Here is a 114,480-nt window from a genome sequence, read left to right on the forward strand (position 1 = left end):
GCCCCATGCCGAAGCCGAAGATGATCATCGGGCCGAGGATGTCGCCCGCGTACGTGGCGTTGACGCCGACCCCGGTCAGCCAGGACAGTCCGGCCGTGGCGAGCAGCGCTCCGGTCACCATGAAGGGCTTGGGCCCGAACCGGGGCAGGAGGCGCGAGGCCACGCCGGCGCCGGTCGCGATCACCGCGCTGACGGGAAGGAAGGACAGACCGGCCCGCAGCGGGCTGAAACCGAGCACGTTCTGTACGAATAGCGTAAGGAAGAAGAACATCCCGAACATCGCCGCGGCGAGGCTGAGCATCATCCCGTAGGTGCCCGCACGGTTGCGGTCGGCGAACATGTGCAGCGGGGTGATCGGCTGCCTGGAGCGGGTCTCCACCACGACGAAGACCGTGAGGACCACGGCCGCGGACGCGAAGGACGCCAGCGTGACCCCGTCCCGCCAGCCGTCCTGGGCGGCGCGGATGAAGGCGTAGACGATCAGCACCATGCCGAGCGTGGAGGTCAGGGCTCCCGCGATGTCGAAGTGCCCCGGGTGGCGTGCGGACTCGCGGATGCGGCGCGGGGCGGCGAGGACGATGAGCAGTCCGATGGGAACGTTGACGAAGAACACCCAGCGCCAGTCGAGCCATTCGACGATGACGCCACCCGCGAGGAGCCCGATGGCTCCGCCGGCCGCGGACACGGCTGCGAAGACGCCGAACGCCCGGTTCCGCTCTGGTCCCTCCCGGAACGTCGTACTGATCAGGGCGAGCGCGGTCGGGGAGGCGACGGCACCGCCCGCGCCCTGCAGGGCGCGGGCGGCGAGCAGTTGCGGGGCGTTCTGCGCGAGGCCGCCGAGCAGTGACGCGACGACGAAGACCAGTACGCCGGTGATGAACACCCGCCGCCGGCCGAGGATGTCGCCCGTGCGTCCGCCGAGGAGCAGCAGACCGCCGAAGGCGAGCGTGTAGGCGCTCACCACCCAGGCCAGGCCCGTGGTGGAGAACTGCAGCGATCGCTGGATGTGCGGGAGGGCGATGTTCACGATGGTGGCGTCGAGGACGACCATCAACTGGCAGGAGGCGATGACCAGCAGAGCGATCCCGTTTCCGTCGCCCCGGGCGGGGGCGGCGGTGCGCGGTGCGGGGGTGGGCCGGGGCGTGGTCATGGCGTGGCTGCCTGGTCGGACGTCGGGCATCCGTCCTTCGACCGTAAGCCCGGCCGGAATGGTCGACCAGTTGATCAGATGCGGGGCTGCCCGGTGGTCCGGTTGATCAACTGAGGCAGCCGGTCTTCGAGTTCGGGGGCGAGGGGCGGAGGCCAGGGGCGTCCAGGGCACCCGGGGCGGACGGGGCCGTGGGCGTCCGGGACGGGCGGGGGCCGATTCGGGGGGACGGGCGGAGGCCGGGAGCGTCCGAGACGGGCGGGCATCGGCAGCACCGGTTGCGGGGCGCGTCGGCGACACCGGATGCCGTGGACCGACGACAGCGGGTGACGGTCCCGGACCGTGCCGGGGGTGCCTGTGTGCCGGGATACGAGTGGTGGCCCCTCCGTCAGCGGGCGCCGAGGGTGCGCTTGGTGCGCGGCTCCACCGGTTCCTCCCCGGCCTGCGCCCAGAGCGAGCGGACGTGGCCGAGATGGCGGGACATGCACTCCTCGGCGGCGAGCTCGTCACCGGCGAGCATGAGGTCGAGCAGTTCGTGGTGCTCCTCTGCGGAGGCGACCAGCAGGCCGAGCTCGTCGAGCCGCGTCAGCCCGTAGAGCCGTGAGCGCTTGCGCAGGTCACCGACGGTCTCGACGAGACGGTCGTTGCCGGCCAGGGAGAGCAGGCCGAGGTGGAAGCGGCGGTCGGCGTCGAGGTAGCCGATCAGATTGTGATTGCCCGCGTGCTCCACGATCTCCTCGGCCACCGGGCGCAGTGCCTCGAGCTGGGCCTCGGTGGCGATCTGCGTGACCCGGCCGATGGTCGGCACCTCGATCAGGGCGCGGAGTTCGGTGTACTGGTCGAGGTCGCGCTCGCTGACCTCGGTGACGCGGAAGCCCTTGTTACGCACGGGTTCGACCAGTCCCTCGCGGGTGAGGTCCAGCATGGCCTCGCGGACCGGTGTGGCGGAGATCCCGAAGTCCGCGGCGAGTCCGGGTGCGGAGTACACATGGCCGGGGCGGAGTTCACCGGCGACCAGCGCGGCCCGCAGGGCGTGGGCGACCTGGTCGCGCAGCCGCTCCTGAGCGGTGATCAGGCCGATCTGCTTCAGGTCCCCCATGGGCTTCCTCCGAGAATCCAGTGGAGGGCAAGCGTACAATGTCACGTTTCCCTGCCCTCCTCGGTCGTGCCCGCGCTGAGGACCGCGGCAGCCACGGCAAGATCGTCCCAGGCCGTGTCCACGCTCGTGAAGAGCTGTGGACAACCGGCGGCGGGACGGGCGTGGCCGGGGACCAGTCCGCCGTCGAACAGCGGCTCGCGCGTGGTGGTGCAGCACAGCACGAGGTCGCCGCCGGCGACGTCGTCGGGTGTGGGTGCCGAGGGCGCAAGAACTCCGGGAGTGCCGCTCCCGAAGGCAGCCTGAGCCAGGAATCCCCTCCCCGCAGCACAGGGAGGGGCGGATTCGAAGAGGGAGGGGCGGATTCAAAGGAGGAAGCCTGCGGGGAACGGGTCCGACGGATCGAGGAAGTACTGGGCGGTTCCGGTGATCCAGGCCCGGCCCGTGACGGCGGGGATCACTGCGGGCAGCCCGCCGACTGAGGTCTCCCCGACGAGACGGCCGGTGAACTCGGTCCCGATGAAGGACTCGTTGACGAAGTCCCGGCCGAGGGGCAGCTCGCCGCGGGCGTGCAGTTGTGCCATGCGGGCGCTGGTGCCGGTGCCGCACGGGGAGCGGTCGAACCAGCCCGGGTGGATGGCCATGGCGTGCCGGGAGCGTACGGCGTCCGAGCCTGGTGCGGTGAGGTAGACGTGCTTGACGCCGACGATGCCGGGGTCCTCGGGGTGGACGGGCCGGTGGGTGGTGTTGATGGCGTCCATGACGGCGAGTCCGGCGGCGAGCAGGTCGTCCTTGCGGTCGCGCGCGAAGGGCAGCCCGAGGGCGTCGAGGGAGACGAAGGCGTAGAAGTTGCCGCCGTATGCCATGTCATAGGCGACGGTGCCGTATCCGGGGACGTCGGCCTTGAGGCCGAGTCCGAGGCAGAACGAGGGCACGTTGGTGAGTGTGACCGAGCGCGCCTCGCCGTTCTCGACACGGACGTCGACGGAGACGAGCCCGGCGGGGGTGTCGAGACGGACGGTGGTGACCGGTTCGGTGACGGGCACCATGCCGGTCTCGACGAGGACGGTGGCGACGCCGATGGTTCCGTGGCCGCACATGGGCAGCAGTCCGGACACCTCGACGAACAGCACGCCGTGGTCGGCGTCGGGCCGGGTGGGCGGCTGCAGGATCGCGCCGCTCATGGCGGAGTGGCCGCGCGGCTCGTACATCAGCAGGGTGCGGATGTGGTCGAGGTGCTCGGCGAAGTGCAGTCGGCGCTCGGCCATGGTGGCGCCGGGGACGACGCCGACCCCTCCGGTGATGACGCGGGTCGGCATCCCTTCGGTGTGCGAGTCGACGGCGTGGTAGACGTGGCGGGTGCGCATGGGTGGTGTCCCCTTCTCGTGCTGCCCGTTCGCGTGTCGCGCGTTCTCGTGTCGCGCGTTCTCGTGTTCGCGGTCTCATGCCGTACGGTCTCGTGCCGTACGGCCGGTTCCTGCTAGTGGTGGCCTTCCGCGAGGGCCTTCTCGGTCGCGGCGCGGACGGCGGTCTCCTGATCGCCGGTCAGGGGTGAGCGGGGCGGGCGGGTCGGACCGCCGGGACGCCCGGCAAGGTCCATGGAGAGCTTGATGGCCTGGACGAACTCTGTCCGGGAGTCCCAGCGCAGCAGAGGGTGCAGGGACCTGTAGAGCGGCAGCGCGGTGTCGAGGTCGCCGGCGACGGCGGCGCGGTAGAGCGTGGCGCAGGCGACGGGAAGGGCGTTGGGGAATCCGGCGATCCAGCCGACCGCGCCGGACAGGGCGAGTTCGAGCAGGACGTCGTCGGCGCCGATCAGCAGGTCGAGGCCCGGGGCGAGTTCGGTGATCTCGTAGGCGCGGCGGACGTCGCCGCTGAACTCCTTGACGGCGACGATGCTCTGTTCGCCGTGCAGCCGGGCGAGCAGATCGGGGGTGAGGTCGGTGCGGGTGTCGTAGGGGTTGTTGTAGGCGACGACGGGCAGACCTGACCGGGCGGCCTCGGCGTAGTGGGCGGCGACGGTGTCCGGGTCGGCGCGGTAGGCGTTGGGGGGCAGCAGGAGGACGGACCCGGCGCCGGCGCCGGCGGCCTGGTCGGCCCAGCGGCGGGCTTCGGCGCAGCCGTAGGCCGAGACTCCGGGCATCACACGGCTCCCGTCGCCCGCCGCCTCGACGGCGGTGCGGACCACACGGGCGCGTTCGTCGTCGGTGAGCGTCTGGTACTCGCCGAGGGATCCGTTGGGGACGACGCCGTCACAGCCGTTCTCGATCAGCCAGGCGACGTGGGCGGCGTAGGCGTCGTAGTCGACGGAGAGGTCGTCGCGGAGGGGCAGGGCGGTGGCGACCATGATGCCGTGCCAGGGACGTGTGCGGAGGGGTGCGGATGCCATGGCGACTCCTATTGTGAGGTGTGACATTTTACTGATCGGCGCCCTGCCGCCACAAGGGCGAACTGCGTTTCCACGATGAGCTTCTGACGTGTCGTCGGGTCACGGACTCCTGCCTGATCCTCGCCGGCAGGGGGCCGGCTCAGGGCCCTCGGGACCCTCGGCTTCCCGTGCGTCGGCTTCCCGTGCGGCGGCTTCCGGCCCTTCATTGGGGGGCCGTCCGTCGGGGGCCGTCCATTGTCGGCCGCCCGATGCCGGCCGTCGACTGCGGGCGGTCGGTTCCGCGGGCCTATGGCCGGGCCCCTCGGCCGGCCCCGTCGCCGACCGGGGCGGCCCCGGCGGACGGCGCCCGTCCCGCCCGACCGCGTCGCGGGTGCCGTTCCCGGGTCAGCGGCCCGCCGGGGCGGCCGGGCCGGGTCGGTCCGGCGGCGGAGTCGGGGTGGGCGGACCGTCCCCGGGCAGGCCGGCGAGGTGGCCGAGCGGTACGGGGCAGGACAGGGGCCGCCGGTCGGCAGCGGGGGCCCCGCCGGCCAGGCGGGCGACCGCGGATCCGCACATACGGCCCTGGCACCATCCCATTCCGGCGCGCGTGAGCAGTTTGACCGTGCGGGTGTCGTGCGCGCCGAGTTCGCCGGCCGCCTGCCTGATCGCCCCGGCCGTGACCTCTTCGCAGCGGCACACATGGGTGTCGTCGTGGAGCCATGCTGTCCAGCTCTCGCGCGGCCGGTGGACGGTGGCCATCGTGTCGGCGAAGGCCCGCAGCCGGTCGCGGCGTCCGCGCAGTACCGCCGCTCGCGGCGGCAGCGGGATGCCACGCAGGGCGCGGGCCACGGAGCGGGCGGCCAGTTCGCCTTCGGCCAAGGCGAGTTCGGCGCCACCGATCCCGCCGGTCTCCCCCGCCGACCAGACGCCCGCCACGGAGGTGCGCTGTTCGTCGTCGAGCGCGAGGGCGGGGGTGCCGTCAGCCGTGCGACGGGTGGCACAGCCCAGTCCGGTGGCGAGTTCGAGCTGGGGAACGAGTCCGTGGCCGGTGGCGAGGGCGTCGCAGGGAATGCGGCGGGCGCTGCCCGGCACGGGCCGCCAGTCGCGGTCGAGCCGTTCGACCGTCACTGCCTCGACCCGGGCGGTGCCGTGGGCGGCGGTGACCGCGTGGCGGGTGAGGACCCGTACGCCGTGCCGGAGCAGCGTGGCGCCGTGCGCCGCCCCTTCGGCGAGTTTGACGGGGTTGCGCAGCAGGGCGGCCGGCCGGCGTGCGTAGGCGGGGTAGGCGGCGGCCTCGACGAGCGCGGGCACGGTGGCACCGGCGGAAGAGAGTGCGGCGGCGACGGCGAGCAGCAGTGGGCCGCTGCCGGCGACAACGGTCCTGCGGCCGGGGAGGACGAGTCCCGACTTGAGCATGGCCTGGGCCCCGCCGGCGCCGACGACGCCGGGAAGGGTCCAGCCGGGGAAAGGCAGTTGGCGTTCGTGGGCTCCGGTGGCGAGGAGGACGGTGCGGGCCCGGACGGTGACGGGTCTGTCGTCGCCGTCGCCGTGGGCGTCCTGGTCGCCTCCCTCCGGGACCGGGCCGTCGCCGGCGCTCTCGCCGGCGACGGCGTGCAGTCCCCAGACCGGGGCCGGGGCTGCGAACGGGGTCGATGAGGACTCCCCTGTTTCCGTCGGCCGTTCGGGCAGGACGCTCCACACGTGATGGCCGGGCAGGTGCCGGAGGCGGCCGGCGGAGGTGTGGGCGCGCAGCCGGCGTTCGAGGCGGGTGAAGGTCTGCCAGCGGTGGTGCAGGGCCTGCGGCCGGGCGGCGCGGAGGCCGGGTGCGGGGTGCCGGTAGTACTGGCCGCCGGGGTGTTCGGCCGCGTCGAGGAGCGTCACGCGCAGCCCGAGGCCCGCGGCGGTGACGGCGGCGGCGAGCCCGGCTGGGCCGGCGCCGACGACGGCGAGGTCGCAGGGCGTGTCACGGTGGGTGCCGCCGGGGGGTGTGCCGGGTTCAGACGGCGAGGTCGTCATGGCCGGTCCCCTTCTGTGTGGTGATCACGTCGCCCGGGCGGGCGGGGACGAGACAGGCGCGGCGGTTGGGGCGGCCGTTGACGGTGGCGAGGCAGTCGAAGCAGGTGCCGATCCCGCAGAAGGCGCCTCGGGGGGAACCGCCGTCGCGGGTGGTGCGCCAGGCGAGGATTCCGGCTGCCCACAGGGCTGCGGCGACGCTCTGTCCGGGCAGGGCGGGGACGGGGAGCCCGTCGAAGCTGATCTCGTACGGAGGGCCGGGTTCGGCGCGGACGAGCCGGGCCGGGGTGGTGGTCACTGCGCTGCTCCTGCCTGGTCGAATCGTTCGGGTCGGAACGGGGTCAGGTCCAGGGCCGGCCTGTCCCCGGCCAGTGCGGCGGCGACGAGGAGCCCGGTGGCGGGGGCGAGGCCGATGCCCGCGCCCTCGTGGCCGCACGCGTGGAACAGGCCTGGGACTCGCGGGTCGGGGCCGATGGCGGGGAGGTGGTCGGGGAGGTAGGGGCGGAAGCCGTGGTAGGTGCGGATGACGCTGACACCGGCGAGAACGGGGAACAGGGCGGCGGCCTGGCGGGCGAGCCGGCGGACGGCTTCGGCGGACAGGGCGCGGTCGAAGCCGACGCGTTCGCGGGTGGCGCCGATCAGGACCGGTCCGGCCGGGGTGCCCTCGACGACGGCGGAGGCCTGGAGGGCCGCTGAGTCGCTGGCGACGTCGGAGATGTAGTCGGCGGCGTAGACCTTGTGGCGGACGACGCGAGGCAGGGGTTCGGTGACGAGGACGAAGCCTCGGCGCGGCTGGACGGGTAGGTGGGTGCCGGCGAGGCGGGCGAGGTCGCCGCCCCGGGTGCCGGTGGCGTTGACGACGGCGGGGGCGTGGAGTTCGCGATGGGGTGTGCGGACGCCGCGCAGGGTTCCGTCAGGGTGGCTGAGGACCGCGGTGACCTGTTCGCCGAGGTGGACGGTGGCGCCCGACCGCCGGGCCGAGGCGAGGAGTTGGGCGGCGGCGCGGGCGGGCTGGACCTGGGCGTCCTGGGGGTAGTGGAAACCGCCGACGAGGCCGGGGGCCAGATGGGGTTCCAGGTCGCGGAGGGCGTGGGCGGGGACTTCGTGTGTCTCGGCACCGGCTGTGCGCTGGGCTTCGGCGAATCGGCGGAGTGCGGTGAGGGCGGTCTCGTCGGGCGCGACGACGAGACCGCCTTTGGGCTCGTACTCCGTCTCCGGTGGGAGGACGTCGGCGAGTTCGCGCCACAGCCGGGTGGACAGCAGCGCGAGGTCGAGTTCGGGGCCCGCCTCCTTGTCGGAGACGAGGAGATTGCCCTCCCCGGCGCCAGTGGTGCCGCCCGCGACGGAGCCGCGGTCGACGACGGCGACGACGAGGCCGGCGCGGCTCGCGTAGTGGGCACAGGCCGCTCCGACGACGCCGGCGCCGACGATGACGGCGTCCAGGGGACCACGAGGGTTTCCGGTGGGCACGGCAGTAATATGTCACATTGCCATGTGCCGGGGAAGGAAATCGCGTGAACGGGTTCGTCCCCGCCCGGCTCAGCTGCGCAAGGGTCCCTCGCAGCGGTAAGTGGACGTACCCGCACGTCCGTTGGTCCAGATGTCGACCGGACCGAAGGAGCAGTTCATGTCGGCGAGATTGGTCGAGGCCGCCCCGGCGCGGTCGAGGATGAAGTAGTCCACCGTCTCGGACATGTCCTTGAAGACGAGGTCCGGGGAGGTGGAGTCGGTGAGGTTGGCGGTGATCCGGCCGGTGCAGGTGAAGCGCCGCTTTCCGGGGTCGTCGTTCTCCGTGCAGACGGGATGGGACTGGGTGGCGGCGACGAAGGACTCCCGGACCGCTTCGGCCGAGGCGTCCCTGAGGCGGTCGTTGGGTATGTAGGTGGTGTTGGGCACGAACAGCTCGTCCACCTTGGCGATCTGGGCGTCGAGGAAGGCGTCGTAGGCGCGCTGGAGTGCCGGGTCGCCGCCGAGCCGGCCGCGCCAGGCGTCGAAGCCCGCGGGATCGTCCGCCCGGAGCAGACCGTACATCTCCCGCAGCAGTGACGGTCGTTCGGTCCAGAGGAACTCGAAGAAGGTGCCCGCGTAGTCGTAGAAGCGGAAGCCGTCTCCGTCGTAGGTGGCGTGGAGGAGCTGGTTCACGGTCATCCGGGGGCCGCCGCCGGCGGTGTCGTCGATGACGCCCTGGACGAGGGACCTGCGGACGGCCATGCCGTCGTCGCGGGTGGCGCCGTCGAAGAACTCGGCCGTGCCCTCGTCCATGGCGGTGGTGCGGTCACCGCTGTACCAGGGGCCTTCGCCGAAGTACCCGGGTACGGCCCAGCGGCCGTTGAGATAGTGGACGTACTCGTGCCGGAAGAGCTCCTCGAGGGTGAGGGAGGAGTCCTGCGGGACCCTGCGCTGGTACGTGTAGAACGTGGCGCCGCGTTCGATGTAGATTCCGCCGTTCGCGGTACCCATGCCCGTGAGGATCGGGTGGTAGACCTCGTAGTCGGCGCGGGAGGCGTAGAGCACGATGTTCAACGAGGTGTTGGTGTCGCCGGCGAGCGGGGCCTCGGCGCCGAGCACACGGTGGAACTGTGCCTTGACCTGCTTGCTCGCGTAGTAGAGCTGGTCGACGGTGGCGTGGTCGAGGCCGGTGCGGACCTTGATGGCGCCGTTGTCGTAGGTGAAGGTGCGGGGGAATATCAGGCGCTCGATGTCGTCCTTGCAGACCGCGTAGGGCTTGCACGCCCCGTAGAAGGTGAGCCAGGAGACGAGCGAGGCCCAGGGGCGGCTGCCGTCGCCGAAGTTGGCGCGGGCGACGGGCAGCAGGGCGCCGAGGTCGGGGACGATCCCGCTGTTGAGGGCTTCGATCTGGCCGAATCGGCCGTACTCGCTCAGCGCGTCTCGCACGACCCACTCATTGACGGTGCCCTTGAGGTGGGTGTGGCCGGCGAAGGCCCGGAAGGCGGCGCGGTAGGAGACGTTACCCGTGACGACGTTGTGGAAGGCGGTGTCCTTGTTGCCGGGATGGACGCCGAGGTAGTTGACGGAGAGGGCGGCGAGCGCCGCGCCGCCCCAGGAGGCGTCGTCGTACTGGCCCTTGTGGTACTTGTCCATCGTGGCGAGGACCTTCTTGACCAGCCCGAGCTGGCTGTGCCGCAGGCCGGGGGCGCTGGCGGTGTAGAGCGCCTCCCGGAGGGTCTCGGCGTTGGTCCGGGTGACGTCGAAGGTGCGGGTGGCGGTACCGAAGTCGTTGACCGCGCGTCGCAGGACCTCTGTGGTCGGGATGTCGGTGATGTCGATCTCGGGGCGTGAGAAGTCGTGGTAGGCGACGGCGTGGAGGAAGGTGAACATCTCCAGCAGGTGGGTGCCGTTGGTGCCGTTGTGTGGGGCGGCGAGTGAGGATATGCGCCGGCCCACGGCCTGGACGTGGGCGTCGGACATGACCGGGGCGAGGCGGGCGTCCCAGTTCCAGACGAGTCCGGAGAGGCAGCCGTCGGCGGTGACGGCGGGGTCGGCGAGGAAGTCGGCGAGCTGCTGGGGGCCCAGGCGGGTGAGGCCGTCGAGGGTGCAGGGGACGCCGGCGGCGGTGCGGGTGTCACTGCTCCGGGCGGTGTCGGTGCGGGTGGACGCCGGGCCCTGGCGGCCCGGGGTGCGGCCCTGGACGAGGTCTCCCGGAGCGGGGGCGGGGGCTGCGGCGGGTTTGGGGGCGTGCGCGAGACGGTCGACCTCGTCGTGGGGGTTCGCGCCGTGGGCGGCGGGGGCGGCGGGAACGGACCGGCCGGTGAAGGCGGCGGGCGCGGGACGGGCCGCGGGATCGCCGGGTGCGGCGGCGTGCGCGGTCTGGCCGAGCGGAGCGAGCAGGGCGGCGGCGACCGCTGCGGCGAGCAGAGGTCTGCGCGGGGATCCGGGCAGCGTGGGTCGAGGCTGGGACACCGGTGTCTCCTGTGTGGGAGGTGGCTGGGGGGTGAGTCAGCGGTGCGGTGGTCGCGAACTCCGTTGCGACACCAGGAGGATTGGCCGCATCCGAAGCAGCGCGATGTGACCCGTAACATAGTAATGTGAAATTGCACTGACAACCCCTCAGTACCGCTCCGTAGGCGCGGATTCGGGGATTCACGGATTCCAGGACTCGAGGAGTCGAGATGGCCGGCAGTGACCCTCTCCCCCAGCGCCTCCGCACCGGCAGCCACGACCTGCCGGTTTCCGCGGAGTTGGCGGCGTTCATGACCGGGTGCTGGGCGGAGCGCACGTTGCCCACCGATGCCCGCGTCGCGGCCCGTGACATGACGCCGGTGCGGCGGGCCCGGCTCTCGGCCCGCTTCCCCGGTGAGCGGCTGCTGGTTCCGGCCGGGGAGGTGAAGGTCCGCTCCAACGACTGCGACCACCGCTTCCGCCCGCACAGCGCGTACGCCTGGCTGACGGGACTGACCGGCGAGGACCAGCACGGCCATGTGCTGGTCCTGGAGCCGTCGGGTCCGGGCGGCGGGCACGAGGCCGTGCTGTACGTCCGCCCCCGGCCGGTGCGGGCCGCCGGTGACGACACCTTCTACCGGGACCGTCGGTACGGGGAGTTCTGGGTGGGCCGGCGGCCCGACCTGGCCGAGGCCGAGCGGTTGACGGGCGTCCGGTGCGTCCACCTCGACGATCTCGGGCTGCTGCCTCCCGGCCGCGACGCCGCGTCCGATCCCGTGCTCGCCGCGGCCCTCGCCGAGCTCCGGCTGGTCAAGGACCGCTGGGAGATCGGTGAGTTGCAGCGTGCCGTCGACCACACGGCGGCCGGTTTCGAGGACGTCGTCCGTGCGCTGCCGCGTGCGCTCGCCCATCCGCGCGGTGAGCGGCTGGTCGAGGGGGTGTTCGGGCTGCGGGCCCGGCTGGAGGGCAACGGCACGGGCTACGAGACCATCGCCGCTTCAGGCGCGCACGCGTGTGTGCTCCACTGGACCCGCAATGACGGCCGTCTCGACCCGTCGGAGTTGCTGCTGCTCGACGCGGGTGTCGAGACGGACACCCTCTACACGGCGGACGTCACCCGCACCCTGCCGTTGTCCGGCCGCTTCTCGCCCGTGCAGCGGCGGGTGTACGAACTCGTCCTCGCCGCGCAGGAGGCGGGCATGGCCGCGCTGCGGCCGGGAAGCCCGTTCCGCGACTTCCACCGCGCCTGCGTGCGGGTGATCGCGGAGGGTCTGGCGGACTGGGGGGTGCTGAAGGACCGGGAGGGCGACCTCCACCGCCGGTACACGCTGTGCAGCAGCGGCCACATGCTGGGGCTCGACGTGCACGACTGCGCCCGGGCGCGTGCCGAGGCGTACCTCGACGGGGTCCTGGAGGAGGGTCAGGTGCTGACGGTGGAGCCGGGTCTGTACTTCCAGCCCGACGACGGGACACTGCCGCCCGAGTTGCGTGGGATCGGGGTGCGCATCGAGGACGATCTGGTGGTGACGGCGGACGGGGCGCGGCTGATGTCGGGGGCGCTGCCGCGTGTGCCGGAGGCCGTCGAGGCGTGGATGGGTTCGCTGCTGGAGGGCTGACGCCGGGCGGCCCGCTCCGGCGGTCGACGGGGGTCAGGGCAGTACGGCGACTCCGTCGAGTTCGACGAGGGCTTGTTCGTCCCAGAGGCGTACGGCGCCGATGACCGCCATGGCGGGGTAGTCGCGGCCGGCGAGCCGGTGCCAGACGCGGCCGAGTGCGCCGGCGTGGCGGCGGTAGTCGGCGACGTCGGTGGCGTACACGGTGACGCGGGCGAGGTCGTGGGGGGTGCCGCCGGCCGCGGCGAGGGCGGCGAGGAGGTTGGTGAGGGCCGTTTCGAACTGCTCGACGAGCCCGTCGCCGGTCACCTTGCCGTCGGCGTCGAGTGCGGTCTGGCCGGCGAGGAAGACCAGGCGGGAGCCGGTGGCGGCGACGGCGTGGGAGAACCCGCCGGCGGGTGACAGCCCGGGCGGGTTGATCCGTTCGAGGCTCATCGGGTGGTCTCCTCCGTGCCGGCGGTGGCGTACAGCTCCTTGGCGATGATGCCGCGCTGGACCTCGCTGGCGCCTTCGTAGATGCGTGGGGCGCGCACTTCCCGGTAGAGGTGTTCGAGCAGATGGCCGCGCTGGAGTGCGCGTGCGCCGTGGAGTTGTACCGCTGTGTCGACGACGTACTGGGCGGTCTCGGTCGCGAACAGTTTGGCCATGGCGGAGCGGCGTGGCACGTCGGGGGCGCCGGCGTCGTAGGCGCAGGCGGCGGCGTGGACGAGGAGCCGGGCGGCTTCGGTCCGGGTGGCCATGTCGGCTGCCTGGTGGGAGACGGCCTGGAGGTTCTTGAGGGGGCCGCCGAAGGCGTTGCGGTGTGCGGTGTGGTGGAGGGTGGCGTCGAGTGCGGCCTGGGCCATGCCGACGGCGAAGGCGCCGACGCTCGGGCGGTAGAGGTTGAGGGTGTCCATGGCGACGCGGAAGCCGGCGCCGGGCCGGCCGAGGACGTCGTCGGGGGTGACGGGGACGCCGTCGAAGGTGAGGGCGCCGATCGGGTGGGGGGAGAGCATGTCGAGGGGGCGGCCGGTGAGGCCGGGGCGGTCGGCGGGGACGAGGAAGGCGGTGATGCCGCGGGCGCCGGGGGCTTCACCCGTGCGGGCGAAGACGGTGCAGAAATCGGCCTCGGGGGCGTTGGAGATCCACAGTTTCTCGCCGGTGAGGCGCCAGCCCGGGCCGTGCGGTTCGGCTGCGGCGTGGAGGGCGAGCGCGGCGGCGTCGGAGCCGGCGCCGGGCTCGCTGAGGGCGAAGGCGGCGACGGCGCGGCCCGCGGCGACGGCGGGCAGCCAGCGGTCGCGCTGGGCGGGGGTACCCGATCGGTGGAGCGGGTGGGCGCCGAGTCCCTGGAGGGCGAGGGCGGTCTCGGCCTCGGTGCAGCCGTGGGCGAGGGATTCGCGCATCAGGCAGAGATCCAGTGCGCCGGCGGTGAAGAGTCGTGCCAGCAGGCCGACTTCACCGAGTGCGGTGAGGAGCGGCCGGTTGACACGGCCGGGTTCGCCCTTGTCGGCGAGGGGGCGCAGTCGTTCGGTGGCCAGGGTGCGCAGTTCGGCGCACCAGGCGGTCTGTGCCGGTTCGAGCGAGAATGCGGGCATCCGATTCCCCACTTCCTGCGGCCGGATGACGGGGTGGGTGGCGCGGTTGAGCGGTGGCCTCGTGAAGCACGTTATCGCGGACTGTTGACTGTCGTCACCATCACGCTACGCTCATTGCGCGACCCCACCACGACAAGGGGGCGAAGTGGTGCTGACACCCTCGGCCGGCTCGGAGCTGACTCCTTCGGCTCATCACGACACGTTCGCGCGGGACCATCTGCCGCCGCGGGAGCAGTGGCCGCGGTTGCTGTTCGGGTTGCCGGAGCTGCGGTATCCGGAGCGGCTCAACTGCGGCGGGGAGTTGCTGGACGCCACGATCGAGCGCCACGGGGCCGGCCGTCCCGCGTTCCGGGACGGCGAGGGCGCCGTCTGGACGTACGGGGAACTGCGGGAGCGGGTCGACCGGATCGCGCATGTGCTGATCGGTGAGCTGGGCGTGGTGCCCGGCAACCGGGTGCTGCTGCGGGGCCCGACGACGCCGTGGCTGGCCGCGTGCTGGCTCGCGGTGATGAAGGCGGGTGGGGTGGCGGTGACGGTGCTCGCCCAGCAGCGGGCCCGGGAGCTGGCCGTCATGTGTGACATCGCACAGGTGACGCACGCGTTGTGCGACGTCCGCTCCATGGACGATCTGGTGAAGGCGGAGGTGCCCGGGCTGCGGGTCACCGCGTTCGGCGGGGACGGGCCCGACGATCTGCTGCGGCTGGCGGAAGGCGGTCCGGCCGTGTTCCGGGCGGTGGAGACGGCGGCGGACGATGTGGCGCTGATCGCGTTCACGAGCGGGACGACGGGCCGGCCGAAGGGGTGCATGCACTTCCACCGGGATGTGCTGGCCGTTGCCGACACGTTCTCGGCGCGGGTGCTGCGGCCGTCGCCTGACGATGTGTTCGCGGGGAGCCCTCCGCTCGGTTTCACGTTCGGTCTGGGCGGTCTGGTGGTGTTCCCGCTGCGGGCGGGAGCGTCGGCGCTGTTGCTGGAGCAGGCGGGACCGGGTCAGTTGCTGCCGGCGATCGCCGAGCACCGGGTGTCGGTGCTGTTCACCGCGCCGACGGCGTACCGGGTGATGCTGGACGGTGTCGGCGGCCACGACGTCTCCTCGCTGCGGCGCTGCGTGTCCGCCGGGGAGAACCTGCCGGCCACGACCTGGCAGGCGTGGCGGGAGCGGACGGGGCTGCGGATCATCAACGGCATCGGGGCGACGGAGCTGCTGCACATCTTCATCTCGGCGGCGGACGGGGACATCCGGCCGGGGACGACGGGCGTTCCGGTCCCGGGTTGGGAGGCGCGGGTGGTGGACGGGGACTCCGGGGAGCCGGTGCCGGACGGTGAGCCGGGGCTGCTGGCGGTGCGGGGTCCGGTGGGCTGCCGCTACCTCTCGGATCGGCGGCAGGGCGTGTACGTGCGGAACGGCTGGAACCTGACGGGTGACACGTACGTACGGGAGCCGGACGGGTGGTTCCGCTATGTGGCCCGCGCCGACGACATGATCATCTCGGCGGGGTACAACATCGCGGGCCCGGAGGTGGAGGACGCTCTGCTCGCGCATCCGGACGTGGTGGAGGCGGCGGTGGTCGGCCGTGCCGACGAGCTGCGGGGCCAGATCGTGGCGGCGTACGTGGTGCTGCGGGAGGGTGCGGCGCGCGACGAGGCGGGGGCCGAGGCGCTGCGGGAGTTCGTGAAGACGCGTCTGGTGCCGTACAAGTGTCCGCGGGCGATCGTCTTCATGGACGCGTTGCCGCGCACGCCGACGGGGAAGCTGCAACGGTTCAGGTTGCGGGGCCTAGAGTGATCACGTGGCCGAGCAGCACACTCCTCGTTCCCTGATCGTCACCCTGTACGGCGCGTACGGACGCGAGTCGGCGGGGCCGTTCGCGGTGGCGGAGCTGATCCGGCTGCTGGGGGCGGTGGGGGTGGACGCCCCTTCGGTGCGATCGTCGGTGTCGCGGCTGAAGCGGCGGGGGCTGCTCGTCCCGGAGCGGACGGGGGCCGGGGCGGCGGGCTATGCCCTGTCGGCCGACGCCCGGCAGCTGCTGGACGACGGCGACGAACGTATTTTCGGCCGCCGTGCGGCGTTGCTGTCGGACGGCTGGGTGCTGGCGGTGTTCTCGGTGCCGGAGGCGGAGCGGCACAAGCGGCATCTGCTGCGGTCGCGTCTCGGCCGGCTGGGGTTCGGCACGGCTGCGCCGGGGGTGTGGATCGCGCCGGCACGCTTCTACGAGGAGACGCGCCACACGCTGCGGCGGCTGCAGCTGGATCCGTACGTGGACCTGTTCCGGGGCGAGCATCTGGGGTTCGCGGCGACGGCCGAGGCGGTGGGGCGCTGGTGGGACCTGGCGGGGGTGGCCAAGCAGCACGAGGAGTTCTTGGACGCCCACGGCCCGGTGCTGCGGGCGTGGGAGTCGCGTGGGGAGACGCCGGCGGAGGAGGCGTACCGGGACTACCTGCTGGCGCTTGATTCGTGGCGCCGGCTCCCGTACGCGGACCCGGGGCTGCCGGCGGAGCTGTTGCCGGAGGACTGGCCGGGTGGGCGTTCGGCTGAGGTGTTCTCGGGGTTGCACGAGCGGCTGCGGGACGCGGGCGCGGGGTACGTCCGGCCTGACGGCGGGTGAGCGGTCCGCGGTTGCGGAGGTTCGCCGCCGTCGCCGGCCGGGCCCTGCGCGGGCGGGTCGTCCCGACGGCCCGCGTCCGGCCGCGTCGCGGCGGTAGGCGGTAGGCGGTAGGCGGTAGGCGGTAGGCGGTAGGCGGTAGGCGGTAGGCGGTCACGGTACGGCTGCCGGTTCTCGTTCGGGATGCGGCTGCCGGTTCTCGTTTTCGGGATGCGGCTGCCGGTCCCGTTGCCGCCCGGTCCGGTGGGTCAGGGCTTCGGTGTCCCGGTGAGGGTCAGGCGCGGCTTGGGGGCGTCGGTGCGGCCGGTCGGGGGTGTGCGGCTGCCGGCCCGGTAGGGCGCGGGCCAGGGTGCGGCGGGGCCGGCGTAGCCCTGCTCGGCGGCGGCGTGGAGCGTCCAGTGGGGGTCGTACAGGTGGGGCCTGGCCAGGGCGCAGAGGTCGGTGCGGCCTGCGAGGAGGAGGGAGTTGACGTCGTCCCAGGAGGAGATCGCGCCGACGGCGATGACGGGGACGCGGAGGGTGTTGCGGATGCGGTCGGCGTAGGGGGTCTGGTAGGAGCGGCCGTACTCGGGGCGTTCGTCGGGGACGACCTGGCCGGTGGAGACGTCGATGGCGTCGGCGCCGTGGGCGGCGAAGGCGCGGGCGATCTCCACGGCGTCGTCGGCCGTGGTGCCGCCGGCGGCCCAGTCGGTGGCGGAGATCCGGACGGTCATGGGCCGGTCGTCGGGCCAGATGTCGCGGACGGTGTCGAAGACGTGGAGGGGGTAGCGGAGGCGGTTGGCGAGGCTGCCTCCGTAGGCGTCGGTGCGGTGGTTGGTGAGGGGGGAGAGGAAGCCGGAGAGGAGGTAGCCGTGGGCGCAGTGGAGTTCGAGGAGGTCGAATCCGCTGTCGGCGGCGCGGCGGGCGGCGGCGGCGAACTGGTCGCGGACGAGGGTCAGTCCGGCGCGGTCGAGCTCGTGGGGTGTCTGGTTGACGCCGGGCCGGTACGGGAGGGGTGAGGCGGCGACGAGGGGCCAGTTGCCGTCGGGCAGGGGCTGGTCGATGCCTTCCCACATGAGCCGGGTGGACCCTTTGCGTCCGGAGTGGCCGAGTTGGACGCCGATGGCGGTGCCGGGTGCCTGTTCGTGGACGAAGTCGGTGACGCGGCGCCAGGCGGTGGTGTGCGCGTCGGTGTAGAGGCCGGCGCAGCCGGGGGTGATGCGGCCTTCGGCGCTGACGCAGACCATCTCGGTCATGACGAGTCCGGCTCCGCCGAGGGCCCGGGCACCGAGGTGGACGAGGTGGAAGTCCCCGGGGTTGCCGTCGTCGGCGGAGTACGTGTCCATGGGTGAGACGACCACGCGGTTGCGCAGGGTCAGCCGGCGAAGCCGCAGGGGTGTGAACATGGGCGGGGTGCCGGGCGGGCATCCGAAGTCGTCCTCGACGGTGCGGGTGAAGGCGGGGTCGCGCAGCCGGAGGTTGTCGTGGGTGACGCGGCGGCTGCGGGTGAGGAGGTTGAAGGCGAACTGGCGGGGTGGCTGGTCGAGGTAGGTGTGGAGGTCCTCGAACCAGCGGAGGCTGGCGGCGGCGGCGCGCTGGGTCGATTCGACGACGGGGCGGCGTTCGGCCTCGTAGGCGGTGAGGGCGTCGGGGAGGCCGGGGTGCTCCTCGATGCAGGCGGCGAGGGCGAGGGCGTCCTCGACGGCGAGCTTGGTGCCGGAGCCGATGGAGAAGTGCGCGGTGTGCGCGGCGTCGCCGAGGAGGACGGTGTTGCCGTGGGACCAGCGTTCGTTGACGACGGTGCGGAAGGCGGTCCAGGCGGAGTTGTTGCCGCGGAGGGGGCGGCCGCCGAGGGCTTCGGCGAAGATCTTGGCACAGCGTTCCGCTGACTGCTGCTCGTCGCATTCGTCGAGTCCGGCGGTGCGCCAGACCTCTTCGCGCATTTCGACGATGACGGTGGACGCTCCGGTGGTGCGGGGTTCGCCGGGGTGCTCCGTCTGCGGGTGGGGGTCGGGTTCCGGGCGCTCGAAGGGGTAGCCGTGGAGCTGCACGACGCCGTGTTCGGTCTCGGCGATGTCGAAGCGGAAGGCGTCGAGGGCGAAGTCGGCGGCGAGCCAGATGTATCGGCAGCGGTGGGTGGTGATGCGGGGGCGGAAGACGTCGGCGTGCGCGGTGCGGGTGGTGCTGTGGACGCCGTCGGCGGCGATGACGAGGTCGTGGTGGGCGGCGAGTTCGGCCGCGGGTGGGGCCGGGGTGCGGAAGCGCAGCTTCACGCCGAGTTCCCGGCAGCGGTCGTGGAGGACACGCAGGAGGGTGTGGCGGCCGAGTGCGGCGAATCCGTGTCCGCCGGAGGTGAGGGTGTGGCCGCGGTGGACGATGTCGATGTCGTCCCAGCGGACGAAGGCGCGTTGGAGTGCGCGGTGGACGGTGGGGTCGGCGTGTTCGATGCCGCCGAGTGTCTCGTCGGAGAGGACGACTCCGAAGCCGAAGGTGTCGTCGGGGGCGTTGCGTTCCCAGACGGTGATGTCGCGTGCGGGGTCGAGGCGTTTGAGGAGTGCGGCGGCGTAGAGGCCGCCGGGGCCACCGCCGACGACGGCGACTCGCAGGGGGGCGCTGCGGTGTGCTGCCCGGTCGGAGCCGGGGAGGAGGCGGGGGGCGTCCGGAGCGCCGGGCGTGCCCGGTGGGACCGATGTGCCCGAAGGCGTGGTGCCGGACGGGAGCGGGGCGTCCGGGGCGCAGGGCGGCGGGGTCATCGTCCCTGCCAGTTCGGGGCGCGCTTCTCGGTGAAGGCGGCGTGGAACTCGGCGTAGTCCTCGCCGTTCATCAGCAGGGCCTGGGTGGCGGCGTCCAGCTCGACCGAGGCCGCGAGCGGCATGTCGAGTTCCGCGGTGAGCAGGGCCTTGGTCTGGGCGTGGGCGAGGGCGGGTCCGTCGGCGAGGCGGCGGGCGAGGTCCGCGGCGGCCTTGTCGGCCTGCCCCTCCTCGGTGAGTTCGCTGATGAGTCCGATGCGTTCGGCCTCTGCGGCGCGGACGGGTTCGCCGAGCATCAGCAGCCGGGTGGCGTGGCCGAGGCCGACGACGCGGGGCAGCAGATACGCCGCGCCCATGTCTCCGCCGGAGAGCCCGACCCTGGTGAAGAGGAAGGAGAACCGGGCGGTGGGGTCGGCGACGCGGAAGTCGGCGGCGAGGGCGAGGACGGCCCCGGCGCCGGCGGCGACGCCGTGGACCGCGGCGATCACGGGGAAGGGGCATTCACGCAGGGCGCGCACGACCTGGCCGGTCATCCGGTTGAAGTCGAGGAGCTGGGCGGTGTCCATGGCGAGGGTGGCGCCGATGATGTCGTCGACATCGCCTCCGGAGCAGAAGCCGCGGCCCTCGCCGGCGAGGACGAGGGCGCGCACGGAGCGTTCCCGGGAGAGTTCCGCGAGCAGGTCGCGCAGGTCGGCGTAGGCGCCGAAGGTGAGCGCGTTGAGCTTCTCCGGTCGGTCGAGGGTGACGGTGGCGATGCCGTCCTGCCTGGTCAGGCGGATGTGGCGCCACTGCTCGGTACGGGGTGCGGAGCTGGGAAAGGGGCTCATGGACGTGTGGCCTCCCTCGGTGGGCGCGTCGCGTCCCACGTGTGCCTGCCACCCGAATTTATCACTCTTGCGTGACTCCCGTCACGAGAGCGCGATAACTCTCGGGGCGTCGCGGCTCGGTGAAGGTCCTGTCAGGGGTGTGGCACAGCCGCCGGGGAGCGACCGGGGCATACCGTCGCACCCGATTCCGTCTCGTAAGGTTGAAACCAGTACCAGACGCAGTACCGGCCGCATGCGGCCGTGATCGGAATCAGAGCCTTGCCCCACTCCCCCGGAACCGCCCCCGCCGCCGAGGCCACCGGCCTCTGGCGGATCGCGCTGCCGCACACCACCGCGGCGGTACCGATCGCCCGTGCGCTGGTGCGCACGGCCCTGGCGGACGTCGAGGACGGGGCCGACTGCGACACGGCGGAGCTGCTCACGGCGGAGCTGGTCGCCAATGCAGTCGAGCACACCGACGGCGTCAGCACGATCGAGCTGGCGGTGGAGCTGCTGCCGGAGGGCTGCCGGGTCGAGGTGCACGACCCCGACCCGTCCCCGCCCGGCCGGCTGTCCGACCCTCCCCCGCACCCGGTGCCCGACCCGTGGCAGGAGCACGGCCGCGGGCTGCTGCTCGTGCGCACGCTCAGCGCGGCCTGCGGACACCGTCCGACCGCGCGGGGGAAGGCCGTCTGGTTCAGACTCCCTGGGGCTCCCGCCCGGGCGTGAGGTCTCGTGCCGGCCGAAGGCCCGGACGGGGTCGCTCCGGTGCCGGCGAGGCGACGCGCTCGCCGAGGGTGGCCCGGGGGCCGGGCCTTGTGAGCCGGGACCCCACCCGAACGGGAGAGTCGCCGGCCAGGGCCGCATACGCCCCCATCGCGCGTACGGCTACCCGGCCGCGGCCATGGTCGCCACGAGGACGGCCTTGATCGTGTGCATCCGGTTCTCGGCCTCGTCGAAGACGACCGAGTGAGCGGACTCGAAGACCTCGTCGGTGACCTCGAGCTCGGTGAGGCCGTGCCGTTCGTGGAGCTCGCGGCCGATACGGGTGCCCAGGTCGTGGAAGGCGGGCAGGCAGTGCAGGAACTTGACGTCCGTGTTGCCGGTGGCGCGCAGGACGTCCATGGTCACGGCGTAGGGGGCGAGGGCCGCGATGCGCTCGTCCCACACCTCCTTGGGCTCGCCCATGGAGACCCAGACGTCGGTGGCGACGAAGTCCGCGCCGGCGACGCCCTCGGCGACGTCCTCGGTCAGGGTGATCGTCGCCCCGCTCGCCTCCGCGGCCGCGCGGGCCGCGGCGACGACGTCGTCGGCGGGCCAGTAGGCCTTGGGGGCGACGATCCGCACGTCCATGCCGAGCAGGGCTCCCGTGACCAGGTAGGAGTTGCCCATGTTGAAGCGGGCGTCGCCGAGGTAGGCCAGGGCGATCGAGGTGAGGGGCTTGTCGCTGTGCTCGGTCACGGTGAGCACGTCGGCGAGCATCTGGGTGGGGTGCCAGTCGTCGGTGAGTCCGTTGAACACCGGGACCCCGGCGTACGCGGCGAGCTCCTCGACGGCCTCCTGGCTCTCCCCCCGGTACTCGATACCGTCGAACATCCGGCCGAGCACGCGTGCGGTGTCCCTGACCGACTCCTTGTGCCCCAGCTGGGACGCGGCCGGGTCGAGATACGTCGTCGACGCGCCCTGGTCGGCGGCGGCGACCTCGAAGGCACAGCGGGTGCGGGTGGACGTCTTCTCGAAGATCAGCGCGATGTTCTTCCCGCGCAGACGCGGCACCTCGGCTCCGGCTCGCTTGGCGGCCTTGAGCTCGGCGGCCAGGTCGACGAGGCCGCGGAACTCCTCGGCCGTGAAGTCGAGCTCCTTGAGGAAGTGGCGGCCTTCGAGTTGTGTCGCCATGGTCGGCTGCTCCTGGATCGCGAACGGGACAATGGAATTCTATACATGCTCCCGTATTGCTATACGACAGGGGGCGGGTGGCGGCGTCAGGTGCCCGGCTGGACGGCGTCCCGCTCCACGGGACAGCTCATGCAGCGGGGGCCGCCCCGGCCGCGGCCGAGTTCGCTCCCCGGGATCTCGATCACCTCGATCCCCTGCTTGCGCAGATGGGTGTTGGTCGTCACATTGCGGTCGTAGGCCACGACCACGCCCGGCTCGACGGCGAGGACGTTGCAGCCGTCGTCCCACTGCTCCCGTTCCGCCGAGTGCACGTCCTGCGTCGCCATGAGCACACGGACGTCCTTCAGCCCGAGAGCCGCCGCGATGGCGCTGTGCATGTGCTCCGGCGGATGGTCGGTGACCCGAAGGGACACGGCCCGGTCGCCCGCCGCCGGCTCGATCGTGTACGAGCGCAGCATGCCGAGGCCCGCGTACTGGGTGAACGTGTCGTGGTCCACCATCGTCATCACCGTGTCCAGGTGCATGAACGCGCGGCGCTTGGGCATGTCGAGCGCGACGATCGTCCGGGCCGAGCCGGCGGCGAACAGTCCCCGGGCGAGCATCTCCACGGCCTGCGGTGTGGTGCGCTCGCTCATGCCGATCAGCACGGCTCCGTTGCCGATGACGAGGACGTCGCCGCCCTCGATGGTGGAGGGGTAGTCGTCCTGGCCCTCGGACCAGTGGTGGAACTCGCCCGCCTCGGGGCCGGTGAACAGCGGATGGTTCTTGTAGATCGCCTCGAAGTGCACGGTCTCGCGCTGACGGGCGGGCCAGCGCATGGCGTTGATGGAGACGCCGTCGTAGATCCAGGCGGAGGTGTCGCGGGTGAAGATGTGATTGGGCAGGGGCCCGAGGAGGAAGTCGTCGAGGTCCATCACGTGGAAGCGGACCGACGACGGCTCGGAGTGGCCGGCGAGGAACTCCCGCTTCGTCATGCCCCCGATGAGCGCCTCGGTGAGCCCGCGGGTGTCCATCTCGTCGAAGGCGGCCCGCAGATGGTCCGTGGCGAGCGGACCGTACTCCTTCTCGTCGAAGACCCGGTCCAGCACGAGCTTGCGCGCCGCCGGGATCTCCAGCGACTCGCGCAGCAGGTCACCGAAGAGATGGACGGCGACGCCCCGGTCGCGCAGCACGTCGGCGAAGCCGTCGTGCTCCTGCCGGGCGCGCCGGACCCAGAGCAGGTCGTCGAAGAGCAGCGCGTCCTTGTTGCCGGGCGTGAGCCTCTTCAGCTCCAGATCCGGCCGGTGCAGAACGACCCGGCGCAGCCGCCCGGTCTCGGAGTCGACATGGAATCCCATGACCCCATCCTCGCCGTCCGGAGGGCACTTCACCCGGCGAACGCCGGGACCGTCTCCTGCCGTATCCCGGACCGCCCGGACGCCGAGTGCCTCGGCGGCGGGCTCACGGGCGATGGACGCCCCGCCGGCCCGTTCCGGCACCCGGGCCCGCCGGTGGTGGGGGGCGCGGACGCGACCGCCCAGGGGCCGTGGCTGCGGCGCCCCGTCTCCTCCGGCCGCTCGGCCCGGCGCCCGGACCGGTGGTGGTGCTCCCCCCGCCCCGCGCAGTCGGTGTGCACCCGCGCGGATGTCGTCCCGAAGGGCCCGCCCGGAGCGGGTGGTCCCACCGTGGGGGAGGCACCGGCAGTGCCTCCCCTCGTGCTCCGTCACCGCGGCCGCACGGCTCCGGTCCGAATCCGGGTCCGCCTCCGCCGGTCTACAGCCGGGGGTCCACCGGCTCCGACTCCAGCGCGAGCACCGCGAACACGGCCTCGTGGACACGCCACAGCGGCTCACCGGCGGCGAGGCGGTCGAGGGCCTCCAGGCCGAGCGCGTACTCGCGCAGGGCCAGTGAGCGCTTGTGGCCGAGGAACCGGCCGCGCAGCCGCGTCAGGTTGTCCGGGCGGGTGTACTCGGGGCCGTAGATGATCCGCAGGTACTCCCGTCCGCGGACCTTGATGCCCGGCTGGACGAGCCGGTCCTTGGCGTCACGGACGAGGGCGTGCAGGGGTTTGACGACCATGCCTTCGCCGCCCGCCGCGGTCATCTCCAGCCACCAGTCGGTGCCGGCCTTCACCGACGCCTCGTCCCCGGTGTCCACGACGAGGCGGCGGGTGCGCTGGAGCAGCCCCGGTCCACCGGCCGTGCCGTCGGCTTCCACGAGCGCGTCCAGCAGGTCCAGTTGCTCGTCGTGGGGCACGCCGGCCAGGGAGCGGCCCTCGGCGGCGAGGATCTGGAAGGGCGCGAGACGCACACCGTCCAGGCCGTCCGTGGTCCAGCAGTAGCGGCGGTACGCGTCGGTGAACGCGGCGGCGTCCACGGCGCGTTCGCGCTGGCGGGCCAGCAGGGCCCCGGCGTCGATGCCTCGGGCCACGGCCGCCTCGAGGGCGGCGGTGGCGCCGGGGAGCACCGCGCGGGACGCGGCGCCGACGGCGGCGTACTGCTTGCGGAGCAGCCCGGACGCCTTGAGCGACCACGGCATCAGTTCGGCGTCCAGAAGCAGCCAGTCGGTGCCGAGTTCCTCCCAGAGTCCGGCTTCGGTGACGGCCGTGCGCAGGCGGGCGAGGATCTGCTCGGTGACTGCAGGGTCGTCGAAGAAGGGGCGGCCGGTACGGGTGTGCAGCGCTCCGGTGACGTCGTCGGCGCCGAAGCGCTTCCGCGCGACGTCCGCGTCGCGGCAGACCAGGGCGACGGCCCGGGAGCCCATGTGCTTCTCCTCGCACACGACCCGTTCGACCCCGTCGGCCCTGTACTGGGCGAACGCCTCCTCCGGGTGTTCCAGGTAGCCGTCCTTCTGCGAGGTGGCGGTGGGCGCCATGGTCGGCGGGAGGTAGGCGAGAAGGCGCGGGTCGACCGCGAAACGGCTCATCACCTCCAGCGCGGCGGCGGCGTTCTCCTCGCGGACGGCGACGCGTCCCATGTGGCGGGTCTCCACGATGCGGCGTCCGTGGACGTCGGCGAGGTCGAGCGGGCGGCCCTCGTGCCCGCCGGGTGCCTCGGTGGCGAGCGGCTTGACGGGCTCGTACCAGACCCGCTCGGCGGGGACGTCGACGAGTTCCCGCTCCGGCCAGCGCAGCGCGGTCAGCTTGCCGCCGAAGACGGCGCCGGTGTCGAGGCAGATGGTGTTGTTGACCCAGGAGGCCGTGGGCACGGGGGTGTGTCCGTACACCACCGCGGCGCGGCCGCGGTAGTCCTCGGCCCAGGGGTAGCGCACGGGCAGGCCGAACTCGTCGGTCTCGCCGGTGGTGTCGCCGTAGAGGGCGTGGGAACGGACCCGGCCGGAGGTGCGGCCGTGGTACTTCTCGGGCAGGCCGGCGTGGCAGACGACGAGCCGTCCCTCGTCGAGGACGTAGTGGCTGACGAGCCCGTCGATGAACGCGGCCACCCGCTCGCGGAACTCGGGGTCGGTGGCGTCCTCGCGCTCCAGCTGCTCGATGGTCTCGGCGAGCCCGTGGGTGTGCTGGACGTTGCGGCCCTTGAGCCACCGCCCGAGCTTGTTCTCGTGGTTTCCCGGCACGCACAGGGCGTTGCCGGCGGCGACCATGTCCATCACGCGGCGCAGCACACCGGGGCTGTCCGGCCCCCGGTCGACGAGGTCGCCCACGAAGACCGCGGTACGGCCCTCGGGGTGTGCGCCGTCCACATAGCCGAGCCGGCCGAGCAGGGTGTCCAGTTCGGAGCTGCAGCCGTGGATGTCGCCGATGATGTCGAAGGGTCCGGTGAGGTGGCGCAGGTCGTTGTAGCGCTTCTCCAGGACGATCTCGGCGGCGTCCGCCTCCTCGACGCTCCGCAGGACGTGGACCTTGCGGAAGCCCTCGCGCTCCAGCCCGCGCAGGGAGCGGCGCAGTTCGCGCCGGTGGCGCTGGATGACGTGGCGGGGCATGTCGGCCCGGTCGGGGCGGGCGGCGTTGCGTGCGGCGCACACCTCCTCGGGCATGTCGAGGACGATGGCGATCGGGAGGACGTCGTGCCGGCGGGCGAGCTGGACCAGTTCGCGGCGGCTCTCCCGCTGCACGCTGGTCGCGTCGACGACGGTCAGCCGGCCTGCGGCGAGCCGCTTGCCGACGATGTAGTGGAGGACGTCGAAGGCGTCGCCGCTGGCGCTCTGGTCGTTCTCGTCGTCGGCGACCAGGCCGCGGCAGAAGTCGGAGGAGATCACCTCGGTGGGTTTGAAGTGCTTGCGGGCGAAGGTGGACTTGCCGGAGCCGCTGGCGCCGACGAGGACCACGAGGGAGAGGTCGGTGACGGGCAGTTCGCGGGTGGTGGTCATACCGCCCCCTCCTTCGTGGTGGTGGTGCCGGTCGTGACGCCCGGGGTCGCACCGGTCGTCAAGGCCGTGGTGGTCGCGGGAGCCGGGTGGGTGCCGGCGTCCGGGTTCACGGTCGCCGGGGTTCCGGTGCCCGCGGTTGCGGCCGTCCGGCCGTCGGCCGTCGGCTCCGGGGAGGTCAGGGTGAACACCGCCATCTGTGTCGGCGGGCCGACCTCCGGGTCGTCGTGGCCGACCGGCGCGTACGCGACGCCGTAGCCGTGCCGCTCCGCGACCCGGGCGGCCCAGGCCCGGAACTCCGCACGGTTCCATTCGAAGCGGTGGTCGCTGTGGCGTGCGTGGCCGGCGGGCAGCGTCTCCCAGCGCACGTTGTACTCGACGTTCGGCGTGGTGACGATCACCGTGCGGGGGCGTGCGGAACCGAACACGGCGTACTCGAGGGCGGGCAGCCGCGGCAGGTCGAGGTGCTCGATCACCTCGCTGAGGACCGCGGCGTCATAACCGGTCAGGCGCTTGTCGGTGTAGGTGAGCGAGCCCTGGAGGAGGGTGACGCGGCCGGACTGCCGCTCGCCCATGCGTTCCAGACGCAGTCGGCGGGCGGCGATCGCGAGGGCCCGCACGGACACGTCCACGCCGACGACGTCGGTGAACCGGACGTCCTTCAGGAGCGCCTGGACGAGCTGGCCCTGACCGCAGCCGAGGTCGAGCACGCTCGACGCGCCCGCCGTGCGGAGGGCCTCCAGGATCGCGGCGCGTCGCTGCTCGGCGAGCGGCACGGGACGCTCGTCGGTGTCCTTGGTCTCGTCCACCGCGTTGTCGACGTCCTCCACCTCGAGGTCGTCGCTCTCGGCGAGTCGTACCAGTTCGAGTCGTTCCGTCGCCTGCCGGGTGAGACCCCAGCGGCGGGACAGATAGCGGCTGGTGATCAGTTTCTGTTCGGGGTGGTCGGCCAGCCAGCCCTCGCCGGCCCGCAGCAGCTTGTCGACCTCGTCGGGTGCCACCCAGTAGTGCTTGGCGTCGTCGAGGACCGGCAGCAGGACGTAGAGCTGGCGCAGCGCGTCGGCGAGGCGCAGCTCCCCTTCGAGTGCCAGCCGTACGTAGCGGGAGTCGCCCCACTCCGGGAACTGCTCGTCGAGGGCGACCGGCTCGGCCTCCACCCGGTGCCAGCCCAGGGGCCCGAAGAGCTTTCGGACGAGTTCGGCGCCACCGCGCGCGGGCAGTGCGGGCACCTCGATCCGCAGGGGCAGCGGGCTCGCGGCCCGCTCCGGCATCGCGGCGCACACGCCTCGCAGCGCGCTCTTGAAGACGGTGCTCATGGCGACGGAGAGCAGCGAGGACGCGGCATAGGGGCGGTCGTTGACGTACTGGGCGAGCGCGGCGTCGGGGGCTCCGCCGCTGCCCTTGCCCCTGCCGCGCCGCACCAGCGCCACGGGATCCACCTCCAGCAGCAGTGCGGCCGTGCAGCGTTCGGCGCTCGCCTCGGGGTAGAGGACGTGGGCCGTGCCGTGCGAGGTGGAGAACGCCTGCGCCTTGCCGGGGTGCTTGTGCAGCAGGAAGCCCAGGTCGGTGGCGGGACGCTCGGGGGTGCCGGTCGTACTGATCGTCAGGAACACGTGTCCGAGTATCATCGACTCGTCCCCCTCCCGACCAGCGGTTTTCCGAACCTTCGGTCGCCTGGACGGGCGACTGCGGGTCGGCTCAGGGGTGTGCCGTCCGGGTGCGCGCGGCCAGGGCGGCGATGCGGTCGGGGCCGACGCGGCAGCATCCGCCGACCAGACGGGCCCCCGCGGCGGCCCAGTCGGACAGCCGGGCCGGGTCGAAGGCGTTGTCGCCGGTCCAGGCACGAGCCCGGGCGTCCCACCGCTCCCCGCTGTTGGGGTAGACCACGACCGGTCTGCCCGTTTCGCGGCCGGCGATCTCCACGGCCCGGCCGGCGTCGGCGGGGTCGCAGCAGTTGACGCCGACGGCGATGACGTGATCGTGGCCGGCGGCGAGGGCGAAGGCCGCCGCGAGGTCCTGGCCGGCGCGGGTGCGCCCGCCCTCGATCGTGTAGGAGAGCCACACCGGCACGCCGGTGTCCGCCGTGGCCCGCAGCAGGGCCGTGGCCTCGTCGGTGTCCGGCACGGTCTCCAGTGCGAGCACGTCCGGGTCGGCCCGGGCCAGGGTCTCGATGCGGGGCCGGTGGAAGGCCTCGAGCTCCCGCACCGTGAGTCCGTAGCGGCCGCGGTACTCGCTGCCGTCCGCGAGCAGCGCGCCGTACGGGCCCACCGAGGCGGCCACCCACACCTCCCGCGCCGTCCGCTCCGCCGCGGCGCGCGCGAGCGTCACACTGCGGGCGAGGAGCGCGGCCGCCTCGTCCCGGCCGGCGCCGCGCCTGGCGAACCCCTCGTACGTGGCCTGGTAGCTGGAGGTGATGAGCACCTGGGCGCCCGCCCGCACATACGCCGTGTGCGCGGCCTCGATCTGTTCGGGGCCGTCGGCGAGCAGCCGTGCCGACCAGAGGTCGTCGGACAGGTCGCAGCCCTGTGCCTCCAGTTGGTTGGACAGTCCGCCGTCGAGGACGAGCGGACCGTCCCCGGCCAGGGCGGCGGCGAGGCTGCGGGCGGGCTTCACGGGTGGCCCCACTTCCGGTGGGCGGCGTCGGGGACGGCCTCAGTCCAGCTGGGACTGGACCTGCGCGGAGATGAGTTCGAGGTGGTCGAGGTCGTCGAGGTCGAGGACCTGGAGGTAGACGCGGGAGGACCCTGCGGCGGTGTATCGGCCGAGTTTGTCGACGACTTCGGCGGGCGAGCCGGCGAGGCCGTTGGCCTTCAGCTCGTCGACCTCACGGCCGATGGCGGCGGCGCGTCGGGCGACCTCCGCGTCGTCCCTGCCGACGCAGACGACGAGTGCGTTGGAGTAGACGAGGTCGCCGGGGGAGCGTCCGGCCTCCTCGGCGGCCGCGCGGACCCGTCCGAACTGCCGCTCCGTGTCCTCTGGCGACGCGAACGGGATGTTGAACTCGTCGGCGTACTGCGCGGCCAGGCGCGGGGTGCGGGTGGCCCCGTGGCCGCCGATGAGCACCGGGACCTTCCGCTGGGCGGGCTTGGGCAGCGCCGGGGAGTCCTGCAGCTGGTAGTACCGGCCTTCGTAGCTGAAGGACTTGCCGGTGTCGGTGCTCCACAGACCGGTGACGATGGCCAGTTGCTCCTCGAGCCGGGCGAACTTCTCCTTGGGGAAGGGGATGCCGTAGGCCCTGTGCTCCTCCTCGAACCAGCCGGCGCCGAGGCCGAGCTCGACCCGGCCGCCGGACATCTGGTCGACCTGCGCGACCTGGATCGCGAGCACACCCGGCAGCCGGAAGGTGCCGGCCGTCATCAGGGTGCCGAGCCTGATCCGCTTGGTCTCCCGGGCGAGGCCGGCCAGGGTGATCCAGGCGTCGGTGGGTCCGGGCAGGCCGTCCGCCGAACCCATGCTGAGGTAGTGGTCCGAGCGGAAGAAGGCGTCGAAGTCCAGGTCCTCGGAGGCCCTGGCCACGGTGAGCAGGGTGTCGTAGGAGGCCCCTTGCTGGGGCTCGGTGAAGATTCGAAGGTCCATACATCCATCGTGCACCTCGGTCCGTGCTTCAACCTCACCGTGCCGCGCCGTACCGCACAGGTCGGAGTGGACGGGCCGGCCGCGCGGGCCGGGACCGTCATGCCGCGCCGGACGCCCCGTGCCGTGCCGGCCGCACGCGTCGGGGCCGCCGAGCGGTCCACCGCGCCGTGGAGGAGTGGCCCTGCGGCGAAGTGGGCGCGCGATCAGGGGATGCGCGGTGGTGGGTGCGGGAGGTTCCGGCTCAAGGCGGGCTCGCCGTGGGTTCCGCCGCATCCGGACGGCGGGCGGCGAGCCCGCGGCCACCGGCGCCGTCGCCCTCCCGTCCCCGCTCCCGGTAGCCACCGAGGTCGCGGGCTCTTCGACGCTCCCGGTCGCGCTCGTACAGGGAGAGGCGGTGGAGCATGGCGCGGACGTGGTCGCTGGACTCGTCCGCCGCGTCGATCGCCTCGATGCACTGCCAGTAGAGCCCCTCCTCGTCCGTGGCGCAGGCGACGCCGACGAGCGCTATGCCGACCTCGCCGAGCAGGGTGCCGAGCTCGTCCAACGTGCGGCCGGGATCGGCCACTTCGGTGAGCCGGGCGGCTCTCGGCCCGCCGGAGCGCAGGACGGCCGGGTCGGCGAGCATGCCGGCCCGGCCGCCTGCCTCGCTGAGTCCGCGCGCCTCGCCTCTCAGCTCCAGCGGGCCGTGCACCGCCAGTCGGCTTCCGATCGCCTGGGCGAGGGCCTGCGCCTGCCACGCCTCCGCCACGACGTCGAGCGCCGTGCGGCATTCCGCGAGTGCGCGCCTGCCGATTGCCACGAGCCGTTCCGCGTCCATGTACGCCGCCCCCGTTCGTACGACATTCTGCCCAATGGGTCACTACCCAGAGTGAAGGCGTTCCAGACGAAAAGCCAGGGGAATTCGGAAATCTGTGGACAGGTGGCCGCCCGGGGAAAGATCAATCACTCCGCAGAGTGACGATCCCGTAGGGACGGACCGTCGGACGCCCGTTCGGCCGGCGGGAAGCGGAGCTCGTTCCGGTCGATCTTCTCCGACAGCGCGCGGAGCACGTCGACCCCGACCACCTCACAGAACTGGAGCAGATACGCGAGCACATCGGCGACTTCGTCGGCCACTCGATGGGCCTTGCGGGGATCGTCCATCACCCGCGCCGACTCCTCCGGCGTCAGCCACTGGAAGATCTCGACGAGTTCCGCCGCCTCGACGGTCAGCGCCACGGCCAGGTTCTTCGGTGTGTGATAGGGCTGCCAGTTCCTCGCCGCGGCGAACTCGGCCAGTCTGCGCTGCAGCGCCCGCACGTCCAGTTCCGTCATCGCACCAGGTCTACCACCGTCACGCCCCGGACCTCCCGGGCTGCCGCGGCCTCCGCCACCTCCCCCACCAGCCGGAGGTGCCCGTCGGCGCAGATGGACGCGGCCAGGGCGAGGAGGGCGCGGAACTGGGCGGTGTCCAGCGCACGGTCGAGGTTCTCGGCGAGGACGGTCAGCGACTGCAGGGCCCGCGGGACCTCCGCCGCCTGGTCGACCGCCAGCACCCCGGGTCCGGTCAGCAGGACCAGGGCGAGCGCCAGGAACCGCAGTTCGCCGTCGCCGAGGCGGCCGAGCGGGGTGGCCCGGCCGGCCGCGCCTTCCGCCGGGCCCCGGCCGAGGACCGCGCGGACCGTTCCGTCGGCGAGCTCCTCGACCCCGACGTCGCTGACGGGGCCGGCACATCCCGCACGGGCGACGGACGTCAGCCGCGCATGGCGGCGCGTGCACTCGCGGCGGGTGCGGTGGAGCACGGCGGCGAGGTTGTCGCAGCCGCGCCGCAGCCGTCCTTCCCCCGGCGCCACCGGCTCCCGCATCCGCTCGGGCCGCGGATCGCAGGGGAACACCGACCGCAGCGCCACCACGACCTGCTCGGCGGCCGCGAGCACCTGCCGCTGCCCGTCCGTCGTCCCCGCGACCCGCAGCGGAAGGAGCGCGGTGCCGAGCAGGTCGTCGGGCAGCGGCCCGCGGGTGACCCCGCCGCCGCCGGCGGTGTGCCAGGCGGCCTGGACGCACGAGCGCCCGGGGTCGCGCAGGGCGGTGCTCAGCAGGGTCCGTCCGCGGGCGGTCAACCGCTCGCCGACGATGCGCAGTTCGGGATCGGCCTGCACGGCGAGGTCGAGCCGGACGGGCCCCTGCGGGCCGTCGGCCGTGCAGCCGATCCTGAAGCCCCGCCTGCCCTGCTCGTCGCGTGCCGCTCCCTCGGGCACGCAGCCCGCCGGATCGGGGAAGACCTCGCCCAGTGCGGTACCGGCCCCGAGCCGGGCGAGGGCCTCGTACGCGCGCAGGGCGGTCGACTTGCCGCTGCCGCTCGGTCCGGCGAAGAGGGTCACGGGGCCGAGCGGCAGGACCCTCCCCCGGTGCGCGGCGAAGGAGGAGAGTCGCAGTTCGGTGACGGTGGGGCGGATGGCTGGTGCGTCCATGCGGGGGACGCTACGCAGGGCCCGGCACGCCGAACCGTTACCTCTGGAAACGCTTCCTACGAATGGGGGACGGCGGCCGCCGCGAGACCGTCGACCTCCGTGCCGACGGGCGCGAGCAGGAACACGTTGCGGTCGACGCGGTGCATCCCGCAGCCGAGCCCGAAGACGACGCCGCTGCTGAAGTCGAGGATGCGCTTGGCCACTTCGGCGTCGGCACTGGTGAGGTCGAGCAGGACGGGGACCCGGGCGACGAGGTGCTCGGCGACCTCGCGGGCATCGGCGAAGACCTGAACGCGCAGGACGACCATCCGACGCTGCTCCACCTCGGCACCGGGCGCGGCGGCGGCCAGGCCGTCCCGGGGGATCGTGCGGTGGTCGGCGCGTGAGGGCCACTCGTTGCGGCCCCGCAGCGGCACGACCTGGGCCAGGCCCTCCCACTGCTCGTCGGTGACGTCGTACCTCTCGTACCTGCTCATGCGACCATCTTCGCGCCCCTCACCCATTCGGCCCAACAGCGACACGAGCGAGTCCGCACCGGGCGGGAGGAGGGGAGGACCGGAAGAGGGGAGGAGGGGAGGACCGGGTGCGGAACGGAGCCGCGGACCCGGCGGCGTACCGGGTTCCGGCGGCGGCCCGCGGGGACTTCCGAGGGTCGCCTGCGGGTGCACCGTGCGAAGACCGTGGTGGGCACCGGACCGACCAGCACCACGGACATCACCGCCGCCTCGGTCACCACCCGCGGGTCGAAACCTCCGGGCGCTCCGGGCCCGGGACGGCCACCCGTGCCGGTTCCACGAGTGCGGAAGGGCGGCGGGCGTCACCGCGGAGTCCCGGAAGCCGTTCCTGACACGAGGTCAGACGGGGTGGAGCAGCTCGGCACGGCCGCACCCGGGGCCTGCCCGTGGCGGGGCGGGCACCCTGTCCCGCCGTCGAGGAGCAAGCCGGGGAGGGGCAACCGAGGAGGGGCAACCGAGGAGGGGGAAACGGTGAACGGAGACCGCACGCACACCTGTTGGCACACGCGTGCGTCCCGGAGCACACTTCACGGGCGGACGGCCGCCATGGCTCCAGGGTGCGCCGGGCCGATCAAGATCGCATGCCGGCGACCGCGGAGGCCGCGCGCCGTCACGCCCGCACGGTCCGCCGGGCGTGCTCGCCGTCGCCGCTCCGGCCTCCCGGGTGGATCGGTGTCAAACGGGCCACGGGGCGTGCGCAACCGTCGGAGCCGGTGGAGCATGAGAGTGATGACCGGATCCGTGACCCTGATCAGTGAGAGCCCGGAGGACCCGTTCTCGCTGGGGCGGGCCCTCTCCGTCGTGCTGGACGAGCGGGGGTCGGTGGTCGGCTGGAGCGAGCGCGCGAGCGAACTCCTGGGGTACACCGACGAGGAGGCCCTCGGCCGCCGTGCGGAGGATTTCCTCGTCGACGGGCCGGACCGCGGCCTCGTGCGGGAGGCCGCAGCGGGCTGCGTGCGGGACGGCGGCTGGTTCGGGGTGGTGCCGGTCCTCGACCGGGAGGGCCGCAGGTCCCGTTACGGGGTCCGGGCCAGACGGGTGATACGGCCCGGCCGGGCGGACGAGTGGCTGCTGGTGGGCGCGCCGGCCGAGGAGGTCGCCCAGTGGGAGATCGACCGGTCGGTCATGGAGGGGCTGTTCCGCCGCTCCCCCATCGGTCTCTCGGTGCACGACCCGAGTCTCGCGATCCTGCGGATCAACCGGCCGATAGCCCATATCGGCGGCATCACCAGCGACCAGGCCCGGGGCCATCGCATCGGCGACTTCCTGGTGGCCGTGGACGCCGAGACGATCGAATCCCGGCTGAAGGAGGTCCTGGAGACCGGGATTCCGATGATCTTCACCGAGCAGTCCTGCAGGCTGCTCACCGAGCCGGGGATCGAGCGGTACGTCGCCGTGTCCGCCTTCCGCATGGAGGACTCGGGCGGCCGGACGCTCGGGGTGACCCAGCTCGTCGAGGACGTCACCGACCGGCACCGGGCGCGCCGCCGGCTGGCGATGCTGAACGAGGCGAGCGAGCTCATCGGCACCACGCTGGACGTGGAGACCACGGCGCAGGAGCTGGTGGACGTGGCCGTGCCCGGTATCGCCGACTGTGTGACGGTCGACCTCCTGCCGGCGGTCGGACTGGGCGAGGCGCTGTTCCCGGAGCGCGGCGGGCCACTGCGCAGGGCCGCGTTCAAGTCGGTCGCGCCGTTTCCCGAGCGGGTGATGTACCCGGTGGGCACGCTCAGGTCGTTCCCGAAGGACTCTCCGCAGGCCCAGTGCCTGGTGAGCCGGCGCCCGGTGCTGGTTCCCCACCTGGATCCCGCCGACGTGGAGCTGGGACTGGACCCCGAACGGGCCGAGCGCGTCCGGGCGCTGGGCGTCCATTCGCTGATGGTCGTGCCGCTGACCGCCCGGGGTCTGGTGCTGGGGCTCGTGTGCCTGTGGCGGTACGTCGCCCCGGAGCCGTTCGAGGAGGACGACCTGACGCTGGCGAACGAGTTCGCCGCCCGGGCCGGGGTCGCCATCGACAACGCCCGCCGCTACACCCAGCAGCACCGGACGGCACTGGCCCTGCAGCGCCGGCTGCTGCCCCGCGAGGTGCCCTCGCAGCCGGCGGTGCGTGTCGCGCACCGGTATCTCCCGGCGGGCGGCTCGGCGGGCGTGGGCGGTGACTGGTTCGACGTGATCCCGCTCTCCGGGGCCCGGGTCGCGCTGGTCGTCGGCGACGTCGTGGGCCACGGCATCAACGCCGCGGCGACGATGGGCCGGCTGCGCACCGCCGTGCACACCCTGGCCGATCTGGACCTGGAACCGGACGAGGTGCTGTCCCACCTCGACGACCTGGTCACCCGGCTGGCCGGCGAGCAGGAGCAGGGCGACGAGGGCTCCCCCGGCGAGCAGGTGGTCGGCGCCACCTGCCTGTACGCCGTGTACGACCCGGTGTCCCGGATCTGCTCCGTGGCCCGCGCGGGTCATCCGCCGCCCGCGCTCGTCGCACCGGACGGCGAGGTGAGCCTGCCCGATCTGCCGGCCGGGCCGCCGCTTGGCCTCGGAGGTCTGCCGTTCGAGTCCGAGGAGCTGGAGCTTCCGGAGGACAGCGTGCTCGCCCTGTACACCAACGGGCTCATCGAGGGCGACGCCCATGACATCGACGCGGGTCTCGACCGGCTGTCGGAGGCCCTGCGGGGCCCGGACCGGCCGCTGGAGGACATGGCCCAGTCGGTGGTGGACGCGCTGCTCCCCGCACGGCCCACCGACGACGTGGCCCTGCTGTTGGCCAGGACCCGCACCCTCGCGTCGGAGCAGGTCGCGACCTGGGTGCTGCCCGCCGAGCCGACCACCCCGGCCCGGGCCAGAGTGCTGACCTCCCAGAAGCTGACCGAGTGGGGCCTGCAGGAGATGATCTTCACCACCGAGCTGATCGTGAGCGAACTCGTCACCAACGCCTACCGCTACGCCGGCGGTCCGGTGACCCTGAGACTGATCCGTCTGCACCGTCTGATCTGCGAGGTCTCCGACCCCAGCAGCACGTCGCCGCATCTGCGGCGGGCCCGCAGCACCGACGAGGGCGGCCGCGGACTGCTGCTCGTGGCACAACTGACGTCACGGTGGGGTACACGGCACGCACATGAGGGCAAGACTGTCTGGACCGAGCAGGAGCTGCCGGGCTGACCGGTGGGGCCGAAGCTGCACGGATCCGGGCGTGGAGGGACGATGAGAGCGCCCAGGTTTCCGGCGGGGTGGGCATGACCTGCGCACATACCCTGTGACGGTGGCGGGAGGAGCAGCTGCGGATGGGTGGCACCGAAGCGTTCCCCGGTGACCTGGTACCGAGCGTGGAGGCCGGCCCCGCCCCGCCCGGCGGGCTGCTCGACGTGCTCGGTCTGGCACCGGTGGTACTGGACGCCGAGGGGCGGATCGCCCTGTGGAGCCAGCAGGCCGAGGAACTGCTGGGCTACACCGCGGAGGAGGCGCTCGGGGAGTACGCGCTGCGGCTGCTGGTCGACGAGGAGCACATCGAGACCGTCCTCGAACTGTTCTCGGGCGTGATGGAGAGCGGCGAGAACTGGGCCGGGGTGTTCCCGGTCAGGCACAAGGACGGCGCGGTCCGGCAGCTGGAGTTCCGCAACATGCGGCTCCAGGACCAGCACGGCGGCTTCTACGCGCTGGGGCTGTCCACCAGCCAGGAGACCCTGCGCCAGGTGGAGCGCGACCTGGCCCTGTCGGTGCGGCTGGTCGACCAGTCGCCGATCGGTCTGGCCGTGCTCGACCCCGATCTGCGGTGTGTGACGGTCAACCCGGCGCTGGCGCGCGTGAGCGGGCTCCCGGCGGAGCAGCACGTGGGCCGGCGGGTGAGCGAGACCCTGCCGTTCCTCGACGCGGCCCGGCTCGAGGCCGCGATGCGCCGGGTGCTGGAGACCGGCACGCCGATGGTGGACCGCCAGGTGCTCGGGCGCACCCCGTCCGACGGGGACATCGAGCGCGCCTGGTCGGTGTCCCTGTACCGGCTCGAGGACCCTCGCGGCCGCATCCTCGGGGTCGCGGCGTCCGTGGTGGACGTGACGGACCGGCACCACGCCGCCAAGGAGGCGGAGCGGGCACGGCACCGGCTGTCCCTGGTCGCCGACGCGTCGATGCGCATCGGCACCAGCCTGGACCTGTGGGAGACCGCCCGGGAGCTGGCCGACGTGACGGTGCCGGAGCTCGCCGACATCGCCGCGGTGGACGTGCTGGACTCGGCGGTCGAGGGGCGACGGGAGTCGGTGCAGGCCGGGAGCACCGCGGTGTTCCGCGCGCTCGCCGTCGCCGCCGCGCACCCGACCGTCGCCGTGCAGGCCGCGGATCCTCCGGGCGAGATCACCCGTTACGAGGCCGACCGGCTGGTCACCCAGTGCGTGCAGACGGGCGAGCCGGTCGTGGTGCCGCACGTGGCGAACGAGGACCTGCCGCGCATCGCGCGGGACGCCTCGGCGGCGGTGCTCCTGGCGGCGGCGGGGGTGCACTCGTACCTCGCCGTGCCGCTGATCGCCCGCGGGGAGGTGCTCGGGGCCCTGGACCTCAAGCGCTTCCGCAACCCCGTCCCGTTCGACTCCGACGACGTGCTGCTGGCCAGCGAACTGGCGAGCCGGGCCGCGGTGTGCATCGACAACGCCCGCTGGTACCACCAGCAGCGCAACGCCGCACTCGCCCTCCAGCGCAGTCTGCTGCCCCGGCATCCGCCGAGCGTGGTCGGGCTGGCGGTCGCCTCCCGCTACCAGCCCGCGGGAGCGGTCAGCGAGGTCGGCGGCGACTGGTTCGACATCCTTCCCCTGAGCGGCGGGAAGACCGCGCTGGTGGTGGGGGACGTGATGGGCAGCGGGATCAACGCGGCGACGGCCATGGGGCGGCTGCGCACCGCCACCCAGACCCTCGCCTCGCTGGGCCTGGGGCCCGACGAGGTACTGCGGCACCTGGACGCGATCACGGGTGAGCTGGAGCCGTACATCGCGACGTGCCTGTACGCCCTGTACGACCCGCACGAGGGCCGGGTGTGCATCTCCACGGCCGGTCATCTGCCGCCGGTGCTGCAGCGGCCCGGTGAGGCGCCGGTGCTGCTCGATCTGCCCACCGGGGTCCCGCTGGGCGTCGGCGGGGTGGACTTCTGCTCCGTCGACTTCGCGCTGGGCTCCGGGGACACCCTCGTGCTCTACACCGACGGTCTGGTGGAGACGCGCGACCAGGACATCGACGCCCGGCTGCATGTGCTCCTCACCCTGATGGCGGGGCCGGCGACCGGGCTGGAGGAGACGTGCGACCGCCTCCTGGACTCGCTGCGGCGGGGCACCGTGGAGGACGACGTGGCGCTGCTCATCGCCCGTGTGCGGGAATGAGGGCCGGCCGGCGACGTCATCGCGGGTTGCCGGGGGTCGCCGGTCCCGGCGCGCGCGTCGACCGTGCCGCAGCCACTGGTGCCATCGCGCGCCGACCGTCCGCGCGGAGGCGCCCAGGACGGCGAGGAGGGCGTCCTCGGGCGAGGTGCCGGCCGCGGTCGGGCTCCCGGCGAGGGGGTCGTGGCACCGCCGGATCGTTGCACCGGTCGTGCACCGGGGCGAGGACGGCGGCGGTGACACCGGTCCCCGTCCGCGCCGGATCGGGGCCGGGTCACGCCGTTCCTTGTGACGTGCCGTCAACCGACCGCGGCGTGCCGGGAACCGGCCCGGGCGGGTCTACCGCTGGATGGTTCCCGGGGTGATCGTCACACGCTCGCACTCGATGAAGTCCTCCATCGCCGACGCCTCCCCGGCGGTCCCGTCGAGGGCGCACGGCACATCGGCCGCGGCGACCAGGTACCGGGCGCCGGCGCCGTCGTCCTCCGTGAACCCGTTGACGACGCCGCGCGGCAGGGACTCGATCTCGGAGAGGATCCCGAAGACCAGGGCGTTCACGCGTGGGGTCTGCCCCGGCATCCGCACCACGCTGGTCGTACCGGCCGCCAGGGCCGGGGCCAGGGAGCAGATGAGCAGGGCGACCGGTGACCTGCGCGGCACGACGATTCCCGCCACACCGCGCGGGCGCCGCAGGACGAGGGCGCAGTTGCCCGGGGCGACTTCGAGGGCGCGCCCGTGCCCGGTGCGTACGAGCGAGGCGAAGTACCGCAGCCGCGAGGGCACCGTCTCCGCCTCGAAGCGCGCGTGCGGCCTCGGCCTTCCGTCCGCCTGGGCCAGCGCCTCGGTCAACTGCCCGATGTGCGCGGCGAACACGTCCGCCATCTCGTGCAGGGTCCTCGCACGCAGATGCCGGTCGTCCTTCCAGCGGGTCTCGGCGAAGGCCCGCCGGGCCGCCGCGAGGGCCCGCGCCGCCATCTCCTGCCCTTCGGCGGCGCGTCCGTCCGTATCCCGCTCCCCCCGCGCCGGACGGATGTCGGCGCCGCCTCGGCCACCCGGACCCACCCAGGTGCCGTCGATCCAGTGCAACGCGGTCCCAGTCGTCATGGCTCACTCCCAGCTTCGTCCGGAGCGATGAGTGAACGGACACGTCGTCGTTTCGGTGCTTCGCCGCCCGACATGGCCGCCGTACCGGACGACGCCGGGCGCCGTGTGCGGCGCCCGGCCCGCATCGGCCGCCTCCGCGCCGACGCCGCCGGTGTACCCGAGTGGCAGATCCGTCTCGTGCAAGAACGCTGATCGGTCTCGTGGTGGAGTCGCTCGGACTTCCGTGGCGCCCGGGGCGCCCGCTCAGCCGTTCCGGTGATGACCGGCTGATCTGGGAGGACTCGCCGCACCGCCCGCACCGGCGGTGGTCCCGGCGGTCGCCGCCGGCTCACCGGCGGGTGGCCCGTCCCACGGGCCGTCCCACCATGCTGCCGTCCCCGGGTGCCGGGCGCAACGCGAGCCCGGAACGCCCCGTGCTCCGGGCCTCACCCTCCTGGTCCGGGCGGTCGCGCCGGGCGGGGCCGCCCGGACCAGGCGCGACCGGGGCGCAGCGGCCCTCAGCGCCGGTCCGGGGAGCCGCCGTCCGCCAGGGCCACGGGTGCGGGGACGTCCCACCCGGCGGGCGGTGTCCATTCCCGCCACCGCTCCCACCAGCACTCTCCGCGCTCGACGAGACGGGCGACGCGGGAGGCGGCCGCCCGCACGGCGACCGCCTCCTCGGACGAGAAACCGCCCGTGCGCACGCGTTCCTCGAAGTGCTCGACGTCCTTCCACCGGTACGGGGAACCGTCGCCCGGGATGACGAGGTCCAGCTCGTGGTCGAGCGTGTCGAACCCGTGCGCCGTACGGGTGTACGGCGCCTGGAAGTTGACGTACCACTCCCTCAGTCCGCCGCCCTCCCAGCGGCCCCACACCGCGTACCCCTCGCCCGGGCGCTGGAGTTGGAGCACACCGCTCGACTGCCACACGTGCGGGAAGGCGAGCCAGGGGTGCGGGCCCCAGCGGAAGTCCCCGTGACCGAAGGTGAGTGGCGTGCCCTGGGCCAGGTACACGGCGAGCGCGTGCTCGTCGTCACCGGCCACCCGCACGGGGTGGACCAGCCATTCGCGCCCGTCCAGCATCTCTCGGCGGACGATGGCCTCACCCACGCGGAATCGTGTGTCCATGGGGTGCCACCCTACGGCGGCGGGCGGACGGGCCGGCGGCGCCGGCGGGTCGGCCGCCGCGGGGGCTCGCGGGAGGGGTCAGCCGGACGGCGACGGGCAGAGCCGCACCCCCCGCACGGCGTTGCCGCCGGTGCCGTACCCGGGGAACGTGACCGTCGTCCCGGGCTGCACCTCACGGCACGGCACGTCGGTGCCGTCGGCGTACTCGACCGTCAGCCGGTACGCGGTGTCGCAGCCGTTGCCGACATGGGTGTAGCGCCAGCTCGCCGCGTACTGGACGCACCCGGGAGCCGGTTCGCCTTCCCCGGACGCTGCCGGCGCCGCCTGGGCCGCGCCGGCCGAGAACAGCGCGACCATCATCACTGCGCCGACAATTGAACCACTCCACTGCTTAGCCCCTAATTCGAGTTCAGAGGTTGAATTCATATGGCCAGTCTGGAGTAGCGGGGAGCGGCCCGTTGCCCTTTTCTCGAGAGAGATGACTTCAGATCATGAAGTGAACCCCGCGCGGACCGGCGGCGGCGTCGCGACCTCGCCACGCGACGACGCGCCGTACGTCCTCCCCCTCCCCGATGTGGTGCTGCAGGTCTGCCTGTGGGGAACCCCACGCCCTCGCCCGGACCGCGGTCCGGGCGGACCCGCTGCGCCGCAGGGCGCCACCCACCCCCGTTGGCGCGGGGCACACCGGCCGGAGGAGACTGGGGACCGGACAGAAAGGGAGTGGGACATGACTGCCCGAACCGAGAGGGCCGTGCTGGCGGGCGGCTGTTTCTGGGGGATGCAGGACCTCATCCGCAGACAGCCGGGCGTGCTGGCGACCCGGGTCGGCTACACCGGCGGCGACACCCCCGACGCCACGTACCGGAACCACGGGGACCACGCCGAGGCGATCGAGATCGTCTACGACCCCGGTGCGACGAGCTACCGGGATCTGCTGGAGTTCTTCTTCCAGATCCACGACCCGACCACCAAGGACCGTCAGGGCAACGACATCGGCCGCAGCTACCGCTCCGCGATCTACTACACGGACGAGGAGCAGCGGCGCGTCGCGGTCGACACCATCGCCGACGTCGAGGCGAGCGGACTGTGGCCGGGCTCGGTGGTGACCGAGGTGGAGCCCGAGGGCGACTTCTGGGAGGCGGAGCCGGAGCACCAGGACTACCTGGAGCGGTACCCGGACGGCTACACCTGCCACTTCCCCCGCCCCGGCTGGAAGCTCCCCCGGCGCGCCGCCGACGCGACGAGCTGACCGCCGCACGGCGAACCCCTCCTCGGACAGGCGTGGCAGTGAGCGGCGAGGGGGCGCTCGGCCGGGCCGGCCAGGGGCGCCCGGTCGGCCGGCCGGCCGGTTCAGGCCGTCGTGCACACCCGGGGGCCCGCGGGGGCTCTGCGCCCGCCGGGGTCTCGGACCCCTCTCACCACCGGTTGCAGTCCGGGCGGACGCCGGCGGGAAGTGCCGTCCGGGCGTTTCGGGTCGGGGTTCTCTGCGGGCGCCGGGATCGGCGCTCGGTGGCCGGTTCGCCGGGCGTGGTCGTGGACTCCGCGATCTGCTGCCGACCTCTCTCGCGGTCCAGGCCGTCGTGCCAGAGGGTGTCCAGCAGACGTTCACGGGCGTAGGCCCGGGTCACCGCGGGGATCGCGTAGTGGGCGGCGTCGTTCTCCCACCGGATGCTGATGAGGTGACTGTCGACGAAGCGCTCGAGCTGACGTTCCACCGTGCGGCTGTCGCTGCCGAGGAGCTCGACGACGGAGTCGGTGGTGAACTGCCTCGACGGGAGGATGCTCAGCAGCCGGAAGACGCTCCGCTCCACTCGGCCCAGTCCCTCGTAGCTGCGGTCGTACCGGGACCGCACGTCGAGGTCCCCCAGGCGCAGCTCGTCCAGCAGCTTGTCGGCACAGGCCAGCTGCAGGGCCAGACCGGACAGGGTGAGCCCCGGGCTGCCGTTCAGGCGGCCCCCGAGGCACCGCACCGCCAGGGGGAGGCCGCCGACGGTCTCCACGAGCTCTTCGGCGGCCTGCCGCTCCCGGCGCACCCGCGCGAACCCGATGATGTGGGAGAGCAACTCACTGCCCTCCGCCGTGTCCATGGCATCCAGGTCGATGTTCCAGGCGCCGTCCAGGCCGTGGAGCCGCCTGCGGCTGGTGATGACGACGGCACACTCCGGATCGCCGGGAAGCAGCGGGCGCACCTCCGCCGGTGAGGATACGTCGTCCAGCAGGACCAGCAGCCGCCGGCCGACCGTGGTCGACCTGAACAGCTTGGACCGTTCCTGGAGGTCGGCCGGGATGTCGCCGGCCGGCGTGCCCAGGGCCCGAAGGAATCCGTGGAGTACGTCCGCGGGGCCGGTGGAGCCGGGCAGGTCCGCGTAGAGCTGCCCGTCCTGGAAGAGCGATCGCACGGTGTGGGACAGGTGCACCGCGAGCGCGGTCTTCCCCACTCCCGGCATACCGCTGATGACGGCGACCGGGGTGGCCGTGCGAGGACGGGTGTGCTCCTCGTCCCCGGCCAGGACCGCGGGCGCCTGTGCGACGACGGACCGCCGCCCGGTGAAATCCGTCAGGTCGGGCGGGAGTTGGGCAGGTACGGGGAAGCCCTGGGCGGCGGGGCGGGCCGGGGGCGCGGCGCTCGCCACGGGCACCGTCGGCTTCTCGGGCTCGGGAGGCGGGGCGGCGGTCCGATGGTGCTGCTCGATGGGGACGGTACGGCGGCGCGGCTCGGAGGGCACACCGACGGTGCCCTCCGACAGCAGCGCCTGGTGCAGGGACCGAAGCTCCTGGCCCGGTTCGAGACCCAGGTTGTCGATCATGCTGCGCCGCAGTGCCTGGTAGACCTCCAGCGCCTCGTGGCGCCGCCCGGAGCGGTGGAGCGCGATCATCAATGAGGCGTGCACGTTCTCGTGCAGGGGGCGGCTGAGCACGAGCGACTTCAGCTCGCTGATCAGCTCCTGGTGGCGCCCCAACTGCAGATCCGCCTCGATGCGCAGATCGAGCGTCCGCTCGCGCAGCTCCTCCAGCCGCGTGACGTAGGACGACAGCAGGCCACCCGGCACGACGTCGACCAGTGCGGAGCCCCGCCAGCGCCCGAGGGCGCGCTTGAGGACGTCGGCCGCCGCGGCCGGCTCGCCCTTCTTGAGCAGTGTTTTTCCTTCGTCGGCTTCCACTTCGAATTGGTGGAGGTCGGTGCAGGCATCCGGGACGGCCAGAGTATATCCCCCCGGCCGGGTGAGCAGAATTTCCGCCGAATTGCGAGCGGTAAGGATTTTTCGGAGCTTGTAGATGTATGTCTGAAGGGTGGTCATCGCACTCGCGGGAGGATCGTTCTCCCAGAGTTCGTCGATCAACTCCGACGTCTGCACGAGGGTGTTTCTCCGCATCAGCAGAAGGGCGATCACCTGACGCGGCTTGGGCGCGGTGGGCACGACATTTCGCGTGCCGTCGAGAATTTCTAACGGCCCGAGCAGCCGAAAATCCATCTCGTCCCCCGTTCGATGACATGTGCTCTTTGCGCGATATTCGCAAGAGACCAACTGTAATCTTTACGCGGTAGACCCTTGCCGCACAACTGGAAAAGGTCATTCCATCGACGCTCGGCACACATTCAGGCCACTGCCCACCCCGCGGCCGCCGGGCTCGCGACGCGCACCCCGGGAGGCGTCCCGTCGGCCACATCCGACGGGCTTGGCGCCGGCGCGGCCGGACGCCCGGGGAACAGTTAATTGAAACTTGAAATTGAAATGCGGACCGATTCCGGTACCGACCCGGGTGGAGCCAGCCGTCGAGGTGCGGAGTCATCAGCGGTGGAGACACGACGGACGCGCGGTCTCCCGGTGGTCACCCGGTGTTCTCGAACCGTGTGGCCCGTCGTTGCCCGACTTCGCCGTTGCCGCATGACGGCGACCGGGTCCGACGGGACACCATCGCGTGGGGTCGTCATGCACGTACCCTCGGGTCCCGTCCTCGAGGAACGGTCGAACCGAACGCCCGGCTCCGGACGGACGCCGGTATTCCGCCGGTCTGGCCCCAGGACGGCCCCAGCGGTGCGCGTCCCGGTGACCGGAACCCGCCGCCGTCCGGCCCGCCGGCCGCCCCGCCTCCCGGGAAGGTCCAGGGGAATTCGAGGTCCTTGCGGGCCGTCCGCACTGTACTGAGCCGTGCGCGCCGCCGGCGGCCCCGCCCCTGAGCCGGAGCGTACGAGGACACCGGTACCGGCCGCTCCCACCGACAGCGCGGCCCGGAGGACCGCCGCGTGCCCGACACCCTGTCCTGCCAGCGTGAAGGAACCCCGGTGAACCGAATCGTCCAGCCGCGCCCGCCCTTGCCCCCACCCCTCTCCGGTACACTCCCGGCCCGTCTCGCGAGGTCGGCCCTCACCGAGGAGTGCAGGGTCGAGCAGGCGACCTCGTTCGCTTCGTGGTTCGCCGCCGCCCGTGAACGGTCCGGTCTGCGGGTCGCACGAGTGGAACTCGACAGCCTGCCGGACTGGGACCGGGACCCGCGTACGGGTGCGCTGCGCCACCGCAGCGGTGGCTTCTTCGCCATCGACGGCATCGGGGTCCGCTACCCCTCCGGCCCGGTTCCCCACTGGCAGCAGCCGATCATCCATCAGCCGGAGATCGGCGTACTGGGTCTGCTGGCCCGCGAGTTCGACGGGGTGCTGCACTTCCTGATGCAGGCCAAGGTCGAACCCGGCAACAAGAACCACCTGCAGCTCTCCCCCACCGTGCAGGCCACCCGCAGCAACTTCCTGCGGCTGCACAAGGGCCGCGGTGTGCCCTATCTGACGTATTTCCAGGAGAGGACCCGGCACCACGTCGTCGCCGACGTCCTCCAGTCGGAACAGGGTGCCTGGTTCTTCCGCAAGCGGAACCGGAACATCGTCGTGGAGGTCACGGAGGACGTCGTCGTCGAGGAGGACTTCCGCTGGATGACGCTCGGTGAGATATACCGGCTGCTGGCGGTCGAGGACATCGTCAACATGGACACGCGTACGACGCTGTCCTGCCTTCCCCTGGCCGGCGGCGGTATCGACGCCGTGCTGGACACCGGTGACGGATTCCGGGAAGCGCTGGTCCGCTCCTGCGCCGGTGGACAGGCCGGTGCGCACGGCACGGAGGAGATCCTGAGCTGGATCACCGAGCACCGCGCCCAGGGGGATCTCACCACGTACCCGGTGCCGTTGGGCGAACTGCGGGACTGGCGCAGCTCTCCGGACCGGATCTCCCATGACAGCGGCCGCTTCTTCTCCGTGATCGGGGTGACCGTCACGGCCGGCACCCGCGAGGTCGGCGGCTGGTCGCAGCCGATGGTCGAGCCGCACGGGATCGGTGTGATCGCCGTGCTGGTCAAGGAGATCGGCGGAGTGCTCCACGCGCTGATGCGGGCCGGCGCGCAACCCGGCTACGTGGACGGCGTCGAGCTGTCCCCCACCGTCCAGTGCGTCCCGGAGAGCTACGAGGTGTTGCCCGGAGAGGCGCGGCCGCGCTTCCTGGACGACGTGCTGTCGGCCCCGCCGGAGCGGATCAGGTTCTCCTGTCTGCTGTCCGAGGAGGGCGGCCGATTCCACCACGCCCTGAACCGTTACCTCGTCGTCGAGGCCGACGGCGCGGCCGAGGCGCTGGAGGACGGGGAGCACCGCTGGCTGACGCTGCACCAGCTCAGCGGCCTCCTGCGGCACAGCCACTACCTCAACGTCCAGGCCCGCAGCCTGGTCGCCTGCCTGCACGGCCTGCTGGCCGCGCGACAGGGTGCGGCATCACCACGGTGAGGGAGCCGAGGAGCCTGCCGGACACGGTCGAGCGGTGGCTGGCCCACCGGTGATCCGGGGGGCCGCCACCGCTCGTCGCACCGCCGTGGCTCAGGCGGACCGCAACGCCCGGTCGATCGCCAGGCACTCGGTGTAGTCGGGCAGCAGACCGTCCGACGCGGCCTTCTCCAGGGTGGGTGCCGCGAGGTCGCGCTCGGACAGGATCGGATCGATGTCGCCCGGGATGGGCAGGGCCAGTTCCGGGTCGAGGATCGACAGCGCCAGCTCGTTCTCCGGGACGTACGCGCCGGAGAGCAGATAGGAGACGACGGTGTCGTCCTCGAACGCGACGAAGCCGTGGGCCACGCCGACGGGGAAGTACACGGCGCGAAATGTCTCGGTGTCCAGCAGCACGGCGTCCCACCTGCCGAAGGTCGGCGATCCCACCCGGATGTCCAGCGCGATGTCGAGCGTCCTCCCCCGCGCGCAGTAGACGTACTTGCCGCACCCCGGCGGTGTCAGGGTGTAGTGCAACCCGCGCACCACACCCCTGCGTGACCTGCTGTGATTGGTCTGGGCCACGCGGAACAGCGAAAGCCCGGTGGCGCCCGAGAACGCCGACTCCTGGTAGGGCGATACGAAGATGCCGCGCTCGTCGTCGAACACCCGTGGGGTGAATTCCATCGCGCCCTCGACGAGAAGTGCCCGCGACTGCATGGTGGAAACCATAACGGACTCCGATTCAAAGCCGTGGTGCTCGGTCTGGGTTCCGTGTGGGCCTGGGCCCCGTGTCCGGCGGGTCGGGATTCGCTGCTCTCCAGTGGGCCCGGGTGCTGCCGATGGTGTCCGCGGCGTCTCGCACGCGCCTCAACGACGGCTGGACCAGGCCCGGCCGGCACGCGGCGCGGACCGGTCCCCGCGTCGGGTGGGGACGGCGAAGCCCGTCCTCAGGCTTCCGGTGCGGCGACGTACTCGCGCAGGTGCCGGGCCGTCAGGGTGTCTCCGTCCGCGACGAGCTCGGCCGGGGTGCCGGTGAACACGACCCGGCCGCCGTCGTGGCCGGCGCCCGGTCCGAGGTCGATGATCCAGTCGGCGCGGGCCATCACGGCCTGGTGGTGCTCGATGGCGATGACCGTGTTGCCGTCGTGGACGAGCCGGTCGAGCATGTTCAGCAGTTGGTCCACATCGGCGAGGTGCAGTCCGCTCGTGGGCTCGTCCAGGATGTAGACGGCGGCCTTCTCGGCCATGTGGACGGCCAGTTTGAGACGCTGCCGCTCGCCGCCGGACAGTGTGGTGAGGGGCTGGCCGATACCGACGTACCCGAGGCCGACGTCGGCGAGCCGGTCGAGGACGACCCGGGCCTGGCCGGTGGTGAAGAAGTCACGGGCCTCGTCCACGGTCAGGGCGAGCACCTCGCTGATGTCCTTGCCGCGCAGTGTGTAGGTGAGGACCTCGGGAACGAACCGCTTGCCCTCGCACTCCTCGCAGACGGTCGCGACGCCCGCCATCATCGCCAGGTCCGTGTAGACCAGTCCGATGCCCCGGCAGTTGCGGCAGGCACCTTCGGAGTTGGGGCTGAACAGCGCCGGCTTGACGCCGTTGGCCTTGGCGAAGGCGGCGCGGATCGGGTCGAGCAGACCGGTGTAGGTCGCCGCGTTGCTGCGCCGGGACCCGCGGATCGCGGACTGGTCCACCACGACCACGCCGTCCCGCCCGGACAGCGAGCCGTGGATGAGCGAACTCTTGCCCGATCCGGCGACGCCGGTCACGGCGGTCAGCACGCCGAGAGGCACCTCGACGCTGACGTTCCGGAGGTTGTGCGTCGTGGCACCGGTGATCGGCAGGTACCCGGTGGGCCGCCGCACCTGCTCCTTGGTCCGTACCCGGTGGTCCAGGTACCGGCCGGTCAGCGTCCCGGATCGGCGCATCCCGGCGACATCCCCGGTGTAGCAGACCCTGCCGCCGGCCGGTCCCGCGCCCGGACCCAGGTCGACCACGTGGTCGGCGATCCGGATCAGCTCCGGCTTGTGTTCCACGACGAGGACGGTGTTCCCCTTGTCGCGCAGCCGGAGCAGGATGGAGTTCACCCGCTGGATGTCGTGCGGGTGCAGACCGACGGTGGGCTCGTCGAAGACATAGGTGGCGTCCGTGAGGCTCGACCCCAGGTGCCGCACCATCCTGACCCGCTGGGCCTCGCCGCCGGACAGGGTGCCCGACTCGCGGTCCAGGCTCAGATAGCCGAGGCCGATCTCCACCAGCGAGTCGAGCAGTTCGCCCAGGCTCGTCAGCAGCGGTGCCACCGAGGGGGCGTCGATGCCCTTGACGAACCGGGCCAGTTCACTGATCTGCAGGGCGCAGCACTCGGCGATGTTGAGCCCGTCGATCCGGCAGGAGAGGGCGGCGGGTTTGAGTCGGCCACCGCCGCAGGCCCGGCAGCGGGCGAAGGCCACGGCCCGGTCGACGAAGGCACGGATGTGGGGCTGCATGGCGTCGCGGTCCTTGCCGAGGTACAGGCGGCGCACCTTGACCATCAGACCCTCGTAGGTGGTGCCGGTGCCGCCGTGCAGGAGCCTGATCTTGGTGGCGGTCCTGTGCAGCAGGTCGTGCCACTGGGCGGGTGTGTAGTCCTTGAGCTTGACCGCGGGGTCGAAGTAGCCGGAGTGTGCGATCGACTTCCAGTACCAGGAGCCGACGTTGAAGTTGGGAACCGTTATCGCCCCCTCGTCGAGGGAGAGTTCGGCGTTCACCAACTGGTCGACGTCGAGAGTGGACACCCGGCCGATTCCCTGGCACTCGGGGCACATGCCCTCGGGCAGATTGAAGCTGAACGCTCCGGACGTACCGATGTGCGGAGTCCCTAAACGGCTGAAAATGACCCGCAGCATGGCGTGCGCGTCCGTCGCGGTGCCCACGGTCGAGCGGGAGTTGACGCCCATCCGTTCCTGGTCGAGGACGATCGCCGCGCTCAGATTGCGCAGTGCGTCGACATCGGGTCGGCCGAAATTCGGCATGAACGACTGGATGAACGCCGTGTACGTCTCGTTGATCAGGCGCCGGGACTCGGCGGCGACGGTGCCGAAGACCAGCGAGGACTTGCCGGAACCGGAAACACCGGTGAAGACGGTGATGCGGCGCTTGGGGATATTGAGGGAGACATCGGCCAGGTTGTTCTCCCGGGCTCCGCGAACCTCGATGAAGTCATGACCGTCGGCCTCGAGCCGCTGGTTTCCGGGCTGGTCTGAGAGAGTCATCGAAGTACCCTATTTTGCCGCTCATGACGTGTAAACCCGATACCGGGAACGACCGACCCACCGGGTTTTCATCCAGCCACGCTCCACCTGTTTTCGAGTGCTTTCGAAGGTGACCACCGGACGATGGTGCGCCGTACCGCCATTTCCGTGGGATTTCCTGGGAGCACACGTGGACGACACAACGTACAAGGCCCGTGTCACGGCGGCCTTCGAACGGGCCGCGGGGTCCTACGACCGGCTGGGGGTCACCTTCTTCACACCCATGGGCCGCCGCCTCGTCGAGCGCGCCGCCCCGAAACCCGGTGAGCGGGTGCTGGACGTCGGCTGCGGCCGGGGCGCCTGCCTGTTCCTCGCCGCCTCGCTGGTCGGGGAGTCGGGCCGGGTACTCGGCATCGACATCGCCCCGGCCATGATCGAGGAAGCGCGCAAGGAAGCCGCGACCGCCGGGGCCCGCAATGTGGAGCTGCGGGTGATGGACGGCGAGTACCCCGAGCTGCCGCTCCGCTCCTTCGACCTCGTGACCGGCAGCTACAGCCTCATCTTCTTCCCGGACGCGCGGGCCGCCCTGCCGCGCTATGCCCGGCTGCTCGCCGACGGCGGGCGCATCGCCTTCACCAGCCCGGTGTTCACCGACGACACCTTCCCCTTCCTCCCCCCGGTCTTCACCGAGCTCATCCCGCGGTCGCTGCTGGAGAACCTGCCGGCGCAGTGGCGGCCGGAGGAGCTCCAGCGGCGCTTCAACAGCTGGCTGGCCAAGGCGGAAGACCTGCGCACGACCCTGGAGTCCGCGGGGTTCGGCGAGGTGGAGATCGACGACGAACCGGTCGACCTGGTTGCCCCGTCCGGCTCCGTGTGGGTGGAGTGGTCCCACACCCAGGGCATGCGCCTGCTGTGGGAGCACCTGCCCGACGACGACCGGGAGCGGCTGCGGGTCCGCCTCACGGAGGCGCTGGACGACATGCGCAGGGACGGCGGGCCGGTGTCGATCGAGACTCCGGTGCGCTACGTCACGGCGAGCGTGGCCCGTTGAGCAGCGGTACGACCGCCGTGCACGGCACCGCGGCGTCCGGCACGATTCCGTCCGCCGGTGGGCGCCGTCCGTGCCGTTCCCCCCGACCGCGTCCGAACGGCCGCACATCATGAGGCTGCTGGTCACCGGCGGCGCCGGGTTCATCGGTTCGCACTACGTCAGAAGCCTGCTCGCGGGCCGCTACCGCGGCTACGAGGACGCGCAGGTGACCGTCCTGGACAAGCTCACCTATGCCGGCACGCTGACCAATCTGCCCCCCACCGGTCCGAGGCTGGCCTTCGTCCGGGGCGACATCTGCGATCACGGGCTGCTGATGGACCTGCTGCCCGGCCACGACGCCGTGGTGCACTTCGCTGCGGAGTCACATGTGGACCGCTCCATCGCCGGCTCCGCCCCCTTCGTCACCACCAACGTCACGGGCACCCACACCCTGCTGGACTGCTGCGTCAGCACCGGGGTGAGCCGATTCGTGCACGTCTCGACGGACGAGGTGTACGGATCGGTGGAGCAGGGTTCGTCCTCGGAGGACTCCCCGCTGGAGCCCAACTCCCCTTATGCGGCCTCCAAGGCGGCCGGCGATCTGATCGTGCGGGCCTTCCACCGCACCCACGGGCTGTGGACCACGATCACCCGCTGCGCCAACAACTACGGGCCCCACCAGTTTCCCGAGAAGGTCATCCCCCTGTTCGTCACGAACCTGCTGGAGGGCAGGAACGTCCCGCTCTACGGCGACGGGTTGCACGTACGGGAGTGGCTGCACGTCGACGACCACTGCCGGGCGGTCCAGCTCGTGCTGGAGTCGGGCCGGGCGGGCGCCGTCTACAACATCGCCGGCGGGACGGAGCTGACCAACCGGGACCTGACCCGGCTGGTGCTCGGGGAGTTCGGTGCCGGCTGGGACCGGGTGGACCACGTCACCGATCGCCTGGGGCACGACCGCCGGTACGCGCTGAACGCCGAGAGGATCAGGGCGGAACTCGGCTTCGAGCCGGAGATCCCCTTCGAGCGAGGATTCGCCGAGACCGTCCGGTGGTACCGCGACAACCGTGCCTGGTGGGAGCCGCTGCTGCGCCGTGCGGCCGGTCCGGCCTCGGCGCGGCCGGCTCCACCCGCCGGTTGAGCCACCGCGACGGACCCCGTCGCGCCCGGTCCGGCACCGGTGTCCCGGGACCGGTCGCCCTGACCCCCGACCCGGCAGCGCCCCGCGCACGACGGGGCGGGGCGCTGCCGGGTCGGGGGTCAGGCCCGCGGCGGCACGGTGGACTCCGCCGCGCTCCGCAGTGCGTCCCGGCGCGCACCGGGCGGATTCCCGGCACGGCGGCTCGCCCTGTGCAGCAGTGCTTCGGCCGGACCGCGTCTGTCCAGGCGGCGCAGCAGTTCGGCGATCAGCACGCCTCCGCACCAGGTGCCGAAGGCGACGAGTGCCGAGCCGTGGACGCCCACCCGGTCCCCGAGCCCGAAGGCGTACGGAGCGAACAGCACCAGCCACACGACCGACTGCCAGACGTAGCAGCTCATGGAGCGCCGGCCGCACGCGGCGACCGCCGTCACCACGGCCCCGCTCCTCCGGCCCCCCAGGCGCAGCGCGAGCAGGGCGACGGCCGCGGCCAGCGCGCAGCCGCCCGCGTAACCCGTCAGGACGTGCAGCACGCTGAGCCCCAGGGTCACGCCCGAGGGGGCGGTCGTCCACGTCCCCGAGGTGATCAGCGCGAGGGGAAGTCCGCCGGCGACGCCGGCGGCGGTGCCCGTCACCGCCACCCGCCGCAGCAGCACCCGGTGTCGGCCCGGCTCCTCCAGGATCCGCTGCCGGGCCGCCCACGCACCGACCAGGAACGGGCCGAGGGACACGAGGGCGAAGAGCGGAGTGGTGAACACCCAGGTGCCCACGCGGTACGCGGCGTCGGACGCCGGATCGGCGGCCAGGAACACCGCCGCCGCGGTGTCGGCCGGATCACCGGAGACGTTCGCTGCCAGCATGCCCCCGTACAGCAGCGCCCCCAGCAGGGCACCGGCGCCCGCCAGTGTGAACAACGCGCGGTCACGGACGTCGGTCAGGCCGACCGCGACCAGCCCGAGCAGCCCGTAGGCGCCCAGCACGTCTCCGGCGAACAGCAGCAGCGCATGGGCGAAGCCGAACACCAGCAGCCATCGTGAGCGCCGCCGCAGCACTGCCCGGGCCCCGGGTCCGTCCCGTCCCCGCTCCCTCTCGCGGGTGAGGATCCGGCCCGTTCCGTAGCCGAACAGCAGGGCGAACATGGGGAAGCTGCGACTGTCGGCCAGTGCGGTGAGCAGCCCAGCCGTCAGAGCGTCCGCCGGCCCGGACACCGGCGGGTACCCGCGGATCACCACGGCGCTCCCCCGCACGAACATGTGGGCGTGCACCAGGGCGACGATCAGCAGCATCAGGCCCCGGGCGAGGTCGGGGGCGAGGGCGCGGTGGCTCGGGGCCCCCGGTTCGGGCAGGCGCGCAGCGCCGTCGCTCATCGGTCCTTCCTCCTCGGCGCGTCAGTCCCGCTCCGCGAGCACCAGGTGGACGCTGCCCCCGACGTAGACCCCCCACTGGGAGGCCGTGGCCCGGAAGCCGAGACCGACCAGTCGCGACACGACCTGGCCGAGCCTGCCGTCGATGTCGTGGACTTCGAGCAGGACCCGGCGGATACGGGGCCAGCAGGCCGGATCGATGCCGTCGAGGACGTCGAGTTCACCGCGTTCGACATCGATCTTGAGCAGGCCCACGCGCTCCACCTGGTGCTCCGTCATGACGGCGGTCAGCGTGGTCACCTCGACCGGCACCCGCCGGGTCACGCTGAAGGTCCGGCGCACGACCTCCCTGGTCCGTTCGTCCGCGTCGATGTTGTCGAGATGCGCCTCGAGGTTGCGGGCGTCGTCCTCGGCGTCGTCGTACAGGGTCGAGGCCGAGGCCACGTAGGGGCGGTAGATCAGCTCGGACTTCCCGGGCGTGGCTCCGAGCGCCTGTCGGCACGCGGTCGCCCCCGGAAGGTGACGGGCGAGGTTCTCCTCGAGACAGGTGTAGGCCTTGGGGGCGGGTTCGAAGGCGATCAGGCGGCTGTCGGGCGCCAGCCGGGCGAAGAGCAGGGACGCCAGCCCGATGTGCGCGCCGACGTCGACGACGGCCTCGTCGGGTCGGAGGCCCTCGGCGGCCCTGCGGTAGGGGGCGGCGCTGCTGATCTCCTCCCAGAGGGTGTGTGCTTCCGCTTCCTGTACCGCCGACACCGCGCGGCCGTCGGGCAGTTCGCAGCGCGCGACAGGGAGGTCGGCGGGCAGTTCGTCGGGGAGGTCCCACGGATTCGGCATGCCGACGACGCTGTCGCACCGGTCTCGAGGAAGGCATGAGGCGCACTGGTTCACCGTCACGGGTCCGGTGGGTCCGGTCACACTCCGTGCCGGTGCTCCCTGGTCAGCCTCTCGAGGACGGGCACGACCTCGTTGGGCGTCGGCATGGCGCGGATCTCCTCGCGGAGATCCCCGGCGCGCTCGGTGTACGAGGGGTCGTCGAGCAGCCGGAGGATCCTCTCCCGCAGCACGTCGGCGGTCAGGTCACGGGCGGAGACGGCCAGGGTCGTGCCCGACTTCTCGTACTCCTCCCCCATGTCCTCGCTCACCCACTCGTAGCCGACGATGACGACCTGGGGGACGCCGTGCAGGTCCGCCGTGGCCTTCGTCTGGTAGCCGGCGTGGTGCACGATCACCGAGCACGACGGGGCCAGTTCGTTGAGCGGGACGAAGTCGGTGGTACGGATGTTGTCGGGCAGCTCGGGCAGGGCATCGCGCTGTGCCGGGTCGAGCGCGGCGATGATCTCGACGTCCAGTCCGGCCAGGCTCCCGAAGAGGGCGGCGAGGGTGTCGCCCAGCCGGAACCGCTCGGACTCCTCGCTGGTGATGGACGTGCCGAGGGTGACGCACACCCGTCGGCGCTCCGCCGGTTCGTGGAGCCACCTCGGCACCGCGCACCGCCCGTTGTACGGGACGTAGCGCATCGGCACCGTGGGGAGGTCGAGCTCCTGGCGCAGGCTGCCGGGCCGGGTGTCCACGACCCACTGGCCCGTCAGCATCGTCTCGTCGAACCGCCGGTCGCTGCCGAGGCGTTCGAGCGTCCAGTCGAGCCACTCGGCGGTGGGGTCCTCGCGCAGCGGCTCGGGCTGCTGGTCCCGATGGCGTACGAAGTGCCCGCGGGTGACCATCTGCAGGGCCAGCTCCGGGCCGGACACCAGGCGCGCATGGGCGGCGCCGGTGGCGACGGCGACGACCGCCCCGGCGATGGAGAAGCTCTCCCAGAGCACCAGGTCCGGCCGCCAGCCGCGGGCCACCTCCACCAGCTGGTCGATCTGCGCGTCGTTGTTGAGCGGCTGGTAGAGGGCGGGGACCACCATGTTCTCGTAGGAGAGATGGTCCTCCCACGTCACCTTCGAGGGGTCCTGCTTGCGGGTACCGATCTCGTTGAAGAGGGAGATCGCCTCCTTCTGGAAGTCGTCCAGCTGCTCCCACAGGGTCGGTGACTGGATCGGCACCGCGGTCAGACCCGTCTGGGTGACGGTGTCGACGAGTTGCTCGTTGCACGCCGCCAGCACCTCGTGGCCCGCGGTGCGCAGGGCCCACGCCAACGGGACCATCTGGTGGAAGTGATTGCCCTCGATGGAGGTGAACAGGACTCGCATCGCCGGATTCCCTTCTGTGGGCGGGGTCAGCCGATGACCAGCGGGCAGCTGAGCAGGTGCCTGGTCACCGGTGACCGGCGGCTGCGCAGGAAAGGGCCTGCCCGGCGCGGACGCGGACCGGCGGCCACCAGCGCGCGAAGCACGGCTTCGGCCTGGGTGCGGGCGAACGGCAGCGTCACACGGTGGTACAGGCCGGGGACGAGGGCGTCGGCAGGCCGGCCGGGAGCGAACCGGTCGGGGGCGTCGAAGACCTCGGGATCGCGGTTGGCTGCCCCGACGAGCACCACCACCCGCTCGCCCACCGACACGTGCTGCCCGGCGAACCCGACGTCGGCTTGGGCGACCATCGGATGAAGCTGCACCGGGGAGTCGTACCGCAGGGTCTCGCCCACGACCCGGGCCGCGTGCCCGGGGTCCTCCGCCACGCGCGCCCATTCCTCCGGGTGGTCCACCACCGCCAGCACCGCGCTCGCGACCAGCCGTGCCGCGGTGCGCACGCCGGCGGCGGCCAGCAGCACCGCCGGCTCCCACGTGCCCGCGGCCCCGTCGTCGTCGGGTGCCGCGAGGAGCGCCCGCAACCGGCCGACGGCGGTCACCGCGCGACGGGTGACGTCCAGCCGCTGCGGGCACAGCAGACCGTCGAGGACGACGCCGGCGGCGGCGCAGGCTCCGGCGAGTTCCCGGCGCCGCGGCGCGGGCAACCCGAAGGTCTCGGCGAGCAGTTCCACGGGGACCCGCTCCGCGAGGTCGGTGACGAGGTCGAAACTTCCGGACAGGCCGCCGGCCACCCGCTCGCACACCGATGCGACGACGGAGGGGGTGACGGCGTTCGCCGCCCGCCGGCGCAGCCGCTCGTAGTGCGCCGCGTCGCCGCCCAGTCCCGCGTCGTCCACGGGGACGTGGGCGTCCTCGCCGCTCACCGGGGCGTGCGGCCAGGCGTCGCCCAGCAGTGTCCCGGCGAGGCGGTGGTCCGCCGTCACCCAGGTGCCCGTGGTACTGCGCCACAGCGGGCCGAGCGCGCGGATGCGCTCGTGGCCCGGACGGGGGTCCTCGGCGTGACCGCGGAGCACCTCGGCGTACGGATCGCCCTTGACCTGGTGCAGCCACACCTCTCCGTGCGCGCGCTGCAGCCGCCTGCCCAGCTCGCCGATGTCCTCGCGTTCGCGTGTCCCGTGAATGACGCTCACCTTTGACGGTCTCCTCTAGACGAGGGGGAAGTTCTCGTTGTCCAGCGGGGCCCCGGGCGCCATGTGGGAGATGTGGGCGTCCTCGGTCCCGGGCCGGTAGGTGGCTTCGGCGTCCATGAAGACGATCCCGTGGCCCAGCCGGGGGCTGTCGGTCAGGTTCGGTCCGGCCATGTGCACGGTGCGGCAGTGGTGGAAGGCGACGTCACCGGCCTTCAGCGGGACGGTGATCCGGGGCTGCCAGGCGTAGTCCGGCCAGATGTCGGAGATGGCCCGGTGCTCGGCGAAGCTGGTCATGTGGGTCTGCCGGTGGGCGGTACCGCGCAGATGGGAACCCGGCACGTAGCTGAGGCAGCCGCTCTCGACCGGTACGTCGACCAGGGCGATCCACGCGGTGAGCGTCCGGTCGAGGCCGTCGAGCGGCAGGCCCGTCTCGTCGTCGTGCGCGAGCGTGGGCAGCGTGGTCAGGGTCCTCCGGCCCGGCTTGAGGAGGACGTCGGTGCTGTACAGGCGCAGTGGTGCCCCGGCGAGTCGCTTCGCCGCGCGGGTGACGGCCGGGTGCAGCGCGAGGTCGCGCAGCGCCTCGTGCTTGAGCCAGGCCTGGGCGACGAAGTGCACCTGCACGGTGTCCTCGCCCGCGCCCCAGATCTCCGGGCCGTGCTGGGCCATCGCCTCCTCGGAGGCCGCCCTGAACCGCGCCACCTCGGAGGCGGAGAGGACCTGGGGGACCCGGACGAAGCCGTTCTCCCGGTAGTACCGGTACGCCTCGTCGGTGAGGACGTCGGCCGTGATCGGGTCGGTTCGTGCCGTCATGGCGGATTCACTCCTTGTCGCGGTGGTGCGGACGTCGTACGGGCGGGCCGACCGGCCCGGTCCGGGCGGGGTTCGCGTTCAGCGGGACAGCACCCGGGCGAGTACGTCGCGCAGCGTCGCGGCGGGGTCGTCCGGGCTGGTGGCGGTGCGCCAGGCGACGACGCCGTCGGGCCGGATCAGGCTGGCGCCGCCCGTGCCGATGCCGAACCGCTCGGCCAGTTCGCCGCCGGGGTCGCTCAGGTCGGTGGCCAGGCCGTGGACCTCGACGCGGACGCCGAGGTCGTTCCCCGCGCTCCGGGCCCACTCGGTCCAGCCCGCACCGTCCTCACCGGTGATCAGCAGCCAGCCGGAGCCGAAGAGGTCCACGGTGGAGATCCGCTCACCGGCCCGTCGCACCCACACGTGCGGCATCCGGAATCCGGGGCGTCCGCTGGGCCGGTCCGGGGACTCGACCCGGTGGGGGTCGTCGTCGTCGATGAGGACGGCGTTCGAGCGGTACCGGAAGCCGAGGATCACCTCCGCGTAGCCGGCGGGCTCCGCCATCCGGTCCTTCAGGTGCGGGGCGAGCCGGGAGGCGTAGAGGTGCATGGACTCGTCCATCACGAGCCGGGCCACGAGCCCGCGCTCGGGCTCGTAGCTGTCGAGCAGCCCCGGTCCTGCCTGGCCGGTCAGTACGGCGGACAGCTTCCACGCCAGGTCGTACCCGTCACCGATGGCCGTGTTGCCGCCGAGCCCGCCGGTGGGCGGCACGACCTTGGCCGAGTCCCCGACCAGGAACACACGGCCGGCGCGCCACCGTTCGGCGATACGGGCCGCCATCTCCCAGCGCTGGATGTCCAGCACCTTGGGTTCCAGGTCGGGTGCGTCCAGGCCGATGCGGACCAGCTCGACGCAGCGGTCATGGGTGAAGTCCTCGGCGGACTCGCCGCGTTCGGGGTCGTACTCCACCAGGAAGGTGTGCCGCTCGGGCCGGTCGCTGCCGATGAAGATGCCGCTGAAGTGGGGGTTGCGCAGGTAGTACAGCCCGGACGCGTCCTTCGGGAGTACCTCCGACAGATCGGCTTCGAAGATCGTGCCGACCACGTGGGCCAGCGAGCCGTGGCCGTGGCGCGGGATACCGAGTCCTTCCCTGACGGGGCTGCGGTCGCCGTCGGCGGCGACGAGGTAGCTCGCCCGGACGGTGGTCCCGGCGTCGGTCTCGCGGTCGCGCAGCAACGCGGTGACCCCGTGCGCGTCCTGCTCGTAGGAGACCAGCGCGGTGCCGAACCGGATCAGCGCCCCGTCCTGGACCGCCCGGGCCCGCATCAGCGGCTCCAGCTGGTCCTGCCAGGCCAGCGCCCACGGCATCGGGGAGCAGGGCGCGGTGGTGGCGACCAGGTGCTCGAAGCCCTCCTCGAAGGTGTCGAGCACCTCGCCCCGTACCGTCTCGGCGACCCGGGTCGTGAAATGGCCCTTCGCGCCGCGGTGGTCGGTGACCTGCTGCACCTGCTCGGCGATCCCGCCGAGCCGTAGCAGTTCCATGGTGCGCGGGTTCTGGCCGATCGCCCTGGGGTGGATCGACGTCGTCGGGTGCTTCTCGGCCATGAGGACCCGTACGCCGAGCCGGGCGAGGAACATCGTCGTGGAGAGCCCGCCCAGGCCCGCGCCCACGACCAGGACATCGACTTCTGCGTCGGCTGTGGCCATTGCCGTCCTCCCGTTCGCTGCGACGCCCGGTCGGCCGCCGGTACCCGGGGGCCGAGACTCACCGGTGGGCTTCGAAGTCCGCTGGAGGCCCGCTGGCGCGCCCTCGTGCGGCCGCTGCGGGGATCCTCGAGCACCGTGCGATCGCGCACCGGCAGGGTGGGCCCATGCGAGTGCTGTTCACGCCGTTCCCCGCGAGCACCCACGTCCACACCCAGGTACCGCTGGCGTGGGCGATGCGGGCCGCGGGACACGAGGTCCGGGTGGCCACCCAGCCGGACGTGGTCGAGGACATCAACAACGCGGGCCTGACCGCTGTCGCGGTCGGCGAGGTCCTCGACGTTCCGGCCACGATGAACCCGGAATACACGGACGAGCCCGAGGAGATCCGCGACGAGGCCTGGCTGGACGTCCTCGACATCAGCGAGACCCGGCCGGAGAAGCTGACCCATTCCCATGTGCACGGGGTGCTCACCGCGTGGACGTCGTTCGTCTACCAGAACACGCTGCCGGACGGCACGACCGAGGAGCTGATCGACTTCGCCCGGGCCTGGCGGCCGGACCTGGTCGTGTGGGACACCATGTACTACCCCGGCGCGCTCGCTGCCCGGATCAGCGGCGCGGCCCACGCCCGGCTGATGTTCGGGCTGGACCTGGTGGGGCTCATGCGCGGGCACTACCTGGGCGGGCTGGCCGAACTTCCGCCGGCCCTGCGGGAGGATCCGCTCGAGGAGTGGATGAGCCGCATCCTGCGGCGGCACGGCCGGGAGTTCACCGAGGACCTGGTCGTGGGCCAGTGGACCATCGATCCCGTTCCGCCGTCGCTGCGGCTGCCCGTCGACCTGCCGTCCGTACCGATGCGCTACGTGCCGTACAACGGCGAGGCGACGATCCCCGGATGGCTGCGGGAGCGGCCCCGGCGGCCCCGGGTCTGCCTGACCCTCGGGAGGTCGTTCCGCGAGGTGGTCGGCGCCGACCGGGCGTCCGCAGGCGATCTGCTGGACGCGGTGGCGGATCTGGACGTGGAGGTGGTCGCCACCTTCACCGCGGACCAGCTCGATCCGGGCCGGCGTGTGCCGGGAAACGTGCGGGTCGTCGACTTCGTCCCGCTGGACGCCCTGCTGTCCACCAGCGCGGCGATCGTGCACCACGGCGGTTCGGGGACGCTCCAGACCGCACTGGCGCACGGCGTACCGCAGGTGGTGGTGCCGGCCAGGATGTGGTGCAACGTCCCCAAGGCGCACCGGGTACGGGATGCGGGCGCCGGACTCTGCATCGATCCGGAGGACCTGACGCCGCACGGGCTGCGCACCGCGCTGGTCCGGGTGCTGGAGGAGCCGGCGTTCGCCACGAACGCGGACCGGCTGCGCCGCGAGGTCGCCGGCACGCCGACTCCCGCCGACATCGTCCCGGTGCTGGAGAGGCTCACGGCCGAACACCGGGCGCTCTAGCCGTTCCGTCCGGGGAGGTCGCGGGCGCGCGCCCATGGCGCAACCGCATCGCGTTGGTCTGCGTGTGCGTGGCGGTGTCCCTGTCCGCAATCGCGGTCGGCGTGTTCGTCTTCTGAGAGCCGGGGAAGGCTGCCGGTGCCGTTCTTCCCCGGTTCTCGTGCACTCCGCCCCTGCGGGGAGCCGGGTCCGCGCCCCGGAGGGGGCGTGGGCGTCAGCCGTCGGCGCCGTCCGCGGTGAAGGTGAACGTGACGGACGGCGGATTGTGGTCGGACAGCGGCTTGCCCTTGCCGTCGAGGAACCGTTCGTACTCATTGCCGTAGCGGACCGCTTCCAGCGTCAGCCCCGGACCGCTGCGGTAGAAGATCTTGTCGAGGAGCTCGCACTCGGTGGATTCCTTGCAGGTGGGGGCCGAGTCGTCGACTCCGGGCGTCGAGCCGCCCCTGACCAGCCGGACCCAGGCGTCGGTGAGCCCGTTGCCGTCCCGCAGTTCGCGGATGATGTCGCCGGACCTCGTGTAACGGCTGTTCGTGTCGCCGGTGACGATGACGGCCCTCCCGGCGGAGTGCTTCTTGATGTAGCCGGACAACTGGCGGACGTTGTCACGGCGGGCGCGCAGCATGTCCTCCGTGCCGGAACCCGCGTTCATGTGCGCGTTGTACAGGTCGAGCGATCGTCCGCCGGGAAGTTCCAGCCGCAGGTACGTGAAGCCCTTCGGGGTGAGGCAGTCGGCGTTGGTGCACCGGTTCCACGTCACCCGGTCGAGTTTCCTGAGCTTGAAGCCGGACAGGGTGTTGAGACCGTCCGAGAAGGGCACACCGGGCACCGGCACCCACGAGGGCACCGACGGAGGTGTCCGGTAGCGGTGCTCGTCGTGCTTGACGAGGTCGGCGTGGTACGCGAAGTCCTCCTGGACGTTCACGACGTCGTAGGCGTTGATCCTCTTGGATATCTCCTTCGTGTTCCGCGCGGGCCGACTGCCCGAGAGGGGTTCGGGAAGTCCCGCGATGTTGTAGGTCAGCACGTCGAAGGTGCCGGTGAAGGGTGCGGTCGGGGAGTCGTCCGCGTGTGCGGTGGGGGACGCGACCGCGGTCGCGACGACCGCCGACAGGCTCACGCAGAGCATGCCGAACCGTGCTGCTTCACGTGGTGCGGGCATGTGTTGGCCCTTCTCTGGAGGGACGGCGAGGGACGTCGGCACTACGGGAAACCCCTTCCCGAGCGGGCCGACGCGGGGCACAGCCGGCGTGGCAGCACCTGGTCAACGGCAGGCAGGTCGCCGATTGCGGCACGGCACCCGTCGTGACGCCGCCGGCCCCGCCCCTCGCGGGCTCGGGCATCGCTCCGGCGTGGAACACACGCGCCGGCTCGAGCTGACGGGTTGTCATGAACTCATCCTCCCGGTCGGGGGCGGCCGGGCACAACCGTCCGGTCCGACCGGGCGGACCTCCGCCGCCCGACGACAGCGACGAGGCCGTCGAACTCACGACGAGTCGACCCAACGCCCTTGCCGGACCGCGGACACGGGGCAGGCGCGCACCGTCCGCCCGACGCCCGCACCGCCGGCACACGCACCGCCTCGACGGCACCCGGCAGCCGACCGCACGGTGTCCGGCGCACCGCGGCCGCGGGGAATCGACGCCCCCGCGGCCACGGAAACCCTTCACTCGGAGGGTGGGGTGCTCCCGATCCGGGGGAACGGGGTGGTCGAGAAGATCACCTCGACCGGGACCTCGAAGTACTCCGCGATCCGCAGGGCCAGGTACAGGCTGGGGCTGTACTCACCGCGCTCCAGATAGCCCACCGTCTGGTAGTGCACCCCGAGGGCGTCGGCGAGCTGCCTGCGGGTGATGGCGCGCTCCACCCGCAGCATGGCGATGCGGTTGTGCACCGTCTCGGTCCCGGCGCCGCCTCGGGAGCGTCCCTGTTCACCGGCTGCCCGTCGGCCGGCGGCGGGCTTGTCGGTGCCGGTGCCGGGCCGGGGATCCGACGCCCCGGTCTCCGGCTCGGGCGCCGACGTGCCGCGGCGCGTGAGCCCGCCCTTCCTGCCGGATGCCCTGTCACCCAACGCGCTTCAATGCCTCCTGCTGCCGTGCCTCCACCTTCGATCCCGTCTCACCGCGCGCCGTTCGGCCCAGGACCTTCGGCGCGATCAGCAGCGCGACGACGGCCCAGGCGAGCAGCACGACCGCGGTCATGGGCCTGCGCCAGGAGTCGCCGAGCTCGACCGCGACCGCCGCCTCGGGCAGCAGCGCGGCGCGCGTGCCCAGTCCCACCCAGTACACGGGGAAGACCTGCGCGACGCCCTGGAGCCAGCCCGCCAGTGAGGTGATCGGGTAAAAAATACCCGAGATCGCCATCAGACCCATCGTCGGGAAGATGCCCCAGGTGTTCGCGCCGCGCGGGTTCTTGACCATCGCCCCGATGATCAGGCCGATCGGCAGGGTGGCGAGCAGCCCGAGGCCCAGCACCCAGAGCAGGTTCAGCCACTTGGCGAGGTCCCCGGTCACCAGGTCGTCGAAGAGGAACACGCTCGGCACCAGGATGATCGTCAGCGTCAGCACGGTGCTCAGAGCGATTCCCAGCACCCGGCCGGCGATGTAGCCGACCAGGCCCTGCGGTACGGTCCTGGCCCGCAGCAGCGTGCCGTCCTCCCGCTCGGCCGCCAGCGCGAACGCCGCACCGCCCAGTGCCTGGAACGCCAGCAGTCCGCCGATCATGCTCGGCATGGAGAGCGTCGCCAGCGAGAGGTCCGTACCCTCCACGGTCGAGTTCCGCATGAAGAACAGCACCCCGAGGAACACGCCCCCCAGGACGAGGTAGTAGACGATGTCGCCGGGCGAGGTCACGCTCTGCCGGAACTCGGTCCAGCCTCGGCGCAGGCCGAGCCGTACCGCGTACACGGTGGGATTCACTTGCTCGCCTCCCGGAACGCCGCGACCGCCTCTTCGGACCGGCCGGCCTCGTGCTGCTGGACCATGGTCATGTACGTGTCCTCCAGGCTGGCCCTGCGCACCTCGAGGTCACGGACCCGGTCGCCGTGCTGCTTGAACAGCTCGTGGACGAACGCGCTGGCGTCCGGGGTGGCGTGGACGAAGTGCTCGCCGCCGACGCTCCAGCGGACCTCCGCCTTGCCCGCGGCCTCCCGGGCGAGCTGGTCGGCACTGCCGTCGGCGACGATCTGACCGCCGGCCAGGATCAGGATGCGGTCGGACAGCTTCTCGGCCTCGTCCAGGTCGTGCGTGGTGAGCAGGATCGTGGTGTCCTCCAGGTCGGAGAGCCGGTGCACCACGTCGTGGAAGTCGCGCCGGGCCTTGGGGTCGAACCCGACGGTGGGCTCGTCCAGGAACAGCACCTCGGGCCGGCCGACGATGCCGATGGCGACGTCGAGACGACGGCGCTGACCGCCGGACAGGGATCCGATCTTCTGGTCCGCCTGCTGTTCCAGGCCGACCATGGCGATCAGCTCGTCCACGTTCCGCGGGCGGGGCCGCTCGGCGGTGGAGTAGGGCCGGTAGAAGTCACCGAGCTGGGCCAGCAGCTCCCGGACCTTCCACTTCCCGTGGTCGCGCCACGACTGGAGCACGATGCCCAGCCGGGCGCGCCACTGCTCGTCGCCCTTGGCCGGATCGACGCCGAGCACACTGACCTCACCCGCCGAACGGGTGCGGAACCCCTCCATGATCTCGATGGTCGTGGTCTTGCCGGCGCCGTTCGGCCCCAGCAGAGCGAGGACCTCGCCCCGTCGGACGCTGAAGTCGACTCCGTTGAGCACGTCCTTGGAGCCGTACCGCATCCGGAGTCCGCGGATGTCGATCACCCGTTCCCCTAAGGCGCCGTCCGGTGCTCCCCCCGTCTGACTCAGCTCTTGCAGATCGCTAGCCCCTGCCATAGGCCCTCTACCTTTCGATCAGACCTGTTAGATGAAAGATAGTAGCTCTACTACGATCCGCACAAGTGACACGGTCGAGATTCGTGACGCATCGTGAGGAGATGTGTCAGAGAGCCAGGGGCAGTTCCAGGACCGCTCCGGTGACCCCGGAGCGCAGACGCCGCAGTACGGGCCCGGTGCGCCGCGCTCCGGGTGCCTCGGCCGACAGGACGCGGAGCCCGGACTCGGCCTGGAGCCGTACCAGCGGCGCGAGCAAGGACGTGGGCAGGCCGTCGGGAAAGGCCAGGTGCTTCCCGCTCCGCTCCCTCGCCGGGTCGAAGGCGGACGGCTCCGCATGGACCGCGGAGTCCCGGTTGGCCGCCTCGACCGCCACCACGACCTGGCCGCCCGCCGGGACGGCCGTCCCGGCCAGTTCGAGGTCCTCGTGCGCGTACAGGGGGACCAGCCGGACGGGCGGGGCGTAGCGCAGCGTCTCCTCGACCACGGCCGGCGCGAGGTGCGGGTCGTCGCACAGCGACCGCCACGATGCGGGGTGGTCGAGCAGGGACGCCACCGCGTCGCAGAACAGGGTCGCGGACAGCTCGGACCCGACGAGGGCCAGGAGCATGCACACCGACCGCGCCTCGTCGTCGTGCGTGACCTCCAGCAGGGCGCTGACCAGGTCGTCCCCGGGCTTCTCGCCCCGCCGCGCGATCAGGTCGGTGAGCAGGGACCGCATGCCCTCGACGGAGGTGATCAGCTCGTGCGCCGTCCGCAGGTGCGGCGAGCACACCATGGCGTCCAGGGCCCCCGCCGCACCCCGGCAGAACGCGGCGAAGCGGTCGCGGTCCTCCTCCGGTACGCCCAGGAGCTGCCGCACGATCTCGGCGGCGAACGGGTCGGCGACGTCCGACCGGAGGTCCAACCCGGTGCCCGCGGCGGCGAGGACACGGCGCTGCTCCCGTTCGACCGCGGGCCGCCACCGCTCCAGGGCCGTCGCGCCGAGCAGCGGCTCGAGAGTCGCCCGCACACGCTCGCAGTCGGCCCGGCCGGCGGTCAGGAACAGCTCGTCGAACGGAAGGATCTCGCGCAGGGCGGGCACCTCCCACGGCATGGGTTCCCGCCGCTCCCCCTCGTCGTCCGCGACGGGAGCGTCCGCGTCGGGGTGCCGGAAGCTCAGCCGCGGGTCGCCCAGCGCGGCCACGGCGACCTCGTGATGGGCCGTCACCCACGCCTCGGCGCTGCTCCAGTACAGCGGGCCCCGCTCCCGGATCAGTTCGCCGAGCCGGTGCGGATCGTCACCGGCGGTCCTCAACAGCAGGGCGTACGGGTCGTCCTTGGTGCCGATGATCCACTGGACACCGCGGTGCGTGAGCAGCACCCGGCCCAACTCGCTCTCGGTCATGCTCGCCATGTTTCAACTCCGCTTCCGAGGGGGGCGGCTGTGGTCCGGTCCCGGTTTCAGGTCGTGCCGGGTCATGTCAGGGAGAGGCCGCCGTCGACCGGCAGCACGGCGCCGGTCAGGTGGTGGGCGCCCGGCCGGGTCAGCTGCGTGATCCACCAGGCGATGTCCTCGGGGGTCCCGACACGGCCCTGGGGTGTCAGGGCGCCGACGTGGTGGAGCATGCCGTCGTACTGCTCGGCCGACATGCCCGCCCGCTCCGCGAAACCGGAGTCGACCAGCCCGGGGGCGACGCCGACGACCCGGATGCCGCGTGGCGCGAGTTCGACCGCCCAGGTACGGGTGAGGAAGTCGAGCGCCGCCTTGGCGGCTCCGTACACGCCGTTGCCCGGCCAGGCCCGGGACCCCCGCGCACCGGACGAGCTGACGTTCACCACCGTGCCGCCGCCGGCGGCGAGGGCGTCGAGCGCGCACCGGGTGAGCAGCACGGGCGCCGCGAGGTTCGTGCCGAGCTGGGTGGTCACCTGCTCCGCGTCGACGTCGGCGAGGGCGCGGTGGCCCAGTGCGGCGGCGTTGTTCACCAGGACGTCGATCCCGCCCAGCTCGCGCAGCGCGGTCTCCACGACCTTCCCCGGCGCGTCCGCCTCGGTGAGGTCGACGGCGAGCGTGCCGATGGTGTCGTACCCCTTCGCCGTGCCGGCGAGGTCGGCGGCCGTGCGGCCGACGACGAGTACCGCCGCGCCCTCGTCGGCGAAGGCGCGTGCGACGGCCCGCCCGATCCCGGAGCCGCCTCCGGTCACCACGACCGCCCCCGGGGCGGAGGGCGTGGAAGCTGTGTCAGACATCGTTCCTCGCAGGGTGGTCGTCGTGTCCCGTGGCGCCGTGGCGCCGGTGTTCGGCGGTGAGCGACTCCAGCACCGGGACGATGTCCCGGGGAGCGGGTGTGGCCAGCGTCTCCCGGCGCAGCCGGTCGGCTCCGGCGGCGAACGACGGCTCCGCCAGTACCCGGCTGAGCGCGTCGCGCAGGGCCTCGGCCGTCAGGGCGTCCGCGTCCAGACGCAGTCCGGCGCCCGACCGTTCCACGAGGTCGGCGCGGATGCCGTTGTCCCACATGGTTCCGGGCACCAGGATCTGCGGGACGCCGTACAGGAACGCCGTGTGGACCGTGCCGGACCCGCCGTGGCTGATGACGGCCGAACAACTCGGCAGCAGCGCGTCCATCGGCACGAAGTCGACGGTGCGGACGTTGTCGGGAAGGGCGCGGACCTCCCGCAACTGGCGGGCGTTCAGGGTGGCGACCACCTCGACGTCCAGTCCGGCGACCGCGTCGATCAGCTCGCCTATGGACGCCTGGTCGCCGCCCATCACCTCGCGGTGCGAGACCCCGAGCGTCAGGCACACCCGTGGGCGTTCGGGCACCGCGCGCAGCCAGGCCGGGATGCTGCCCCTGCCGTTGTAGGCGACGCAGCGGACCGGCACGTACGGCAGGTCCACCGGGAGCCGCAGGGAGTTCGGCACCGGGTCGATGGTCCACTGGCCGGTCACCAGGTCCTCGCTGAACGCTCCGCCGTAGCGCTCCATCACCCAGCCGAGCCACTCCCTCATCGGGTCCTCGCGCAGCGCGGTCGGCCTCCGGTGCACCTCCGCCAGATAGCTCTCCCGCATGCGGCCGACCAGGTCCAGGCCGAACATCAGCCGGGCGTGCGCCGCACCGGTGACCCGGGCGGCGACGGACCCGGCGAAGGTCAGCGGATCCCAGACCACCAGGTCGGGCCGCCAGGCACGGGCGAACTCCACCAGGTCGTCGATCATCTCGGCCGACGAGTAGTTCTGGAAGACCGCCGAGGTCATCGCGGTGAGGACGCCGTGCATGTGGTCGTACGTCAGCTTCTCCGGGCGCAGCTCGTCCATCGCCAGCAGCAGCTGGGCGTCGGGGGCGTCGTCGTACGTGTCGCGGGAGGCGTCCTCGCGTTCCCGCAGCTCCTCCATCACCCGGTCCTCGTTGAGCTCCCGGCCGACCGGGACCGCGGTCAGCCCGGTGCGGGCGATCACGTCGCCGAGGTCGGGGTGGCTGGCCACGCGGACCTCGTGCCCGGCGACCCGCAGCGCCCAGGCCGGCGCCACCTGGGCGTGTACGTGGTTGCGGGCGCCGAAGGTGGTGAACAGGACGCGCATCAGCGCTCCCGTACGGCGCGCTCGGCGTACTCCTTGGCCAGCAGCATCGTCGCGGTGCTGTTGCGGCTCAGCGCGTCGCGGACGAAGGTGCGCGCGTCCTCGACCGTGGCGCCCTCGCCGAGGACCGGAACGACCGCGTCGGGGTTCAGTACGACCGTGTGCGTCGAGGTGACGGTGCACCCGGACGGGCTTGTCGCGATGTGCCAGCGGCCGTTGTGGACGGACATCAGCGCGGGTGTCCTCAGCTGCTTGTAGACGATGGCTGCGTCGGGGAAGCAGACCCGTACCGACGTCGTCGTGTGGATCGCGCCGTTCGGGGTGAGCGTGTCCATCTCCAGCAGTTGCAGGTTCGGGGTGCTCTCCTCGATCTCGACCCGCTTCACGTGCGGCAGCCGCTCCTCCCACCGCCGGGCGTCGTAGAGGAAGTCGTAGACCTCCGCGGGGCCGCCGGCCACCTCCACCACGTCGTCGAACTGCAGCGAAAGGTCGTCCGCACCGGCCCGTTCCGCGGCCCGCCTGAGCGCGCCCAGTTCCGCGTCGCTGTTGCGGTCGACGGCCCGGGTGATCCACTCCGCGCCCTCCGGGTCGTCGTCGACGGCCCGGAAGTCGTGGGTGAGGCGGACCAGGGCCCGGGACTCCGACAGCGGCTCGACGATCCATTCGCCACTCATGGCGGCGACCGGCGGCTGGGACACCTCCTGGCGGAAGCTCACCCGAAGGCCGTCGGAGTCGAGGACGCGGCGCGAGGTCCACGTCTTGACGGCGGCGTTGGCGGTCGCCCAGATCCGGATGCGCTCCTCGCCGGCGGTCCGTTGGAGGACGTCCACGTGCACGGTCGGGGGAAAGACCCGGGGCCATGCCTCGACGTCCGCGATCAGGCCGAAGACGGTGCGCGCGGGTGCCTCCACGGTGATCCGGTGCTCGGCACGGTGGTTGTTCGTCATGCTGCGGGTCTCCTGGTCCTCGCGCGGGCCGTCAGTAGTTGCCCAGTCCGCCGCAGACGTTGATCGCCTGCGCCGTGACGGGGGCGGCCTGGTCGGTGACGAGGTAGCCGACGAGGCCGGCGACCTCCTCCGGGGTGGTGTACCTGCCGAGCGGGATCTTCGCCTCGAACCGTTCCAGCACGGCCTCCTCCGTGGTGTCCCAGACCGCGGCGTAGCCCTCGCGCACCCGCTGCGCCATCGGCGTCTCCACATAGCCGGGGCAGACCGCGTTCACGGTGACGCCGGTCCTGGCCAGCTCCAGGCCCAGCGCCTTGGTGAAGCCGACGACGCCGTGCTTGGAGGCGGAGTACGGGGCCCCCAGCACCACGCCCTGCTTGCCGCCGGTCGAGGCGATGTTGATGATCCGCCCGGTGCCCCGGTCGAGCATGCCGCCCGTGGTGAGCGCCTCACGGGAGAGCCTGAGCACGCTGTTGAGGTTGGTGTCGACGACGTCGAGCCACAGCTCGTCGGTGATCTGCGCGGTGGGGCCTCCCCCGCTGCGGCCCGCGTTGTTCACCAGCACGTCGACCGGGCCGTACCGGTCCACGGCGGCGCGGACGAAGGCGCCGACCTGTTCCGTGGAACGCACGTCGCACGCCTGTCCCGCGACGTCGTAGCCCTTGTCGCGGAGCCGTTCGACGGTGTTCTCGACGTTCCCGGCGTCGCGGGCGCAGATGAACACGCGCTGCCCGAGCCCGCACAGCAGCGTCGTGACGGCGAGGCCGATGCCACTGGTGGCACCGGTGACCACGGCGTGCCGGTCGTCTGGAGCGGACATGTCTCTCCTCATCGTTGTCGGGTCACCACCGTGGCCGCGTTGAAGCCGCCGTGCCCCCTGGCCAGCACGAGCGCGGCGGACACGGGTACGTCGCGACGGCCGAGGACGAGGTCGATCCCGTACTCGGGCACCGGTTGCCGTACGTTCGCCGTCGGCGGGATCACCCCGTCGCGGATGGACAGCACGGCCGTGGCCAGGTCCAGCGCGGCGCCCCCGGCACCGAGCCGTCCGGTCATCGTCTTGGGCGCGGTCACGGGCACGCCGTGCGGGCCGAACACCTCGCGGACGGCGTCCGCCTCGGCACGGTCGAGTTCGGGGATGCCCGCGGCGTCGGCGAACACCACGTCGATGTCGCCGGGTTCAAGAGCAGCGTCGGCGAGGGCGAGTTCGGCGGCGCGCCGCAGGTTGGAGGGCCGGCCCGTCGCGGGCGGGGGGTCGAAGGTGGACGCGTACCCGGCGATCTCCCCGTACCAGGACCGCACACCGCGGGCGCGTGCCGATTCCGGGGACTCCAGGACGAACAACGCACCGCCCTCACCCGGCACATGGCCGGAGGCGTCCGCGTCGAAGGGCAGGTACGCCCGCTCGGGATCGTCCACGGTGCTGATCCGGCCGCCCGCCAGCTGGGCGACCCAGCCCCAGGGCGACGGCGAGCCGTCGACGCCGCCCGCGATCACCATGTGGACGTCGTCGCGCAGGTGTCGCCGCGCTTTCGCCACCGCGTCCAGCCCGCCTGCCTGCTCGGTGACGACCACACCGCCCGGGCCGCGCAGTCCGTGCCGGATGGAGATCTGCCCGGTGTTGACCGCGTAGAACCAGGCGAAGGACTGGTAGGCGCTGACGTGCTCCGGGCCCTTGCTCCAGAGGTTGTGCAGTTCCCGGTGGCCGAACGCGAATCCGCCGGCCGAGCTGGCGGTGACGACGCCGATGCCGTACTCCGTCAGTTCCCCGGGCTTCACCCCGGCGTCCTCGACGGCCCATTCGGCGGCCACCAGCGCCAGCCGCGTCATATGGTCGGTCTGCGGGAGCAGCCGGTTCGGGATGCCGTGGGCCTTCGGGTCGAAGTCCCCGATCTCACCGGCCAGCCGGCTGGGATAGCGGTCCGGGTCGAAGCGGCTGATCGGGCCGATCGCGGTTCGCCCGGCCAGGGTGCTGCTCCAGTGGTCGGCGGTGCCCAGGCCGGTCGGCGCGAGGATCCCCATACCGGTGATCACGGCGGTGGACGTCATGACGCCGCCCTCTCCGGGCTCCGCAGCACCATCGCGCTCTGGAAGCCCCCGAAGCCGCTGCCCACGGTGAGGACGGTGTCCACCCGCTGCTCGCGCGCCGTCAACGGCACGTAGTCCAGGTCGCACTCGGGGTCGGGCTCGTGCAGGTTGGCCGTGGGCGGGACGGTGTCGTGCTCGATGGCGAGCGCACAGGCCGCGATCTCCAGGGAGCCGACGGCCCCCAGGGAGTGCCCGATCATCGACTTGATGCCGCTGACCGGAACCCGGTAGGCGTGCTCACCGAGGGTCCTCTTGAAAGCCGCCGTCTCGTGCCGGTCGTTCTGCACGGTGCCCGACCCGTGCGCGTTGACGTAGTCGACGTCCCGCGGGGCGACGGCGGCCCGGCGCATCGCGACGCGGATGGCCTCCGCCATCTCCCGGCCGTCCGGGCGCAGCCCGGTCATGTGGAAGGCGTTGGAGCGGGAGGCGAAGCCGCTGATCTCCGCGTACACGTGGGCGCCGCGCCGGCGGGCGTGCTCGAACTCCTCGAGGACGAACACCGCGGCTCCCTCGCCGAGGACGAACCCGTTCCTGGTGCGGTCGAAGGGCCGCGACGCGCGCCCGGGCTCGTCGTTGCGCGGAGTGGTCGCCTTGATCGCGTCGAAGCAGGCCACGGTGATCGGCGAGATCGGGGCGTCGCTGGCGCCGGCCACCATCACGTCCGCCGAGCCGTCCCGAATCAGTTCCACCGCGTGCCCGACCGAGTCCAGTCCGGAGGTGCAGCCGGTCGAGATCAGGGACACGGGGCCCTCGGCGCCAACGTCGCGGGCGACCTCCGCGGCGATCGAGCTGGGGACGAAGTAGTCGAACAGGTGCCGCCCGGCGTAGGAGTCGTCCACGTGCCAGTGGCGCCCGCCGTCGCTGACGACGGAGTACTCGTCCTCGAGGCTCATGGTGCAGCCCACCGCGCTGCCGATGGCCACCCCGGTCCGCGCGGGGTCCAGTTCCGCGTGGTCGAGTCCGCTGTCGGCGACGCCCTCCCGGGCGCTCACCACGGCGAACTGCGCGGCGCGGTCCATCCGGCGGGCCTGCTGCGGGGACAGTCCCTCCCGCAGCGGGTCGAAGTCGATCTCGGCGGCGACCTGTGAGCGGTAGGGGGTGGGATCGAAGAAGGTGATTCTCCTGGTGGCCGTGCGCCCGGCGGTCAGCGCGTCCCAGAAGGGTTTGCGGCCCACGGAGTTGGGAGCGACGACACCGATGCCGGTGATGACGGCACGGCGGCCCGCGGACGTGGCCATCAGCGGTCCCCCGCCGCCCGCTCCGCCGACACGTACTGCCGGGGGAGGTAGAGGCCGGGCTCGCTGGTGCTCAGTTCCCTCACCCGTGCGGCGTGCTGCGGGAAGGAGGGGGAGCCCACCGCGGCGCGGAAGGCCCGTGCGTCGCGCCAGTGCGCGATGTTGACCCAGCGGGTCGGATCCTCGGCGTGCCGGTGCAGCGCGTACCGCAGGAATCCGTCCCGGTCCGCCAGGTACCGTCCGGTCTCGGCGAAGGCCCTCTCGAACTCCTCCGGCGAGGAGTGCACCGTGAACCGGTTGATGAAGGTGACCACCCCGCTCCCGGTGGGCTCAAGGTCGTTCGGCTGCATCTCGGCTCCCCCCTTCCACGTGCGACGTCGGGCTCTGACGTGTGGCGTCGTCCAACGTGGGCGTCGTCTCTCGCAGCCTGCTCGACGGCGTCTGGATCCGGCGTCGGCCGTGGCCGGACGGAGGTTCGAGCAGCCGTGGAGTCTCGGGTCGAGCGAACCTCGATCCGCTGCCGATGGCGGTGTTGCCATGCTCGTCGGCGACGAGCACACCGAGACCGGGAGGCATGACGATGAGTCAGAACGTCGAGGTGGTACGGCGGATGATCAAGGCGTACAACACGGGCGGGACCGACGACGTCCACGAGTTCATCCACCCGGAGTACCTGAATCCGGCCACGATGGAGCACGGTATCGGGGAAGGGCCCGAGGCGTTCGCGATGGCGGTAGCCTGGGTGCGGATGACCTTCTCCGAGGACGCGCATCTGGAGGAGGTCAAGATCGAGGAGCGGGGCGACTGGGTCCGGGCGTACCTGGTGCTCTACGGCCGGCACGTCGGACCGATGGTGGGCTTCGCCCCCACCGGCCGCCGCTTCTCCGGTGAGCAGATCCATCTGCTGCGCGTCGTCGACGGCAAGATCAGGGACCATCGGGACTGGCCCGAGTACCAGAGCACCTATCGCCAGCTCGGTGAGCCGTGGCCGGAGCCGGACGGCTGGCGCCGATAGAACGCGACCGTACGAGGAGCCGATCATGACCGAACAGCGGACCGTCGACTTCTGGTTCGACCCCGTGTGCCCGTACACGTGGATCGCCTCGCGGTGGATGGTGGAGGTCACCAAGGTCCGGCCGGTGGACGTCCGCTGGCGGGTGATGAGTCTTTCGGTGCTCAACGAGCACCGGGACGACAACCCCGAGGGCGAGTGGGAGGACTACATGTGGGCTCCGGTGCGGGTGTGTGCCGCCGTGGAGGAGCGGTTCGGCCGGCAGGCGCTCGGCGACCTCTTCACGGCGATGGGCACCCGCTTCCACCTCCAGGGGGACTGGGGGAACCTCACCGCGGCCCTGGCGGACGCCGGGCTGCCGGAGGAGATCGCGGAGGCCGCCGGGTCCACCGCCTACGACGAGGCGATCCGGTCCTCGCACGCGCAGGCCGTCGCCCTGGCCGGCGGTGACATCGGCACCCCGGTGGTCTCGGTCGCCGGGCCCGGTGGCGAACGCGTCGGCTTCTTCGGTCCGGTCGTCTCCCCCGCTCCCACCGGGGAGACGGCCGGACTGCTGTGGGACGGTTTCGTGCTGATGGCCGCCGTGCCGGGCTTCCACGAGGTCAAGCGGACCCGGACCGGCGAGCCCCGGTTCGACATGGACCACTGACCCGCACGTCCGGTGGGGCCGGGCCGCTCACCGCTGCCGGTGCACGTGCCTGAGCACGGCCTCGGCGAGCGGCCGGTGCACCGAGCCGGGCAGCGCGTGCCCCATGCCCGTGATCTCCACCAGCTCCGCGCCGGGGATCAGACCGGCGAGGTGGCGACCGTGCGGCGGCGGGGCGATCGGGTCCTCCATGGCCTGGACGACCTGGGTGGGGACGCGAACGTCGCGCAGCTCGGGGGCGCGCTCGCGCGGCGGCGGCTGCACCGCGTAGTGCACCTGCGGCTCGGTGAGGGACCCCGAGTGGTCGATGGCCTGCCGTTCCCACCGCCTGAACTCGGCGTCGTCGAAGGCGACCGCGTCGCCGGAGAACAGCTTCCACCGGCGCACCCGCCGGTCGAGTTCCGCCTCCAGGCCGTCCACCTCCTCGTTCATGACGGCGAGCGCCTTCAGGAACCGTTCCTGCGGCAGGGGGAGTCCGTCGGCGGAGGGCTCCCCGGCGAAGGCGCGGCGGATGTTGCCGGGGAAATCCACGTCGAGTGCTCCGCCGAGCGTCATCGACATGCTCAGCATCCGCTGGGGGTGGTCCAGCGCGACCAGCTGGCACAGGACCGTGCCCATCGACATGCCGACGAAGTGGGCCCGCTCGACGTCCCAGCCGTCGAGCACCGCGACGGCGTCGGCGGCCAGCTCGACATAGCCGTAGGGGCGCTCGGCCGGATCCCAGCCGGTGGAGCGGCCCACCCCCCAGTGGTCGTAGCGGATCACGTGCAGCCCGCCGGCGACGAGCCGTTCGACGAACTCGACGGGCCAGCTCATCGCGGTGAGGTTCCCTCCCGTCACCAGGAGCAGGGCGGGGTCGGCGGGGTCGCCGAAATCCTCGCTCCACAGTTCCACGTCCTTCGACGTGACGACGCGTTGTGCCACTGGGCCATCCCTCTCGGCTCGGGGAACCTCTCGGTTCCGTGGATCGACGTTCTCGGTGTGGACGGGCTCAGCGCGGGGCCATCTCCCAGAGGCACGAGTCCAGCGGCACGTTGGGCGACACCAGGGGCCCGGTCCGGGAGACGATGTCGAGGCCGGCGGCGCCGGCCAGACCGGCCCACTCGCGGTCGGTGCGGACCCTGCCGCCGAGGAACACCAGCATGCGCATGTCGAGCACGCTGAAGTAGAGGTCCGATGTCCGTGCCCCGCCGGACGGCGCCTCGGCCCTCTCCAGCAGCACGATCCGGCCCCCCGGCCGCAGGGCGTCACGGCAGCGGCCGAGGATCCGCAGCGCGTCCGCGTCCGACCAGTTGAGGAGCACGAACGACAGCACGACGACATCGGCGGACACCGGCAGTTCGTCGAAGAAGTCGCCGCCGACGACGTCGATGCGGCCGTCCGTTCCGGCCGCCGCGATGCGCTCGCGCGCCCTCTCCGCCGCGCCGGGCAGGTCCAGCAGCGTGCCGCGGGCCCCGGGCGCGGCCCGCAGGACGGCGCTGAGCAGTCCGCCGGGAGCGCCGCCGACGTCGAGCACATGCCCTGCCCGGCTCCAGTCGTACGCGGCGACGGGCGCGGCGAAGGCCTCGTCCTCCCGTGTCGTCATCAGGGTGTCGAAGGAGGCACCGAGCGCGTCGTCCTCGGCCAGGTCCGTCCAGAACGGCTTTCCGTAGTGGGCCTCGTACTGCGGCCGACCGGTGCGGACCGCCTCGCGCAGATCGAGGAACGTCAGGTCCGCACGGCCGACGGCCTGGTCCAGGTCGAGCCAGGAACGCTGCCGGGACGGGTCGTCTTCGGCGAGCAGGTCGCCGATGCGGGTCGGCGCGTACCGGCCGGGTCCGGTCTCCTCCAGGACCCCGGCGGCCGCCAGGTGCCGCATCAGCCGCGACAGCGCGTCCGGGGCCGCTCCGGTGGCCTCGGCGAGGGCCTCGGAGCTCGTGGCGCCGGCTCTGAGGTGGTCGACCAGCCGCAGGGTGGCCGCGACGCGCAGCGCCATCGGGGTCACCAGGTTCGACATCCGCACCAGGGCGTCTACGGGCCGTTCGTCCGCGCCGGCGCCGCCGGCGGTTCCGCCGCCCGTACCGCTCACGTCGCACCGCCTTCCCGGTCGGTGCCGAGCGCGTGCGCGCTCAGGTGGTCGACGGCGTCGGCGTAGGTGAAGGGCTGCATGAACCAGCCCGCACGGACGTCGCGGTAGTGGCGGGACAGGGGGTGGTTCGCCGTGAACGACGCCCCGCCCACCAGGGTCATGCAGTCCTCGACGATGCTCGCCGCGGTGCGGTTGACCACGAGCTTCGCGTACTGGAAGGGGGCCATCATCAGCCGGCCGCGTTCGCCGGGGTCGTCCGCCGTCCGCCGCGCGTGGTGGTCGGCGTTGGTCAGTGCCGCCGCGAGCGCGGTGCGCAGCGTGTACAACTTCACGTCGAGCTCGGCCACCAGGGTGCGGACCGCCGCCGGCTGTCCGCCGCGTCGGGCGACGCCCGCGACGGCGAAGTCGCGTGCCGCCTGCGCGATGCCCGCGTAGACCCCCAGCAGTCCGATGGAGCTGACGGTCTGGCCCGCCATCGCGGCGTCGTTGCGGAGGCCGACCGGTCCGCGCAGGAAGACGTCCGTCGCGGGGACCGGGCAGTCCTGGAAGACGACCTCGGTGCTGGCGGAGGCGCGCATGCCCATGCCGTTCCAGTTGTCGGGTGCCTTCAGACCGGGGGCGTCGGCGGGGAGGAAGGCGGAGGCGAGCAGCGAGGGCCCCGCGGTGGGACGGGTCTGCGCCGCGACGACGAAGTGCGTGGCGAACGGGGCCATGCTGACCAGGATCTTCCGGCCGGTCAGCCGCCAGCCGCCGTCGGCGGCGGGCACCAGTTCGGTGGTGACTCCGGCGTCCTTGAGGGCGCCGCTCACCAGAGCCCCTTCCCTGCCCATCAGCCGCAGCAGCCGCCCGGCCAGGGCACGCCCGGTGTCGGTGCCGTGCTCGCGCTCGTACGACATGGTGATCCCGCGGCTGAACTGCATGTGCAGCGACAGCGCCACGGACGCGTCGGCCTCGGCGATCCGCTTCACGGCGAGGCACACGTCGTGGACGCTGCTCACGCCCAGTCCGCCGAACTCACGCGGCACGGTCGCGCCGAGCACGCCGTCGGCGCCCAGGCGCCGGAAGGCGTCCAGCGGGAACGAGCCGTCGCGGTCGTGCTCGGCCGCGCCGGACGCCAGGTCCGGCAGATGCCTGCTCAGTATGTCCAGCAGTGCGTCGCCCTCGGGGGTGAGCGGTCGGGAGAGGTCCCCCGTCCCCGCCCGGGGCGTGCCGCCGGCCTGATCCGTCATGGCCTTTCCGTCCTTTCCGTCCGGATGACTTCCGCGGGGCACGTCGCCGCCAGATATCGGTCGATGGCCCTCCGGTGATAGCCCGGCCCGAATCCCAGTCGGTCGACCTCGGGCACCAGCCGCCGCAGTTTTCCCACCGAAGGGCAGTGCTCGATGCTGTCGCCGGTGACCTGCCACCGCGCGGAGACGCCGAGACGGTGTTCGAGGTGCCGCACGATGGCGGCGACTTCCACGCAGTCTCCGGAGGCGACGTTCACGGTCTCGTCGCACACCCCGGTGCGGAGCAGGGCGTCCACGACGGTGGTGAAGTCCTCCACGTGGACCATGTCCCGGCGTGCCCCGCGCTGGACGCGCACCCGGCCGGCCAGGACCTGCGTGATGAGCGCGGCGAGGAGGCGGAAGCCGGGTTCGCCCGGGCCCGGCACATAGCCGAGCCGCAGGATCAGGTGGCGTACCCCGGAGGCCCTGATCAGCCGTTCGAGATCCAGCTTGTGCTGTCCGTAACGGGTGGACGCGACCTGCGGGCCGCCCTCGTCGCCCGAGCCGCCCGGGCCGCCGTACATGCTGACGGTGGAGAAGAACACGAGCATCCGGTCGCGCCGCAGGCAGTGCCGGACCGTTTCCTCGACGAGCCTGTTCTCACGCCGGTGTTCCGCGTCGGGCAGCGGGTGCGTGGGCACGCCCGCGGCCAGCACCGTCGCATCGGGGTGCTCGGCCGAGAGCGGTGCGAGGTGTCGTGCGAGGAACCCGTTCCCGATGATCTCCATGTGGCAAGGCAGCCCTTCGGCTCGCTGGGGGCACCGACCTTCGCAGCCTGATGTCGAAGGATGCTCGAAAGGTCTCGGACCGCCGACCGGGACCGGGGCGGGAGGTCCGTTCAACGAAGCTCCGCGTGACTTCAAGGGCGCCGGTGGAAGGTGGCACCTCCACCCCGTCCCTCTCGTGAGGCGAGGAGTTCTCATGCGCGTACTGTTCGTCAACTCCCCAGGACTGGGGCACATCTTCCCCTCCGTGCCCCTGGCGCACGCGCTGACCGCAGCGGGTCACGACGTGCTGTACGCCCAGGGCGGCGACGTCGAAGCGGTGGCCGCCGCGGGGGTCAACGTCGTCGATGTGACTCCCGGACTCGACTACGCCACGGTGTTCCGGCCCGAGGAGATCGACTTCAGCGTCGACGGCGGGGACGAGTTCGTCGCCGCGCTCTTCGCCAGGGTCTCGGGTGTCACCGTCGACCGGGTGGTGGAGGTCGCCCGCGGCTGGTCCGCGGACCTGATCGTCCACTCACCGCTCCAGGGCGCCGGCCCGCTGGCGGCGGGAGCGCTCGGCGTTCCCGCCGTCTCGGTGGTCACCGGGCCGGCCGACAGCGCGCCGCGCATCGACGGTCTGCTGCGCGACCACATGAAGGAGCACTATCTGCGGCACGGTGTCACGCCCGAGCCCCCGCCCGGGTTCCGGCTCAACTCGATGCCGCCGAGTCTGCGGGAGCTGCTTCCGGACCAGATGCAGGCGGACGACGACGTACCGGTCCGTCATGTGCCCTTCAACGGCAACGGTGAGCTGCCCGGCTGGCTGCTGGAGCCGCCGCGGCGGCCGAGGATCGCCGTCACCCTCGGGTCGATCGCCGGTCTGTGGGGTGGCCTGGCCGTGCTGGCGCCGCTCGTCGCCGCGGCGGCGGGCACGGACGCCGAGTTCGTCGTCACGCTCGGCGGCGGCGACCCGTCGCTCCTGGGCGAACTTCCCCCCAACGTGAGGACGGTGGACTGGCTCTCCCTCGGGCCGCTGCTGGGCACCTGCCGCGGGCTGATCCACCACGGCGGGTCGGGCACCTCGGCGGTCGCGATGGCCGCCGGCGTGCCCCAGTGCGTGATGCCGCTCAGCCCGGACCAGAAGGACAACGAGCGCGCGGTCGTGGCGCGGGGCATCGCGATCGGGACCTCGGCCGAGACGGTCGGCTCGGTGGAGTTCCGCGCCCTGCTGGAGGACGAGGGGCTGCGCGCGGCCGCGGCCGAGGTGCGGGACGAGACCGCGGCGATGCCGTCTCCCGCAGCGCTCGTCGGGCGGCTGGAGTCCCTGGCCGGGTGAGGGACTCCGGTCGGGCCGCGGGCGCGGGCGGCGCGTCAGCGACCCGGCGGCCGGACGGACATCGCGTGGCGGAAGACGTTCGCGGGGTCCCATCGCGCCTTGACCCGCTGGAGCCTGGGGTAGTTGTCCCGGTAGTAGAGGGTGTGCCACGGCACCCCGGAGGTGTTCCAGCGGGGGTCGGTCAGGTCGACGTCCGGGTAGTTGATGTAGGCCCCGCCGTTGCGGGCGTCGGGTACGGGGACGCCGCCGGTGTCCGCGTACACCTCCCGGTACAGACCGCGCACCCAGGCCAGTTGCCCGTCGCCGGGGATTCCGGGCCACCACGAGGTCTCGTACGTCGCGCTGAAGAGGGAGTCGCGGTGCGGGACCGCCGTCGCGGACGCCGGGACCGTGTTGATCCTGCCGCCGAGGGTGGAGAGGTACACCGCCGATGCCTGGTGCTCGTCCCCGCCCCGGGTCAGCCAGCGGTGGAGGGTCCTGATCTGCGCCTCCGACCAGCCCTTGCGCAGCAGCGCCGCCTTGGACTTGAAGGGGTATCCGCCGCCGGCGTACGGGTCGGCGGTCAGCGTGGACTTCATCCACAGCGCGGTGGAGTCCTCTCTCTCGTGGCGCACCCCGGTGTTGGCGGTGATCGCCGCGACGTACTCGTCGAGCAGCGTCCTGCCGTGCGGCAGGGAGCCGTCCACGTTGGCCACGAGCGTGAACCGGCCGCTCGCCCGGTGGTTGAGGATGAACCAGCTGCTGAGCGGTGCGTAGCGGGAGCCGACCCCGGACTCCTGCTCGTGCCAGGTGCCGTGATTGCGCAGGATACGGACGAACGCGGACTCGGTCATGTCCGCCCACGACCAGCCGACGGTGACGGAGCGTATCGTCGCCGGGGGCCGTGGCAGCAGGGTCGTGGGGTCGCCCGGGCGGGCGCCGGGCGAACGCATCAGATAGCGGGTGACGATGCCGAAGTTCCCGCCGCCCCCGCCGGTGTGGGCCCACCACAGGTCGTGGTGGGGGTCGTCGGGGTCCCGCGTGGCCAGCACCAGGCGGGCGCGGCCGCCGCGGTCGGCGACGACCACCTCGACCCCGTGGAGGTGGTCGGCGACGAAGCCGTGGTGGCGCGACAGGCCGCCGTACCCACCGCCCGCGATGTGCCCGCCGGCTCCCACGCTGGGGCACGCGCCCGCCGGGACGGTCACGCCCCAGCCCAGGTAGAGGGTGCGGTACACCTCGCCGAGGGTCGCGCCGGACTCGATGGCGAAGGCACGGTGCCTGGGGTCGTAGTGGACGGACCTCATCTCGGAGACGTCGACGACGATCTGGACGGCGGGGTCGTCGACGAAGTTCTCGAAGCAGTGTCCGCCGCTGCGGACGACGATCCGTCTGCCCGTCCGCAGGGCGTCGTCCACCGCGGCGACCACGTGATCGGCGCAGTGGACGAGGCGTACGGACTCCGGCCGGGCGGTGAAGCGCCCGTTGTAGCCCCGGGCGGTCAGCTCCGCGTAACGCGGATCGCCCGGGCGTATGTCCCTGGCCGGAGGCGGCGGGAAGCAGCCGCGGGCCGTACCGTCCGCCGCCGCCACCCCGGTTCCGGGCCCGGCCAGGGCCGCGGCACCGCCGGCCGCGACGCTGCCCGCGAGAAAACCACGGCGTGAGAAACCCTTCATTGCCACTCCCCCGTCTCGTTGTGGGTCACTGGTCCGGCCGGGTCGTCGGATCCGGCCGGGCGCCGCGCCTGTTGGCCTCGGCGAGCTCTTCGAGGACGGGCACGACGGCACTGGGCGCCGGCATCCGCCCCGACTCGCGGCCCAGCCGGGCGGCGGCGTCGGCGAAGGAGCGTTCCTCCAGCAGCCGGGTGAGCATGCCGCGCAGCATCCCGGCATCGGCCCGCCCCGGTTCCGCGACCCGGAGCCCTGCTCCGCTCTCCTCCAGCAGGCGTGCCTTGTGGTCGGTGTCCCACACCCCGTCGGGCAGAATGAGCTGGGGCACCCCGCAGCCCAGCGCGGTGTTGAAGGTGCCGGCGCCGCCGTGGTGGATCACCGCGGAGCAACTGGGCAGCAGGGCCTCCAAAGGGACGAAGTCCACGACGCGTACGTTGTCCGGGACTGCGCCGGCCGACGCGAGCTGGGCCTCGTTCAGGGTGGCCACCACCTCGACGTCCTCTCCGGCCACCGCCGCGAGCACCTCTCCGAGCGGCACCCGGTCGGCGCCGAGCAGCTCACGGTGCGAGACGCCGAGCGTGAGGCAGATCCGCCTGCGCCTCGTCGGTTCGCGCAGCCAGTCGGGAAGGACCGAGCTGCCGTTGTGGGTGGTGAACCGCATCGGCACCCGGTCCAGGTCGACCGGGAGGCGCAGTGAGGGCGGCAGCGGGTCGATGGTGCGCTGCCCGACGACGAGGTCCTCGCCGAACTCGCCGCCGTACTGCCGCACGGTCCAGCCCAGCCACTCCTCCATCGGGTCCTCCCGCTGCCCCGGGGGCAGCCGGCGCACCGCTTCGAGGTAGGACTCGCGCATCCGGCCGACGAGGTCCAGGCCGAACAGGAGCCGGACGTGGGCCGCGCCGCAGGCTCGCGCGGCGATGGGGCCCGCGAAGGTGAGCGGGTCCCAGACGACCAGGTCCGGCCGCCACCACCGGGCATGGCGGACCAGGTCTTCGACCATCGCCGGCGCGGAGTACTGCTGGAAGACGTGGGTGGTCATGGCGGTGAAGACACCGTGCATGTACTCGTACGACAGCCTGTGCGGACGGATCTCGGTCATGTCCGTCCAGTACTCGAACCGCTCCGCCATCGCACGGTGGTCGTCCGCGGGCCCGGTTTCGCCCCGAGGTCCCGGATCCCGGGCCGCGTGTTCTGAGGACCCCCCGTACTCGGCGGCCCCACCGGACCCGGACGGCCCGTCGTGCTGCTCGTAGGACTCCATCTGGGCGGCCAGGTCGAGCGCGGCACCGGCCGTGACGGCGGTCAGGCCGGTGCCCGTGATGTGGTCGGCGAGATCGGGCTGGCCGGCCACATGGACTTCGTGGCCGGCGGCCCGCAGTGCCCATGCCAGCGTGACCTGGGCGAACAGATGGGACTTGGCGGTGTGTGTGGTGAACAGGACCCGCATCGGGCACCCTTCCTCGGCCGGCGGTCAGAGCGGGAACGGGGCGCTCACACCACACGGACGTCCGGGACGTAGAGGATCCACCTGCCGCCCGAGGCACGGAACTGCTGCTCCTTGGCGATGATCTCCTCGGCGTGGTTCCAGGCGAACAGCACGGCGTAGTCGGGGTAGGGGTTCTCGAACTCCTCCCGTGGCCGCACCGGGATGTGCGAGCCCGGTGTCAGCCGCCCCTGCTTGTTGGGGGTGGTGTCGGAGATGAAGGAGACGAGGTCGGGCCCGATGCCGCAGTAGTTGGCCACCGTTGCGCTCTTGGCCGTGGCCCCGTACCCGACGACCGTCCGGCCCTCGTCCCGCAGTCCGCGGAGCAGTGAGACGAGCTCGTCCCGGGCCCGCTCCACACGGTCGACGAAGCCCGTGAGGGTTTCGAGGTCCGACAGCCCCCGCTGCCGCTCCCGCTCCACCAGCTCGGCGACCGCGGGCGAGGGGGTGCGCCGCCCCGCGCGAGCGACGGTGTAGCGCACCTCGCCGCCGTGCACGGGCAGCCGCTCCACGTCGACCAGTTCAAAGCCGAACCGCTCGGCCATGGCGCTCACGGAGGAGACGGAGAAGAAGTAGTAGTGCTCGTCGTAGATCTGGTCGAAGGAGGCGAGGTCGACGATGTCGGCGAGGTACGGGTCCTCGAAGACGAACACCCCGTCCGGAGCGAGCAGCGCGTCCGCTCCCCGGAAGATCGAGTCCAGATAGGGGATGTGGCAGATCGTGTTGGCCGCGTAGACGACCTGCGCCTGTCCCTCGGCCTTGCGGATGTCCGCCGCCGTCGACTCCTGGAAGAACTCGGTGGTGACCCGGATGCCCTGGCGGCGGGCGAGGTCGGCCACGCTCTGCGACGGCTCGACGCCCAGGTGCCGGACGCCGGCCTCGGCCAGGACGCGGAGCATGACCCCGTCGTTGCAGCCCAGCTCGACCAGGAAGGCGTCCTTCCGGGCGAGCTCGGTCTCCAGGAAGTGCCGAGCGGTCTCCTCGAAGTGCTTGCGCATCACGGAGGACCCGGACGACAGGTACGGGTAGTGACTGTTGAACATCAGGTGACGCGGCACTTCCTCGGTGAGCTGGACCATGGTGCACTCCCCGCAGACGCCGACGGCCAGCCGGAAGAAGTACTCGTCGCCGAGGTACTCCGGTTCGAGGAGCCCACTGGAGAGCGGCTGCTGTCCGAAGTCCATGAACTCGTGCAGCCGACCGCCGCAGATCCGACAACTGAGCATGGTGGAAGCCCTCTTCCTTGAGAAGCGGAGTAGCGATCGTCGAGAGGTGCGGTGGCGGGCGCGTCCGGTCGGCGGCTCACAGCCCTCCCGGCCAGTCGCCGTCGCCGCGCAGCAGGGCCCTGGCCAGGTTCTGGTAGAAGGCCACGACGCCGGGTTCCTTGGGGCTCAGATGGCCGCGTGCGGCGAAGCGCGATCCCACGGCGCGCTGGACGGCCTCCAGACCGTTCCGGTCCTCGCTGTTGATCATTCCCGCGTACGACTCGGCCTGCCGGCGCAACTCGTCGACGTCGGCGCCCTCGAGGGCGCCGCGCGGCACGAGGATGCCGCCGCGGACCAGCGTCCGGTCGATCGTCTGCGGGATCAGACTGAGCCAGATGACCATTTCGCCTGCGGCGGCCATGCTCGCCACGGGGAAGACGAAGAAGCCGTACAGATGGGCCCTCTCCTCGTCGGTCAGCGGCAGGACGTAGGTCTCCTGGGGCTTGGTGAACGGGATGAGAAGGCGCAGCGCCCACGGGGAGTCGACCCGTACGTCCGTGTCGGACCCGCCTGGCGTCGACGGCTGGAGGGTCTCCGGGTGGAAGCCCATCACGTGGTAGTTCTCGTGGGCGTTCTCCACGGCGACCTTCCAGTTGCAGGCCCACTCCTCGCTCCACACCCCGAGCTGAGCCATGCCGTCGAGCCGGTAGTTGGCCAGGTCGTCGGAGATCCTGCTCAGTTCGGGGGCGAGGGGGGCGGCGGCCGGGTCGAGGTTCACGTACACGAAGCCGTGCCACTCCTCGACGGCGAAGGCGGGCAGCCGGCAGCTCCCGGGGTCGAAGTCGGGGTTCCTGCGCATATGGGTGGCGCCGATGAGCCGACCGTCGAGTCCGTACCTCCACAGGTGGTAGGGGCAGGTGAAGGAGTCGGCGCGGCCGGCGGCGCCGGGTTCGACGAGCGGCATCATCCGGTGCCGGCAGATCGGCGACATGCCGTGCAGCACACCGTCCGCGTCGCGGGTGACCACCACCTGCTCGCCCGCGATGCCGACCGAGACGTAGCTGTTCGGCTCCGCGAGTTCGTCGCGGTGGGCGACGAGCACCCAGGAGCGCCCGAAGACCCGGGTGCGTTCCAGCTCGTACAGCCCGGGAGAGGTGAACGCGCGTGGCGGCAGGCTGAGTTGCGGTGCCAGGTCCAGATAGCGGCGCAGTTCGTCCAGCAGCGCGGTCACCTCACCGGACGGCGACCCGGCACCCTTCCCGGCGCCGCTGACGTCGACCGCGTCGTCGTGCCCGTCGCGCGCCGTGCCCTGGTGCTCCTCGCCGGCGGTCCGGCCTGTGCTCACGCCTGTGCTCACGGTGGACTCCAAACCTGTGCCGCGGGTCCGTGGTTCCTGCCGACCCTGGCAGGGCGGATTCGAACCCGGCTCGACGGCGCGGCCGGTCACCACGACGGGCCCCGGGGCCCCTCGCGTCCAGCCGGTCTCCGGCGTTCCTCTAGGGCGTGTTGCGAGAGTCCCTCCTGCCCCGACCTGCGGGCGGACGAAGCCACTCCCGCAACACGCTCCGGCAGCCGCCCGACGATCGGTGCTTCCGGACCCCCGTCCCTGTCGGGCGCGCAACGAATGAGGTCGCCGTGTACGGAGCCGAACTCGCCGAGATCTACGAACTGGTCCACCGCGGCCGCGGCAAGGACTACCTCCAGGAGGCGGCCGCTGTGGAGGGACAGGTGCGCAAGCGCAGGGCGGATGCCCGCACGCTGCTCGACGTGGCGTGCGGCACCGGCGCGCATCTGCGGTGTTTCGACGAGCTGTTCGACGAGGTGGCCGGGCTGGAGCTGTCCGAGCCCATGGCCCGGTTCGCGCGCGCGGCGCTGCCGCACGTCCCCGTACACGTCGGTGACATGCGGGACTTCGACCTCGGCCGCACGTACGACGTCATCACCTGCATGTTCGGCTCGATCGGCTATCTGCTGACGGAGTCCGCGCTGGTCGACGCGCTGCGCCGGTTCGCCCGGCATCTGACGCCCGGCGGGGTGCTGGCCGTCGACCCGTGGTGGTTCCCCGAGACGTACCGGCACGGCCACGTCGCCGGCAGCACGGTGACCGTCGGGGAGCGGACCGTGTCCCGGGTCTCCCACTCCGTGCGGGACGGGGCGGCGTCCCGGATGAACGTGCACTACCTCGTGGCCGACGGAGCCTCCGGGATACGGCACTTCCACGAGACGCACCTGATCGGCCTGTTCTCCCCGGAGCAGTACGAGGCAGCGTTCACGGCCGCCGGTCTCGGTGTGGACTACGTCCCCGTCGAGCCCGCCGGCCGGGGCCTCTTCGTCGGCGTCCGGTCGGCCGGCTGACCCGGCGCCCGCCCTCGCCGTCCCAGGTGCACGCGTCGGGTACGGGACCGTGTTACGGGTCCGCGGGGGTCGGGGAGGCCGGGGTCAGGGCCGCCGGGCCATCTGCTCGTTGGCCTGGTCGAGGAATTGCTTCAGCGTCCGGATCCGGGTCTCCGCGTCCGGCATACCGATCGAGTACCTCCGCTCGACCTGGCTGATCGCCTCCAGCAGGGCGAGCGAGTCGTACCCGAGGGCGCTCAGCTCGACGTCGCCGACGTCCTCGCCGTTCAGATCGACTCCCTCCGCCTCGCCGGCGCACTCCCGGAAGATCTCGACCAGGACCGGCAGGGTGAGTTCACTCATCGCACGTACCTCTCTGCTTGTAGGGAAGAAGGCGCGCCGCCGGGCGGCGTGCGGAGGACCGGGGTCAGTCCGCCGCCTCCCACATGTCGCGCAGGGAATCGCGCAGACCGATGACGGGGCGCCAGCCCAGCACCCGTTGCGCGTGGCGGATGTCGGCCTTGGTCCAGCCGCCGCCCTTGCTCTCCACCGGCCCGCCGGTCTCCTTGAGCGTCTCGGGCGGCAATCCGGACACCGCGACCAGGGTCGTCACCAGCTCCCGCATCGTCGTCGCCTCGCCGCGCCCGATGTTGAACACCGCGCCGGGGGCCGCCGCGTCCGCGGCCCGCAGGACCGCCGAGGCGACGTCGCGTACGTCGATGTAGTCGCGGGCGGCGTCGGCGATCACCAGTTCGAGTGGCTCCCCCGGCATCACCCCGCGCAGCCGCCGCAACACGGTGCCCAGGAAACTCGCCTCCGACGGGTGGGGTCCGCACACATTGACGGCGCGCAGCACGACCCCGTCGACGTCCCCGGCCCGGGTCGCCTCCAGGACGGCCTGCGAGCCCGCCAGCTTGGTACGGGCGTACGGGGTGCTCGGATCCGGCGTCATCGACTCGTCGATGCCGGATCCGGGCGGCGCGAAGCCGTACTCGTGGATGCTGCCGACGTGGACGACGCGCGGGCGCGTCGGCAGCGCGGCGACTCCGGCGAGGAGGCGGTCCACCAGCCGCACATGGGCGTGGTGCATCGCCTCCTCGGTCACCACCCAGCCGCCCGCGACGTTGACCACCACGTCCACGTTCCGCGAGGCGAGGAGGCCGGTGATCTCCGCCGGCTCCGCCGACGCCACGTCCAGCGGGACGAAGGGGCGTCCGGCGGCGTGCGGCGCGGGGCGCCGGGCCACGCCGAACACCTCGTGTCCCGCGCGCGAGAACACCGCGCTCACCTGTCGTCCGAGGCCGCCGGTCGCGCCCAGGACGGCGACCGTGCCCGGCCGGATCGCGTCACCCGAGGTCACCCGCCCGTCCCCCTTCCTCGCTGCCCTGGTCGGTCCGGGCCCGTCCCGGCGTGGGGTCACGGCTGCCTGTCGTCACGCGTGACCCGGCGTTCCCGCACCTTCAGTTCGCCGTCCACCCGCACGAGCGCGTCGTCGCACACGCACATCAGATGGAGCCGGGGGCTGCCGCCCCGGGGCGTGGCGATGATCTGCGCGTACGAACGGACGATCAGCTCGCCGTCCTCGCCCGGCTGGACCGACACCATGCCGAGCAGGTGCCGATGCACCTCGCCGGCCTCGGCCAGCGCCGCGGCGGCCTTGTGCACCCCCGCGGCCAGGGCGTCCCGGCCGACGACGGGCTCCGGGAGCGAGGGCGGCGCGAACGAGCCGTCCTCGGTGAAGGTCCGCGCCCACCCCTCGCCGTCCCCGGCGTCCAGCAGATGCATGTGGTGGGCGTAGAACTGCTGCACTTCGGCATAGAGGGAGTCGACAGACGACGAGGTTCCCATCGGCATTGCCACCGAGTCCTCCTCACGCTGGTCCCGTCCGGGTCCGAACGGGCGGCATCCGCGAACGATTCCCGACGCCCTTCGACATCGGCTCGAACGCGACGCGCGGGCGCCGAGTGAGGTTTGAGCGCTTCTCCGTTCACGCGGAGCAGCATCTGCCTCGTCGGCGTGAGCGGTACGCAACGTACGTGGGAGGTCCGTGTGCGGTTGATCGACCTGTCATCGGCGGTGGACGCCGGGGCCCACGAGCCGGATCCCGTGGTGCACGAGGTACTGACCCCCCGTCAGGGCGCGGAGCACATGAGCGCGGAGATGCGGAGCCACTTCGGGCTCGAGTTCGACCCGGACGAGCTGCCCGACGGGGAGTTCCTGTCGCTCGACCGGATCACCCTGACCTCGCACACCGGCACGCACGTCGACGCGCCGTCGCACTACGGCTCCCGGGCCGGGTACGGCGACGGCGTACCGAAGCACATCGACCGGATGCCGCTGGAGTGGTTCTGCAACCCGGGGATCGTGCTCGACCTCACCGACGCCCCGACCGGTGCCGTCGGCGCGGACCGGCTGGAGAAGGAGTTCGAGCGGATCGGCCGCACTCCCGCCCCGCTGGACATCGTCCTGCTGCACACCGGCGCTTCCGCGCGGGCGGGTGCCCCGGAGTACTTCACCGAGTTCGCCGGGCTGGACGGGCCGGCCGTGCACCTGCTGCTGGACCTGGGGGTGCGGGTGATCGGGACGGACGCGTTCAGCCTGGACGCCCCGTTCACCGACATCATCGAGCGGTACCGGAGCACGGGGGACCGTTCGGTGCTGTGGCCGGCCCACTTCGCAGGCCGTGACCGGGAGTACTGCCAGATCGAGCGCCTGGCGAACCTCGAAGCCCTGCCCGCGCCGTTCGGATTCACCGTCGTCTGCTTCCCCGTGAAGATCGCGGGCGCGGGCGCGGGCTGGACCAGGGCGGTCGCCGTGGTCGACGAGTGACCGGGCGCCCTTCGACCGACACCGACGGGAGAGCAGATGTACGGACGGGAGCTGGCGGAGGTCTACGAGATCTTCTACCGCAGCCGGGGCAAGGACTGGCCGCGGGAGGCCGCCTACGTCACGGAGCTGGTGCGGTCGCGGTGTCCTGAGGCGGAATCCCTGCTCGACGTGGCGTGCGGCACCGGGGCGCACCTGGAGACCTTCGGGGCGCTGTTCAAACACACCGAGGGGCTGGAGATCGCGGAACCCATGCGGGAGCTGGCCCACCAGCGGCTGCCGGAGGTGACCGTGCACCCCGGCGACATGCGCGACTTCGACCTCCGCCGCACCTTCGACGCGGTGGTGTGCATGTTCTGCGCCATCGGCTATCTGGGCACGGTGTCCGACATGCGGGACGCGGTGCGGTCGATGGCCCGGCACCTGCGTCCCGGCGGGGTGCTCGTGATCGAGCCGTGGTGGTTCCCCGAGAACCACGTCGAGGGTTATGTCGCCGGTGACCTCGGCTGCGAGGACGGCCGTACCGTGGCCCGGATATCGCACTCGACCCTCCAGGGCCGCGCGACCCGGATGGAGGTGCGCTTCCTGGTCGGCGACCGTGCCGGCATCCGGGAGTTCACCGAGATCGACGTGCTCACCCTCTTCACCGAGGACGAGTACACCGCGGCGTTCACCGACGCCGGCTGCACCGTCGACTTCCTCCCCGGCGACCCGACCGGCCGCGGTCTGTTCGTCGGGGTACGGCAGTGAGACCCGGCCAGGCGCACGCCCGAGACGAGCGGAGACAGTGACTCAGCCATGACCACCTACGTATGGGACTACCTGCGCGAGTACGAGAACGAGCGGGACGACATCCACGACGCGATCGAGACCGTGCTGCGTTCCGGGCAACTCGTCCTCGGCGCCAGCGGACGCGGCTTCGAGGAGGAGTTCGCCGCCTACCACGGGATCGGGCACGCGGTGGGGGTCGACAACGGCACCAACGCCATCAAGCTGGGGTTGCAGGCGATCGGCGTCGGCCCCGGCGACGAGGTCATCACCGTCTCGAACACCGCGGCACCGACCGTGGTCGCCATCGACTCCGTGGGGGCGACACCCGTCTTCGTCGACGTCCACCCCGACACGTATCTGATGGACGTCGATCAGGTCGCCGCCGCCGTCACCCCGCGCACCAGGTGTCTGCTCCCGGTGCATCTGTACGGTCAGTGCGTCGACATGACGGCGTTGCAGGCCGTTGCGGACGAGCACGGTCTGCTGGTCTTCGAGGACTGCGCGCAGGCCCACGGCGCCCGCCGGGGAGGACGGCTCGCCGGCACATGGGGGGCCGCGGCCGGGTTCTCCTTCTACCCCACGAAAGTGCTCGGGGCCTACGGCGACGGCGGCGCCGTCATCACCGCGGACCCGGACGTCGACGCAGGTCTTCGACGACTGCGGTACTACGGCATGGAGGAGCGCTACTACGTCGTCCGCACACCGGGGCACAACAGCCGTCTGGACGAGCTGCACGCGGAGATCCTGCGGCGCAAGCTGCGCAGGCTCGACGCCTACATCGAGGGCCGGCGGGCCGTGGCCCGGCGCTACGCCGAGGGGCTCGCCGGCACCGATCTGGTGCTGCCGTCCCTCGCGCCCGGCAACGACCACGTCCACTACGTCTATGTGGTGCGCCATCCACGGCGAGACGCCGTCATCGAGGCGCTGAAGGCCTATGACATCGCGCTCAACATCAGCTACCCGTGGCCGGTCCACACCATGACGGGCTTCTCCCACCTGGGATACGCCAAGGGCTCCCTGCCGGTCACCGAGGCGGTGGCCGACGAGATCTTCTCGCTGCCCATGTACCCCTCGCTGGACCCCGCCCTGCAGGACAAGGTGATCGGCGCGCTCCACGACGTCCTGGCGACGCTGTGAGCCCAGTGGCCACCGGGCCCGAGGGCCCCTCCCCCGGCCGGGTACGCATGGGCGTGCTCGGCTGCGCGGACATCGCGCTGCGCCGGATGCTCCCGGTCATCGCGGCGGCCGACTCGGCCGAACTCGTCGCGGTGGCCAGCCGGGACGCCACGAAGGCGCAACGCGTGGCGGACCGGTTCGGGTGCGCCGGTGTCCAGGGCTACCGGACGTTGCTGGAACGGGACGACATCGACGCGGTGTACGTCCCCCTGCCGCCCGCGCTCCACTTCGACCAGGTGGCCGAGGCGCTGTGCTTCGGCAAGCACGTGCTGTGCGAGAAGCCCCTGTGCACGACGCACGCGGAGGCCGCCGAGCTGATGGAGCTGGCACGGCGGCACCGCCGTATCCTCGCCGAGAACTTCATGTTCCTGCACCACTCGCAGCACGCCGGGGTCCGGTCGCTCCTCGACACCGGCGCCATCGGCGAGTTGGAGGTGCTGTCCGGCTCGTTCGGCGTACCGCCGCTGGATCCCACGGGGTTCCGGTACGCCCCCTCGCTCGGCGGCGGCGCACTGCTGGACGTCGGCGTCTACCCGCTGCGGACGGCACAGATGTACCTGTCCGGCGAACCGGAGGTGCTGGCGGCCACCCTCCGGGTGGACGACATGACGGGGGTGGACGTCGCGGGTACGGCCCTGCTGTGCGCCCCCGACGGCGTCGCCGCGCAGCTCGACTTCGGCTTCCGGCACGCCTACCGCTCGCGCTATGCCCTGTGGGGCCGCCGGGGACGGATCTCGGTGGAGCGCGCCTACACCCCGCCGGAGCAGCTGAAGCCGGTCGTCCGGGTCCAGCAACAGGACCGGCTGACGGAGCTGGCGATGCCCGCGGACCATCAGGTGCGCAACGCGCTGGCCGCGTTCACCGCCGCCGTCCTCGCGGGCGGGAACGGTCCGGTGGGCGAGGCCGAGTCGCTGCTCCAGGCCCAGCTGGTCGAGGGCGTGCGCAAGGTCGCAAGGGTCGTCACCGTCTGACCAGCCCCTCGGTGCCGTCCCCGGAGGCTCCGGGTCTCCGGGGGCCGGGGCTCCGGGGGCCGGGGCTCCGGGGTGTCCGAGGTGCCCGGGGGACTCTCAGACCGTCAACTCCTCGGCGATGGACATGACGTACTGCCCGTAGCTCGACCCGCCGATGTCCTCCCCCAGCCGGTGGCACGCCGCCGCGTCGATGAAACCCATCCGCAGCGCGACCTCCTCGATGCACGCGATGCGGCATCCCTGGCGCTCCTCCAGCATCCCGACGTACTGGCTCGCCTGGAGCAACGACTCCGGTGTCCCCGTGTCGAGCCAGGCGAAGCCGCGTCCGAGATCCACGAGCCTGGCCTCGCCCTGTGCGACGAAGTACCGGTTCACATCGGTGATCTCCAGCTCTCCCCGGGCCGACGGCGTGATGTTCTTGGCGATGTTGACCGCTCGGTTGTCGTAGAAGTAGAGGCCCGTGATGGCGCGGTTCGACCGCGGGCTCGCGGGCTTCTCCTCGATGGAGACGAGCCGGCCCGCGGCATCGGCCTCGCCGACCCCGTAGCGATGCGGGTCGTGCACGGGATAGCCGAACAGCACGCATCCCCGCACGTCCCGGGATTCCCGGGCCAGCACGTCGGAGAAGCGGGGGCCGTGGAAGATGTTGTCGCCCAGGACCAGCGCGACCGAGTCCGTGCCGATGTGGTCCGCTCCGATGAGCAGGGCCTCGGCGATACCGCCCGGATGGAACTGCTCGGCGTAGGTGATCTCCATCCCGAGCTGGGAACCGTCGCCGAGGAGGGTGCGAAAGCGCGGCAGGTCGTGGGGCGTCGTGATGACGAGGACGTCCCTGATGTCCGCGAGCATGAGGATCGACAGCGGATAGTAGATCATCGGCTTTCCACCCACGGGCAGTAACTGCTTGGACACCACCCGGGTGATCGGATACAGCCTGGCCCCGGTGCCGCCGGCCAGAACGATTCCTTTCACGAAGGCTCACCCCCACGACGCGACAGCGCTATCGGGGCAGAAGTCTCGCCGGATGCCCTCGCATGCCCCTCAAGCACCACTCGTGCGCCTGGCCGCCGGGCCCTCACCCTCTCCCCGGCTCAGCGGTCACGGAGTCGGGCCAGGGTGCGGTCGAGCTCGGCGGCGCGGGGGCGGTTGTGGGGGAGCTTGGCGAGCACGGCGGCCATGCCGCAGGTGTTGGTGAGGGCCGAGAAGACCAGACCGGCGGCGATGCCCGCCGACAGGATCTGGAAGGCGGGGTGTCCGAGGAGGCCGAGGAGGAGGCCGAGAACGACGACGGCGCCGGCGGTGAGGCGGACCTGTCGTTCCATGCCCCAGGTGGCGCGAGCGGCACCCTGGGGGCGGTGCAGGTCGTGGCCGTCGGCAGCCCAGGCACCGGTGCCACCGGAGAGCGTGGCGGTGGCGATGCCGTATTCGGCCAGGATCCGGCAGGCGTTCCCGGACCGGGCGCCGGACGCGCAGACCACCAGGACGTCTCCGCGGTCGGCCGCGCGGCGGATGTCGGGCAGGGCCCGCTGGATCCGGTCGAGGGGGACGTTCAGCGCGCCGGGCAGGTGGCCGCCGGCGTACTCACCCGGGGTGCGTACGTCGATGACGGTCAGTTCGTGCAGCCGGGTGCGGGCTTCGGCGGTACCGAGCGTGGTGGGGGTGACCATGGCGGATGTCATCCTTTTCTGTCGGCAGTGCCCCCACGAAGGGGGGTATCTTACCCCTGGGGGTATTCCATGAGGAGTGATGATGGAGCTTGATCTGGCGGGAGCGGAGCTGAAGGCGGTCCTGAACCGACTGCGCCGGGCACAGGGCCAGATCTCCGGAGTGATCCGGATGATCGAGGAGGGCAGGGACTGCGAGGAGGTCGTGACCCAACTGGCGGCCGCGTCCCGCGCGCTGGACCGCGCCGGATTCGCGATCATCGCCACGGGGCTGCAGCAGTGCCTGACCGGGATGGAGGACGGCAGCCGCTCCGGTGAGGACCGCGACGAGATGCGCGGCCGACTGGAGAAGCTCTTCCTCTCGCTGGCCTGAGCCGCCCCGGGGCCGCGGCGGCCTGCGCGCTCAGACGACCACGTCGACGAGCATGAAGGCCGCCACGCCCAGCAGGACGAAGGCGAAGGCCCGCTGCAGGGCCTGGCCCGTGATCTTCGTGGCGAGACGTTTCCCGTCCCAGGCACCGAGGACCGCGGCTCCGGTGAACGGGGCGATCACCTCCCAGCGCAGGTCCCCGCCGGTTCCGGTCCGCGCGGTGAGCGCCGCCACCGAATTGACGGTGATGACCAGCAGGCTCGTACCCACGGCCTGCCTCATCCGCAGACCGAGGACCCCCACCAGGGCCGGAACGGCGAGGAACCCGCCGCCGACGCCGAGGAAGCCCGTCACGGCTCCCAGCCCGGCCCCCGCTCCCGCCGCCCCGGCGGGACGTGTCCGCTCCGGCGGCGCGGAGTTCGCGGGTCGCAGCATGCGCAGGGCGGCCAGCGCGGCGATGACCGCGAAGGCGGCGGTGAGCGCCTCTGCCGGGAGGTGACCCGCGACCGCTCCGGCGAGGAACGCCGGCAGGACGCCCGCGGCCGCGAACAGCGTCCCGGTTCTCCAGGCGACGTTGCCGTCCCGCCCATGGGCGTAGAGGGCGGTGGCCGAGGTAGCGGTGACGATGATCAGGCTCGCGGTGGTCGCCGACGCGGGGGAGAACTCCAGCAGGTAGAGGAGTGCGGGGACCGCGAGCACGCTGCCACCGCCACCGAGGGTGCCGAGGGCCAGGCCGATGACGGCCCCGGCGATCAGGGCGAGGACCAGGGTGCTCACGCTGTAGAGCCGCTGTTCCCGCGCTGGTCGACGACCGGGAATCCGGCGGCGGCCCACGCGTTCATGCCGCCCTCGACATCCGTCGCGTCCGCGCCCCGTTCCGTGAGGAGCTTCGCGGCCTGCTGCGACCGGTGCCCGCTCCGGCAGATCACCGCGAGCGGACGGCCCTGCGCGGAGGCGGGCAGTGCCGCGCCCGCTGCCAGCCGGGTCAGCGGGGCGTGCACGGCACCAGGGGCGTGCCCGGCCTGCCACTCGGGCTCCTCCCGCACATCCAGCAGGACGGCTTCCGGCCGGTCCCCACTGGTGCGGGCACGGGCCTCGTCCACGGACAGGCGCGGTGGGCTCCTACGGAAGAGGAACATCGTCGCTCCACTCCTTCTCTTCGGTCTTCCTGTTCGGTCTTCTCGCTCGGCCCTCCCGGTCGGGCGCCCGGTCCGGGTCCGCCCGGCCGCCGGGACCTGCCCGGTTCAGCCGGTGACGACGGTCAGCCCGGCCTCGGCGGCGGCGTCGAAGCCGTCGTCCACGGCCACCACCCGCCGTCCGGCGGCGTCCAGCACCGAGGCGGCGATACCGGCGCGCATGCCGCCGGCGCAGTGCACCCAGACCGTGCCGTCGGGCACCTCACCGAGGCGGCGGTGCAGCTGGTGGATCGGGATGTGGACCGATCCCGCTATCCGGCCTTCGGCGCGCTCGGAGTCGCGGCGCACGTCGAGCACGACGATCCCGCTCCCGTCCCGCCGGTCCTGCTCGGCGAGTTCCGCGAACGTGGCACGGGGGAAGGACGCGGGGCTCTCGCCGTCGCGGAGCCAGCCGGCGGGACCTCCGGTCGCGGCGGCGGCCGGGCGGTCGATGCCGACGCGCACGAGTTCCCGCTGAGCGGCGGCCAGTTGCCCGGCCGTGTCGGCGAGCAGGGTGACCGGCTTGCCCCACGGGATCATCCACGCCAGGTAGGTGGCGAGCTTGCCGTCGGCCTCGAAGTTGAACGAACCGGCGACGTGCCCCTCGGCGAACGCGATCCGGTGGCGCAGGTCCACCACCCACTCCCCGGCCGCGAGCCGTGCGGCGATCTCGTCCGGGTCGGCGACCGCGGGCGGGGTCAGGTCGACGGGGGCGGGGCCGGCGGCATTGGCCGGACCCATGTGGGCGTAGTAGGCGGGCACGTCCTCGAGTCCTGTGAGCAGGTCGGCGACGAAGGTCTCCGCATCGGCGGTGAGAGCCGCGTTGGCGACCTTCTCCTTGCCGATGGTCGTGGCGTCGCCGTCGGTCTGCGCGGACGAGCAGAAGCTGCCGAAGCCGTGCGTGGGCAGAACCGCCGTGTCGTCCGGCAAGGCGTCGGCGAGGCGGTGTGCGGAGGCGTGCTGGGCGCGGGCCAGCTGTTCTGTCAGGCGGGGCTCGACGAGATCCGGACGGCCCACCGCGCCGATGAGCAGGGAGCCGCCGGTGAACGCGGCGACCGGGCGGCCCTCCACCCCGAGGACGTACGCGGTGTGGTGGGGGGTGTGTCCCGGCGTCGCCACGGCCGTCAGAGTCAGATCCGTGTCGACGTCGACGGTGTCGCCGTCGGCGACCGGGGTCCGGGGGAACGAGACCCGGGCACCGGCCGGCACCAGGTAGACGGCTCCGGTGATGCGCGCGAGCTCCAGGCCGCCGGTGACGTAGTCGTTGTGGATGTGCGTCTCCACCACATGGGACATGCGCACCCCCCGCCGAGCGGCCGCGGCAAGCACCTGGTCGACGTCACGGGGTGGGTCCACCGCCACCGCCGCCCGCTCGCCTCCGGCGAGGTAACTGCGGTTGCCCAGGACCTCGAGCTCGATCGTGTCAACGAAGAACACCGGGATGCTCCTTTCGCAGGGAAATTACCCCCCGGGGTATTGCACCCACTCTAACATCTTTACCCCCGGGGGTATACTTCACCGAGTGGCAGCCGTCACATGTGCAGCGCATCCGCCGGGTACCCCGGCCGCTCCGACACAAAGTGGAGACCGTGTCCCGGGAACGGGCCGTGACGCTTAAGGACACCGTCCGAGCAGGCGACGTCCAGGGCGCCCGCCTCGGCGTCCGCGCCGGAACCCGTACGCGAGCGGGGCAGCTCACGCGTGCGGCAGGCCCGCGGGGGACCTCACCGGCGGACGGCGCGGACCACTGTGTCCAGGGCCTCCTGCTGCCCCACCGGGCGGCGTGCGACCTCGGCCACGACGACATCGGCGCACGGTTCCCACGCCGGCCTGACCTGCTCCACGCTGGAGAGCACCCGCGGATCCTGCGGCCCGCCCGTCCCCCGGGCGCGGCCGTCCTCCTCCTGCGTGGATCCGCTCAAGCGGCCACGTGGGCCGGGGTCTCGGCCCCGGCCCGTGCGGTCGGGGCGCCGGGGAGCGGGCCGGGGGTGAAGCGGCGCAGCCGGTTGGCGTTGCCCACCACCGAGAGCGAGGACAGCGCCATCGCCGCGGCCGCGACGATCGGGCTGAGCAACCAGCCGGTGAACGGGTAGAGCACACCGGCCGCGACGGGGATGCCCGCGGTGTTGTAGACGAACGCGAGGAACAGGTTCTGTCGGATGTTGCGCATCGTGGCACGGCTCAGCGTCACCGCGGTGACCACGCCGCCCAAGGACCCGGAGATCAGGGTGATGTCCGCCGCCTCGATGGCCACGTCGGTGCCGGTACCGATGGCGAAACCGACGTCCGCCCGGGCGAGCGCCGGGGCATCGTTGATGCCGTCGCCCACCATGCCGACGCGCTTGCCCTCCTCCTGGAGGCGGCGGATCTCGTCCGCCTTGTGCTCGGGCAGCACCTCGGCCAGCACCCGGTCGATGCCGACTTCGGCCGCGACGGCCTCGGCGGTCCGCGCGTTGTCCCCGGTGATCATCACGATCTCGAGGCCGAGCCGCTTCAGCGCGGTGACGGCGGCGGCGGAGTCCTGCTTGACCGTGTCCGCGACGGCGACCAGGCCCAGCGGCCGGCCGTCGGCGGCGGCGTACATGGCCGTCTTGCCCTCCGCTGCCAACCGGTCCGCCTCCGCCGACAGGGCGGCCGTGTCGATGCCCTGGCCGGACAGCAGCGCTTCCTTGCCCACCAGCACCCGGCGGCCGTCGACGACGGCGGTGATGCCGTGTCCGGTGACCGAGTCGAACTCGCCGACCTGAGCCAGGGCGATGCCACGGCCGGTGGCGCCGGAGACGATCGCCTGGCCCAGAGGATGCTCGGAGGAGTGTTCGGCCGAGGCGACCAGGCGCAGGATCTCGTCCTCGGTGGCGCCCTCGGCGGCGAGGACGTCGGTCAGCTCGGGCCGCCCCTGGGTGACGGTACCGGTCTTGTCCAGCACGACCACGTCCAGCCGCTGCGCGGTCTCCAGTGCCTCGGCGGAGCGGATCAGGATTCCCGCCTGGGCTCCCTTCCCGGTGCCCACCATGATCGACAGCGGGGTGGCCAGACCCAGCGCGCACGGGCAGGCGATGATCAGCACCGCAACGGCGGCCACCAGCCCGAGGGTCAGCGCCGGGGCGGGCCCGACGAGGAACCACACGGTGAACGAGGTGATGGCGATGAACACCACCACCGGCACGAAGTAGCTCGCGACCAGGTCGGCGATCCGCTGGATGGGGGCCCGGGACGCCTGCGCCTGCTGCACCAACCGGATGATCTGGGCGAGCATCGTGTCCGCGCCGACCTTGGTCGCCCGGAAACGGAAGGCCCCGGTCTGGTTGACGGTCGCGCCCACGACCTCGTCGTCCGCACTCTTGGTCACCGGGATCGACTCACCCGTCACCATGGACTCGTCCAGCGTGGATCGGCCATCCACGATCACCCCGTCCACCGGGACCTTCTCCCCGGGGCGGACGACGACGACGTCCCCGGCGGCGACCTGATCGACGGGCACCTCCACCTCCGTGCCGTCCCGCACCACCCGGGCGGTCTTCGCCTGCAGGTTCAGCAGTTCACGGATCGCCTGCCCGGTGCCCGCCTTGGCCTTCGCCTCGAAGAGGCGGCCGAGCAGGATCAGGGTGAGGATGACGCCGACCGCCTCGTAGTACACCTCGCGCACGCCCGCGGGCAGTAGTCCCGGCGCCACGGTGACCAGCACGCTGTAGCCGTACGCCGCCGACGTGCCCAACGTGATCAGCGCGTTCATCTCGGCTGCGCGGTTACGCAGGGCGAGCCAGCCGGTACGGTGGATCGGCCACCCGGTGTAGATCATCACCGGCGTGATCAGTGCGAACTGCCACCATCGGTCGAGCAGCAGGCCGGGCACGTCCACGCCGAACACCTCGTGCAGCATCACGGCTACCACGACCGGCAGCGACAGCACCGCCCCGACGGTGACTCGCCGCGTCAGATCGGCGATCTCCGCACCCCGCGCGGCCGCCTCGGCATCCTCCTGCTCCGCGGCACCCGCCTCGGGCCGCGCCGGCGGAGCCGGCTCCTCCTCGGCGGCGCCGACGGCGGACGCCGGGATCTCACCGTCGCTCGGCTCGACCAGCAACGTTCCGTGCACCATGCTCATCCCGCACACGAAGCCGAACCGGCCCGGCCGGTCCGGGGTGAACTCCACCACGGTCGTGGCGAACGCCGGGAGCGGGGCGGCGATCCGGAAATCGGGGAAGAGCACGCGAGAGGTGCAGTCCCCCGCCTCCTGCCGGTCGAAGACCATCCGGACCGGTACCCCTTGGCGGACCCGGATCAGGTCCGGCGCGTAGCTGCCCTTGACCGTGACACCGATCTCCTGGAAGCCGCCTCTGAGCTCAGCCCGGCTCGACTTCTTCGAACCGAAGAAGTACCAGGCCAGGAACGCGATCAACGCGACCGCCCCGGCCACGACCCCGATATCCGCGGCGCTCATGACGCCCTCCCTCCGTGGGCCGGTCGTTCAGCGGTGCCGACCGCGACATCACTGGGCTCCTGAATCCGAAGCTACGCCTCCCCCAAGGGGTGGCAAGGCGGCGGTGCGGGGACGGAGGACTGCTGGCCGGGCGGTGGCCGCTCCCCGCGTGGAACACGAATGCGCTGATCACCGGCGGAATCGTGGACCGCTGGTTCCCGGTACGGGTCGGACGCGCCCGCGCTCCGGGGCGTCGACAGGGTGGCGGGGCCGTGGGGACGTCGGCTGAGCACCTTCGGCGGACACGGCGGCTGTCGGGGCCTTCCACCCCATGCTCTTCTGGCCGGGTCGAGCGTCCGTTCGCAGCCATGCGGCCTGAGGGGGGTCACTGGAAGCTGAGACGGTGTGGGTGGGTTGGGTCGGTCGGGCAGGTGTGGACGCGCATCTGGCCGCGGCCGAGATGGACACTGACGGGATCGATGACTCCCGGGTCATCCGTCCGGTCCTCGATGGGCATCCAGCTCCGCGAGGCGCCGTCGCACTCCCATTTGTCGACGGTGAGCAGCGGCGGCATCGGGGTCCCGCACTGGGGGCAGTCGAGGGGGGCGGGATCGGTCAGGTGCCAGGAGGCGTAGCCGCCGACTTTCCAGCCTGGGGCGATGGAGAGGTCGCTCGTGTAGTCGATCTCGTCCGGCTCCTCGGCGCGGGCGGCGGCCATGGCCGCTTCGTACTCCTCGTAGTTGGCGTAGTTCGCCGGAGCTGAGGAGTCGCAGGCGTCTTCGGCGTCTTCCTCGTCGAGGAGGCCCTCTTCCCACTCGGCGATCCCCTGCTGCAGGTCCTCGCTCAGCAGGCCGAGGTACTCGTGCTCCACGACCTGCTCCGGGTGGAGGACGCAGGTGGTCGGTACGCACTCCTCACGGCCGGCGACCGGCGGTTCGGGCTGCGTCGTCAGTACGGTGCCGACATCCTCTGCCGACCGCCACCTGAGGATCACGTCGATCGTGCGGTCCGGGCCGTGTACCTCGAAGGGACACCAGAACACTTGGAGCAGATCGCATCCGTCGGGCCCGACGAGGTCCGGCACGTCCCGCGCGTAGAGCTGGGCGACGGCCAGGAGCGGCAGCGGATCGGCATCGCCCAGATCCCGAACGTGGAGACCGGAGGCCATGCCGTCCAGGACCAGCCGCTCCTCCTCGGTGTAGCCCCGTCCTCGCGCCTCCTCCTGGATGCGCCGCCGCAGGCGCACGTCGGACAGGAGGTGGCCCGTGCCCTTGGGGTGGACCGCGGTGCAGACCGGCCACGGTTCGTCGGCCGGCCACAGCAGCGGCCCGGCGAGCGAACTCTCATCCGGCTTGGGCGCGCCGGGGCGCGGGTGCAGCCGTGTCGCGGTCCGCCGGTGGGCGGCGAGTGCGCGGAAGACCGCCTCGATGTCGACGGGGCGCGGTGGCGTGGTCCGGGTCATGCGGGAGTCCTCCAGGGCTGTTCGGCGTCGATGCTAACTTGACTCTGTCGGGGATCTTGGAGTTTCCCGGTGCGGCAGCATGGTCAACGGGCATGCTCGGGTAGTTCTGCCGACCGAAGCAGCTGTCGAGGTGCCCGTTGTCCCTGCGCCCCCGTTCCGGTGAGCACGTTCCGCCTCTGACCGCGCAGATCGCGCGGGCAAGCAACCCGGGCGGCACGACGGCGATATGGGTGCGTGACCGGCTGGACGGGCTGTGGCGCGACGAGGACTTCGTCGACTGGTACCCCAGGGACGGACGGCCGGGTCTCTCGCCCGCTCAGCTGGCCACCGTCTGCGTACTGCAGTTCTTGCTGGGCCTGTCGGACCGGCAGACCGCCGAGGCGGTCCGCTGCCGCATCGACTTCAAGTACGCGATGGCCATGGAACTGGACGATCCAGGCTTCCACCACAGCGTGCTGGCCGACTTCCGCGACCGCCTTACCGAGGACGACCGTGCCGACCGTCTTCTCGACCTGGCGCTGGCCCGTCTCAAGGAGGCCGGACTGGTGCGCGAGCGCACCACACAGCGCACCGACTCCACCCACGTCCTGGCCGCGGTGCGCGACCTGACCCGCCTGGAGTTGATCACCGAGGCGGTCCGCGCCGCACTCGAAGAGATCGCGGGCATCTCCCCTCACCTGCTGGACGGGCTGGTCGACGAGGACTGGGGGCTGCGCTACGGCCGGCCGGTCCGCCTGGGCAAGAACCCCACCAAGCCCATGACCAGGATCCTTGCCACCGGAAACGACGCCGTCCGGCTCCTGGAACACCTCTACCGGTACGGAGCGGACCGCATGTCCGGTCCCCGCGTTCAGGCCCTGCGGCAGATCATGGTGCAGAACTATCACCGTGATGCTGCTGGGCACCTGCGCTGGCGCACCGCCGAGAAGGAAGGCGGGGCGGGTCTGCCGCCGTCGTCGGGGGCGGTCGTCTCGCCCTACGACACCTCGGCCCGCTATGCACGGCACGGGCACATCATCAGCTGGAAGGGGTTCGCCGCCCATCTGACCGAGACCTGCGCTCCCGACGGCCCCAACGTGATCACGGACGTGGCCACCACCGCGTCCACCACCCACGACAGCCAGGTCCTGCCCGGCATCCACACCCGCCTGGCCCGCCGCGGGCTGCTGCCCGCCGAGCACCTGGTCGACGCCGGCTACACCTCCCTGCCCCACCTCGAACACGCCGCCCGTGAACACCAGGTCACCGTCTCCGGTCCGCTGAAGACCAACCCCACGCACCAGCACCGCCGAGGCGAGGGCTTCGCCCGGGACGACTTCCACATCGACTTCGACCGTCAGCAGGTCACCTGCCCGCAGGGGCAGGTCAGCGCGGGCTGGCACGGCCCCTACCCGACATCCTCGCCCACCGCGGCCCCACTGATCGTGGCACGGTTTACCAAGAGCCAGTGCCGTCCCTGCCCGGCCCGCGCCCAGTGCACCAGCACCGCCGACAGCGCCCGCACCGTGGGCTTTCCCCCGCGTGAGCTCCGTGACCTGCAACTCCGCGTCCGTGCCGAACAGCAGACGCCCGAGTGGAAGGCCCGCTATGCGGTCCGCTCCGGAGTGGAGGGCACGGTCAACGAGTTCGCCCACGGACACGGTATGCGGCGCTGCCGCTACCGAGGACAGAGCAAAGCCCACGTCCAGCACGTGCTGACGGCCATCGCCGTCAACATCGAGCGCCTCGGCGGGCTGTCACCGGCTGAGGAAGCCCTCGCACCCCGCCGACCAACGGCCTTCCAGAACTACCTCGACCAGAGGCAGCTACCCCGGCCGAAATCCTGGCGCACCCTGGGAACCTGACCTCGACAACTCCAAGATCCCCGACAGAGTCAAGCTAAGGACTGTCCCGTAAATGACCTTCGAGTTGCCTCGGTCGGGGCTGGTCGCTGTGCGGTGCGCTGGCCTATCCGGCGAGGGCGAGGTTGTGCATCCGGGCGATGCCGAGCATGGCGTGGTGGACGCCGTCGCCTTTGAGGCGGCAGTCGCGGAGGATCTTCCAGGTCTTCAAGCGGGCGAAGACGTGTTCGACGCGGGCCCGGACTTGCTTGTGGGACGTGTTGTGCGCCTGCTTCCACTCGGGCAGGTCTTCGCCCTTTCGTCGACGGTGGGGCATGACGAGTCCGGTGCCGGGGGAGCCGCCGTCGGCGATCGTCAGCGTGTTGCCGATGGCGGCTTCGGCGCCGGATTCCTCCCAGGCCCTGCAGTCGTTGCGGTTTCCTGCGAGCGGCCGGCCGACCACGACGACCAGGCGGGTGTCGGCGAACAGCGGAGCGAGCTGCCGCATCTCACCCGCGACCAGCAGGTCCGTCAGCAAGCCTTCCCGTCTCAGCGGAACTCGTGGACCACTCGGATCTCGCCGACAATGTGGGCGTTGAAGTCGTCCAGCTCCTCGGCCGGAACCCAGAGCTCGAGGATCGTCTGCCCGCCGGCCTGCTGGACGGGATACCGGCTCAAGAAATCCGACTCGACCTCAAAACGAGTGACGAAGCCGGCGCCATCGTGCTTCACGTTCCAGTCCCTCGCGATCCTGACCGCGTAGTCCTCGTCGAGGACCGGGTAGAAGATCGGCTGCTCGGGCAGCCGGGGCGGCCAGGCACGCCAGTTCAGCTCGCGAACCAGATCCAGCTCCTTGGGGCCGGTGGGGCGCCACAGGGTCGTCGTTGCCTGCCGGCTGGTCATCTGCATCGCTCTCTGAACGTAGGGCGGGTCGGGAGACCGGACGATACCGGCACCACGAATCCGGCAGCTACGCAGTTTCCGCACCCCTGCCCGCTCCGTGACCAGAGGGTCGGCGTCGCCCGACACGCTGCTGAAGAGGACGGCGAAGTCCGAGTACGCCAGGCCCCGTGGCGGCGCGTCGGCATCGGGCGGGTCGGTTTGCCCTTGGTGCGGATCTGTGGCGTCGTCAGGCCGCTGGCCCGGCTGCTGCGGTCGATCAGAACACGAGCCCGTAGTCACTGAGGACAGTGGCCGAGAGCCGGGGCCGGCCCCCGTCAGGCGCTTGTCGGGGCAGCTCAGCGTGTACGGGTAGCGAGAGGCTTACGGCCGTGGATACGGCGACGGCCAGGACCGTGTGGTGCGGTCCCGGCCGTCACGGATGTCCTTGCGGGTTCAGGTCACCGGCTTACTTGACCGGTTGCGGTTGGGGCTGGGCGGCTGTTTGGCCGTCGCCGCCTTCGGGTTCGTCGGTGGGGGTGGTCTTGACCGAGTCCAGCAGGAGTTGTGCCACGTCCACGACCTGGATGGACTCCTTGGCCTTGCCGTCGTTCTTCTTGCCGTTGACGGAGTCCGTCAGCATGACGAGGCAGAAGGGGCAGGCCGTGGAGACGATGTCGGGGTTGAGGGAGAGGGCCTCGTCGACGCGCTCGTTGTTGATGCGCTTGCCGATCCGCTCCTCCATCCACATCCGCGCACCACCGGCGCCGCAACAGAAGCCGCGCTCCTTGTGGCGGTGCATCTCCTCGTTGCGGACGCCGGGGACGGCGGCGATGATCTCGCGCGGCGGCGTGTAGATCTTGTTGTGGCGGCCCAGGTAGCACGGGTCGTGGTAGGTGATGATGCCCTCGACCGGCGTGACCGGGATCAGCTTGCCCTCGTCCACCAGGTGCTGGAGCAGCTGGGTGTGGTGGATGACCTCGTAGTCGCCGCCGAGCTGCGGGTACTCGTTGCCGAGGGTGTTGAGGCAGTGCGGGCAGGTCGCGACGATCTTCTTCGACGACTTCGGCTTCGCCGACTCGGGCGTCACCTTGCCCTCGTCGTCCGTCTCCTCGCCGAACGCCATGTTCAGCGCCATGACGTTCTCCATGCCGAGCTCCTGGAACAGGGGCTCGTTGCCCAGGCGCCGGGCGGAGTCACCGGTGCACTTCTCGTCGCCGCCCATGATCGCGAACTTGACGCCCGCGATGTGGAGCAGCTCGGCGAAGGCCTTGGTGGTCTTCTTGGCGCGGTCCTCCAGGGCGCCGGCGCAGCCGACCCAGTACAGGTAGTCGACCTCGGTGAGGTCCTCGATGTCCTTGCCGACGACCGGGATCTCGAAGTCGACCTCCTTGAGCCACTCCAGGCGCTGCTTCTTGGCCAGGCCCCAGGGGTTGCCCTTCTTCTCCAGGTTCTTGAGCATCGTGCCCGCCTCGGACGGGAAGGAGCTCTCGATCATCACCTGGTAGCGGCGCATGTCGACGATGTGGTCGACGTGCTCGATGTCGACCGGGCACTGCTCCACGCAGGCGCCGCAGGTGGTGCAGGACCACAGCACGTCCGGGTCGATGACGCCGTTGTCCTCCAGCGTGCCGACCAGGGGACGCTCGGCCTCGGCCAGCGCGGCGGCCGGGACGTCCTTCAGCTGCTCCTCGGAGGCCTTCTCCTCGCCCTCCACGGTCTTGCCGCCGCCGGCCAGCAGGTACGGGGCCTTGGCGTGCGCGTGGTCGCGCAGCGACATGATCAGCAGCTTCGGGGAGAGCGGCTTGCCCGTGTTCCAGGCGGGGCACTGCGACTGGCAGCGGCCGCACTCGGTGCAGGTGGAGAAGTCCAGCAGGCCCTTCCAGGAGAACTGCTCGACCTGGGAGACGCCGAAGACGTCGTCCTCGCCCGGGTCGGCGAAGTTGATCGGCTTACCGCCGGAGGCCATCGGCTGGAGTGCGCCGAGGGCGGTGCCGCCGCTCGCCTCGCGCTTGAACCAGATGTTCGGGAACGCCAGGAAGCGGTGCCAGGCCACACCCATGTTGGTGTTGAGCGAGATCGTGATCATCCAGATGAAGGATGCGCTGATCTTGATCAAGGCCGTCAGGTAGACGAGGTTCTGCAGGGCGCCAGTGCTCAGCCCTTTGAAGGCCAGCACGAGGGGATACGACGCGAAGTACGCCGGATCGTAGGCCTCGACGTGGTGCAGCACCCCCTCCAGTCCGCGCAGGGTGAGGATGGCCAGGCCGATGGTGAGGATGACGTACTCCACGAAGTACGCCTGCCAGGCCTTGGAACCGGCGAACCGGGACTTGCGACCGGCCCGGGAGGGCAGGCTGAGCAGCCGGATCACGATGAGGGTGAGGATGCCCAGGGTCATCGTCGCGCCGAACAGCTCGACCACCAGCTCGTACGGCAGCCACTCGCCGATGACCGGCAACATCCAGTCGGGCTGGAAGAGCTGCCCGAAGGCGTTGGCGAGCGTGAGAAGCAGGCTGAAGAAGGCGACGGCGACGAACCAGTGGGCGATGCCGATGATCCCCCATCTGTTCATTCGGGTGTGGCCGAGGAACTCCCGGACCACGGTGAGTGTCCGCGCGACCGGATCGTTGGTCCGCAGTCCGGCGGGGACCGGCTGGCCGAGTTTCACGAAGCGGTAGATTTGCGCGATGGCTCGGCCGAACAGTGCGACACCGACCATGGCGAGCACCAGCGACACGATGATCGCGGTGAGTTGCATGAGGGCTCCTCGGGCCTGCGAGAGCGAGAGTTCGAGAACTACTAAGCGGTAACTTTGGGTTGTGAGGCTGACATTACCCAGGGCCGCAGACTCCATGAAGGCACGCGGTTGGTGATCTGCGTCGCTGAGGCAACCCATGGTTCGGCCCTGCCGGACCGGCGTCCCATCTCATCGACGGGGCGAACCGGCGACGAGAGCGCCGTGAACGAGCAGCTGCACGAGGTCCGGCAGTTGCGAGTCGCGCAGCGGGCGGTCGAGTTCCCGGGAGCGGGCGAACAGCAGATCGAAGTAGGCTTGGGCTATCTGCAGTGGGGGCAGTCGCAGGGAGTCCTCCTCGGGGGCCAGCAGGGCCGCCAGGGAGGCGACGACGGACTCGACGGCCTCGCGGACCTCCCGCATTCCAGCGGTGGAGGCGGTCGACTCGCGCCGCGCCCTGGTGTGCCCTACCGCCTCCAGGTAAGCGACCACCGTACCCATGCGCGTCAGGTACGTCTCCAGCGCTCCGGCAGCCGCGAGGAGACGCGCTGTCACTGAGGCGTCCAAGGGAATGTCGGCAAGCTCGCGCAGGACATCGTCGGAGCGCGCGGTCTCGGTCATGCAGGCGTTGAGCAACTCGTGCTTGTCGGCGAAGACCTGAAAGATCGTCGCTTCGCTGATGCCGGCGGAGCGGGCTACCTGACGAGTGGTCACTGCCAGGCCGTGCTCCGCGATCAGTGCGAGGGTGGATCGGACGATCATCTGGCGGCGCAGCTGCGGGCTCATCTTCGGAGCCCGTCGCCGTTCGGGGGCCGGGGCGGTCATCCGTCAGAGGATACTGAGCGGTTCATCACTCGGTCAATCGCGGTCCCGGCATCCCGAAACGACGCCTCGGCGCCCGTGTGTCCGTAGGTGGCCATGGCCGCCATCGGTCATAACAGAGCTATTCCCCATGGGCGGTATCTGGCAAAGTCATACCTGAACTGCGGCTACCTATCGGGAATCGTGGAACGTGGCCCCGGGTCATTGCACGGAAACCAGACCACGTCCATGAAGCGGCGAACCCTGTGCTTCGCGCAAGCGCGCGCCGCCCCTTCCTCTGCCTGTTGAGCACCATTACGGGAAGTCCCCCACAGGAGGACCCGGACCGCCCTACACGACTTGAAAGCGATACAGTGCCGGACATTGACGTTAGGCTGACAGAACCAGCCGCAGAGACAACCAAGCTGATTGATGACTGGCTGACCGGCCACATAACCAAGCCCCATGCGGAGCTCGGTCGCAGCGGTCCTGTGTGTCCGTTCGTCGAGCCCTCACGGAGAGCCGGCTGTCTCGTGCTCCATACCGCGGAATGGCGACCGGATTTCGGCCTCTCGCACATGGTGGACACCGTCGACAACGCGGTTGAATATTTCGCCACCCACGAGTGGGACTCGCGGAACTCCAACCTCCACTCGTTGCTGGTAGCGGTGCCGGATCTGCCCCGCGATGCCTACTGGTTGATCGACAAGGCGCACCAACTCACCAAGGACCGCGTCGTAGCCAGGGGGCTCATGCTGGGACAGTTCCACCCGACCTGCGAAGAGCCCGCAGCGCGCAACAGCGGATTCCCCGTCAACAGGTCGCCGGTACCGCTGTTCGCGGTACGGAACATGGCTTTGCACGACATACTCTTCCTGCACGCCGACGACATCTGGTTCGCAGAATACGAGCAGCGCTATGGACGGCATTACGAGAAGCCGGACCGCATCGCCCCTGATTTCGTCAGACTGTTCCAAGCCGCGCGTGCTCGACTGGCCGGTGGACCTCACCAGCGACGCACTGACTCGCTGAACACCGACCGCATCAGGTGACGTCACAAGCGTCCATCAGAGCCTGACCCATGGAGAAAGAAACCCCGCATGGAGCAGCCGAATTCCTGTCCAAAGCAGCAGAACGGCAGTGAGGGCGCACCCCCCTACGTCACCTACGCCCACATGGACAGGTTGCACGAATTGCAGCAACCGCGATCCGACTCTCCGCGGGAACTGACGTTCCTTCTCATCAGCCATGTCAAGGAACTGCTGTTCCGGGCCGTACTCGTGGAGGTGGACCAGGCTCGCGAACAGCTTCGCGAGAGCCAGGTCGACCAGGCGTGCGAGAGCCTGTCGCGTGCCGTGCGCGTCCAGCGGCTGCTGGTGAACGTATGGGACACGATGACGGCGATGTCGCCGGATGAGTTCCTTGCGTTCCGTGACATCCTCGGCGAGGCATCCGGCACTCAGTCCTTCATGTATCGGGCGCTGGAGTTCACACTCGGCAACAAGGACCCTCGGACCGTGGCTCGGTGTTCCCGCTACATGGACCTCTATCCGGAACTCAAAAAGGCGTTGAATGCCCCGAGTCTCTACGACGAAGCGCTGAGCCTACTGGTCCGCATGGGAGCCACGATTCCACGAGGCGTCTACGAGCGTGAGCCCGGCGCGCCGTACACGCCCAGCCCGGCCGTGGAACAGGCGTGGCTCGCCGTCTACCAGGAGCCGACTCGCTGGAGGCAGGCCCATCGAGTCGCGGAGCTGTTGACCGAGGTGTCTTATCAGTTCTCCCACTGGCGCGCCACGCATCTCCTGGTGGTGGAACGCATGCTCGGCAGCAAGCCGGGAACGGGCGGCACGGCGGGCCTGGACTGGCTTCGGTCGGTGAACGAGCACCGCTTCTTTCCCGAACTGTGGACTGTCCGCACACTCCTCTGACTCCCGATCCCAACCATTCAGATTGGAGGGCTGGTCGTGACCACCGCCCCTACCCTGACGATGCGCGGACTGGTGCCCGTCCTGTTCGGACATGCCGCGTTCCAGCAACTCAACGCGGCGTGCGAGCTCGGGCTCTTCGAGTATCTGCACAGCGCACCGGGCGCCTCCGCGGAGTCCATCGCGACCGGTACTGGCCTGAGCACGCACTCGGCCCAGGTACTGCTGCTGGGGACGACGTCGCTCGGTCTCACGACAAAGGGCCCGGACGGCTACCGAAACTGCGCCATCGTGGAGGAAGAGTTCCGCGAAGGCAGCTGGCCGGTGCTGCGGGACGTCGTGGAGTTCCAAGCCAAGATCGCTTACCTGCCGGCCGCGGACTACGCGGAGTCCCTGCGCACGGGTGAGAACATCGGCATTCGCCACTTCCCCGGCGACACACAGGACCTCTACACCCGCCTGGCCAACACCGAGGGCCTGGAGCAGCTGTTCTACCGGTGCATGAACTCCTGGTCGACCCTGTCGAACCCGGTGCTGCTCGAAGGCGTGGACTACTCACAGGTCCAGCGGGTGCTCGATGTGGGCGGTGGGGACGCGGTCAACGCGATCGCCCTCGCCTCGGCCCACGAGCATCTGCGCATCACCGTTCTGGACCGACCCGGCGCACTCGACGTCGCCAAGGAGAAGATCGCCCAGCATGGCCTGGCCGATCGCATCGACACCCATGCGGCGGACCTGTTCGACGATGCCTATCCGACCGGCTATGACTGCGTGCTGTTCGCGCACCAGCTGGTGATCTGGACTCCGGAGCAGAACAAGGCTCTGCTTGGCAAAGCTTTTGACGCGATGGCCGACGGGCAGCGTGTGCTCATCTTCAATGCCTTCTCCGACGACGACGGCACCGGTCCGCTGTACGCCGGACTGGACAGCGTCTATTTCTCCACGCTGCCTTTCCGCGGCAGCACCCTCTATCCATGGCGGGACTACGAGGAGTGGCTGCGGCACTGCGGGTTCTCCAGGACCAACAGGATCACGATCGACTCCTGGACACCTCATGGAGTCATCGAGGCCTACAAGGGCTGAGGTCTGGGCCCCCGACAGCGGTGCTGGGGTCGGGCGGGGCCGTCCGACCCCAGCACTGTCCGCCGCCTGTCAGGTGATCAGCGTCGGGGTCACGAATCGGGGGTCGTGGTGTTCACCGGAGAGCGCGATATCGCGCAACGTCGTCACCGCTCGGTGGATGTCGGCGTGCGAGACGTACAGCGCGTTGTAGCCGAAGCGCAGCATGTTCGGGGGCCGCACGTCCCCGATGACTCCTCTGGCGATCAAGGCCCTCATCAGTGCGTGGGCGTCCGGGTGAGCCACCGTCACCTGGCTGCCCCGCAGAGCGCCTTCCCTCGGAGTCACCAGCTCGAAACCCAAGGACGCCAGGTGTTGGTCGAAGCATTTGATCAAGAAGTCGCCGAGCGACAGACTCTTGGCACGTATCTCGGCCATCTCGACGCCGTCGAAAACCTCCAAGGCCGCTTCGAGAGCGAGAAGAGAGAGCACCGGGGGTGTACCGATTCTGGTCCGCGAGATGCCGGGCGCCGGCTCGAAGCCCTGCTCCATGTGAAACGGCCGGGCGTGCCCATGCCAACCAGTGAGCGGCGGCTCGAAGGTGTCGTGATGCCCGCGCGCCACATAGATGAACGCGGGGGAGCCAGGACCGCCGGACAGGAACTTGTACGTACAGCCCACGGCGATGTCGACGCCCTGGTCGTCCAGCGCGACAGGCAGCGCGCCCGCAGCATGGCACAGGTCCCACACCACCACGGCGTCCGCGGCGTGAGCGGCGGCGGTGACCTCTGCCATGTCCCACAACCGTCCGGTGCGGAAGTCCACGGCTCCGTAGGAGACGACAGCCACCTGCTCGCCCTGCTCCCGCAGGAAGCCGTGCACGTCGGGCACCGGAACAGCGACGACATCCAGCCCGCACAGGCGAGCCACCGACTCCGCCAGGTACCGGTTGGTGGGGAAGTGGTCCGGGTCCGTGACCAACATCCTGCGCCCGGGTCGCAGGCGCGCAGCTCCGACCAAGGCGTTGAACGTCTGAACAGAGGTCGACTCGCCCACCACGATCTGACCGGGTGCGGCTCCGAGCAAGCGGCCGATGCGATCGCCGATCCGCAGCGGTGCGCCCCACCAGTCGTCCTTGGTCCATGCCGTGATCAGGTGATCGCCCCACTGGTCGCGAACCACCGTCTCCAACGTGGCCGGGACGCGGCCGGACAGTGCCCCCAGTGAGTTCCCGTCCAAGTAGACGATCTCTTCCGGCAGCAGAAACTTTTCTCGCCGCGAATACAGCGGATCTGCCATGTCGAGATCCTTGGCATCCCTTGCGGTAGGCATGGGCTACCTCTTTCGGTCGATGAGGAGAACGAGATGTATGTCTATGGCGACATGACCCAGGAGGAACTCGACCGGGAATATTCCCCGAGTTCCTGCGCGCCGCAATTCTCTGCGCATCTTACACGTTATGCGACAGGCAGCGACCGGGCCAGGGAAATCCTTGACCACCGGCTTGACGTTCGCTACGGGCCCGGCGCGGCGGAGTTGCTGGACTTTTATCCGCCGCGACGTCCCCAGGCCCCGCTGTTCGTTTTCGTACATGGTGGTCACTGGCAGGAGATGAACAAGGAGGCGTCCGCGTTCGCTGCTCCCGACCTGGTGGAGCAGGGTGCGGGATTCATTGCCGTCGGCTACGGTCTCGCACCGAACCACGGCATCGGATCAATGGTCACAGCAATACGGCGGGCCCTGGGGTGGATATCGTCCCACGCCGCGGAGCTGGGTACCCGGCGCGACCTCCTTTTCGCGGGCGGCAGTTCGGCGGGAGCGCACCTTGTGGCGATGGCGCTGTGCGCCACCGCGGAGGAGCCCTTGGACGTCGCCGGGGCGGTGCTGCTCAGCGGCGTCTACGACCTCGAGCCGGTGCGGTTGAGTTACGTCAACGACAAGGTGCGCATGGACGGATCCGCGGCGGCCGCCAACAGTCCCATCCACCATCTCCCGCTTGCCACGTCGAAGGTCATCGTCGCGAGGGGTGCCGCCGAGACCGCCGAATACGCCCGGCAGCACGTCGACTTCGTGAACGCGTTGACGCACCGCGGCCTGCGACCCGTCGATCTGACGGTGGCCGGGCGCGACCACTTCGACCTGCCCTTCGACCTCGGGCGTCGCGGCACCGCGCTGGGCGATGCCGTGCTGACCCGGATGGGTCTGTGACCAAGCGGACCGCGAGGCTCTGGTGTGGCCGAAGGCGGTCATGGCCCCACCCAGCCATCTACGCGATACCTGTCGGCTCCCTGCAATCGCCGGCTACTGCTAAATTCTTCTTCGCTGATCAGGAGTTCCGAGGTGGGATCAATGAATTGCTCCCTCGAACGCAGGGCAGGCATGTCTTCGATAGTCAAAGGATGAATGGGATGGACCTCGCCCAGAAGGTGTTCGATATTCGCGTTGCGCCCTGGTTGGCCGCTTCCGCAGAGCAATCGGCGAGTCCGCTGCTGGAAAGCGTGGACATATCGTGGTACGGCGGATCACGAATACCCTCGGCAAATCCAGCGAGCGAAGCCGTGATGCAGGCGCTTTCTGGGCTGATGTTCGTGAATGGCGCGGAGGCCGGCCGCCCTCGCCGTTTCGGCCTGGATGTGGCCTCCGCCGCATGTGGTCTGCTGGCGGGTCACGGTGCCTTGGCTGCCGAGATCGGCCGTTCTCGTGGAATCGACATCGAGACGGTGCGGACATCCGTGCTGCGGGCGGCGACAATTCTGGCCGGTCAGTACATCGGTGAGGCCACATCACCGGAGGACTGGGCGCCCTCGATGCGCGGCAGCGGCTCCCCGCCGCCGTTTGCCAGCACGGATGGCCAACTGTTCGAGATCGAGACGTTCGATCCCGAACGCTGGGCCGGCTTCTGGCGGAGCCTGGGCGTGGACGGCACCGTTCTGGGCCGGTCCTGGCCCATTTTTCAGTATCGATATGTCAAGGGGCACTGCGTACTTCCTGGCGACCTGCACATCGCGGCGTCGTCCGCACCGTGGTCTCAGATACGCGCGGCAGCCGACGAGTTCAGGCTGAGCTTGTCGCCGTTGCGGACGTATGCGGAGGTGTCCGCTGGGCCTGGCTGGTCGGCCGGTCATCCCGGGTTGACGCCGTTGGCCGCACAGGGCCGGGGACGCTCCGCGCCGGTACCCGCGAGCCGGCCGGGCGATGCACATCCCCTCCCGCTGAGCGGTATACGGGTCGTGGAGGCCACGACCCGCGTCCAGGGCCCACTGGCCGGGCTCCTGCTGCGCATGCTCGGTGCCGAGGTCACCTGGATCGAACCGCCGCAGGGCGACATCGGAGGCATGGGGGCCTATTACCATCGCGGCAAGGGACGGGCAGCTGTCAATGTCGCGCGCCCGGAAGGGCGTGACCAACTCCGCGAGATGATCGCGGAATCCGATGTGTTCCTCCACAACTGGCGCCCCGGTAAGGCCGGGGAGTGGGGGCTCACCGCGGAAGAACTGGCGCGTGTTCAGCCCGGACTGGTGTTCGCCGAGGCATCCGGTTGGGCTCCCCACGTCGATCGGGACCATGTGCTCGGTACGGAGTTCATGGTGCAGGCCTACACAGGGTTGGCTGACACGAATACGCCGGACTCCCAACGGCCGACAACCACCCGTGTGTTGCTCTGCGACATCTTCGGCGCCCTGGTGACCTGTGAAGGTGTTCTGGCGGGTCTCCTCCAGCGCGAGCGCCGGAACCACGGCTGGAAGTCCGAGACGTCGTTGCTGTGCGGGTCGATGGCCCTGCAGTCCCAGGTCGGTTCCGACCGTGAGGCGTCGCGGCGGACAGCGGGCCGTCCGCGATGGGACCTCCTGGATGAGCCACTGGAAACCGCCGACGGCTACCTGGCGATCACCCTTGCCGAGGGTGCCGACCGCCGCATTCTGGGCGAAGCGCTGGGGATGTCGCTGCACGACGGGAACGACGAGAGGCTTTCGGAGCGACTCCGTGAGGCTCCGGCCGCGCACTGGGAGAAGGTCCTGGTCGAGGCCGGTATTCCAGCTGCCGAGGTCCTTTGTGACCTTGATGCGCTGGTTCATGACGAGCGACTTGCGCCTTTGTTCGAGCCCTTCGAGGACGGCGGGCAAGCACCGGTAGCGCCGTGGGTGTTCGAGTGATCGACGCCAGTCGGTGAGTCCACACATCGATATCGAGGAACATCCTGTGAACGAACTGATCGCGACGCTGCACGCCGTATGCCAGGAGCGGGCCGACCAGCCTGCCCTCACCTTCCAGGGCCGGTCTCTGACCTACCGTGAGTTCTGGGACCGTGTCGAGCGCATGGCGGCGGCCTATCAGAGGCTCGGCATCCAGGCCGAGGACCGTGTCGTCTGCCAGCTGCCCAATTCTCCGGAATACCTGATCTCCATGGTGGCGGCGTGGATCTCGCGGATCGTATTCGTCGGTGTCGACCACGATCTGACCGGACCCGAGTTGGTGTCGCTGGTCGATCGCACCGATGCCGTCGCCCTGCTGTACCAGCCGCGGGCCGGAGCCGACGACGGCATGGAACCGCTGCGCACGGTGCATGAGGCGTTTCCGAAGATTCACACCATCGTGCGAGGCACTGATGAGCCGGTGGGAACGACCTTCGCCGACCTGCTGGACGACACGGCCGATCTGCCGGACGCGCCGCGTGACTGCACCGGCATGGACGATCTCGGGATCGCGCTGCTGCTGATGACCTCCGGTACGACGGGCCGGCCGAAGCTGGTGGTCGAGACCTACCGGGCGCTGTGGTCCAAGACCGCGGCCTTCCTGGAAGCGATGCGGCCGAACAGCGACGACGTCTGGCTGATCTACCCGCCGATGGCCCACGGCTTCGGCCTCAAGATGACGCTGATGGGACTGGCCAGCGGTGGCCGTCTGGTCGTCATGGACCGGTTCTCCCCGAGCGGTGCGTTGGATCTGGTGACGGCGGAGCGGGTCACGGTGCTGCCCGGGACTCCGGCCCATCTCCGGATGATGCTCGACCGTCTGGACGGCGA

At 71.5% G+C, this 114,480-nt stretch carries 97 protein-coding genes and 1 pseudogene (2 of these 98 running past the window's edge); 27 read left to right on the top strand and 71 right to left on the bottom strand.

All coding sequences use genetic code 11. The features are described from left to right. From O7595_RS07045 to O7595_RS07085, 9 genes are all read right to left on the bottom strand, one after another. Window positions 1-1,150 carry the 5' portion of an MFS transporter gene (locus O7595_RS07045; protein WP_269732404.1) on the bottom strand. Its footprint begins 398 nt before the window's first position, so 1,150 of the gene's 1,548 nt are visible here — the first part of the coding sequence; the start codon lies at window positions 1,148-1,150; its stop codon lies beyond the left edge, outside the window. A gap of 385 nt (window positions 1,151-1,535) precedes the next feature. Continuing rightward, window positions 1,536-2,246 carry a GntR family transcriptional regulator gene (locus O7595_RS07050; RefSeq protein WP_269727867.1) on the bottom strand — a complete coding sequence of 237 codons (711 nt, stop codon included), beginning with the start codon at window positions 2,244-2,246 and terminating at the stop codon, window positions 1,536-1,538. 41 nt (window positions 2,247-2,287) lie between these two features. Then, window positions 2,288-2,467, bottom strand: coding sequence for a hypothetical protein (locus O7595_RS07055; RefSeq protein WP_269727868.1), 180 nt, complete (start codon window positions 2,465-2,467; stop codon window positions 2,288-2,290). Window positions 2,468-2,608: 141 nt separating this feature from the next. Continuing rightward, entirely contained in the window at window positions 2,609-3,610 is a 1,002-nt protein-coding gene (locus tag O7595_RS07060; protein WP_269727869.1) for a proline racemase family protein, read from the bottom strand. Between the two features lie 113 nt (window positions 3,611-3,723). Beyond that, window positions 3,724-4,629: a dihydrodipicolinate synthase family protein gene (locus O7595_RS07065; protein WP_269727870.1), complete on the bottom strand. Its 906-nt coding sequence runs from the start codon at window positions 4,627-4,629 to the stop codon at window positions 3,724-3,726. Between the two features lie 384 nt (window positions 4,630-5,013). Beyond that, a complete protein-coding gene (locus tag O7595_RS07070; RefSeq protein WP_269727871.1) occupies window positions 5,014-6,624 on the bottom strand; it encodes an FAD/NAD(P)-dependent oxidoreductase in 1,611 nt (536 codons plus the stop codon). Beyond that, window positions 6,605-6,919 (bottom strand): (2Fe-2S)-binding protein, encoded by a 315-nt coding sequence (locus O7595_RS07075; RefSeq protein WP_269727872.1) that lies wholly within the window; start codon window positions 6,917-6,919, stop codon window positions 6,605-6,607. The genes O7595_RS07070 and O7595_RS07075 overlap by 20 nt, the downstream gene beginning before the upstream one ends. Beyond that, on the bottom strand, window positions 6,916-8,091 hold the full coding sequence (locus tag O7595_RS07080) for an NAD(P)/FAD-dependent oxidoreductase (protein WP_269727873.1): 1,176 nt from the start codon (window positions 8,089-8,091) through the stop codon (window positions 6,916-6,918). Before O7595_RS07080 ends, O7595_RS07075 begins: the two co-directional genes overlap by 4 nt. Before the next feature lie 69 nt (window positions 8,092-8,160). Next, a complete protein-coding gene (locus O7595_RS07085) occupies window positions 8,161-10,542 on the bottom strand; it encodes a collagenase (protein ID WP_269727874.1) in 2,382 nt (793 codons plus the stop codon). A 209-nt stretch (window positions 10,543-10,751) separates the two neighbouring features. Here O7595_RS07085 and O7595_RS07090 point away from each other — a divergent pair, with 209 nt between their 5' ends. Further along, window positions 10,752-12,137 carry an aminopeptidase P family protein gene (locus O7595_RS07090; protein ID WP_269727875.1) on the top strand — a complete coding sequence of 462 codons (1,386 nt, stop codon included), beginning with the start codon at window positions 10,752-10,754 and terminating at the stop codon, window positions 12,135-12,137. A gap of 33 nt (window positions 12,138-12,170) precedes the next feature. On the opposite strand, the gene O7595_RS07095 is transcribed toward O7595_RS07090, so the two are convergent. Together O7595_RS07095 and O7595_RS07100 are read right to left on the bottom strand one after the other, a co-directional pair. Then, window positions 12,171-12,569, bottom strand: a complete 399-nt coding sequence (locus O7595_RS07095) for a RidA family protein (RefSeq protein ID WP_269727876.1) — start codon at window positions 12,567-12,569, stop codon at window positions 12,171-12,173. Next, window positions 12,566-13,708 (bottom strand): acyl-CoA dehydrogenase family protein, encoded by a 1,143-nt coding sequence (locus tag O7595_RS07100; RefSeq protein ID WP_269727877.1) that lies wholly within the window; start codon window positions 13,706-13,708, stop codon window positions 12,566-12,568. The genes O7595_RS07095 and O7595_RS07100 overlap by 4 nt, the downstream gene beginning before the upstream one ends. 145 nt (window positions 13,709-13,853) lie before the next feature. On the opposite strand from O7595_RS07100, the gene O7595_RS07105 reads away from it, so the two are divergent. Both O7595_RS07105 and O7595_RS07110 read left to right on the top strand, forming a co-directional pair. Further along, the gene (locus tag O7595_RS07105) at window positions 13,854-15,494 is read left to right on the top strand and encodes an AMP-binding protein (protein ID WP_269727878.1); all 1,641 of its coding nucleotides are present in this window, start codon (window positions 13,854-13,856) and stop codon (window positions 15,492-15,494) included. Window positions 15,495-15,498: 4 nt separating this feature from the next. Next, complete coding sequence (locus tag O7595_RS07110; RefSeq protein WP_269727879.1) at window positions 15,499-16,314, top strand: PaaX family transcriptional regulator; 816 nt, start codon at window positions 15,499-15,501, stop codon at window positions 16,312-16,314. Between the two features lie 245 nt (window positions 16,315-16,559). Here the strand turns inward: O7595_RS07110 and O7595_RS07115 are convergent, their stop codons facing one another. Both O7595_RS07115 and O7595_RS07120 read right to left on the bottom strand, forming a co-directional pair. Next, window positions 16,560-19,043, bottom strand: a complete 2,484-nt coding sequence (locus tag O7595_RS07115) for a bifunctional salicylyl-CoA 5-hydroxylase/oxidoreductase (protein WP_269727880.1) — start codon at window positions 19,041-19,043, stop codon at window positions 16,560-16,562. Beyond that, window positions 19,040-19,867, bottom strand: coding sequence for an enoyl-CoA hydratase family protein (locus O7595_RS07120; protein WP_269727881.1), 828 nt, complete (start codon window positions 19,865-19,867; stop codon window positions 19,040-19,042). Before O7595_RS07120 ends, O7595_RS07115 begins: the two co-directional genes overlap by 4 nt. Window positions 19,868-20,125: 258 nt before the next feature. Between O7595_RS07120 and O7595_RS07125 the strand changes: the two genes are divergently transcribed. Continuing rightward, window positions 20,126-20,575, top strand: a complete 450-nt coding sequence (locus tag O7595_RS07125) for an ATP-binding protein (protein WP_269732405.1) — start codon at window positions 20,126-20,128, stop codon at window positions 20,573-20,575. 159 nt (window positions 20,576-20,734) lie between these two features. Here the strand turns inward: O7595_RS07125 and argF are convergent, their stop codons facing one another. The 10 genes from argF to O7595_RS07175 all read right to left on the bottom strand — a co-directional run bounded on the left by argF (window position 20,735) and on the right by O7595_RS07175 (window position 32,546). After that, a complete protein-coding gene (argF, locus tag O7595_RS07130; RefSeq protein WP_269727882.1) occupies window positions 20,735-21,742 on the bottom strand; it encodes an ornithine carbamoyltransferase in 1,008 nt (335 codons plus the stop codon). An 86-nt stretch (window positions 21,743-21,828) separates the two neighbouring features. After that, window positions 21,829-23,079 carry an arginine deiminase gene (locus O7595_RS07135; protein WP_269727883.1) on the bottom strand — a complete coding sequence of 417 codons (1,251 nt, stop codon included), beginning with the start codon at window positions 23,077-23,079 and terminating at the stop codon, window positions 21,829-21,831. Between the two features lie 415 nt (window positions 23,080-23,494). Continuing rightward, the gene (locus tag O7595_RS07140) at window positions 23,495-26,047 is read right to left on the bottom strand and encodes a polynucleotide kinase-phosphatase (protein ID WP_269727884.1); all 2,553 of its coding nucleotides are present in this window, start codon (window positions 26,045-26,047) and stop codon (window positions 23,495-23,497) included. After that, window positions 26,044-27,657 (bottom strand): 3' terminal RNA ribose 2'-O-methyltransferase Hen1, encoded by a 1,614-nt coding sequence (locus tag O7595_RS07145; protein ID WP_269727885.1) that lies wholly within the window; start codon window positions 27,655-27,657, stop codon window positions 26,044-26,046. Before O7595_RS07145 ends, O7595_RS07140 begins: the two co-directional genes overlap by 4 nt. An 85-nt stretch (window positions 27,658-27,742) precedes the next feature. Beyond that, entirely contained in the window at window positions 27,743-28,657 is a 915-nt protein-coding gene (gene mmuM, locus O7595_RS07150) for a homocysteine S-methyltransferase (RefSeq protein ID WP_269727886.1), read from the bottom strand. Between the two features lie 39 nt (window positions 28,658-28,696). Then, window positions 28,697-29,620 (bottom strand): LLM class F420-dependent oxidoreductase, encoded by a 924-nt coding sequence (locus O7595_RS07155; RefSeq protein WP_269727887.1) that lies wholly within the window; start codon window positions 29,618-29,620, stop codon window positions 28,697-28,699. Between the two features lie 241 nt (window positions 29,621-29,861). After that, window positions 29,862-30,437 (bottom strand): DUF6099 family protein, encoded by a 576-nt coding sequence (locus tag O7595_RS07160; RefSeq protein ID WP_269727888.1) that lies wholly within the window; start codon window positions 30,435-30,437, stop codon window positions 29,862-29,864. Between the two features lie 125 nt (window positions 30,438-30,562). After that, on the bottom strand, window positions 30,563-30,934 hold the full coding sequence (locus O7595_RS07165; protein WP_269727889.1) for a nucleotide pyrophosphohydrolase: 372 nt from the start codon (window positions 30,932-30,934) through the stop codon (window positions 30,563-30,565). Next, entirely contained in the window at window positions 30,931-32,070 is a 1,140-nt protein-coding gene (locus tag O7595_RS07170) for an AAA family ATPase (RefSeq protein ID WP_269727890.1), read from the bottom strand. The genes O7595_RS07165 and O7595_RS07170 overlap by 4 nt, the downstream gene beginning before the upstream one ends. 56 nt (window positions 32,071-32,126) lie before the next feature. Next, window positions 32,127-32,546 carry a cell division protein SepF gene (locus O7595_RS07175; protein WP_269727891.1) on the bottom strand — a complete coding sequence of 140 codons (420 nt, stop codon included), beginning with the start codon at window positions 32,544-32,546 and terminating at the stop codon, window positions 32,127-32,129. 768 nt (window positions 32,547-33,314) lie between these two features. On the opposite strand from O7595_RS07175, the gene O7595_RS07180 reads away from it, so the two are divergent. After that, window positions 33,315-35,744 carry a SpoIIE family protein phosphatase gene (locus O7595_RS07180; protein WP_269727892.1) on the top strand — a complete coding sequence of 810 codons (2,430 nt, stop codon included), beginning with the start codon at window positions 33,315-33,317 and terminating at the stop codon, window positions 35,742-35,744. Between the two features lie 122 nt (window positions 35,745-35,866). Then, the gene (locus O7595_RS07185; RefSeq protein WP_269727893.1) at window positions 35,867-37,942 is read left to right on the top strand and encodes a SpoIIE family protein phosphatase; all 2,076 of its coding nucleotides are present in this window, start codon (window positions 35,867-35,869) and stop codon (window positions 37,940-37,942) included. A 336-nt stretch (window positions 37,943-38,278) separates the two neighbouring features. Here O7595_RS07185 and O7595_RS07190 read toward each other — a convergent pair whose 3' ends face one another. The 3 genes from O7595_RS07190 to O7595_RS07200 all read right to left on the bottom strand — a co-directional run bounded on the left by O7595_RS07190 (window position 38,279) and on the right by O7595_RS07200 (window position 40,509). Beyond that, window positions 38,279-39,043, bottom strand: a complete 765-nt coding sequence (locus O7595_RS07190; RefSeq protein WP_269727894.1) for an aldehyde dehydrogenase family protein — start codon at window positions 39,041-39,043, stop codon at window positions 38,279-38,281. Between the two features lie 497 nt (window positions 39,044-39,540). Continuing rightward, a complete protein-coding gene (locus tag O7595_RS07195) occupies window positions 39,541-40,149 on the bottom strand; it encodes a DUF402 domain-containing protein (RefSeq protein ID WP_269727895.1) in 609 nt (202 codons plus the stop codon). 78 nt (window positions 40,150-40,227) lie between these two features. Next, window positions 40,228-40,509 carry an alpha-amylase gene (locus tag O7595_RS07200; protein WP_269727896.1) on the bottom strand — a complete coding sequence of 94 codons (282 nt, stop codon included), beginning with the start codon at window positions 40,507-40,509 and terminating at the stop codon, window positions 40,228-40,230. 367 nt (window positions 40,510-40,876) lie between these two features. Here O7595_RS07200 and msrA point away from each other — a divergent pair, with 367 nt between their 5' ends. After that, window positions 40,877-41,398 carry a peptide-methionine (S)-S-oxide reductase MsrA gene (msrA, locus tag O7595_RS07205; protein ID WP_269727897.1) on the top strand — a complete coding sequence of 174 codons (522 nt, stop codon included), beginning with the start codon at window positions 40,877-40,879 and terminating at the stop codon, window positions 41,396-41,398. Between the two features lie 166 nt (window positions 41,399-41,564). On the opposite strand, the gene O7595_RS07210 is transcribed toward msrA, so the two are convergent. Then, complete coding sequence (locus tag O7595_RS07210) at window positions 41,565-43,622, bottom strand: AfsR/SARP family transcriptional regulator (RefSeq protein WP_269727898.1); 2,058 nt, start codon at window positions 43,620-43,622, stop codon at window positions 41,565-41,567. An 821-nt stretch (window positions 43,623-44,443) separates the two neighbouring features. Between O7595_RS07210 and O7595_RS07215 the strand changes: the two genes are divergently transcribed. After that, a complete protein-coding gene (locus tag O7595_RS07215) occupies window positions 44,444-45,913 on the top strand; it encodes an NDP-hexose 2,3-dehydratase family protein (RefSeq protein ID WP_443071825.1) in 1,470 nt (489 codons plus the stop codon). A 90-nt stretch (window positions 45,914-46,003) separates the two neighbouring features. On the opposite strand, the gene O7595_RS07220 is transcribed toward O7595_RS07215, so the two are convergent. Then, complete coding sequence (locus tag O7595_RS07220) at window positions 46,004-46,609, bottom strand: dTDP-4-dehydrorhamnose 3,5-epimerase family protein (RefSeq protein WP_269727899.1); 606 nt, start codon at window positions 46,607-46,609, stop codon at window positions 46,004-46,006. Window positions 46,610-46,839: 230 nt separating this feature from the next. Beyond that, complete coding sequence (locus O7595_RS07225; protein WP_269727900.1) at window positions 46,840-49,143, bottom strand: excinuclease ABC subunit UvrA; 2,304 nt, start codon at window positions 49,141-49,143, stop codon at window positions 46,840-46,842. A gap of 169 nt (window positions 49,144-49,312) precedes the next feature. Between O7595_RS07225 and O7595_RS07230 the strand changes: the two genes are divergently transcribed. Further along, complete coding sequence (locus O7595_RS07230; RefSeq protein ID WP_269727901.1) at window positions 49,313-50,173, top strand: class I SAM-dependent methyltransferase; 861 nt, start codon at window positions 49,313-49,315, stop codon at window positions 50,171-50,173. A 109-nt stretch (window positions 50,174-50,282) separates the two neighbouring features. After that, window positions 50,283-51,293 carry a dTDP-glucose 4,6-dehydratase gene (gene rfbB, locus O7595_RS07235; protein WP_269732407.1) on the top strand — a complete coding sequence of 337 codons (1,011 nt, stop codon included), beginning with the start codon at window positions 50,283-50,285 and terminating at the stop codon, window positions 51,291-51,293. Window positions 51,294-51,412: 119 nt separating this feature from the next. Here the strand turns inward: rfbB and O7595_RS07240 are convergent, their stop codons facing one another. From O7595_RS07240 to rdmE, 6 genes are all read right to left on the bottom strand, one after another. Then, window positions 51,413-52,657 carry a DUF418 domain-containing protein gene (locus O7595_RS07240; protein WP_269727902.1) on the bottom strand — a complete coding sequence of 415 codons (1,245 nt, stop codon included), beginning with the start codon at window positions 52,655-52,657 and terminating at the stop codon, window positions 51,413-51,415. A gap of 21 nt (window positions 52,658-52,678) precedes the next feature. Next, entirely contained in the window at window positions 52,679-53,488 is an 810-nt protein-coding gene (locus tag O7595_RS07245) for an FkbM family methyltransferase (protein WP_269727903.1), read from the bottom strand. A gap of 77 nt (window positions 53,489-53,565) precedes the next feature. After that, entirely contained in the window at window positions 53,566-54,849 is a 1,284-nt protein-coding gene (locus O7595_RS07250; RefSeq protein ID WP_269727904.1) for an activator-dependent family glycosyltransferase, read from the bottom strand. A 26-nt stretch (window positions 54,850-54,875) separates the two neighbouring features. Continuing rightward, on the bottom strand, window positions 54,876-56,036 hold the full coding sequence (locus tag O7595_RS07255) for a cytochrome P450 family protein (RefSeq protein WP_269727905.1): 1,161 nt from the start codon (window positions 56,034-56,036) through the stop codon (window positions 54,876-54,878). A gap of 15 nt (window positions 56,037-56,051) precedes the next feature. Further along, window positions 56,052-56,846, bottom strand: a complete 795-nt coding sequence (locus O7595_RS07260; protein WP_269727906.1) for a phytanoyl-CoA dioxygenase family protein — start codon at window positions 56,844-56,846, stop codon at window positions 56,052-56,054. 78 nt (window positions 56,847-56,924) lie between these two features. Next, window positions 56,925-58,532, bottom strand: a complete 1,608-nt coding sequence (gene rdmE / locus O7595_RS07265) for an aklavinone 12-hydroxylase RdmE (protein ID WP_269727907.1) — start codon at window positions 58,530-58,532, stop codon at window positions 56,925-56,927. Between the two features lie 164 nt (window positions 58,533-58,696). Here rdmE and O7595_RS07270 point away from each other — a divergent pair, with 164 nt between their 5' ends. Then, window positions 58,697-59,980: an activator-dependent family glycosyltransferase gene (locus O7595_RS07270; protein ID WP_269727908.1), complete on the top strand. Its 1,284-nt coding sequence runs from the start codon at window positions 58,697-58,699 to the stop codon at window positions 59,978-59,980. A 211-nt stretch (window positions 59,981-60,191) separates the two neighbouring features. Here O7595_RS07270 and O7595_RS07275 read toward each other — a convergent pair whose 3' ends face one another. From O7595_RS07275 to O7595_RS07330, 12 genes are all read right to left on the bottom strand, one after another. Further along, entirely contained in the window at window positions 60,192-61,136 is a 945-nt protein-coding gene (locus O7595_RS07275; protein WP_269727909.1) for an endonuclease/exonuclease/phosphatase family protein, read from the bottom strand. A 504-nt stretch (window positions 61,137-61,640) separates the two neighbouring features. After that, complete coding sequence (locus O7595_RS07280) at window positions 61,641-61,850, bottom strand: helix-turn-helix transcriptional regulator (protein WP_269732408.1); 210 nt, start codon at window positions 61,848-61,850, stop codon at window positions 61,641-61,643. Between the two features lie 187 nt (window positions 61,851-62,037). Next, on the bottom strand, window positions 62,038-62,892 hold the full coding sequence (locus tag O7595_RS07285) for an ABC transporter permease (RefSeq protein WP_269727910.1): 855 nt from the start codon (window positions 62,890-62,892) through the stop codon (window positions 62,038-62,040). Beyond that, on the bottom strand, window positions 62,889-63,773 hold the full coding sequence (locus O7595_RS07290; protein ID WP_269732409.1) for an ABC transporter ATP-binding protein: 885 nt from the start codon (window positions 63,771-63,773) through the stop codon (window positions 62,889-62,891). Before O7595_RS07290 ends, O7595_RS07285 begins: the two co-directional genes overlap by 4 nt. 202 nt (window positions 63,774-63,975) lie before the next feature. Next, window positions 63,976-65,262, bottom strand: a complete 1,287-nt coding sequence (locus O7595_RS07295; RefSeq protein WP_269727911.1) for a cytochrome P450 family protein — start codon at window positions 65,260-65,262, stop codon at window positions 63,976-63,978. Window positions 65,263-65,324: 62 nt separating this feature from the next. After that, window positions 65,325-66,095 (bottom strand): SDR family NAD(P)-dependent oxidoreductase, encoded by a 771-nt coding sequence (locus O7595_RS07300; RefSeq protein WP_269727912.1) that lies wholly within the window; start codon window positions 66,093-66,095, stop codon window positions 65,325-65,327. Beyond that, window positions 66,088-67,425: an activator-dependent family glycosyltransferase gene (locus tag O7595_RS07305; RefSeq protein WP_269727913.1), complete on the bottom strand. Its 1,338-nt coding sequence runs from the start codon at window positions 67,423-67,425 to the stop codon at window positions 66,088-66,090. The genes O7595_RS07300 and O7595_RS07305 overlap by 8 nt, the downstream gene beginning before the upstream one ends. Then, a complete protein-coding gene (locus tag O7595_RS07310) occupies window positions 67,425-68,369 on the bottom strand; it encodes an aromatase/cyclase (protein WP_269727914.1) in 945 nt (314 codons plus the stop codon). The genes O7595_RS07305 and O7595_RS07310 overlap by 1 nt, the downstream gene beginning before the upstream one ends. A gap of 31 nt (window positions 68,370-68,400) precedes the next feature. Further along, complete coding sequence (locus O7595_RS07315; RefSeq protein ID WP_269727915.1) at window positions 68,401-69,186, bottom strand: SDR family NAD(P)-dependent oxidoreductase; 786 nt, start codon at window positions 69,184-69,186, stop codon at window positions 68,401-68,403. A gap of 8 nt (window positions 69,187-69,194) precedes the next feature. After that, window positions 69,195-70,415 carry a ketosynthase chain-length factor gene (locus tag O7595_RS07320; protein ID WP_269727916.1) on the bottom strand — a complete coding sequence of 407 codons (1,221 nt, stop codon included), beginning with the start codon at window positions 70,413-70,415 and terminating at the stop codon, window positions 69,195-69,197. Next, window positions 70,412-71,692, bottom strand: a complete 1,281-nt coding sequence (locus tag O7595_RS07325) for a beta-ketoacyl-[acyl-carrier-protein] synthase family protein (RefSeq protein ID WP_269727917.1) — start codon at window positions 71,690-71,692, stop codon at window positions 70,412-70,414. The genes O7595_RS07320 and O7595_RS07325 overlap by 4 nt, the downstream gene beginning before the upstream one ends. Continuing rightward, complete coding sequence (locus O7595_RS07330; protein WP_269727918.1) at window positions 71,692-72,039, bottom strand: antibiotic biosynthesis monooxygenase family protein; 348 nt, start codon at window positions 72,037-72,039, stop codon at window positions 71,692-71,694. Before O7595_RS07330 ends, O7595_RS07325 begins: the two co-directional genes overlap by 1 nt. 230 nt (window positions 72,040-72,269) lie before the next feature. On the opposite strand from O7595_RS07330, the gene O7595_RS07335 reads away from it, so the two are divergent. Together O7595_RS07335 and O7595_RS07340 are read left to right on the top strand one after the other, a co-directional pair. Beyond that, complete coding sequence (locus O7595_RS07335; protein ID WP_269727919.1) at window positions 72,270-72,704, top strand: ester cyclase; 435 nt, start codon at window positions 72,270-72,272, stop codon at window positions 72,702-72,704. A gap of 25 nt (window positions 72,705-72,729) precedes the next feature. Then, window positions 72,730-73,350: a mycothiol-dependent nitroreductase Rv2466c family protein gene (locus O7595_RS07340; RefSeq protein ID WP_269727920.1), complete on the top strand. Its 621-nt coding sequence runs from the start codon at window positions 72,730-72,732 to the stop codon at window positions 73,348-73,350. Between the two features lie 27 nt (window positions 73,351-73,377). Here O7595_RS07340 and O7595_RS07345 read toward each other — a convergent pair whose 3' ends face one another. The 4 genes from O7595_RS07345 to O7595_RS07360 form a co-directional block, all read right to left on the bottom strand. Beyond that, window positions 73,378-74,271: an alpha/beta fold hydrolase gene (locus tag O7595_RS07345; protein WP_269727921.1), complete on the bottom strand. Its 894-nt coding sequence runs from the start codon at window positions 74,269-74,271 to the stop codon at window positions 73,378-73,380. Between the two features lie 67 nt (window positions 74,272-74,338). Then, window positions 74,339-75,415, bottom strand: a complete 1,077-nt coding sequence (locus tag O7595_RS07350) for a methyltransferase (RefSeq protein ID WP_269727922.1) — start codon at window positions 75,413-75,415, stop codon at window positions 74,339-74,341. Continuing rightward, entirely contained in the window at window positions 75,412-76,644 is a 1,233-nt protein-coding gene (locus O7595_RS07355; protein ID WP_269727923.1) for an acyl-CoA dehydrogenase family protein, read from the bottom strand. The genes O7595_RS07350 and O7595_RS07355 overlap by 4 nt, the downstream gene beginning before the upstream one ends. Next, the gene (locus tag O7595_RS07360; RefSeq protein WP_269727924.1) at window positions 76,641-77,411 is read right to left on the bottom strand and encodes an NAD-dependent epimerase/dehydratase family protein; all 771 of its coding nucleotides are present in this window, start codon (window positions 77,409-77,411) and stop codon (window positions 76,641-76,643) included. The genes O7595_RS07355 and O7595_RS07360 overlap by 4 nt, the downstream gene beginning before the upstream one ends. 193 nt (window positions 77,412-77,604) lie before the next feature. Between O7595_RS07360 and O7595_RS07365 the strand changes: the two genes are divergently transcribed. Then, window positions 77,605-78,726, top strand: coding sequence for a nucleotide disphospho-sugar-binding domain-containing protein (locus tag O7595_RS07365; RefSeq protein ID WP_269727925.1), 1,122 nt, complete (start codon window positions 77,605-77,607; stop codon window positions 78,724-78,726). Window positions 78,727-78,761: 35 nt separating this feature from the next. On the opposite strand, the gene O7595_RS07370 is transcribed toward O7595_RS07365, so the two are convergent. From O7595_RS07370 to O7595_RS07385, 4 genes are all read right to left on the bottom strand, one after another. After that, window positions 78,762-80,381: an FAD-binding oxidoreductase gene (locus O7595_RS07370; RefSeq protein WP_269727926.1), complete on the bottom strand. Its 1,620-nt coding sequence runs from the start codon at window positions 80,379-80,381 to the stop codon at window positions 78,762-78,764. A 25-nt stretch (window positions 80,382-80,406) separates the two neighbouring features. Beyond that, complete coding sequence (locus O7595_RS07375) at window positions 80,407-81,822, bottom strand: activator-dependent family glycosyltransferase (RefSeq protein ID WP_269727927.1); 1,416 nt, start codon at window positions 81,820-81,822, stop codon at window positions 80,407-80,409. Window positions 81,823-81,866: 44 nt separating this feature from the next. Beyond that, complete coding sequence (locus tag O7595_RS07380) at window positions 81,867-83,084, bottom strand: class I SAM-dependent methyltransferase (RefSeq protein WP_269727928.1); 1,218 nt, start codon at window positions 83,082-83,084, stop codon at window positions 81,867-81,869. A 76-nt stretch (window positions 83,085-83,160) separates the two neighbouring features. Next, entirely contained in the window at window positions 83,161-84,420 is a 1,260-nt protein-coding gene (locus tag O7595_RS07385) for an aromatic ring-hydroxylating oxygenase subunit alpha (RefSeq protein ID WP_269727929.1), read from the bottom strand. A 278-nt stretch (window positions 84,421-84,698) separates the two neighbouring features. Between O7595_RS07385 and O7595_RS07390 the strand changes: the two genes are divergently transcribed. Continuing rightward, a complete protein-coding gene (locus O7595_RS07390; protein ID WP_269727930.1) occupies window positions 84,699-85,418 on the top strand; it encodes a class I SAM-dependent methyltransferase in 720 nt (239 codons plus the stop codon). Between the two features lie 84 nt (window positions 85,419-85,502). Here the strand turns inward: O7595_RS07390 and O7595_RS07395 are convergent, their stop codons facing one another. From O7595_RS07395 to O7595_RS07405, 3 genes are all read right to left on the bottom strand, one after another. Beyond that, window positions 85,503-85,760, bottom strand: coding sequence for an acyl carrier protein (locus O7595_RS07395; RefSeq protein WP_269727931.1), 258 nt, complete (start codon window positions 85,758-85,760; stop codon window positions 85,503-85,505). 64 nt (window positions 85,761-85,824) lie between these two features. Next, window positions 85,825-86,757, bottom strand: a complete 933-nt coding sequence (locus O7595_RS07400) for an NAD-dependent epimerase/dehydratase family protein (RefSeq protein WP_269727932.1) — start codon at window positions 86,755-86,757, stop codon at window positions 85,825-85,827. A gap of 56 nt (window positions 86,758-86,813) precedes the next feature. Further along, a complete protein-coding gene (locus O7595_RS07405; protein WP_269727933.1) occupies window positions 86,814-87,251 on the bottom strand; it encodes a nuclear transport factor 2 family protein in 438 nt (145 codons plus the stop codon). A 195-nt stretch (window positions 87,252-87,446) separates the two neighbouring features. On the opposite strand from O7595_RS07405, the gene O7595_RS07410 reads away from it, so the two are divergent. From O7595_RS07410 to O7595_RS07425, 4 genes are read left to right on the top strand one after another with little or no spacing between them, the layout of a single operon-like run. Next, window positions 87,447-88,226, top strand: a complete 780-nt coding sequence (locus O7595_RS07410) for a cyclase family protein (RefSeq protein WP_269732410.1) — start codon at window positions 87,447-87,449, stop codon at window positions 88,224-88,226. Between the two features lie 36 nt (window positions 88,227-88,262). Continuing rightward, complete coding sequence (locus tag O7595_RS07415; protein ID WP_269727934.1) at window positions 88,263-88,973, top strand: class I SAM-dependent methyltransferase; 711 nt, start codon at window positions 88,263-88,265, stop codon at window positions 88,971-88,973. Window positions 88,974-89,021: 48 nt separating this feature from the next. Further along, window positions 89,022-90,131 (top strand): DegT/DnrJ/EryC1/StrS family aminotransferase, encoded by a 1,110-nt coding sequence (locus tag O7595_RS07420; RefSeq protein WP_269727935.1) that lies wholly within the window; start codon window positions 89,022-89,024, stop codon window positions 90,129-90,131. Between the two features lie 47 nt (window positions 90,132-90,178). Then, window positions 90,179-91,141, top strand: a complete 963-nt coding sequence (locus O7595_RS07425) for a Gfo/Idh/MocA family protein (protein WP_443071826.1) — start codon at window positions 90,179-90,181, stop codon at window positions 91,139-91,141. A gap of 96 nt (window positions 91,142-91,237) precedes the next feature. On the opposite strand, the gene rfbA is transcribed toward O7595_RS07425, so the two are convergent. Further along, the gene (gene rfbA, locus O7595_RS07430; RefSeq protein WP_269727937.1) at window positions 91,238-92,113 is read right to left on the bottom strand and encodes a glucose-1-phosphate thymidylyltransferase RfbA; all 876 of its coding nucleotides are present in this window, start codon (window positions 92,111-92,113) and stop codon (window positions 91,238-91,240) included. A 119-nt stretch (window positions 92,114-92,232) separates the two neighbouring features. Next, the gene (locus tag O7595_RS07435) at window positions 92,233-92,808 is read right to left on the bottom strand and encodes a rhodanese-like domain-containing protein (RefSeq protein WP_269727938.1); all 576 of its coding nucleotides are present in this window, start codon (window positions 92,806-92,808) and stop codon (window positions 92,233-92,235) included. 82 nt (window positions 92,809-92,890) lie between these two features. Here O7595_RS07435 and O7595_RS07440 point away from each other — a divergent pair, with 82 nt between their 5' ends. Next, a complete protein-coding gene (locus tag O7595_RS07440; protein ID WP_138057374.1) occupies window positions 92,891-93,178 on the top strand; it encodes a metal-sensitive transcriptional regulator in 288 nt (95 codons plus the stop codon). A 30-nt stretch (window positions 93,179-93,208) separates the two neighbouring features. Here the strand turns inward: O7595_RS07440 and O7595_RS07445 are convergent, their stop codons facing one another. The 6 genes from O7595_RS07445 to O7595_RS07470 form a co-directional block, all read right to left on the bottom strand. After that, entirely contained in the window at window positions 93,209-93,952 is a 744-nt protein-coding gene (locus O7595_RS07445) for a sulfite exporter TauE/SafE family protein (protein ID WP_269727939.1), read from the bottom strand. Beyond that, complete coding sequence (locus O7595_RS07450) at window positions 93,949-94,314, bottom strand: rhodanese-like domain-containing protein (RefSeq protein WP_269727940.1); 366 nt, start codon at window positions 94,312-94,314, stop codon at window positions 93,949-93,951. Before O7595_RS07450 ends, O7595_RS07445 begins: the two co-directional genes overlap by 4 nt. 105 nt (window positions 94,315-94,419) lie before the next feature. Next, the gene (locus O7595_RS07455) at window positions 94,420-95,787 is read right to left on the bottom strand and encodes an MBL fold metallo-hydrolase (protein WP_269727941.1); all 1,368 of its coding nucleotides are present in this window, start codon (window positions 95,785-95,787) and stop codon (window positions 94,420-94,422) included. 287 nt (window positions 95,788-96,074) lie between these two features. After that, entirely contained in the window at window positions 96,075-96,272 is a 198-nt protein-coding gene (locus O7595_RS07460) for a hypothetical protein (protein WP_269727942.1), read from the bottom strand. Then, window positions 96,269-98,791, bottom strand: a complete 2,523-nt coding sequence (locus tag O7595_RS07465; protein ID WP_269727943.1) for a heavy metal translocating P-type ATPase — start codon at window positions 98,789-98,791, stop codon at window positions 96,269-96,271. Before O7595_RS07465 ends, O7595_RS07460 begins: the two co-directional genes overlap by 4 nt. A gap of 364 nt (window positions 98,792-99,155) precedes the next feature. Continuing rightward, complete coding sequence (locus O7595_RS07470; protein ID WP_269727944.1) at window positions 99,156-100,232, bottom strand: hypothetical protein; 1,077 nt, start codon at window positions 100,230-100,232, stop codon at window positions 99,156-99,158. Between the two features lie 137 nt (window positions 100,233-100,369). Between O7595_RS07470 and O7595_RS07475 the strand changes: the two genes are divergently transcribed. After that, the gene (locus O7595_RS07475) at window positions 100,370-102,076 is read left to right on the top strand and encodes an IS1182 family transposase (RefSeq protein ID WP_269727945.1); all 1,707 of its coding nucleotides are present in this window, start codon (window positions 100,370-100,372) and stop codon (window positions 102,074-102,076) included. A gap of 103 nt (window positions 102,077-102,179) precedes the next feature. Here O7595_RS07475 and O7595_RS07480 read toward each other — a convergent pair. The 4 genes and pseudogenes from O7595_RS07480 to O7595_RS07495 form a co-directional block, all read right to left on the bottom strand. Beyond that, window positions 102,180-102,536, bottom strand: a pseudogene (locus O7595_RS07480) (transposase); the annotation flags it as partial. Between the two features lie 65 nt (window positions 102,537-102,601). Beyond that, window positions 102,602-102,955, bottom strand: a complete 354-nt coding sequence (locus tag O7595_RS07485; protein ID WP_269732411.1) for a hypothetical protein — start codon at window positions 102,953-102,955, stop codon at window positions 102,602-102,604. A 445-nt stretch (window positions 102,956-103,400) separates the two neighbouring features. Beyond that, complete coding sequence (locus O7595_RS07490) at window positions 103,401-105,692, bottom strand: (Fe-S)-binding protein (protein WP_269727946.1); 2,292 nt, start codon at window positions 105,690-105,692, stop codon at window positions 103,401-103,403. 168 nt (window positions 105,693-105,860) lie between these two features. Then, entirely contained in the window at window positions 105,861-106,493 is a 633-nt protein-coding gene (locus tag O7595_RS07495) for a TetR/AcrR family transcriptional regulator (protein ID WP_269727947.1), read from the bottom strand. A 350-nt stretch (window positions 106,494-106,843) separates the two neighbouring features. Between O7595_RS07495 and O7595_RS07500 the strand changes: the two genes are divergently transcribed. From O7595_RS07500 to O7595_RS07510, 3 genes are read left to right on the top strand one after another with little or no spacing between them, the layout of a single operon-like run. Continuing rightward, window positions 106,844-107,521 (top strand): DUF6875 domain-containing protein, encoded by a 678-nt coding sequence (locus O7595_RS07500; RefSeq protein WP_332328128.1) that lies wholly within the window; start codon window positions 106,844-106,846, stop codon window positions 107,519-107,521. A 48-nt stretch (window positions 107,522-107,569) separates the two neighbouring features. Next, the gene (locus tag O7595_RS07505) at window positions 107,570-108,400 is read left to right on the top strand and encodes a tryptophan 2,3-dioxygenase (protein ID WP_269727949.1); all 831 of its coding nucleotides are present in this window, start codon (window positions 107,570-107,572) and stop codon (window positions 108,398-108,400) included. Window positions 108,401-108,436: 36 nt separating this feature from the next. Then, a complete protein-coding gene (locus tag O7595_RS07510) occupies window positions 108,437-109,480 on the top strand; it encodes a methyltransferase (protein WP_269727950.1) in 1,044 nt (347 codons plus the stop codon). A 69-nt stretch (window positions 109,481-109,549) separates the two neighbouring features. On the opposite strand, the gene kynU is transcribed toward O7595_RS07510, so the two are convergent. Then, window positions 109,550-110,788, bottom strand: coding sequence for a kynureninase (kynU, locus tag O7595_RS07515; RefSeq protein WP_269727951.1), 1,239 nt, complete (start codon window positions 110,786-110,788; stop codon window positions 109,550-109,552). Between the two features lie 33 nt (window positions 110,789-110,821). Between kynU and O7595_RS07520 the strand changes: the two genes are divergently transcribed. The 3 genes from O7595_RS07520 to O7595_RS07530 all read left to right on the top strand — a co-directional run. After that, window positions 110,822-111,664 (top strand): alpha/beta hydrolase, encoded by an 843-nt coding sequence (locus O7595_RS07520; RefSeq protein ID WP_269727952.1) that lies wholly within the window; start codon window positions 110,822-110,824, stop codon window positions 111,662-111,664. Window positions 111,665-111,864: 200 nt separating this feature from the next. Next, entirely contained in the window at window positions 111,865-113,610 is a 1,746-nt protein-coding gene (locus O7595_RS07525; RefSeq protein ID WP_269727953.1) for a CoA transferase, read from the top strand. Between the two features lie 46 nt (window positions 113,611-113,656). Beyond that, window positions 113,657-114,480, top strand: partial view of a class I adenylate-forming enzyme family protein gene (locus tag O7595_RS07530; protein WP_269727954.1) — the 5' portion only. The gene runs 721 nt beyond the window's last position; the window shows 824 of its 1,545 coding nt (coding positions 1-824); the start codon lies at window positions 113,657-113,659; the stop codon falls past the right edge of the window.

Source organism: Streptomyces sp. WMMC940 (assembly GCF_027460265.1).
In the GTDB taxonomy this organism is placed as follows: Bacteria; Actinomycetota; Actinomycetes; order Streptomycetales; family Streptomycetaceae; genus Streptomyces.

Excerpts from the sequence above, each read along its gene's own strand:
- O7595_RS07225 (WP_269727900.1), bottom strand. The coding sequence starts at position 49,143 with ATGACTCTCTCAGACCAGCCCGGAAACCAGCGGCTCGAGGCCGACGGT.
- O7595_RS07195 (WP_269727895.1), bottom strand. The coding sequence starts at position 40,149 with ATGGACACACGATTCCGCGTGGGTGAGGCCATCGTCCGCCGAGAGATG.
- O7595_RS07220 (WP_269727899.1), bottom strand. The coding sequence starts at position 46,609 with ATGCAGTCGCGGGCACTTCTCGTCGAGGGCGCGATGGAATTCACCCCA.
- O7595_RS07240 (WP_269727902.1), bottom strand. The coding sequence starts at position 52,657 with ATGAGCGACGGCGCTGCGCGCCTGCCCGAACCGGGGGCCCCGAGCCAC.
- O7595_RS07135 (WP_269727883.1), bottom strand. The coding sequence starts at position 23,079 with ATGGGATTCCATGTCGACTCCGAGACCGGGCGGCTGCGCCGGGTCGTT.
- O7595_RS07245 (WP_269727903.1), bottom strand. The coding sequence starts at position 53,488 with ATGCCGAATCCGTGGGACCTCCCCGACGAACTGCCCGCCGACCTCCCT.
- O7595_RS07305 (WP_269727913.1), bottom strand. The coding sequence starts at position 67,425 with ATGCGCGTCCTGTTCACCACCTTCGGCGCCCGCAACCACGTACACGCC.
- O7595_RS07175 (WP_269727891.1), bottom strand. The coding sequence starts at position 32,546 with ATGAGCAGGTACGAGAGGTACGACGTCACCGACGAGCAGTGGGAGGGC.
- rdmE (WP_269727907.1), bottom strand. The coding sequence starts at position 58,532 with ATGGCCACAGCCGACGCAGAAGTCGATGTCCTGGTCGTGGGCGCGGGC.
- O7595_RS07060 (WP_269727869.1), bottom strand. The coding sequence starts at position 3,610 with ATGCGCACCCGCCACGTCTACCACGCCGTCGACTCGCACACCGAAGGG.
- O7595_RS07405 (WP_269727933.1), bottom strand. The coding sequence starts at position 87,251 with ATGCCGATGGGAACCTCGTCGTCTGTCGACTCCCTCTATGCCGAAGTG.
- O7595_RS07160 (WP_269727888.1), bottom strand. The coding sequence starts at position 30,437 with ATGGACGCGGAACGGCTCGTGGCAATCGGCAGGCGCGCACTCGCGGAA.
- O7595_RS07415 (WP_269727934.1), top strand. The coding sequence starts at position 88,263 with ATGTACGGACGGGAGCTGGCGGAGGTCTACGAGATCTTCTACCGCAGC.
- O7595_RS07520 (WP_269727952.1), top strand. The coding sequence starts at position 110,822 with ATGTATGTCTATGGCGACATGACCCAGGAGGAACTCGACCGGGAATAT.
- O7595_RS07365 (WP_269727925.1), top strand. The coding sequence starts at position 77,605 with ATGCGCGTACTGTTCGTCAACTCCCCAGGACTGGGGCACATCTTCCCC.
- O7595_RS07425 (WP_443071826.1), top strand. The coding sequence starts at position 90,179 with ATGGGCGTGCTCGGCTGCGCGGACATCGCGCTGCGCCGGATGCTCCCG.
- O7595_RS07065 (WP_269727870.1), bottom strand. The coding sequence starts at position 4,629 with ATGGCATCCGCACCCCTCCGCACACGTCCCTGGCACGGCATCATGGTC.
- O7595_RS07310 (WP_269727914.1), bottom strand. The coding sequence starts at position 68,369 with ATGACGAACAACCACCGTGCCGAGCACCGGATCACCGTGGAGGCACCC.
- O7595_RS07370 (WP_269727926.1), bottom strand. The coding sequence starts at position 80,381 with ATGAAGGGTTTCTCACGCCGTGGTTTTCTCGCGGGCAGCGTCGCGGCC.
- O7595_RS07300 (WP_269727912.1), bottom strand. The coding sequence starts at position 66,095 with ATGTCTGACACAGCTTCCACGCCCTCCGCCCCGGGGGCGGTCGTGGTG.
- O7595_RS07050 (WP_269727867.1), bottom strand. The coding sequence starts at position 2,246 with ATGGGGGACCTGAAGCAGATCGGCCTGATCACCGCTCAGGAGCGGCTG.
- O7595_RS07090 (WP_269727875.1), top strand. The coding sequence starts at position 10,752 with ATGGCCGGCAGTGACCCTCTCCCCCAGCGCCTCCGCACCGGCAGCCAC.
- O7595_RS07275 (WP_269727909.1), bottom strand. The coding sequence starts at position 61,136 with ATGCCCGCACCACGTGAAGCAGCACGGTTCGGCATGCTCTGCGTGAGC.
- O7595_RS07120 (WP_269727881.1), bottom strand. The coding sequence starts at position 19,867 with ATGAGCCCCTTTCCCAGCTCCGCACCCCGTACCGAGCAGTGGCGCCAC.
- O7595_RS07440 (WP_138057374.1), top strand. The coding sequence starts at position 92,891 with ATGGAGCTTGATCTGGCGGGAGCGGAGCTGAAGGCGGTCCTGAACCGA.
- O7595_RS07490 (WP_269727946.1), bottom strand. The coding sequence starts at position 105,692 with ATGCAACTCACCGCGATCATCGTGTCGCTGGTGCTCGCCATGGTCGGT.
- O7595_RS07070 (WP_269727871.1), bottom strand. The coding sequence starts at position 6,624 with ATGACGACCTCGCCGTCTGAACCCGGCACACCCCCCGGCGGCACCCAC.
- O7595_RS07210 (WP_269727898.1), bottom strand. The coding sequence starts at position 43,622 with ATGGATTTTCGGCTGCTCGGGCCGTTAGAAATTCTCGACGGCACGCGA.
- O7595_RS07260 (WP_269727906.1), bottom strand. The coding sequence starts at position 56,846 with ATGACGGCACGAACCGACCCGATCACGGCCGACGTCCTCACCGACGAG.
- O7595_RS07190 (WP_269727894.1), bottom strand. The coding sequence starts at position 39,043 with ATGACGACTGGGACCGCGTTGCACTGGATCGACGGCACCTGGGTGGGT.
- O7595_RS07395 (WP_269727931.1), bottom strand. The coding sequence starts at position 85,760 with ATGAGTGAACTCACCCTGCCGGTCCTGGTCGAGATCTTCCGGGAGTGC.
- O7595_RS07250 (WP_269727904.1), bottom strand. The coding sequence starts at position 54,849 with ATGCGAGTCCTGTTCACCTCCATCGAGGGCAATCACTTCCACCAGATG.
- O7595_RS07525 (WP_269727953.1), top strand. The coding sequence starts at position 111,865 with ATGGACCTCGCCCAGAAGGTGTTCGATATTCGCGTTGCGCCCTGGTTG.
- O7595_RS07115 (WP_269727880.1), bottom strand. The coding sequence starts at position 19,043 with ATGACCCCGCCGCCCTGCGCCCCGGACGCCCCGCTCCCGTCCGGCACC.
- msrA (WP_269727897.1), top strand. The coding sequence starts at position 40,877 with ATGACTGCCCGAACCGAGAGGGCCGTGCTGGCGGGCGGCTGTTTCTGG.
- O7595_RS07290 (WP_269732409.1), bottom strand. The coding sequence starts at position 63,773 with ATGCGGTACGGCTCCAAGGACGTGCTCAACGGAGTCGACTTCAGCGTC.
- O7595_RS07180 (WP_269727892.1), top strand. The coding sequence starts at position 33,315 with ATGACCGGATCCGTGACCCTGATCAGTGAGAGCCCGGAGGACCCGTTC.
- O7595_RS07295 (WP_269727911.1), bottom strand. The coding sequence starts at position 65,262 with ATGGCGAGCATGACCGAGAGCGAGTTGGGCCGGGTGCTGCTCACGCAC.
- O7595_RS07165 (WP_269727889.1), bottom strand. The coding sequence starts at position 30,934 with ATGACGGAACTGGACGTGCGGGCGCTGCAGCGCAGACTGGCCGAGTTC.
- O7595_RS07155 (WP_269727887.1), bottom strand. The coding sequence starts at position 29,620 with ATGGACCTTCGAATCTTCACCGAGCCCCAGCAAGGGGCCTCCTACGAC.
- O7595_RS07335 (WP_269727919.1), top strand. The coding sequence starts at position 72,270 with ATGAGTCAGAACGTCGAGGTGGTACGGCGGATGATCAAGGCGTACAAC.
- O7595_RS07325 (WP_269727917.1), bottom strand. The coding sequence starts at position 71,692 with ATGGCCACGTCCGCGGGCCGCCGTGCCGTCATCACCGGCATCGGTGTC.
- O7595_RS07280 (WP_269732408.1), bottom strand. The coding sequence starts at position 61,850 with ATGCTGCGGGTGGAGCGCGCCATCACCCGCAGGCAGCTCGCCGACGCC.
- O7595_RS07185 (WP_269727893.1), top strand. The coding sequence starts at position 35,867 with ATGGGTGGCACCGAAGCGTTCCCCGGTGACCTGGTACCGAGCGTGGAG.
- O7595_RS07495 (WP_269727947.1), bottom strand. The coding sequence starts at position 106,493 with ATGACCGCCCCGGCCCCCGAACGGCGACGGGCTCCGAAGATGAGCCCG.
- O7595_RS07320 (WP_269727916.1), bottom strand. The coding sequence starts at position 70,415 with ATGACGTCCACCGCCGTGATCACCGGTATGGGGATCCTCGCGCCGACC.
- argF (WP_269727882.1), bottom strand. The coding sequence starts at position 21,742 with ATGGCGACACAACTCGAAGGCCGCCACTTCCTCAAGGAGCTCGACTTC.
- O7595_RS07140 (WP_269727884.1), bottom strand. The coding sequence starts at position 26,047 with ATGACCACCACCCGCGAACTGCCCGTCACCGACCTCTCCCTCGTGGTC.
- O7595_RS07170 (WP_269727890.1), bottom strand. The coding sequence starts at position 32,070 with ATGGACGCACCAGCCATCCGCCCCACCGTCACCGAACTGCGACTCTCC.
- O7595_RS07485 (WP_269732411.1), bottom strand. The coding sequence starts at position 102,955 with ATGACCAGCCGGCAGGCAACGACGACCCTGTGGCGCCCCACCGGCCCC.
- O7595_RS07435 (WP_269727938.1), bottom strand. The coding sequence starts at position 92,808 with ATGGTCACCCCCACCACGCTCGGTACCGCCGAAGCCCGCACCCGGCTG.
- O7595_RS07380 (WP_269727928.1), bottom strand. The coding sequence starts at position 83,084 with ATGCTCAGTTGTCGGATCTGCGGCGGTCGGCTGCACGAGTTCATGGAC.
- O7595_RS07505 (WP_269727949.1), top strand. The coding sequence starts at position 107,570 with ATGGAGCAGCCGAATTCCTGTCCAAAGCAGCAGAACGGCAGTGAGGGC.
- O7595_RS07375 (WP_269727927.1), bottom strand. The coding sequence starts at position 81,822 with ATGCGGGTCCTGTTCACCACACACACCGCCAAGTCCCATCTGTTCGCC.
- O7595_RS07095 (WP_269727876.1), bottom strand. The coding sequence starts at position 12,569 with ATGAGCCTCGAACGGATCAACCCGCCCGGGCTGTCACCCGCCGGCGGG.
- O7595_RS07340 (WP_269727920.1), top strand. The coding sequence starts at position 72,730 with ATGACCGAACAGCGGACCGTCGACTTCTGGTTCGACCCCGTGTGCCCG.
- kynU (WP_269727951.1), bottom strand. The coding sequence starts at position 110,788 with ATGCCTACCGCAAGGGATGCCAAGGATCTCGACATGGCAGATCCGCTG.
- O7595_RS07315 (WP_269727915.1), bottom strand. The coding sequence starts at position 69,186 with ATGTCCGCTCCAGACGACCGGCACGCCGTGGTCACCGGTGCCACCAGT.
- O7595_RS07200 (WP_269727896.1), bottom strand. The coding sequence starts at position 40,509 with ATGATGGTCGCGCTGTTCTCGGCCGGCGCGGCCCAGGCGGCGCCGGCA.
- O7595_RS07420 (WP_269727935.1), top strand. The coding sequence starts at position 89,022 with ATGACCACCTACGTATGGGACTACCTGCGCGAGTACGAGAACGAGCGG.
- O7595_RS07465 (WP_269727943.1), bottom strand. The coding sequence starts at position 98,791 with ATGAGCGCCGCGGATATCGGGGTCGTGGCCGGGGCGGTCGCGTTGATC.
- O7595_RS07100 (WP_269727877.1), bottom strand. The coding sequence starts at position 13,708 with ATGCCCGCATTCTCGCTCGAACCGGCACAGACCGCCTGGTGCGCCGAA.
- O7595_RS07470 (WP_269727944.1), bottom strand. The coding sequence starts at position 100,232 with ATGACCCGGACCACGCCACCGCGCCCCGTCGACATCGAGGCGGTCTTC.
- O7595_RS07330 (WP_269727918.1), bottom strand. The coding sequence starts at position 72,039 with ATGCAGCCGAACGACCTTGAGCCCACCGGGAGCGGGGTGGTCACCTTC.
- O7595_RS07450 (WP_269727940.1), bottom strand. The coding sequence starts at position 94,314 with ATGTTCCTCTTCCGTAGGAGCCCACCGCGCCTGTCCGTGGACGAGGCC.
- O7595_RS07355 (WP_269727923.1), bottom strand. The coding sequence starts at position 76,644 with ATGACGGATCAGGCCGGCGGCACGCCCCGGGCGGGGACGGGGGACCTC.
- O7595_RS07360 (WP_269727924.1), bottom strand. The coding sequence starts at position 77,411 with ATGGAGATCATCGGGAACGGGTTCCTCGCACGACACCTCGCACCGCTC.
- rfbB (WP_269732407.1), top strand. The coding sequence starts at position 50,283 with ATGAGGCTGCTGGTCACCGGCGGCGCCGGGTTCATCGGTTCGCACTAC.
- O7595_RS07270 (WP_269727908.1), top strand. The coding sequence starts at position 58,697 with ATGCGAGTGCTGTTCACGCCGTTCCCCGCGAGCACCCACGTCCACACC.